This window comes from Agromyces sp. Leaf222 (assembly GCF_001421565.1).
In the GTDB taxonomy this organism is placed as follows: domain Bacteria; phylum Actinomycetota; class Actinomycetes; order Actinomycetales; family Microbacteriaceae; genus Agromyces.
The window spans coordinates 631,083-744,058 of sequence record NZ_LMKQ01000001.1 but is presented as its reverse complement, the minus strand read 5'-3'; the positions used below and the strand labels follow the sequence as shown (position 1 = coordinate 744,058).

The following is a 112,976-nucleotide window of genomic DNA, read 5'->3' as shown; positions in this document are numbered from 1 at the left end:
GTACTCCCGGATTGTTCGACTCGCCCTGAACCCGACGCGCCAACGACACCGGGGAGATGTTCGTCCATGCCCGCGGAGAGCCGGTACACGGCGGTTTCGTATGCGGGCAACGTCGCCGAGATCGCCGCAGCGGTGTTGTACAGGTCGGAGTGCGACCACACGTCGCGCACGACGTAGACGTCGTCCTGCGCCCCCAATGCGCCGAGAGAGGTCGAGACCGTGGCGCTCGAACCGGTCGTATTCAGGAGGGCTACCGCGAGGTCGCCGTCAGCGAGTTCGCGGGTCCACACTTGAAGACCGTCGCCGTTGCTGATCCGGCGTGCCTGCTCGCCCAGAGGGTCCTGGTCGATGTCGACCAACTCCTTGTTGGTGAGCAGAGCAACCTCGGCGTCGCTGAGCGCACCGATGTCCGTCCCGAGGAAGAGCGGTGCGGCGAGCATCGACCACATCGCCAGGTGGCTCTTGTTCTGGGCGTAGGTGAGCGACCCGTTGCTGAACTGGAGCATGTCGGGGTCGTTCCAGTGTCCCGGACCCGAGTACGGATGGAGTTCCGCCTGCCGGTCGATGATGCTCGTGATGGATCCCCAGTTGGGCGCGATGTCGCCGGTGGTTCGCCAGAGGTTGGCGATGGGTTCGGCCCACGTCCACGGAGCGCTGTCGCCGTATTCGGAGATCGCGTAGACGATGTCCCGGTCCACCTTGGCGAGCTCATCGCGCATCTTGGAGAAGGCCTGCTGCTTGGTCAGGTTGAGACTTCCGTCGGGGTAGCACCAGTCGTACTTCAGGTAGTCGACCCCCCAGGCCGCGAAGGTCTCGGCGTCGATCTGCTCGTGTCCATACGACCCGATGTTCGGCGTGTATCCGTTGTAAAGGTTCGCACAGGTCTTCGTCCCGGGGACACTGTAGATGCCGAACTTCAGCCCCTTCGAATGAACGTAGTCAGCGACCGGCTTGATACCGTTCGGGAAGCGGGTCGGGTCGACCTTCAGGACGCCGTTCGCATCGCGTCCGTTCTGGAAACAGTCATCGAGCACGACGTACTCGTATCCGACCTCTTGCAATCCCTTCTCGACGATCTCGTCCGCCACGTTCATGAGCGCGGCGGCCGTGAGACCGTTTCCCCCGTTGCAGTAGAACTGGTTCCAGCTGTTCCACCCCATCGGGGGCGTGTCCGCCAGGCCGTTGTCGAGCGCCTCGGCGGGTGCCGGTGGAGAGATCGCCAGGAGAGACCCGACGGTGACTGCAGCCGCGGCCACGATTCCGAGCAATCGGTGTCGCCAACCTGCTCTTCTTGTGGATCGTTCGAACATTGAACTACTCCCTCTCTTGACGAGATCGACCCCAGCTATCCTGCTGACCGTCACGCTGCGGAGGTCCTCTTGCGGACCCCACTCGGGCTTCTGGGCGCGACGGATCCCCGGACGGGCACGGCGGGGTCGAATTCGCCGCAACCGCTCGGGAGCCTGCTCTACTTGGAGGCCACCGAAGTGCCGCCCTCGGATGGACGGGCATCGCTCACAGTGCCGGCATCAAGCGCCGGTCGGCCGGTCGCGAATGGATGACGGGCGTGAGATGGATGACAAACCGATATCGACGGGCACGTCGTAGACGACACTGATCCTCCTTGATCAAGCCGAAGCGCGGGCGCCAACCCTCGCGTTGCACGGTAGATCGATAAACCGCGACTTCGCTCCGATGTTACCGTGAACAACTGGGCCGCCACAAGGGAACTCGCTCCCTGCGACACCGGCCTACCTCCCTGGGAGGCCAAGGAGCGCCGAGGGATTCCGAACGCCCGATAGTGTCGGGCTATGAGCGGCGTACTCCCATTGAGCCCCGACGAACTGCTGACGACGACCCGCTCAGTGCGGCGACGGCTCGACCTCGAACGACCCGTCCCAATCGACGTCGTCCGAGAAGCGCTCGAGGTCGCGCTTCAGGCGCCGACCGGGGGCAACGCCCAGACCTGGCACTGGATCGTCGTCACCGACCCGGAGAAGCGCCAGGCTATCGCCGGCCTGTACGCGCGATCGTTCGCGCGGTATCGCGCGTCGGGTGCCCGGACCCACGCCGACCCGACGCGCCAGGCAGTGCAACAGCGGGTTTCATCGAGCGCCGATTACCTCGCCGAGCACATGGGCGAGGTCCCGGTCCTGGTGATCGGCGCGATCTTCACGGGCGCCGAGGTGTTCGAGCCCGGAAGTCAGGCCGGCCTGTGGGGGTCGCTTCTCCCTGCCGCCTGGAGTCTGCAGCTCGCGCTGCGGGCACGGGGCCTCGGCAGCGCCTGGACGACCCTGCATCTCGCGTACGAGCGCGAGATCGCTGAGCTCCTCGGCATCCCGCCGACCGTGCGCCAAGGCGTGCTGCTGCCCGTCGCGTACACCGTTGGAACGGACTTCCGACCCGCCCATCGTGCGCCGCTGGACGACGTCCTGCACATCGACGGCTGGTGAGGGGGTCAGGGCGTCGATCTACAGCCGTCTCTTCAAACTGATCTCCACTCGAGCGATCGTCCGGAGATCCGGCCAGGAATCCCCGCGATCACCCGCCGGATCGTTCCTACATTCACTCCCCGGCCGGATCGTCGCAAGGGACGTCGGGCCACGAACTCGTGAGCTCCCGCGGACGCTCGCGCGGAGTTCTGCCCATCTCAGGGCTCCTCACAGCGATCCGGCGTACATCCCAGCATTTCCATGGATCAACTACCTCTCAAAGATCAAGGAGTTTGAACGGGATCAACTTGGATGTATCGCCGGATCAACTATCGTGACGGCTCACACCACGTGTGACCCATCTCGGTACTTGATCTGGCCGCGCGCTACTTGATCCATGAGCCATCTGCGCGACAGAGCACTTTGTCCGGCAGTGCTGTTCAAACTACTTGATCCCGTGCGGACGTGTCCGGCGAGAACCGGCCTAACCGGATGGGTCAGCTTAGGTTCTCCGCCCGCATCTCGATTGGGGAGGCCTAGGCTCGATTAATTCCGCCAGTGTCAACGTGCAAGTCCGCCGCGCAGATCGCACGGGTCTGGCTTCGCATATCGTGCAATTTCTCAAGTTACCTAGGGTCGAGCTCCGTCCGCGCCGAGTCGGAGCGCGCTTCGACGACCTAGACGCGACGTGCAGGACATTCTCGGTGGGACAGTTCCGGAACCTCCGCCACTAAGAAAGACAGGGCGTCCTCTCCGATCGAGGCTACTTACTCGGCATGTCGGCAGTAGCCGAGCGCCTGTTAGGCCATATGTTCCGGATCATGATTCCGTTTTACCGCCAAAATCGCCTGCGCCTGGCGGCTGGCCTTCTGAGCGGAATCGCAATCATTCTCGGCGCGCAGGCAGTCTGGCGATTCGATTGGTCCACCTTCCTCCCGGACCTTATCGTTGGTGGCTTCACGGGCCTCGCAGTTGGGTTCGTCCTCTGGCGAGTCGAGGTCGCTTCGGGCCGCCGTCAAGCTATCGCCGCGGTCGAGAGTGACTGGAATGTCATTCGAGAGCAACTGGCGCGCGCGGTCCGCCAAGGCTATGTATACAACCCCTCTTCACTGCGACTGGTGGGGTACGGGGTCGGCAAGATCCGGGAGAGGATCGAGGACAAGCCGCTCCAAGCGTGGAACGATGTCCTTCATTCCAGCCAGTTGGACGCGCTAATCGAATACTTGAACGCAGCTGACGAGTTCGACTTCTTCGCAGACGAGGCGGACGTCGCCCTGAATAGCGCATCACGCGGAATCGATTTTCTCGAGCCCGACGAGGAACGACACATGCCCCAGTCGGTAATACACCAGACAGCGCGGGGCTTCATCGATCTAGGACGCGATCCCACCGGGCCCGAGCTCGGCAATCTCGACGCTGAGGCGCTCTGGTCAATGCTGAGGAACGACGGCGTGACGCGCGCCGGTGAAGCATTTCGACGCGAGTGGCTGTTCATGCTGGGCAAGTGGCTGGATCTTTCCGAAGCGCTCAACGTTGATGTCGGGGATGTGGACGAGCCAATCTGATCCGCGAGTTCGAGGATCTAGCGGCGGTGCTTCCTCGGGACCGATCGCTTGCGGTCGCGTTGGATTGGCTCAAAACAACCCCTCTGCGAGCGCGAAGCGTGAGGGGTTCGTCGGCATGGTCGCGAACCTATACGCGTTCCGGACCAAGGATCCGAAGGTGATGAAGGCGACTGGCGATCCTGTCGGGCCGGACAACGATCGTATTCTCACTGAGATCACCGGGACGGTCGTGGCCGGCTGGGGCACGAATGCCGACCAAGACCGTGTGGCCCAAGTGGTCGCGCTCCTTCCCCCGCTCCACGCGCTCGGGGTCACCAAGTTCGGGCACCCGCAGCATCCGCTGTACGTGCCGGCTGACGCCCCGTTGCTCGGATGGAAGCCCCGAGGACAGGCGCCCTCGGTCTAGCGCCCGGCTGTACCTGAAGCCCGAAGCAGCCAGTAAGGCATTCTGTGGAGTGCAGCCCAGTGTTTCAGGACAGAATCGGTTCGGTGTCTAATCTCCAGCCAAGCCCCTATGTATAGAAAAGACAAACACGAGGAAGAGTCAATGGCTTCTGACGAATTCGATCCCACCACCGCGCCGGCCTACATTGAGGGCTCGGCAGGACCTCGCAGGAAACCGAAGTTGGTCGAAGAATTCGACCCGACCACCGCGCCGGCGTACATCCAAGGTGCAGAGACGGCCGCTGCCGCCCCGAAGACGCCCCAACCTGTCGACGACTTCGACCCGACCACTGCGCTGGCATACCGGCAAGGAGCCGCCGCCTACGCAGCCCGCTCAACGGTCCCCGAACCGACCGACAAGCGCGGCGCGTGGCATGTTTACCGTCCGGGCTACCTCGCCCTGTACGGGATCCCGTCAGCAATGATCATTCTGTGGATCCTCCTGAACTGGGGTTACGGCGTAGCGGTCATCCCCGGGCTCCTCGGCATCCTCTTCTTCGTCATGACCGGACGGCAGCTCTACCTGAAGGGGCAGCCGACCAGGCGGTAGTCGCCCTCTTTGCCAGCCATTCACTTGGCGCGCCGCACCGAGTCCGTCGCTTCTTTGTTCGACGGTTCGGTACACGAGCTGATCGAATCCCTCAACTATGGGACGCGTCATTAGGCTCGGGTCCTGTAGGCCTTCCTGCCGGTGGAGGACGTCCCACAGACCGTCTTCCGCTGCCGCGCGGACCTGGGCGACAGTCTCAGGGTGTAAATCGTGCATGACCGGGATGCTCAGAAGATCGTTGTTGCGCGGCTCATCAGGCAGCGTCACATCAAGACCTGAACCTTCTGAGAGCACCCTGTCGAACGCGTCACTTGTCATCGTGTGGATCTCGGTGCTCTCCGCCTGATCCGAGGTTGGATCTTGCGTCTTGAAGCTCGACTTGGAACGGTCGTACACTCGCCTCCCCGCATCGATGAGGGCTTTGAACAATGCAGCAATAAGGATCTTGAGGAGTGTGTCAGGCAATCCGACGGGCGTCAGTTGATCGAGCAGTTTCGTCCATTCGGACTCGTCATCGGTGTCTCGATTTTCTGCTGCGTCACAGCGATCTCTTCGAGCACATCCAGGTGCGGTAGCCGGCCCAGATTCGTCAAAGGCCGACGGAGGCACGCTGCCTGCGCCTCGTACGTGGCGTCCATCTCCAACACCGCGACCATGTTCAGGAAAGCGGCGTTCCTGGTTTGGATGTCCACGAGCGGTTTGATGAAAAGAGCTGACGAGCACTGCGACGGAGGTGGACGACCTTCAGCTCGGTCCAGACTGGATCTCGGAAACGATTCGCCGCCACTCGACCGGCAGCCCTGATTCTGCGGCGGCATCGCCAACGAGCGCCGCCTCCAGATCTCCGAACAGACCGGCAAGCTCGCCGCGAAAACGCGACGCAAGCGAACTGATCGCCGTCGCACGCCAGTACACATCATGCGAAGAAGGCGAAAAGGCAGCTCGAAGGACAATTCCGAGTAACTGCAACTCGGTGGTGGCAGATGGAAGGCGTGCCAGCGCGGCGGGGTCGTCCCTATGTTCGCGGACGTGACTGAGAACCACTTCGGCGAGGTCCTTCGGATCCACGTCACGCACCGGCGCGTCCTCGAACCCCGAGGGACTCGCAACGAGGTGCCATTTCAATGCTTCTCGAAGGATTCGGCGACGCGCGTCGCTGCGCTGCGCATCTCGGCCATCTGCCTCGCCAAATTCCGATGCCAGATTCAACAGCCGAGCGGACGCTATGCCGGGCCCAGCGCTCGGATCCTGCGCAATCCAGTACGCCTCGGACTCGCGATATCTCAAACGCTCGAGGGCAGTTGCCTCCGGTGTGGTCGCAAGCTCCTCGTAAATCCGCACAGCCTCGTGCGCTTTCCCGCCGACTCCCGTCCACCAGGCCAATCCGTTGAGACAGCCTCGGATCGACTCGTGGTCGTTTGGCAGCAGACGCCGTCGCTGCTCAAGCACATCTTCGAAAGCATGGACGGCGGCATCCACATCCCCGAGTTGGCCAAGCGCACGGGCTCGGTTTTGAAGAGCGTCCAGACGCGCTGTATTGCGATCGTTCTCATCGCTATCGCCAAGAGCCGCAAGTGCTTCCTCAAACACTCGTATGGCTTCACCCGGTCGATCAAGCTCAAGCAAGTTCCAGGCTGCGTCCAGTCGCAGCGCGACGCCTTCCGCTGAGTCGCTGCCGAGCATTCGGTCAGAAGCGCGGATAGCTGCGTCGAACGCGATTGCTGCTGCCTCACGGTCGCCGAGCTCAGCCGAGAGACGGATATGCTCGCGAAGCGCCCGCGACGTTCGCTCGTCATCGAGGCCAACTTCCAGAGCTCGCTCGACTACCAGTTGGCGATAGAGATCACGGCCACTCACCCAATCGCCGAACACGCTTCTAATGCGAGCACTGTTTTCGTGAGCGTCCACATCTCGCCGAAGCAACCCCAGAGGCTGACTCTCGTTAGTTCCCTGCCTGAGTCTCGATCCCTCGGCGATGACTTCTGTGAAGTCGAGGGCGTCGTCATCCTGGAAGAAAAGTCGCACACAAGGATCAACGAGGTCATACCAACTCCTGCGCCGGTCTGCGCCTTCGACAGGGGCAATAACCGAGACCCACCCAGCGCTGGAGAGCCGGCCGAGGGCTGTGGCGGCGGACTGATTGCTGGTGCCGATCCGCTCCGCAATTTGCGTGACAGTCTGAGGTCGACCAGACACCGCGAGCCGCGCAACAATCCTCCGCTCAGCTGGCGCCAGTGAACCCAGCCGCTCCCTGACGTACGTATCCATATGTGCTCGCCAGCTCGCCCGGGCGCGGCCGACAATTCGCGACATATCTCCTTCGCTGAGATGGGTGGCCATAAGCGAGCAAAAGCGTGCATTTCCCCGAATGATGGGATTGATTTGCCGCAGCGCGCCTTCAATCTCCAGTCGACGCTCATCGAAGGCGTCCCCGATCCAAGGGTCGCGGGCAGCGATCCGACCGATTAGCCGGATGGCGTCTTCGACTGGGAGCGGCGCAAGCCTGAGACACTCGATGCCTTCCTGCTGTTGGAGGCGCACCGCAGGACGAGCCGAACCGACCAACAGCACAGCGCTAACGCCAAGTCGACTCGGATCCCTGAAGAGGGCGAAGAAATCATGCATGTGGGAGTCCGGCAGATTCTCAAGCATCGCGTCAATGTTCTCGACCACAACAACAACACGAGCAGCCGGGCCTACATCCCGACCGTCAGCCCCAAGCTGAGCGCGAACGAGGTCCGCAATTTCGTCGAGATTTGAGGCCAGAATCGCTCTACTCGACAACTCGACCACGACGCCCTGATCGCGACCTCGCTCAACTGCATCGCTAACCACGCTGGTTGTGCCCGATCCGAACGTACCGAGCACCAAGGTGTTCCGAGGCGGCCCGCCGCGGAAGAACTGAGCCATGCGCTCAACTATCTCGAGCGAAGTCGCCCCTAAGTCAGACGAAACCAGCACGACTACCTCCACGGGAATCATACACCAATCTCGTCGTACATCTTGTGGCGACCGATTATCACGGCTAATCTGCTGTACAGCAGATTCGACGTATAAATCTGCTTGCTGCTCACGCGAACGAATTGAATCTAGGAGGACCGAAATGCAAACCATTGAAAGGTTGTCGCTGGCCACTCGAACAGCGTCGATCGTGATCGTGAGCTTCGCGCTCATTGCCCTGGGTGCGATTGCCCCCGCCCACGCTGCCAGCAACTTCAGGATCGCTTGGACGCACATCGGCATATATCCGCGGTCGGCGCCGTCCATGTCCGCAGCGAAAGTGGGTGGCGCGCTCCCGGACGGCGCATCGGTCAGCGTTGTCTGTGAAACAGCAGGCGCTTCGGTCACGAGCGACATCGGTACGAGCACGATCTGGGAGAGACTCGCTAACGGCACGTTCGTGCCGAACGTCTTCGTCGAGACCGGCGCCAACGGCTGGACGCCCGGCGTGGCACGGTGCGATGCCGCCCCACCCGGCCCCGCGCCATCGACGAGCAAGTACAACCGTGCGGGTGCTGTGACCGCGGCACGCGCGCATCACAAGGGCGAAGACGTTCCGCTGATCGCCGACTGCACGTACTTCGCCTCGCAGGCGTTGGTTGGCGGCGGCTTGTCTGTAACGACGAACTGGCAGGCCGGTGGCACGGACATCAACGACCAGGCCAGCCGGCCACTCTACCTGCTTCAGCGTTACGGCCCGACAAAGCGCTGGGCGAACGCCGACTACCTCAAGAACTACCTCGTGAACGAGCGGAAAGTCGCGACGATTGCCGAGGTTTCCCTGAGCTCGAAGAACCCCGGCGTCCAACTGGGAGACCTGATCATGTACGACTGGGAAGGAAAGCCGGACGGCATTCTTGACCACACAGCCGTCGTGACCGGATTCGGCAGCGACGGCACCGTCCTCGTGACACAACGCGAGCCCAGCCAAATCGATCGAAAGTGGAACTGGTCCCTCGCTGCGAGCAAGCCAATCTCGGAAGCCCGTCCGGGTGCCCGCGCATACGCAATCCGAATCACCTACTAGCTGCTCGACTCCGTGGCCCCTTCGCCCGCAGGGCGAAGGGGCCACGCGCGCTCCGCGACCTAATTCCCGGGGAACGATCCATTCTCGATTCCGCGCAGCGGGTGCGCTCGTGGTGTTTCCAATCCCAGTCCGCCATTAGCCCGCTCTCAGTGCTTTCGTGCAGCCTAACGCTAGGCATCTTCGCCGCGTTTGAGCTTCCAGATCGGCCAACTCTGCACCGCCCCCAGCTTCGTCGCTGCCATCTGACCGATGAGATAGTCGGCTTCATCGTCGTCGCCGAGGAGCAGCGCGCAAGCAAGCTCAGCTTCCTCCGACATTGGATCCAGCCGCCTCGACATCTGGCTTTTCAGGGCTCGAATCGACTTGCGGTCCGCAGGCGTCAGTTCATTCCTCCGCCAGAGGATCTGCCATTTGTTGATTAGATGTGCGGTCTTCTCCCCAACGTGACGGATGACCCATTCGTTCACCAGATCAGCGGCTCTCAGGAATTCATTGCGACGAAGTTCAGAAGCATCCGCAGCCAGAATCAATGCGAGTACGCGTTGATTTGCTAGCCCCATCGTCGGCTCCTGATCCGCAATTGCCTCATACGCGTCGAGGATTGAATCGAGGTGGAGGTTCAAGAGGATCGGGAGGTATTCCTCTTCGATAGTGTCGTAGGCCGTGACCGGAAAACCACTGTTCTCGTCATCGCCGTCGGCGCTCCAGCGAAACATGTGCGGCGCCTCGGGGTCGAATGGGTCGACATATCGCCACGTGTTCGGCTTGCTTCCAGGAACTGTCAGAATCATGAGAGCCCAGCGTCCGACATTGAGAACGCTTCGAGTGACTTCTCCGTTGTCGTTGTGTATCTCCTCTCCTCCCACGAAGGAGCGATGCAGGGCCTGAAGATTGATGATCTGCTCACTCTCGAGTTCGTCGAGGTCCACGAGACTACCGTCGACGCCAAGGCGCTCGAACAATTCGCGCAACTGCGAAAGGGACGCGAGGTGCCCGCGGAATTGGCCGATTTCCCGGCGCATATCGAGAGCCCGCTGCCCGAGCGGAGTGACCTCGCCGTTGATTTCTATCGCTCCACTTTCGACAAGGCCAATGAGGAATTCTGCGGCCTTGAGGCGAGCGGCAAAGTTGCTTTGAGCCACGAAACTCACGTTCCACATCCGCTTTTGATCGGTATCCCTCATAACGAGGGTGAGACACTCGCCGAGGCGAACCTCAACGGTCAATGCGTCGATTCGACGCACGGTGGCCTGTTCGAACGTCACACCGCCGGCCCCTATTCTTACGTCGAGCGTTTGCTCGGTGTATTGCTGGGGAATGATGTGAAGGACGCCCCCGAGCTGCACCGACATCCCGCCCTCGGTGGTCATCTCGAGCGCGTAATCGACCTCGCCTGGTGTGAGGACAATCGGTTCATCCAAGTTCAGGTCAGCTGCCGAGTACAACGTAAGGCTCTTCATCTGTTCGAAGAGGGCAGGCTCAAATCCCAATGACAGGCTCTGATTCTTCGTCTTGAGCGCGACGCCGACGATCCGCTCGATCTCGCGTGGATCGTTGCCGAGCTTCTTGAACGAAACCGAAATCGTCTTCTGATCGACCGGTATTTGGCCGAGATAGTGCTCAATGGTGAACGGCGAAAGGAGTGCGTAGTAGGGAGCACAGCGGCCTTCTTTGCTGACAGCGACATAGATGTACAGCACACCTGAGTCGCGCTGGAAGGCGAGCAAGTCCGTTCGGGAAATGCTGAACGTCGGGTCAAGGGGCTGTTTTCCGGAGCGGGTGCGACCTTTGACCTGCACGGTAACTCGGCCAATCCAATCCGTCTTCTTCTGGCCCGCCCCGTTATAGACGTCGATATGACCATCTGTGAACGGCGTCTTGTCGTTCGACGCAATGAACGGCTTCAGATGCGGGCAGCGCCCGACCATGCCTTGTATTTTGGCCACTGCCAGTGCTTCGACATCCACACCCTGCATCCTCGCAGCGCTCTCCGGCCGTTCCACGCTCGCCTCGCTGATACCCCATCCATCGGAACTCGCTCGTGTGGCTTCGCTATGCGGGACTCTCCTCGTTGCCCGGTCCAAGTACGCATTCCGAGACGCCACCGCCGATTTTCTCCGCCATCGCGGAGGCGATCTTGAGCCCTCCTTGATCTCGCGCGGCGGTGGCGCCTTCTCGTTCTCAGACGTGAGTGAACCGGGTCACTTATCGGCGCGAACGCAGTCGCGGCATCCTCAGCCCTTGGCGACGCGGTTGTCGCCGCTGCTCTGCCACTCGTGACTACGGCTGCACTGCCACCAAACGCGTTGGCGGAGCGAGCGACGACCACGGTGGGCTCGAGTTCATCGTTCTTGGTGGGGCGCCATTCGGCGGCGAGGTCGGGTCGTGCGGCGGCCAAGGTGTTGGTGGCGGAGCTCGCGCGGTTGAAGCAGACCCCTCATTCCGCGGGCGTTTGGGCTTCGCGGCGGTTTCGCTGGCACTCTCTGCAACCCGCGCTCTTGCTGACGCGGCGGTCTCCACTGGCACGGTACTCATGGCCCGTGGGGCAGAGCCACCAGACATTCTTCGCGGTGCCGGCGACGATGGCGTCTGGGGTGACGTCTCCGTTTCTGGTGGGGTGCCACTCGACGGCGAGATGTGGGTGGGTGGTGGCGAGGTCGTTGAAGCCTGGCCAGACACGTTTGTTCGAGCAGTAGGGGCATCCGGTTTGCTGGCGGACCCGGTTGTCGCCGCTGACTTGCCATTCGTGCTGGTGTTGGCAGATCCACCAGATGCGTTTGCTGGTGCCGGGTACGACGTCGGCAGGGGTGAGGGTGTTGTTCTTTGTCGGGTGCCATTGCGCGGCAAGGTCAGGGCGGGCGACGGCCATCGTGTTCGTCGTTGATCGTGCGCGGTTGGAGCAGTACCGGCATCCGACGCCTTTGACACGGGACGCGATTGCGCCGTCGTAGTCGTGGCCGTTGTCGCACCGCCACCAGACCTTCTTCTGCGAGCCAGGCATGACGTCGGCAGGGGTCAGTGTGCCGTTCTTGGTCGGGTGCCATATTGCGGCGATGTCGGGTCGCTTGGCCGCCAAGCTCGTACGTTCCGGGTCGACGTGCTGACCGGTGCAGTAATGGCATCCGCGACCTGCGGCACGGTTGGTGACGGCGGTTCGGTAGCTGTGCCCGTGTGCGCACCGCCACCACACTTGGCGTTCCGATCCGGCGACGACGTCCTGGGGCGTGAGATCGCCATTCTTCGATGCATCCCATTGGAGCACCAGGTGCCGATGGGTGTGTGCGAGCGAGTTGATGGCAGGGTCGACGCGTTGGTTGGCGCAGTAGCCGCAGCCGGTACCCGACGTGGTTCGGGTGTTCGGGGTGGCGTCGTAGGTGTGGCCGTCAGGGCAGAGCCACCAGCGTTTGATGCCGCTGCCGGGCAGCACCTGGTCTGGGTGGAGGTTGCCGTTTCGGGTTGGGTGCCATTGGGCGGCGAGGTTGGGGTACCGGTCATCGAGTGTGTTGAATCCGCTGAGCGGTAGGCGGTTGCTGCAATACGGGCAGCCGTCTGCCCCACCTGTGCCAGCCGCGCGGAGAATCGCGGGGGTTGATACGAAATCGTGGCCCCGTGCGCATCGGTACTCAACCTCGATGTCGGATCGGGCCGCGATCTGGTCGCGAGTTTCCGCGCGCGTCGAGGAGTGGAACTGTGTGTGATGCAGGTGCAGACCGCGTGGGTAGCTACTGGTACGGAGCGCGTCGGTCCGCTCCCCCGGTTCCGCCAGGGCTTGGCGGCGGCTCGGCAGGAACGTGTGCAGACCGGATGCTCCCCGCGGCTCGGCATCCGATGCGTCGGTCGTTTCGAGGAGCAACCAGACGCGGTCGGTGAGCACTGCATGCTCGGCGCCGACGGCCGCATCGAGGAGCCCGTCGAGAAGGCCATACAAATCAGCTGCATGTGTCGGCTGAGCGCCCAGGCAACGCCCGTACTCGACGATGCGGGCGGCAACCCGGATCGCGTACGCGAATCGTTCCGGGGCCCCGAGGACCTCGTCCTCGGCGCGACGCCACGCGTCAATGCAACCTTCGAGTTCTGCGAGCCGGTGGGCGTCGAGGTGTCCGCGTCGGATGAGCTTCCGGTAGGCGCGGTCAGCTTCGAGGACGTTGTCACCAACAGTGACCTGTGCGACCAGGTCTGCGTCTGGCCCAGTCCAGATTCGGTGCCGCGTGCACACGTGGCCTCGCCGATGCGGGTACACGGGGATGAGGGCGCCTTCGACGCACAGCTGGCATGCATACCGGGTTCGGTTTCCGGTATCGCATTGCGCGCACCGGCTCCCGTCCGCATGATGCGGCATTGCAGCGCGTTCGGCAGCGAAGTGTCCCTGCCGAAGCGAGCCTTTCCGTTCGGCGAGCAACTCGGAGACACTGCTGTGATCGGAGTCCCCGAGCTGCCTGCTGAGCTGACCAATGAGGTATCCCCATTCGAGGGTTCCGACGTGGTTGGCGGCGCAGAGCCTCACGGTGTAGCTGTCGGAGGTCTCGCCTCGATGGGGACGGACCCGGACAGGGAACGGCCGGCCGAGGTCAGGCAGCATCGCGAATCTTCTTCTGCCTCTTGGCTCCGACCTTGGCCTCCAGTTCGACGACCCGGGCAATCTCTCGTTCCGTGGTGAGGTCGAGCCTGATCCCAGCGATGACATCCGGGGTGATCGTCTCGTTCTCTGGGTCGTCGGCGTCGATGAGATCCATCGCGGCGGTGGTGAGCAGGCTCGCGAGTGCGCTGATCGACCCCCTAGTGAGGTTCCAGAGGAGCTCGGCGTGCGGGAACAGCGCACGCGGCGGGTGAGCGAGTAGGCACAAGTTGGTCTCGAACGCGTAGATGGCACCGAGCCACACCTTCCGTTCTTCGTCGGTCGCCCAACCCAGGCGGCCCAGGCTCACCGTCTTCGATCGCGAGGCGAACTGTTCGCCGAGGGTCCCGGTCGTGATGATGGTCTTATCGAGGTCGATACCCACGAGCATGGGTACGGCGCGGATGCCGTTGGTGAGGTCCTTGATCGCCTGCGCGGTCTCGAAGCTGCCCTGTGTGAGCTTGGCCAGGTTCTGCATCTCGTCGATGACGAGCAGGCTCGTCCGGCCTCGGTTGAGGTGGTAGACCACGGCTTGCGTTCGTTCCTCGAGCGTCATGCGGGGTGGGACGGGATGCCCGAAGAACCCGAGGATTCGGCCCATGAGTGCTTTGGCCGTCGAACCGGGCGGAACCTCGATGTAGACGACGGGCGTGTGGTCGAGCGATCGCCATTCCGGGTACTCCGCTTCATGGCGATGCAGGGCGCTTCGCATTGCTTGGAGTGACGCAGTGGTCTTACCCATGGTCGGGGGGCCGGTGAGGATCAGTCCTCCGCGCCCGACCGGGCGGCGTGCGATACGGAGAGCGCGTTCGAGGAGACGGCCAAGTTCCTGCAGCGGTGGGGTCTTGACCACCTTTCCGTGGATGATGAAGTCGATTCGGTCGTCGTTGAACTCGAGCCGCTGGTCTTCGGTCATCGTCAAGTACTCGGCGAGGCTCGCTTCAGGCTTTCCGGGGCGTTCTTCGGTGAGGAGCGCGAGCAACGTTTCGCGGCGGTCGAAGTGTCCGTAGCCGTGCTCGTCGTCGCGGTCGGTGGGCTCGTTCATGTTGGTGCTCTTTCGTTCAGGTGATGGGCTACTGCGGGTCAGAATGTGTCGAGCTCGGTGAAGTCGTCGTCCGCCCAGTCGGGTTCGGTCGGGGCCGGCGACGTGGTGTTCAGCCCGTGCTCGTGGATGGTTTCGCGGAGCTGATTGAGTTGGTCGAGGTCTCGCTGAGCCGAAACGGCATGTGCGTCCTTCACGGCGGCGATCGTGATGTCGTCTGCTTCGTCGTCGGTGAATCCACCGCGTTGAAGGGTGAGCTGGTGCGCTTTCCGCATGGTCGCTGCCAGGTGAGGTCGCGAGAGCCCGTCCGCTTCCTTCCACTCGCAGGTGATCCAGTCGTCTTCGAGTTCGGGTCTGACCCAGATCTGCTGCAGGTTGTTGGGGTCGAAGTGGACGTCGTACAGGAGGGCACGGCCGCGGTCATCGCGGTGGCTGCGATGCGGTCCGAGGTGCACGGAGTCGTACATTCGGCTGCGGAACTCGATGCCATCGGTCTGAATGGTTCGGCGCTCCCGGGGAAGGAGTTCGACATAGTCCTCCTCGACGAGCGCGACGGGGATGTAGCCGGTCAGGTCGAGCAGGGCCGAGTACATGGTGTTCGGCGTGTGCTTGATGTGCGGCGCTCGGGGATCGACGAGCCCGTCGTGGCGGCGGTTCTGCCACACAACTCCGACCCATCGATCGAAGAGCTCATTGAGGGTGTCGAGATCAAAGAGGTCCCCCTCTCCTTCGGGGGCAGTACCGCGGAACTCCGTCCGCCCGCCGGAGTAGCCAGGGAGGAACTGTGAGAACTTCGTACGGATCGTGCCGAACATCCGCTCGACCTGGGCCTTGTCGGTGGGGGTTCCCGGGGCCGACTCCGTGAGCGAGATTCCGTACCGTGCGCACGCTGACCGGAACACGTCGGAGACGAAGTCTGCACCGTTGTCGGTGATGATCCGCTGAGGCACGATGTACGGACGTCGGACGTCGTACTCGAGGCGCTGCTCCGCGGTGAGGTACCGGCTCCACTCGAGTTCTGGGAGATCGTGCTCGCTGTAGTACTCAGTACCGGGTCTGAGCGGCTTCGGCACCAGGCAGCGCGCGAGAAGCACGGCATGGTCGTGACCTGTGGCTGCTCCCAGTCGGATGCTTGAAGCGATGATCGAGCGGGTGGCCTTGTCGATCATGATGGTCAGCGTTGGTCGTTCAACCCCGCCAGATGTGCGGACGAAGACGTCGAGCTTGGTTGAGTCGACCTGAACTTCTTGACCCGGCGCGGTCGCCAGGCGCGCACTGAACGCACGCTTTGGAACATTGCTGATGCTCTGCCTCTGCACCGCACTGCCGAGCACCTTCCGACCTCCATCGAGGATGTTCACATACCTGCGGATCGTTGCGACCGACGGCAGCTCAACACCCGCTCCGGGGTGGTCGACCATGAGGCGCTCCGCGAGCTCCGCCCGGACTTTCGTCAGCGTCGACGTCGACTTGTCGATTGACTCCGCCAAGATCGCCGCGAGGCACTCGACGACACGTTCGTCGGCTCGTCCGAGCGCCGGCTCGGACCGCAAGCCACGACGGTCGACAAGGCCTGCTGGCCCGGACTGCTTGTACCGTTTGAGTTTCCGCTTGAGTGTCGCGATCTCGATGTCGATGCCTTCACGGTGCAGTTCGAGCAGCTTCGCCTCAAGGCGCCAGGTCATCGGCTGTGAGAGGTCGTACTCAGCCCGTGGGGCGGAGCCGACCGCTGGGGTGGCGTCGATGAGTTCCTGGAGATGAGGCACAAGGCGTCGACCGAACTCGTCGAGCTTGTCCACGAGTACAGCGATCGTTGGTTCCGGCGCTGCGTTTTCGACCGAGCCTTCCTGCACTGACCTCGGGATCCGACGGGCGAGCTCGAGGTGGTCGATGATGAGGTACTCGTCCGATAGCTCCCCTCTGAGCTTGAAGAACCCTCCCCCGTACTCGACGACCCGGTACTCGCCGCCGTCGAGTTCGATGGTCGATCCGATTCGCAGTTGCGTCATGTTGGGGATCATCGTGATGCTCCTTTCCAGAGCTGTGTTCGATCAGTGAAGGGGGTCGTGAGATCAAGCCCGATCTGGCGACGCCACATGAGGTGGTACACCGCCGGCAGGTGCTCTCCGGGGCGATCGCTGCGAAGCGCCTCCCGGAGGCTTCCGAATGTCGGTCGACGGGCCGCTGCCATGAGCAGCTTCGCTTCGAGTTCGTCGGTCGGGCGATATCGCGGGTGACGGTAGCCAGCGATGAACTCGAAGTTGGCCTGATGGACCGGGTCCATCTCGGTCAGCAGCTCGTACCGCCATCCGATGCGTTCGAGCAGAGTTCGGGTGTTCTCGAACGTGACCTTGTCTGCTTCCGTGGTGGTGCTTGTTGGGTGCACGTCGATCACCGTGCGCCGCTGGTCCGCGTGGACCACCAGAAAGTCCGGATAGTGGCTTCGGCCATCAGCGAAGGTGATGAGAAACGGCTGCGGGTAGACGGCGCGGACCTCGTGGAGATGGTCGATGAGCATGAGCCCCAGGTACTCGGTAAGCGACTCGTGCCAGATCGATGCCCCCATGCCCGCGAACCAGTAACTGCCGTGGTAGTTGCTCTGACCTGGAAACTTTCGCGGCAGTCTGGCGAAGTCGAGTGCCTGGTCCGCGAACATCCTCGCTGCGCGATCGATCGGAGCGCTGTGCGCTTCCCCGTCCGCCCGCCAGTGCAGCTCGTCCCGGCCGTCCTGGAGGGCGAGTTTCTTCGTAATTGGTTTCTTCGGTCTCATCGATTGCCCCCATGGGCGGCGTTGATGCCACGCGCATCACGTTCGGCGAATAGAGTGCCTAATGGCCCAAAGCCGAGCCAATAGCCCGGTGCCCGCTAGTGTTTTGCGGTGACCAACCCGCGCTTTCGGCCCAATGAATTCGCCATCCGGCCCGAGCTGTTCGGACTGGTCGAAGACATCCAATGGCGGACCACAAAGCCATCCGACGAGATCGAGTTCGATGCGTCTGTCCTGCAGCATCAGATCTCCTGGCACGTTCGAGAACTCATGGCCAGGCGCATGATTCGCACGACGAAGGCGCTCGCCACTGAGATTGGCGTGAAGCCCGACCGGCTGCAGCGATTGCTCGCAGGGCACGTCCTCATGCGTCTCGAGGACATCGCCCGGTTCCGGCTCGCCTTTGGAATTGAGTTCGACCGGTCGATGGTTCGCAAACGCGGCACCGTTCCATCGCCACGTCTGCCTCTGCCAGCTCAGGGGAAACGGAGCGGGCGGTGAACTGATGCGGGCGATACAGCGAATCGGTCGTTGATCGTCGCACACGACGCGCGACATTCTCGGATTGTATTACGCAGCTATCGGGATCGCAAGGATTCGCCAGCGTCGCGAACAGGACTCCGTGAATCGATCGGCGATAACTTTATCGCCGCGCTCGGAGCGGCGATAACTTTATCAACCACACTCGGCGGACAAGAGCGATTCGACGACCCGGCACCCTTGCGGGCAAGCTAACTGCGTATTATATTGCGCACTATTAGGGGGGTGGCAATGAGATGTTGCACTTCGATGGACCTGTTGGGTTGATCGGGTACGTCAAGAGTTCCGCGGATCTCCTGCGGACCACAAAGCTGCTCGCAGACCACGACGCACGAAACCTCGTACTCGTGGGGCAAGTCGCTGGCGGGTTCCCGCCCGCCGGCGCGAGCATGGCCGCGACCGCACGACAACTTCAGGCTCTGCACTCAAGGTTGCTCATCATCAGTGAGCCCCGGGATGCCGATTCTGCGCAAGGGACCACGGCCTCTGACGAGTTCCCCGCCGACCCCGAAGGAGTCCGCTGGGCCGTACCGGACACGATCGGCTACCTGTCCACAGGATTCAGCAGTCGATTCTCAAGCGGTCGCACCTTTGGTGTGGCCGGATCCGCTCCTCACAAGGAAGACCTTGACCACGCAGTGACCGGCCCCGCCGACGCGAGCCCGTCACAGAAGACCTCGTCCGTCTCGAGTAGATCGCTGGACGTGCTGTTCATCGCCGGTATGTCACCTGATGGCGCACCGACTCAGTCAATGACACTCAGTACCCCTCGGCTAACAATCTCCAGGGGCGATGCACTCGTCGCAGACGCGATCGGGTACGAAGTCGGCGAGGCCGGATACATCACTCGAACAGTGCGCCTCGGCCCGGCCTACGGCTCGACTCCGAGCGTCGCGATACTTGACCCTGAAACTCTCGACGTGGTGACGGTCGAGGCTGATGGCCGCACACGCGAGCTTCCATCGCCAGTGATCGACCTCGACGACGTGTCCGACGGTCGATGGGAGGTCTTGACGGCTCACTCCACGCACATCATCGATCTTGATCGAGGGCTCTGGACGCGTGTCCCTGGGCCACGGGCCAATCCATTTCCAGGGCTCGGGGAGCGCATCCGCACATTCCAGTCATTCCGGCTCGGCGAGCACGGGTTCATCACCCTGTACGCGGACGACTTCCTCATCGACTACTACTGGGCTGCGACGACGTGCATTCGCCACATCCGAAGAACGAATGATGATGATGACTGACGAATACCTCATCGAGGTGGATGTCGAGCGGGAGGGCGTCTGGACGGTTCGCACCGAGAGCGGCAGCAGCTACCAGTTCACGGTCGCCGCGGAGCGTACGATGATGCGCCGACAGCCCGCTGTCTTCACCCGATATCTCGAACGCCGCTCCCTCCACGCGGACGGCACAGAAATCACGTGCGTCATCGCCAGCCTCAAGCTCGGCCACGACGGAGTGGTGTTCTTCCGTCGTGACGAGAACGCGCCATTGACCACTCGCAAGACGACGAAGATCGAGGAGATCTTCTGGGCGCAGTTCGACCCGGACTTCGAGGAAGGCACACGCCACGATTGGTGGGGCGGCGTCCGCCTCGACGCGTTCCTTGCCGGCCTCGATGACACTCTCCTCGTGAGCGAAGCAATCGCGGCAGACGTCACCGCCGGCGAGCTCCATCAACGATTCATTCGGGCCCACCGCCGAGGCCTTTGGACCTACGAGGATCGCTTCGTCCAGGACGCCTTTCTCCCTGGCTATCTCGTTCCTGGCATCTTTACCCAGACGACCTACTGGGTCGACATATTCGGTCGCATCCGCAAGATCGCAGATCCGACGTTCACGATGGCAGACATACTCACTGCAACCTCCCAAATCCACCGAGCCGCCCCGACCTTGCTAGAGAAGGCCGACAAGTTCGGCTACCCCCGTGCCGCCGGCCAGTCCGCGACAGCTTGGCTTCGGGAGATGCCCGTCATGCGAGCCCTTCGTGAGGCTCTGGTCCGTTGACAGACTCTGGGATGAGAGCGCGCCTGAACGATGTGGTGGATCGACTCCCTCCGGCTCCAGACCGATGATCATCTCGAAAGCCAGCTGGACTCCGATGGCGACCACAAGGTGAAGCTCGCGCCGCGGGAAGGCCCAACGATGTACCGTTGCGAACAGCCTCCAAGCGCGCTCCTCTGGGTGCGATCCACTCCCGTCTTCCGAGCCCTGACACTCGAGGCGGCCAGGCGCCGTGGTCGATCAAAAGGCGGGCGATGCCGGATCTAGAGATCGATCTGCCAGATAATGATGCTCGTTGGCTTGCAGAACGGGCAGCCGAGCTCGGGGCTGACGTCGGTGACGTGATCTCGCTCCTCATCGCAAGCATGCGCGACGCTCAACGAGCGGGATCGGAAGGAATCCCAGCCGACGAATTCGCGAAGCTCCTGAGACTCCCGCCGGATCAGACGCTCAGCGTTGACACGCAACTCCCGGGTGAACCAAACGTGTCGCCTGATCAGTGACCTGACGCCCTGGTCCACGTTCCATGTGTCCGTAGCCGCACGACGTGATGAGATGCGCAGTCGGCAACCGCAGCGACTGCGACTTGGCTCGACGAGGCACCAGGCGTATCCTTCGAACACACGTTCGAATATTGGGAGAGCCATCATGCTCCTGGCACGCGATGCGGAGCCCGTCGCCGTCTGGCTGGACGCGTCTGATTTACCGACGCGACTGGTCTACAAAGGCACCCGCTACCGCGTTATCGACACACCAACCCCGCTCCCCCGCGAACCGGAATGGCCGAGCGGCATCTCACATCCACCGGCAGACGTCGTGCTCTCGCTCGGATGGCGCGCAACGGGCCGGTCTGAAAATGATGACCTGCTGGTTTTCGACCTCCGCCTCAACCCCACCGGCTGGGTAGCAGAGCGGATCTTCGAATAGCCGTGGGAGGCAACCGAAGATACCCCGACCTCGCCGACGAGAACCGCGACCGCATCGCCCTCGAGCGCGCCAAACGTGGCACTCCCGTTTCGCTGACGACTACAGAGATCAGATCCACTGGCCCACGTAAGGACGCACCTGACCCAGTCCCTGTCATCGCGACAGTCAGATACCGAGTCAGCTTCGAGGAACCGCGCACCGTCGAGGGTGAGGCGATCGCATGGTCACACGGAGCGGTCCTCGTGAAGTACCAGGAGCCCAACGGCGACGGCGATCAATACGTGTGGGTGTACGCCAACGCCGTTCGACGCCGATCCTGACCAGCCGTGAAGCCCACCCGTCAACGCCGAGAATCGTTGCTTTCTTCGCCCAGGAGCTCTTCGAAGGTCAGAGGGCCGGCCGCACCATCGCGGGATCGAGTTGAGTCGAGAATGTCGCCAAGGTTCTGGACGATTTCGGTTTCATCTGATTCCTGCCACTTGGCCTTTACCGCGACAATTGCGCTTCGGCCAGAAGCACCAAGGTCGTCGATAATGCGTGCGAGGTCAGCCGACTGTGCTTCTCGGGTTCCGATTAGCCCTCTACGGATGAGTTCGGAGAACGTTGCGCGGGTAATGCGCTTGACGTTGTCGTAGGTGATGCGGAACCCGTTCTTTGGTCCGGTACGCAGGCTGTCGTCGTCGATCGCGAGACGGAGGTAGTCGGCCGGGACATAGATTCCTTTGAGGAGCCTCGCGTCATAGAATCGAGCGGCGTCGCGGCGCACGAACTTGAACCAGTACGGCGAGGTCATCCTCCAGTCAGATGCGTTCACCGCCTCGCCTGTCGGGGTCACCATTAGTTTGAGCTGCCGCCGAATCTCGCCCTCATTCTTGTATACCCATTCCTTGGCCCGGCCGGGGCTCTCTTCGGCTTCGAGGCGTTTGTATTGAACTAACGTGAAGACGTTGTTGACGGTGTCCCAGTACACGAGGTCCACTCCAAGAGCCACCTCGAGCGGCTTTTTGTTTACGTTGAAGACCAGGAGCTCGTAGCCCCGCCCTTGGAACCTGGCGACGTGTCCCGCCACCATCTGCGTGATGGTGCCTTTCTCGAATCGCCGAAGCTCCTCGGGAATCAGGTCCTCCTCGTTGTCCGCAAGGTGGGCGTTCTTAACCACCGACGCGATCACATCGTTCGGCACGAGACTCTTCGTGGGGCGTGAGAAGACTGACTTGTCGAGACCAGGAATGTCAGCGATCTCGATGGCCAGACCGATCGCATCGCGTGACTCCTGAACCTCCTGCAGTCGTGATGAATCTGCCGGTGCCTCGACCGCCAACGACTCGAGCCACGAGCGAATATCTGGATTCTCCGCAAGTCCTGCAAGAATGCCGCTGGCAGCGGTCGGCGGAAGCTTTGTGGGGCGCAATTCCGCGGGCCAACCGGCTCGTGTAACCCGTCCGGCGACCCGCAGGTCGAGCTTGGCCAGGAGGCCATCTACGTCAATCGCCTCTACGAACAAAAGCGGTTCGACTCGAATGCGTCGTCTTCCCTGTGCGACATGAGTCGCCGACTTGACGATACCAAGCGCCTCAACAGCCCGTCCCCCGTTTTCATTGGTCACGATTCCGACTAGGACGGCGCCATGAGTTGGCACGTGGTGCGTGTTGACGATCTCGGTAACGTAGTCACGATCGCGTTCGCGACTCTCTTCGAGCCGATCATTCGCGTCCCACAGATAGACCGCGGCCAAGAGTGCCTCCCGTTTTTACCGTCCAACGTAGCGATCAGGCACGCGGACTAGACATGTCAGATCCGCCCGAGCCGATGCGTACCAATACTTTGTCCTAGTGCGGCGCGTGCGCTGGACAGCCACGACCCGTTCGCCCGATACAACTGGCCATCGGCGACGGCTTCTATGCACCAGGACACGATTCGGATGCGACGCGAACTTTAAGCCCGCCACCCGCCTCTCAGTCTGCGTGAATTCATCCGGCTTCAGTCAGTCGGTGAGGGACTGACCCCGTGGATCGTCGAGATGCTCGACAGCAAGCCGCGAGAGAACCCAGCAACGCTCGCAACTCAAGGGGAAGCCATCATGCAGGTGATGGTTGCTCCGTTTCAGCTGGTCGCCCATAGGTGGAGCATGGAGCCTAATGGCGCAAGAACGCTCCGAGTTCAATTCGACAACGCCGTTGATCGCGTCCTCCTGGTGACGCGAACAGCGGACGACGGGAACCCAGGCAACAACCCAACGAAGACTCCCCTCTTTTGGCTCCGCCGCTAGGAAGTCTCCGGACAGCGTTCGACGTGGCAGCCCGCTCACGCATGAAACGAACTGGCCTCGCTCGCGGCTCGGACCTCTGGCCGCGCGTCGTGGGGTTGACCCTCAGAACTCGCCGCCAGGGTAAACGTCGTCCGGCAGGACGAAGCATGCAGAGAACGATGTCACTTCGAGTTCTTCAGCGCTCTTCGTTCCGGCGCCGACGAGGTAGTTCTCTTTGCCGTCGTGGGCGATCAGCTGAACTGTCAGGTCCCCGTTGATGTCGGCGTACTGTTCTGGCGTGAGGTCGCCGTTCTCGTCGTAGTGCTCGGCGATGGTGGTGACGAGGGGCTCGACGTCCGCGCCCGGGGCGAGCTTTACGGTGGTTCGCCCGGTCCATTGGTACTGCGTGTCGTCACAACTCAGCAGCGTTCCGGTTGCGCCCTGTGTGGTGGTGACGATCTGGTCGCTTGGGATGAGGGCGACGATCTCATTCTCTGTTTGCTGCGCGGACTTCTTGGCCTCTTGCCATGTCATCGATTCGTCCACCTCAGGTTGAGTGGTTGCGCATCCAGCGAGCGTTGCCAACGGAATGAGTAGGGCGATGGCGAGCAACGCCGGGCTAAGTCTGGAGGTCATTTGTTCAACCACAGTTCGAGGTCACGGAGCATTCTGGCGTTGTCGCTACTTTGTTCAAGCCCCGTCGCGACGAGGTTGTGGTTGTTGAGAAGCACTTCGTACGGGGCGGCGTTCGTTGCGTTGAGGACGTGCGCGCTGTTGTCCAGCACGCTAGCCGTTGGGTCGAGCGCAATCCCGTCGAGGATCTCATCGTCAGGGCCTCGATAGTAACCGCCATGCTCGAAGGCGGGGTCTTCGCGTGGGTTGCTGCCTTCCCAGACGACGCCGAGATGCTGTGCCGTTTGGAGCAGATCCCGATAGGAGAAATCGGAGTACTGGGTGCTCGGGTCTCGTTCCCATCCTGGAGGCATGCCCGCTCCGGAGAGCGAGACGACTTTGTCGTAGTGGGCGCCGGCCACTTCGGATGAAGTGATGTTCGCGAGTCCCCAACTGTGGCCGATGGCGATTTGCTCCCGACCGCCGAGCATCGGGTCGAATCGCATGCTTTGTTCGAAAGAGGCGAGAGTCTTTCCTGACTGGCTGCCGAGGCCTTGGTCGTTGGCCTCTCCGATGCGAAGCAGGTTCATGTCGCCGGAGGTCTGGTTCTCGCCGGGGAAGACGCCGTCCTTGTAGACGAACGCCACGGTGCTCGAGTCCTTGCCGTTCAGGTACGCGGAGATTTGCTGGACCCCGCCCTTGTAGAAGTCGAAGAGGCTCGTGAAGGTGCCCGGCACGTAGGTCACGACTCTCGTCGTTTCGGTGGTCGGGGTACCGACCATCTCGATGACGCGGGACGCGTCGCGGTCGTAGAGGTACAACTGCACGTTGCCTGCCACCACCTGCTTCAGGTAGGCGATCTCTTTCTCGAGGATGAGACGTTCCTCGTTTCGTCCCCCGTGCGGCACTCGACCACGGATCTCACGACGCGTTTCAAGTGAGTGGAGACGTTCCTTCGATTGTGCGAGTAGGGTCACCGCGTTCCGCCGGTTGGCCGCCACACGCACCAGGGCCGGCAGCCCGTTCAGCGCGCCCAACAGCGCGGCACCGCTCACGAGCAATGCTGTGCGCTGACCGTCGTCGAGTGCTCCCCACCATTCCGCGACCGTGGCTGGGTCTACTGTCTCGTGCTGTTCGAGGAGTTCCGGATGAGCTTGAAAGAGGACGGCAAGATCGGTAGCCGAGAGGTCGGACAGCCGTTCGAGCAGCGCGCGGCCGGCCGGCGCCTGTCCCGTGCCGCCAAAGCCCCAGAGCGAGCCGAGGACCTCGGCCGACTGCAGCGCCGCGACCGTGCGTTGATCCAGGTCCTCGCGCTCACTAACGAGCCGGCTCCATCGAGCAGAGAGTTCGGCCTGGCGCTGTTCTGCCTGCGAGATTCGCCATTGCACGTCGTCGCGGTTGCGCTCCCAGCCGGCGTAGAGCACCGGGTCCTTCAGCATCAACGACTCGTCGGAGGACGCCATCGAGAGTTCGGTCTGGAGACCTTCCAGCTCGGCCTCGTTGCCCCACCGGTCACGCTCGATCGCTGCCTGATTCGTACGCAGCGCCTCCAGGTCGTTGGCATACTGCGCCAGCACCTTGCCCTGCTCGCGGAGCCCGTCCGCCAACAACGTCAGCTCAGGCACAACCGCGGAAGCCCTCGACACGAAGGCGGCCTTCGCCGCACCAGCCCACACCTCATCGCCGACATCCTCCGCCGCAGAGACGCGACGACGCGATTCGCGTGCATCGCTCGCCGCATCGGATCTCGCGCCGGCGATCTCATGGATACCCGCCGGCGAGCCCGCACCAGGATCCTGCCAGGACCACGCCATTACGCACCGCCCGCGAGCACGGCGTCAAGATCATCGAAATCGTCGACGACCTTCGTCGGATGAGCCACCAGCTCGCTCAGCATCCGTTCAACGACGGATCGGCGGGCCTCGAGCAACGACACGGTCTCGACGAGCGCCGATTCGACCAGCGCAGACCCAAGAACGCGGGAATCGACATGAACGAGATCGCGTCGGTATGCGAGGAGGTCGGCGGACCGTTGGAGATCAGCGGAGAGTTGCTGAAGCGATGACCGCTCGATCGTGAGGTCCGCCATCACTCCCCTAAGTTCTGCGCACGTGGGCTAAATCCTATTGGCGGCAAAGGGAACTGGAGCGCACCTGTGCACAGTCGCGCAACGCGGGTCGCTTGAGCTGATGTTCGTGCGATCCGTGGGTTCACAGCCGGCACCACAGCGGACGATTGCTGGCAACTCGTCCGCGTAGGCTCCTCACCATGGCTGAAGACGTTCTCCTCGCGACTGAGCCAGACTGTCCGAACTGCGGCACCCGGTGCACGCCGGGGCTCGCGGGCATTCCATACTGCCGGACATGCAAGGTCGCTGTGATCTTCCACTGACCGCGGGGCGGACCAGTTGTGAGCGCCGCACCCAGCCGGTTCAGTCGGCGATCGAGCGCCCGCAACCGGATCCCGCTCTGCGACACGGGTCTCGGCGTGGTCGAAAGGTAGCGTTGTGTTTCTGAGCGAGATCGCTCTGGATAGGGGCTCGAGGAGGAGCGTCGATGGGTTCTCTGGTCTGGAAGTTGTCAGCCGTCGGGCTTGTCATCGTGGCGATGAGTGGATGCTCCGCAGGCGACGGTCCAAGTGAGGGCAAGCCGGCGGGCGGGGGTGGCATCGAGATGGCCGTCTCGCAGACCTGTGCTTCGGGATCCGCACCAGAGTGCGTTTCGGTGAATGGCGAGTACGTGATGATCCTCGAATCGGACTTCGTTCATGCTGGCGTCGAAACGGCAGAAGCTGTTTCGGATGGCAATACAAATGCGGTTGATGTGAAGTTCGACAAGGACGGAGCAGCCGTCTTCGAGAAGCTGACCGCTGCGGCAGCCGAATCTGCAAGCACCGCACGCCTGGTGATCAAGGCAGGCGATGAGGTGCTCTCGGCCGTCACAGTGGTCGAACCGATGCAGGGCGACACCGCCGTGATTGCGCTCCCGCCGGAAGCCAACCCTGATGAATTGGTCGAGATGATCCGCGGCTCCTAAGCGGAAGCGCAGCGGCCCCCACAGGGGATCGCTCATCGAGCCGACGTCTTGCGCACGCCTCTACTCAAACGGATCGCACGATAGCCTCTCGAACTTCTCGTAGCTGGTTGGAAAGCTCGCGGAGCCATCTTGCATCGTCGAGTACGTCACTTGCCCGGGCTGCATTTCCGCGACCTCGTCCGCGGAGATCCACAACGTGAGGGTGCTGTCCGCCTTACCCGGCGTTGACGCAGCAAAGCTCGCGGAGCGTCCGTCCATGAGGCCGACGAGCTCGGTCTGGCTTCCGATGCGCGCACTTGTCGTCCCACCATCTGGTTCCGGAAGATCCCAGGAGCCAAGTGGCGCCGCAGCTTCGGTGACCTGTCGGCCGGAGAACGCGGTGGGAGCCGAGCGACATGCGCGCACAACTCCGTGCATGTCGCCCGAATCGTCGAGATACAGGCCTGCGTACCCAGTCGCAGAGGGTACGCACCCTGTCAACGCCACCACCAGTGCGGTCACGACGCACCCAGTCGCGCCTCGCTTGACTGCCTTCACGATGCTGAACCTACTTGGGCAGGCAATGCCGTCGGCGGTTCGAGCTGCAACGATTCGGATACGACAACAACGGTGGACCATATTGCACGGACGTTCAATGCGCGGCGCTCATTGGGTGGCGAGGTCACTTGTGGATCGACTACGGGCGCGACGGAACACCGTGGGCGTGGCGTGGATTGCCATAGCGTGGACGAGATGAACGAGGTACGTCTCGCCGCTCGGCGCTCGCGCGTTTCGACAACGCTCGCGATCGCGCTCTGCTGGGTGCCACCGGCGATCGCGATCGTGTTCACCGTGACTTGGTCGGAGCTGCTCGCGCTCGATCTTCCGACCCGTTGGAGCGGCGACGACGTCATATCGACCATGCCCGGCTGGGTCGTCGCGCTCGGCGCGATCGTGATCAGCGCGGTTTGCAGCGCTCTTGCAACGTCGGCCATCACCAGCCCCGACGCAACGCCCGCCGCGATCATCTTCAGCGCCGGACTGTCCGCGGTCGCCGCGTCCGTCTGGATCCTCATCGGAAGCGAATCGATGTCCCGTGGTGCTGGCGGCATCAGCCCCCTCGCCGCTGTGAGCCCGTTGCTCGTGCTGTGGGGATTGCTGCCGTTGGCCCTCAGCCGAGCTCGTGCCCAGCACCGATCCCAAGAGGTGTGACCGATCCTGCACGCGGCAGGCAGCCCGGTGAGCGATCCCCCAGCGGGCCCGGACTGCACCGTCGACCCAGGCAGCTTTGCTACCGTGAAGCGCTCAGAGGGTGCAACCCCGGTGCACTGCAATTTGACTATGGCAGCGTTGGTGGGACCCACCGGGGCAATGTAGCCAGACCCACCTCACCGCGTTCGGAGTGTCGCGGGTAGCGTTGCTGGACCCACCTCCACGGTTAGGGCAATTGATGTTTCGGTTGCTCAAGGTGGAGGTTCGGGATGAGGTCTCGGGTGGATGTCTTCGCGGCGATCCGGCGTGATGCGCGGGTGGAGGGGCTCTCGATCCGGGAGCTCGCTCGACGCCATGCGGTGGGCCGTCCAACAGTGCGGTTGGCGTTGATGCAGGCGGCACCACCAGAGGCAGTACCGAAGGTCCGGCCGGCACCACGGTTGGACAAGTTCAAGCCCGCGATCGACGCGATGCTGGTTGAGGATACGACGGCGCCGAGGAAACAGCGACATACCGCCCGTCGGGTGTTCGCAAGGCTCATTGAAGAGCACGGTGCGACCGAGCTGTCGTACTCCACGGTCCGCAACTACGTTCGTCGCCGCCGACCCGAGATCGACGCGGTGGCCGGCCGCCAACTCGAGGCCTTCGTCCCCCAACTACATGCCCCCGCGGCAGAAGCCGAGGTCGACTTCGGTGAGGTCTGGGTGGTCTTGGCCGGAGTGAAGACGAAATGCCACATGTTCACGTTCCGTCTCTCGTACTCGGGTAAGGCGATTCACCGGGTCTATTCCACGCAGGGGCAGGAAGCGTTCCTCGAGGGCCATATCGACGCGTTCGACGACATCGGCGGGGTGCCTGTCCGGCACATCAAGTACGACAACCTGACTTCGGCTGTGACGACCGTGATCTACGGCACGGGGCGGCGACGGACAGAGAATCCACGGTGGGTGCTGTTCCGCTCGCATTACGGGTTCGATGCGTTCTACTGCCAGCCCGGAATCGAGGGTGCGCACGAGAAGGGCGGCGTTGAGGGTGAGGTGGGGCGGTTTCGCCGGAATCGCCTGTCACCGATGCCTGTCGTTGACACGCTCGCGGAACTGAATGAGAAGGTTCGCGGCTGGGATATCGCCGACGAAGCGCGCCGGGTCGATAACCGGATCCGCACGGTCGGTGAGGACTTCACCCTCGAGCGATCGTTGCTCGCAGCACTCCCGGCGGAGCGGTTCGATCCCGGATTGACGTTGACGCCGCGGGTTGATCGGTCGAGCCTGATCCGGGTCCGGATGGCGTCATACTCCGTCCCTGTCCGGTTCATCAACCGGCCGGTGCGGGTGTCGTTGCGGGCATCAGAGGTGGTCGTGTTCGATGGCCGAACCGAGATCGCCCGGCACCCGCGCGTCACCCAACTGCACGGCCAGTCCGTGGATCTGGATCACTACCTGGAAGTGTTGAAGACGAAGCCTGGCGCATTGCCGGGCTCGACCGCGTTGGCACAGGCCCGCTCGGCTGGCACGTTCACGACGACGCATGAAGCGTTCTGGGCTGCAGCACGACGAACCGACGGGGATGCCGCGGCGACACGGGAACTCATCGACGTGCTCCTCCTGCACCGCACGATGGACGCCGTCCACGTGATCGCGGGACTACAAGCTGCGCTGCGGGTAGGTGCGGTGACCGCAGACGTCGTCGCGGTCGAAGCCAGACGCCACGCCGCCGGTGGGTCCGAGTCGAACCGTGATCTCGTCGCTCACGGTTCAGAGCACGAGCAACACGACGGGCAATCGAGCCGGTCCCGGGTCGTAAGTATCACTCAACGTCGCCTGGCCGATCCGGCTGCGGTGATCGCAGGCTTGCCTCCTGACACCAGACCGATGCCGTCCACAGCGAAATACGACGAACTGCTCACCCGACGCACCACTGCCACTGCCACTGCCACTGCCACCGAGGAGACTGCCTGATGAGCATGGCCGCACCGACCCTGCGCCGACGGCGCGGGATGACCGAGCAAGCCGCGACCGCCGCAGTCGATCAGGCCTGCAGACGTCTACGCCTGCCAACCATCCGCGCCCTCGTCGATCAAGCCGTCGGAATCGCGCAGAAGGAACAGCTCTCCTATCACGGGTTCCTCGCCGAGCTGCTGCTCGCCGAATGCGATGACCGCGACCGGCGTTCCTCGGTCCGCCGAGTCAAAGCAGCCGGATTCCCCCGCGACAAGTGGTTAGGTGACTTCGATTACGACGCGAACCCGAACATCAACCCCGCCACCGTCAACACCCTCGCCACCGGCCAATGGGTTCAGAAGGGCCAACCCCTCTGCCTGATCGGGGACTCCGGAACGGGAAAGAGCCACCTCCTCATCGGATTGGGCACCGCGGCCGCGGAGAAAGGATTCCGGGTGAAGTACACCCTCGCGACCAGGCTCGTGAACGAACTCGTCGAAGCCGCCGACGAGAAGACTCTGGCACGCACCATCGCCCGCTACGGCCGCGTCGATCTCCTCATGATCGACGAGCTCGGCTACATGGAACTGGACCGACAAGGAGCCGAGCTCCTCTTCCAAGTCCTCACCGAACGCGAAGAGAAGAACTCTGTCGCGATCGCGTCCAACCAATCCTTCGGCGACTGGGGCCGCACCTTCACCGACCCCAGGTTGTGCGCCGCGATCGTCGACCGCCTCACCTTCAACGCCACCATCATCGAGACCGGCACCGACTCCTACCGACTCGCCCACACCAAACAACAACTCGCAACCAGCACCTAAACCGACAAGGTCCGCGAATACTTGCATGACCGCGAGTGGCCGCGGAGATACTGGTGACATGGGATCAACTCGCCGCGCTGGCGCGGGCTCAGTGCCGATGCGCCGACGAGTCTTGGTAAGTCTTGCCGTCGCTTCGGCGGTTGTTCTGCTCATCATCGGTGGACGCGTCATTTCCGAGGGTGCGGCCGAGTCGACCGGCCTGGCGGTCTTTGATGTCCCGCCCCGCGACCGCGTCGTCCCCGGGTCGCGGTACATCAGCACCCAAGCTGTGTACGGTAAGTTCATCGGCGTGCACTTAGGCGAGGACTACTGCTTCTTCTACTGGCCCGTCAGGGGCGAGCAGCCGCACGTTCAGGTGATCTGGGCCGGCCCGTTACAGTTCGCCGCATGAACGCTCACCGCATAGTGGCCCTGGTCGGAGCCCTGGCGCTCGCTCTCGTGGGCAGCACAGCGGCGGTATTCGCGATCATCGCGCTCACGAACGACAACGTGTTGGTTATGGCATGCGAACAGCCCGAAGGAATCCGCTGCTCGGACCACTTCTTTCTCGGCGACGAGGGCTACCAGAACACGCTCGGTTCAACGTTGATCGCGGGCGCCCTGTTGCTCTGGTTCAGTGCGGGAGTCGTGGTCGCGCTGGCGGCGGGGGTGCCCACTCCGCGCCTGACGCGCCGACGGCGCGGCGAGGTTGACCGCGCCGCCAGCAGTTGGTGGTCAGCCCCCGAGTAGGTTCCAGGTGGGGTTGTTGTCGAAGAATGCCTTGATATTAGCGATGTACCCGACGACGGAGCACTCGCGTGCGCCCTGCACCCCGACACAGGTTTTCACGTTGTTTCCGCCGGTGTTGACGCCCGTGATAACGCCAAACCCGACCACGCCACCGTTCCAGCCTGCGACGACGGGGCCGCCACTGTCACCCATGCCGAAGAGCGGGGTGTCGCTGGTCGAGTGCACGGTGACGAGGTTGTTGTAGCAGAGACCGCCATCGGCGACGAAGCAAAGCACATCTCCGGTGGACTGGACTTCTGCGAGACAATTCAGTCCGGAGTATGCACCACTCGGGCAGATGACGTCGCCGGTGACGGGGTAGGAGCGTGCCTTCACTGGGAGGGAGGTGCTGCTGTACTCTGCCCCCGTGTACACGCGCCCCTGAATGCCGGCACCATTCGCAAGGGCGATTCGCTTGAAGTCCGAGCCGCCGGAGTTCCCGTCGGTCATGGTGCCCAAAGCCCAATTGTCGGCACCCGCTTGACCGGACCGCCAGACGTCGCCGATAGCACCACAGTGATCGGCTGTGAGCATCGCGGTCTGGTACCCGCCGGTCACGGGCGCGACCACCGGGAACGCAGACGTACATGCCCCAGCGCCGGGCTTGTAGATTCGCGAGCCACCGTAGAACGGTGACTGGTCGGCCCAGCGCCAACCGCTGGTGGTCTCCGGTTCGTCTGTCGTCGTTTCGACAGCGAGGGGAATGCCGGTGTCCTCTGCCAACGAGGCCAGCTTCTGGGTCGTGGTCTGGTCGGCCGTCGTCGACGGATCGGCGACGGACACCAGGAGGCCGCTATTGTCTTGCGTGGTGCGGACAGAGACGACCGGGACGCCGGCCGCCACTGCGGATTTCGCGAGCTCGAACGCCTCCGCCTCGAGGCGGTCTACGTCGTAGGCATCCTGGACGAAACGGAAGCTGTCACCGACGGCGGCTCGTACGTCGTCCTCGACCTCGGCCGCCTCGCCCTCGAGGACGTGGACCTCGAGAGTTCTGGTCTCGCGATCCCAGACGAGATCGTTGATGTGTACACCATCGGGTCCCTCGACGAGTTGCTGAATCTTCTGCCGCACATCCGACGGGATGCCGCCGGTCTCGGGGAGCGGTTTGCCATCGCGCGGCTTGTCGACCGGACGCAGGACTGTCGCCGCCGCGGTGGGATCGGGATCTGCGGGCGCGGCTTGTGCGGTTGCGGGTACCGCGATCGCCAGAGCCAGGAGCGTGATGCAAGCTGCTGTCGCGACTCCGGTTTTCTTCTGACTTCTCGTTCTCAAGGGTTCCTCTTCTCTTTCCAGCCTGTCCTCGTGGCCGGGCCATCCGCATGGTCCCAACTCGGGATTGGCAAGGTCAATTGTCTTCAGTGGCAATTCCCCGGAGCAGACTTGGTGGGAATCCAGTTTCCGTATTGGCCACGCCATGGTCGACGAGGCCGTGAAAGCCGCACTCCCACTCGCCGAGCAGCTCGAGGTCTACACGGTGCGGCCCATTCAAGGTCGGCCAGGCGCTTATCGAGCCAGCCAACGCATGATCGAGATATCCGTCCGCGTCGCCCTACTGCGGATGCGCCGGTCGCCCCAGCCCACCTCGCCGAGATCACTAAGCCGGGCGCTTATGCAGGGTGAGACGCCCTCACGTCGTAGTCCTGGATGTCACAACTACCGCCTGCCATAGAGGACCATCACAACGCTCACGAGTCTGCCCGATCCACCCGCCGGCCGAAGCGTACATTGTTCGCCGAGCTATGAGCGTCGCCAGCGGAGCTCCCTGGACGGATCGGTGGCCGGGCACCAAGAGTGACGATTAGCGCTGCGAAAACCCCGTCCGCTCGTCGCTCCCATCCACACGCTGACTTACGGGTTCGGTGTCGCCGATGCGCCATCGGTGGGTCTGGCTACGTTGCCACGGTGGGTCCGAAGTGATTGACATAGCCAGCAATTCGAGACCGCGGCGTCAGGATCAATCCTCGGTATCGCCGGAGGGTTTAGGTCGCAACGTCAGCATGGTCGGCGTTGTGGTCGGTCCGTTCTGCGCGCGGAGCCCGTCCTGGTAGTGCTGCTGTGGCGATGATCGCGGCTGCGAGGGCGACTAGGGCAGCAATGCCGAACGCGGTGGCGATGCCCCCTATCCCGGATCCGGTGAGGCTTGTCGCTGCGATGCTGGATGCCGCTGACACGCCGATCGCGGCACCGAGCTCGTGGAAGGTGCTGAGTGCGCCGGATGTGACTCCCGCTTCCTCGGGGGCGACACTGCTGAACGCGGAGATTGAGGAGACGACGAAGAGACCTCCGAGGCCCACGGCGCCGATTGCGAGTGCGGTCACGAGCGCGATGGTCTCGTTGGTGAAGTAGGGGACGGCCAGTCCGGCGGCGCTCAGCCCGAAGGCGCTTCCAGCGAGTCTGCGCAGTCCCATCGTCGCTACGAGCCGGCCGGCGAGTTGGGCGCCGATGATGGCACCGACTGCGACGGGCAGGAAGAGCAGGCCTGTCACCAGGGGTCCGTATCCGGCGTGTTCTTGAAGTAGGAAGGAGCCGAGGAAGAACACGGCGATCATCAGGGCGGCTGCGGCCCAGATGACGAACATGCCGGCTGCGACCGGACGTTGCCTGAGGAGCCCGGGCCGAATCAGCGGCGACCGGGCCATCTTGAGACGGAGTGCGAACAGGGCGTAGAGGACCACAGCGATCAGCAGCGAGATCCAGAGCTCTGGTGAGAGCCATCCGGTTTCGCCAGCCATCACCACGCCGTACACTGCTGCGCCGGTGGCGAGCGTGACGAGCAAAGCTCCCAACACGTCCAACCCGGTCCGTGGTCCGCGAGGCAGCCTCGGCAGCAGTCTCGCCAGCATGATGAGCAGGATGAGCCCAACGGGCACGTTCAGGAAGAAGACCCATGGCCAGCCCGGCCCAGCGGTCAGAACGCCACCAAGCAGGACCCCGATTGCCGAGCCCGCACCACCGACGCCGGACCAGATACCGAGTGCCTTACCGAGCTCCGCGCCTTCGAACAGCTTGGGCAGCATCGACAGTGCTGCGGGTGAGAGCAACGCCGCGCCCAGGCCTTGGCCGAGTCTGCCGATGATCACGATCGTCGATCCCTCAGCGAGCCCTGTGGCCAGGGAGGCGATTACAAAGATCGAAAGTCCCAGCATCACGATCGTGCGACTGCCCACCAGATCGGCGATGCGCCCGCCCAAGAGCAGCAGGCCACCGAACATCACCGTGTAGCCGGCGACCACCCAGGTCACCTCCTGCCTGCTGAGCCCGAGATCCGCCTGCATGTGTGGCAGCGCAAGCGCCACCACAGTGACATCAAGGATGAGCATGAATTGCGCGACCGCGAGCAACCACAGCAGTTGCCAACGGCGCGGATTCCTTGTGGTGGTTGGTTGGGAAAACATGAGCTCCCTATCTCGTACACGTATGATGGAGTATGGAGACTATAACCCGTACAGCGGTGTACGACAAGATGCGGGCATGCGATGCGCGCTGATGCCGTACGCAACCGCGAACGGTTGCTAGAGGCCGCGATCGACGCCCTGACTCAGGACCCTGACGCCAGCGTGGCAGGCATCGCTCGCGCGGCCGGCATGGGTCGGATGACGCTATATGGCCATTTCTCCACGCGGGAGGCCTTGGTTGAGGCTGCGTTTGCCAAGGCCATGATCGACGGGGAGGAACACCTCGCGAAGATCGACCTCTCCGGCGACCCGTCGCAAGCCCTCACTCGCTTGATCGAATCGAGCTGGCTGATCGTCGACCGCAATCGGGCGCTGCTTCTTGCCGCACAGGCCGAGCTTCCACCCGGCCAGATCCGCGAAGAGCACCATCGCCCTCGCCTACGGGTTACCGAACTCATACGACGAGGGCAGGCCGAGGGCGCATTCAGAAACGATCTCTCCGAAACTTGGCTTGCCGGGGTCGTGCACAGCATCATTCACGGAGCGACCGAGGAGATCGCCGCAGGTCGCTTAGACCCCACCGACGCCGCCAGAGCGATCGTGGCGACGATCTTGCCCGCATTACGCAATCCCGGCACCGAGTGATCGAACCGTCGAAACCGCGGAAGTTCACAATGAGCCCTGGGCGCCCCGAGGTCCCAGGCGCTAGCCGGAATCGTCGGCCTGGCGTGGGGCTACGCCTGCTGCGCCATGGCCGCCGTGGCGGACATCGCCCGAACCAATGCTGGGAGGGCAACCGCCACTGCGATTCGCTCGTCTTCGGAGAGCTGCTCGACCATGCGTAGGTGTGCGCGATGAATTGCTTGGTCGATCTGTGTCGCGACCTCGAGCCCGTTCTCGCTCAGCGCGATGATTCGAACCCGCCCGTTCGAGGGGTCCGCCGACCTCGTCACCCAGCCCTTTCGATGAAGTGTGTCCACCAACCTGCTGACCGTGCTCTTCTCCAAGCCGAGATGCTCGCCGAGCTCGTTCTGGCTGGCCGGAGCCTGCAGTAACCGCCGCAAGGTCAGAGACTCCGACATGGAAGCGGTGATGCCTGCTTGCAGTCCAGCACCGTCGAGGACCGATCCGAAGCGCACGAGCTGGCGGAGGCCCTCCTCGAGTTCGTGGAGTAGATCCGATGTCAACGCGAGTCTCCCGCCGTCAGTTGTGTGTTGCAACTATAGCGACTATGGTCGCAACTACTAACAGTTGTAACGCGCAACTGTTTGCCCGCTGAGAGAGATGAGAATCGCATGACGTCGCCCGTCCCCCGGTTTTGGTGGCCCACTTTGGTGAGCACGACCGTGACCACCGTCGCCGTGGCTGTGCACCACATCTTCCGCCTGGGACCGGAGCTGATCGTCCCGGGTGTCATCCTGGTCGCGCTTCCGGTGGTCCTGCTTGTCGTGGCACGGGCTCGTAGGAGCCTCGTGGCCTCAGTCGTGTTCGCTGCGCTGGTCGCCCTGATCTTCGTCTGGTTCGGTGTTGTGGACGGTGTGCTTGATCATCTCCTCAAGGCACTCGGTTTGGAGAACCTGACGTTCCTTCCCGGTGGCGAAGCCGAGGTCGTCGCCACCTTCTACTCCCTTGGGTCCGCGAGCACAAGCGCGGCGTTCTACGAGGCCACCGGCGTGGTGGAAGCTCTGGCCAGCATGGTCATGCTCGGATTCGCCGCTGCCTTCGTGGCGTCGCAGATAACGGCTCATCGTCGCGTGGTGTTGGCGGCGGCTTGATCCTAAGGACGAAGGGGAGCGCGGGTTTCGGTTCCCGCGCTCCCCTTTTTCGCCTTTCTCTGTGTTAGGCGTCGACCATTTCCGGTTCGGCGTCCGTGGCGATTCCCCGCCGTTGGCCGCGGAGTGTGGCGGTGGCGATGACGCCTCCGAGGGCCGCGACGACGGCCGCACCGATGAATGCGGCCGAGTAGCCGGCGGTGAGGTCTTCGGCGCCGGTGCCACCGGCTGCGACCATCGAACTCAGTGCGGTGAGGGCCGCGAGTCCTACAGCGGAGCCGATCTGGTAGCTGGTGTTCACAAGCCCTGACGCGACGCCGGTCTCCTCGGGTCGGGCAGCACCGATGGCTGTGCCGAGTGAGGGCACGAAGGCCAGAGCCATGCCGAACGCCGCTAGCAGAGAAGCTGGCAGTACGTCGGTGGCGTAGGTGCCGTCGGGTCGCGCGAACGCGAGCCAGACGAGACCTATTGCGAGGAAAGCGAACCCGGCGACGATGAGTGGCTTGGCGCCGAATCTCGCCAGGAGCCGGGGTGCGACCAGTGTCATGCCCAGCACGATGAGGACCGTCATCGGCAGTAGGGCGGCGCCTGCGGCGAAGGCGCCCGCGCCGAGGACTTGCTGTAGGTAGAGGTTCAGGAAGAACCACATCGGGATCCATGCCGCGCCCAGCAGGAGTTGGGCGATGTTCGCTGCCCCGAGCTGTGGGGCGCGGAAGATGCCCAGACGCAACAGCGGCTGGCGGGAGCGTGCCTGCACGATGAAGAACAACCCAAGGAGCACGGCCCCGCCAACGAGGGCGATGAGGGTCTCAGTCGTCGCCCAACCGACTTCTGGTGCGCGAACGACGCCGTACACGATGGCCGCGAGGCCGCCGGTGCCGGTGATCGCTCCGAGGATGTCGACTGAGCCGTGCTGCCCCGCGACGCGGGGCAGGGCCCGCGGCGTGAGAAGGATGACGAGCGCGGCGATCGGGATGGTGATGTAGAACACCCATGGCCAGCTGGCGTACTCGGTGAGCACGCCGCCGAGGAACACGCCCGCGGTGCCGCCGATCGGGGCAGCCGCACCGTAGACGGCGAACGCTCGAGGCAACTCGTTCGTGCCGCCGAAGAGCGCCATGAGCAGGCTGAGGGCGGCTGGCGCGATCAGGGCAGCTCCGGCACCTTGAACGGCGCGTCCGGCGATCTCGAGTGCGACGTTGCTGGCCGCGCCGGCCAGCACGGATCCAAGCGCAAGGATCACCCAACCGCTGACGAAGACCTTGCGGGCGCCGAGCAGGTCAGAGAGCCGGCCGCCTAACAGCAGGAGCCCCCCGAACGCGACGACGTAGGCGTTGAACACCCACGACAGCGACTCGGGCGTGAACCCGAGTTCTGCCTGTATGTCAGGCAGGGCCACGCCGATGATGGATGTGTCCATGATGACGACGAACTGGGCCGCGGCGATGAGCGCGAGCCCGAGCCACCGCCGCTTGGCTGGAGTTGTGCGTGATGACATGATCGGTTCTCTCTTCCAGTAGATACCCTGTGGGGGTATTACCGTATACCCCCGGTGGGTATTCCCAAGCTGCGCAACTTCTTGAGAGAAGGGCCGTCGACCTCGCGCAGTGGCAGCTGCGGTGGAACCAGCCCGCAATGGGGCGAAATGGGGCCGTGAACCGCCGGGTCCTCGCCAAGGAGACGAGTTGCTAGACGGCGCGAGCAGCAGTGCTGGTGTCTCGGACCGTATTCGTCACGAGGGCGACGATGCGTCGGGCCGCAACCATGTCGGGCACATTGCCGACAGCCCCGATAGCGGCCACGACGTAGGCGGCCAGCTGATCGGGGGGCACGTCGGCGCGAGCCCGGCGGGCCTCGACCTCGGTCGCGATGACGGCAGCGAAGAGCTCGCGCAGCTCCGACTCGGCCGGTGCAAGGCGGATGGGACTATGCAGGTCTTCGCCGGCACCGGCGCCGTGGCGGTGGTAGCGGAGCCGTGCGTACGCTTCGAGCATGTTCTCGAGGCGGACCTCGGTCGGACTCTGCGCTGCGATCTCCCGAAGTCGTGAGAGATGTCGGCCCATCTCGCGCTGCTGCCATGCCGCGATCGCGGCGGCGGTGTCCGGAACGTACTTGTAGAGCGTGGCCCGGCCGACGCCGGCCTCCTCGGCGAGAGCTGTCATCGTGAGGCTGGTCATCCCGTGCCGATGCACCAGGTGCCCAGTCGCGTCGAGGATCGCGTCCAGCACCGCGGACCGGTGCTCTTGGATCGTCGCGCTCCACAGCTTGGGCATGTACCAGATCCTACCTTTTTCAATACAGTTTGACTCCCAAACGGCGGCATGCCTTAATCGAGCCATGACCGAAGATGGAAACCGCCCGCCGAGGTGGGTTACCGTAAGCGCCGCAGCCGTGGCCCTGCTCGTGCTGGGCTTCGTGGTGCTTCACCTGGCCGGCTTCGGCATGGCCGGAATGCACTGATGCCGCTCTTCGGCGCAAAGACCCGCAAGACGTTCCTGACGCTGCACGTCCTAGTATCGGTCGGCTGGTTTGGGGCCGTGGCCGCGTTTCTCGCGATCGCCATTGCCGGCCGCCTGCTAGCTGTAGTTCCCCGTGAGGTTGTGAACGCGGGCTGAGGGTGTCAGGCCGCCGATGCCGGTGTGGGGTCGGTGGTGATTGTAGTGATGGATCCAGTCTTGGTAGGTGGCTGCTCGAGCTTGCTCGCTGTCGTAGACGGCGGCATAGGCCCACTCGGTCGCGAGGGTGCGGTTGAAACGCTCGACCTTCCCGTTGGTCTGCGGCCGATACGCCTTGGTTCGTCTGTGCGTGACGCTCTCGCCGAGGGCATCCGCGAAGACGTGTGAGCGATAGCAGGCGCCGTTGTCAGTCATCACCGCAGTCACGGTCACGCCGATGCTGGCGAAGAACAGGTTCGCGCGGGTCCAGAAGCCGGCGGCGGTCTCCTTGCGTTCGTTGTCGAGGATCTCGGAGTACGCGATCCGTGAATAGTCATCGACCGCGTGATGCAGGTACCGGTATCCGCGTGAGCCTGCCGCTCCGGCACGTTTCGCGCGGATGCGGGCGGTGCCGGCCGTGCGGTCTTGCGCGGATCCGCGTCCGTGCATCCGCCACCCGCCACCATCCGGGATCCGTCCCTGCTTCTTGATGTCCACGTGCACGAGCTGCCCGGGTCGCGAGACCTCGTAACGCACCGGCTTCGGCCTACGCACTGGTAGGCCCGTCGATTGATCGAGGTGTGCCAGCAGTGGTACCTGGTGCCGGACCAGAACGCGGCCGACCGTGGAGCGGTGCAACCGCAGGTGATACGCGATCCGGTGCGGACCCCACCGGCGCGTGAATCGCAGCGCGATGATCCGACGCTCCGTCCGTCGGGGCAACCGATTCGGGGTGCGATGGGGTCGAGAGCTGCGATCCGTCAGTGGCAGTCCGGCACGGTACCGATCAGCCCATAGTTTCGCGGTCGCGGGCGAGCACTGGAAGCGTTCCGCGGCGCGACGCAGCGACCATCGCTTGTCGACGATGAGAACAGCCAGACGACGACGCCCTTCCGGCGTCAAAGGCGCGTTAGCGTGAGTCACGAAGACCTCCGTGGTTCGGATGGTGAGTGTGGTAACCCACATCCTGCCGCGGAGGTCTTCGCCTATCTCAGATGTTCACAACCTGCCGGGGAACTACAGCTAGCCGATCGGGAAGCCTTGATTGGTATCTATGCGGCGCTGGACATTTTGGTCTGGGTGCTCATCGTGCCCATAGCTGGGCTGTCCTTGATCTCCGGGATCGCGCAGGCGATCGGAACGCCCTGGGGGCTTCTTCGTTACTACTGGATCGGCGCGAAGCTCCTGCTCACCGTGGGCGCGACCGTGATACTGCTACTGCACACCGGCGCTGTCGGCGCCGCAGCCGAAGCTGCGCGCGACGGCGGCCGGCATTTCGACGCGCTTCGCACGCAGCTCGTGGTGGATTCCGCGGCCGCACTCGTCGTACTTGCCCTGGCGACCGTGCTTTCCGTAGTCAAGCCCCGCGGCATGACGCCGTGGGCGAATCGAGCCATCCGTCGCGAGAACCAAGCCACCGCCCGCTAGTCTTCCGCCCGGTCTCGCGCGTTGAGGAATACGCCCGGGGGGTATATCGTTGGTGACGTATACCCCCCAGTGGTATCAGATTTGGAGAGTGTGATGGCAACCGTTGAGTACACCGTGACCGGCATGACGTGCGGGCACTGCGAGGCGTCGGTGCGCGAAGAAGTGCAGCAGGTGCTGGGCGTGTCCGGGGTCGACGTGTCGGCCGCGACGGGACGTCTTGTCGTTTCGGATAGTGGTGAGCCGATCGAAGACGCGGCAGTGCTCGCGGCAGTCCAGGAAGCCGGCTACCAGGCAGTCCGGGCCTAACAGGAACACGACACCCGGTAGGGCCTCGCGCCACCCTCGACTTGCTACTCGGGCAAGCGCCCGACCATGAAAGGACCACGGACATGAACGACAGCTGCTGCAGCGTCCCCGGTGCATCACACCCCGCGGCCAAGCCCGCTCACGCCACCGATCTGCTGAGCCAGTCCGCCCCGGAAGACCTCGCGGAATGCCCGGTCATGAAGGGCAGCACCGTGCTGAAGTCCACCGCTGAGGCGGCGGGGCTGTACCGTGACGTCGACGGCGTCCGGTACTGGCTCTGCTGCGCCGGCTGCGGACCGAAGTTCGACGCAGACCCGGCTGCCTACATCGCCGCGTAGCCGGCGGCATCCCCTCGACGCCCACTCGCTTCTGAGAGAAGGTCGAACCATGAACGACCAGCACCAGCACCATCGTGACCCAGCCGCTGCGGCGCCTCCTCACGACGCCGGCACGCACGCGCACGGAGGGCATGAGCAGACCCACGGGCATGACATGCACGACGCCCACGTCGGGCACAACTCCGCGACCGCTGCGCACGCCGAACACACTGGTCACGGTGAGCACGCCGGCCACACCGGTCACACCGGCCATGGCGGGCATTCCGGACACGGCGATCACGTCGGTCAGTTCCGGCGCCTGTTCTGGATCAACCTGATCCTCGCCGTCCCGGTCATCGTGTTCTCGCCGATGTTCGCCATGGTGCTCGGCTACGAGTTGCCCGACCAGCCCTGGCTCGCGTGGATCTCGCCGATCCTCGGAACCGTGATGTATGTGTGGGGCGGGCGACCATTTCTCACCGGCGCCGTCTCGGAGATCCGGGCGCTCAAGCCCGGCATGATGCTCCTGATCGGGCTCGCGATCACGGTCGCGTTCCTCGCATCCTGGGGCGCGAGCCTTGGACTGCTGGATCACGAGCTCGACTTCTGGTGGGAGCTCGCGCTGCTGATCGTGATCATGCTGCTCGGCCACTGGGTCGAGATGCGCTCCCTCGCGCAGACCACCTCGGCGCTGGACTCCCTCGCCGCGCTCCTGCCCGACGAGGCCGAACGCGTCGACGGCGACACGACCGTCACCGTGTCGCCGGGCGATCTCCGTGTCGGCGATGTCGTCGTCGTGCGCCCCGGCGGCCGTGTCCCCGCCGATGGCCGAGTCGTGGCGGGGTCGGCGAGCGTGGACGAGTCGATGATCACCGGCGAGTCCAAGCCGGTCCGCCGCAGCGAAGGTGACCCGGTCGTCGCTGGGACCGTCGCGACGGATTCCGGCATCCGCGTCGAAGTCACGGCCGTCGGCGACGACACCGCACTCGCTGGCATCCAACGCCTCGTCACCGACGCGCAGAACTCCTCCTCCCGTGCCCAGCGGATCGCCGATAAAGCCGCTGCGGCGCTGTTCTGGTTCGCGCTCGGGGCCGCGGTTCTCACCGCCATCGTCTGGACGCTTGTCGTCGGTAACCCCGACGAAGCAGTCGTCCGGACCATCACTGTCCTGGTGATCGCCTGCCCCCACGCTTTGGGACTTGCGATCCCGCTCGTCGTCTCGATCGCGACGGAGCGCGCGGCCCGTGGTGGTGTGCTGATCAAGGACCGCCTCGCGCTCGAGAGCATGCGCACCGTGGACACCGTCCTGTTCGACAAGACCGGCACCCTCACCAAGGGCGAGCCCACTGTCAGCAGCATCGAGACCGTGGACGGGTGGGACGCCGACCAGGTCCTCGCCCTGGCCGCCGCCGCCGAGGCCGACTCCGAGCACCCGCTCGCTCGCGCGATCGTCGCGACCGCAACCGATCGAGGACTCACCATTCCTCGAGCCACCGACTTCGATTCCGCGCCCGCCGTCGGGGTGACCGCGATGGTCGAATCAGCCCAGATTCGCGTTGGCGGCCCGCACCTGCTGTCCGAGGAGAACGTCACAGAGCTGCCGATCGCCGACCAGTGGCGGCAGGACGGCGCGATCATCCTGCACGTCCTCGAGAACGGTCGAGTCATCGGCGCGCTCAAGCTCGCCGACGCGATCCGTGACGAGTCCCGTGAAGCCATCGCGGCGCTCCACGAGCTCGGCGTGCAGGTGGTGATGATCACCGGCGACGCTGACGCGGTCGCGCACTCGGTCGCGACCGAACTCGGCATCGACCGGTACTTCGCCGGCGTACGACCCGAGGAGAAGTCCGCAAAGGTCAAGGAGCTGCAGGACGAGGGCCGGAAGGTCGCCATGGTCGGCGACGGCGTGAACGACGCCCCGGCACTCGCGCAGGCAGATGTGGGCCTCGCAATTGGTGCCGGCACCGACGTCGCGATCGCGTCGGCCGGGGTGATCCTTGCCAGCGACGACCCCCGCTCGGTCCTCTCGGTGATCCAGCTGTCCCGGGCGAGCTACCGCAAGATGAAGCAGAACCTCTGGTGGGCCGCCGGGTACAACCTCATCTCGGTCCCGCTCGCCGCAGGCGTGCTCGCACCCATCGGATTCGTCCTGCCCATGTCCGTCGGAGCGATCCTGATGTCCCTCTCGACCATCATCGTCGCCCTGAACGCGCAACTCCTGCGCCGACTCGACCTCCGACCCGAGGCCAGCACCAGGGCGCTCCTCGGCGACCGGGCAGGCACACTCGGAGAAGCAACCGTCAAGGAACCGGACCACGCGCGGGCCTGACCCCACCTCACCGAGATGAGCACATCATGACCGACACCTCTCACACCCATGAGTCGCACGGGTACATCACCGACAAGGACAAGTACCTGGCACGGCTTCGCCGCATCGAAGGCCAGACCCGCGGGATCCACCGGATGGTCGATGAGGAAAAGTACTGCATCGACATCCTGACTCAGATCTCCGCACTCACCTCCGCGCTCGAATCCGTCGCACTCGGCCTCCTGGACGACCACCTCAAGCACTGCGTCGTCGACGCGGCCGTCCGGGGCGGCGCCGAAGCCGACGAGAAGATCAAGGAAGCCTCCGAAGCGATCGCCCGGCTGGTGCGATCCTGAGAACCACTCCAACCCCGCGCGACGAGCCCAGTTAGCCTGAGGGAACCCCGAGGAGACGACCATGCTGATGCATCTGCGCCGAATGGCCAGCACTGATGCACGAGCACGCGTCCTGCTCATCGCCCTCGCGATCCCAAGCATCCTGATCGGCCTCCTGGCCATGCACGTGCTCTCGGGCACTGCCAACCAAACGAGTGCACTCAACCACCACACCGTCATCGTCGCCGCCGTTGAAGACACAACCCATCATGCCGGCGGCCACGGGGCAGCAGACCAGGACCCCGCGAACTCGGCGGCCTGCGGCCCCGCATGCGGACAGGACCACGAGATGCTCGCCATGGCCTGCCTTCTCGCCCTACTCGTCGCCGCCCTGACGCTCCTCGCCGCAGCCCGGGCCCACCGAGGAGCTTGGACGCTGCGCCCGATCCAATTCCTCGGGCGCTTCGTACCGGCACCAACTGAACCGCGCCCCCCATCACTCATCGCTCTCTCGATCAGTCGCACGTGAAAGGGCGGCGGCCGCCCGCCAACGCGGCCGCATCACACCCACACCACCGTTCGAGCCTCGTGCTCGTACGGCCCACCTTCGACTGATCGAACAGAGAGACTCCTCATGAAACTCCGCACCACAATGCTGCCCGCCATCGGGCTCCTCGCCACCGTCCTCCTCGCCGGCTGCTCCGGTACCGGCTCGAGCGGCGACATGTCCGGCATGGACCACGGCTCCTCGCCCGCGCCCTCCGACAGCGACGCGGCCGCCGACTTCAATGACGCAGATGTTGCATTCGCGATGGGCATGATCGCCCATCATCAGCAGGCGATCGAGATGTCCGACATGCTGCTCGAAAAAGACGGCGTCGATCCGGCCGTAGCCGACCTCGCACAGACCATCAAGGACGCCCAGCAGCCCGAGATCGACACCATGACCGAATGGCTCGACGACTGGGGCCAGCCTGTGGAGTCATCCGGCATGGAAGGCATGGACCACGGCGGAATGATGATGTCCGAGGATGACATGGCGGCGCTTGAATCCGCCACTGGCGAGGAAGGCTCGACCCTGTTCCTCGAACAGATGATCGTCCACCACGAAGGCGCTATCGACATGGCCGAGACCGAAGCCGCAGAAGGCCAGAATCCGGACGCGACGGCTCTGGCCGAGAAGATCATCACCGACCAGACCGCCGAGATCCAGCAAATGCGTAGCCTGCTCGCGTCCAGCTGATTCCGTCACGAATGCGTGCTCGGCCACTTGCCGAGCGGCGGAAGGGGCGGGGGCCAACCTCAGGTTGCCCCGCCCGTTCCGTGCACGCTCGAGAGCGGAACCGTCAGATACAGCGTTTCCTTAATTCAGTGATTCCTGTACAGTCGTTCGCATGTCGACCGCCACCGCGTCCGTGACGCACACCGCCGCACTGGCCCGGCTCGGGTACGCGCTCTCGGACGCGACCCGTGCCGGTGTCCTTCTGGCGCTTCGTGAGGCCCCGGCCTACCCATCCGACCTCGCCGACGCGCTCGGCGTCTCGCGCCAAGTCATGTCGAACCAGCTGGCCTGCCTGCGCGGATGCGGTCTCGTCGAAGCGGTGCCGGACGGGCGCCGCACCTGGTATCGCCTCGCCGACCCGCACCTCGCACCCGCGCTCAACGAGCTGCTGCAGGTCGTGCTCTTCGTCGATCCCGACTGCTGCGCCGGAGAGAGCTGCACCTGCGCATGAGCGTCCACACACCTTCGCTCTCCGCCGAACGGAAGCACACCCTGCAGCGCCGGATCCGCTGGATCGTCACGGCAACGATCGCGTACAACCTGATCGAAGCAGTGGTCGCGATCACCGCAGGCACCATCGCGTCCTCATCCGCGCTGATCGCATTCGGGCTCGACTCCACCATCGAGGTGCTCTCCGCGGCCGCGGTCGCCTGGCAATTCACGCGCCGCGACCCCGAGCGATGGGAGAAGGGCACCCTGCGCGTCATCGCCGTCGCCTTCTTCGCCCTCGCCGCCTACGTCACCGCATCCTCTCTGCTCGCGCTAATCCTGCAAGCCGACGTGGCGCACAGCACGCTCGGCCTGGTCATCACCGCACTCAGCGTGCTCGTGATGCCGTTCCTGTCGCTCGCGGAACGCCGGGCCGGTCGCGAGCTCGGCTCAGCGACCGCCGTCGCGGACTCGAAGCAGACCCTGATCTGCACCTACCTCTCCGCGGCCGTGCTGGTCGGCCTCGTCCTGAACAGCATGTTCGGATGGTGGTGGGCCGACGCGATCGCCGGCCTCGTCATCGCCGGGTTCGCCGTGCGCGAAGGCATCGAAGCATGGCGCGGCGACGCGTGCGCCACGTCCGTCGGCATGCTCCTCGAGGACGAGGACGAGGACGAGGACGAGGACGAGCACGAGCACTCATGATGGGTCCCGTTGACACCCACCACGGCCCGGTCGAACCGACGACCCTGACACAAGGAATCCATTGAAGCGAAGCACGAAGATCCAGGCCGGCATCCTTGCCGGAGTCGTCCTCGCTGGCGGAGCCGGCATCGTCGCGATCGCGCTCAACCAGCCCGGAGCCGCGCAGAATACGCCAGCGATCTCGACGGTCGTCGCTGAGAACAGCCACCGCCTCGACGTCGCTGAGACCAGTGACGTCACGTTCACCGAGTTCCTCGACTTCGAATGCGAAGTGTGCGGTGCCGTCTACCCGGTCGTCGAGGAACTCCGCGAGGAGTACGCGGGCCGCGTCACCTTCGTAACCCGCTACTTCCCCCTGCCCGGGCACTTCAACTCGCGCACCGCGGCGATCTCGGTTGAAGCTGCCGCCCAGCAAGGCAAGTTCGAGGAGATGTACCACCGCATGTTCGAGACCCAGGCCGAATGGGGCGAACAACAGGTCTCCGCGGCCGATCGGTTCCGCGAATTCGCCCAAGAGCTGGAACTCGACCTCGCCGCCTACGACGATGCAGTTGCCGACCCGGCCACCGAAGCAAGAGTCCAGCAGGACTACGACGCCGCGACCGCGCTGGGCGCCACCGGCACCCCGACGATCTTCGTCAACGACGAGTACATCCCACTCACCTCGCCCGACGACCTCCGCAAAGCGCTGGACACCGCACTCACCGAGTAACCGAAACCACTCCGGTCATTCAACGCGAAGAATATGCCTCGAGGTATCGCCGCCCGCAAGCCGGTCCGCAGTCGGCATAACCTCCGTTCGATGCCGCGCATGCGGGCGCCGACGCAATCCAGCATCATGTGCATTCCCGTAAGACCCGCCGGAGAAACAGCCCGATGAAGGGACGTTTAACGCGGCAACCACAAGAGCTACGCGCTCGACGTTCGGGACTGAGCATCGACTTGAAGCGGGCCTCGAGGCTCGTCCTTCTGGCGTCGAGCGATCCCGAGGATCAAATGGCCGAAGAGCGATACAGCCGTTTCTTCAAACTGATCTCCACACGAGCGATCGTCCGGAGATCCGGCCAGGACTCCCCCGCGATCACCCGTCGGATTGTTCCTTCATTCACACCGGCCTTTTCGGCTACCGCTCGAATGCTCTGTCCGTCTGTGGCCTGCACAAGCTTGAGCACGAACTGGCGCGCGATCTCCCCGGCCGGATCGTCGCAAGGAACGTCGGGCCACGAACTCGTGAGCTCCCGCGGACTCTCGCGGGGAGTTCTGCCCATCTCAGGGCCCCTCACAGCGATCCGGCGTACATCCCAGCATTTCCATGGATCAACTACCTCTCAAGGATCAAGTAGTTTGAACGGGATCAACTTGGATGTATCGCCGGATCAACTATCGCGACGGCTCACACCACGCTTAGAAGTCCCAGTCCTCGTCTTCGGTCGAGACGGCCTTGCCGATGACGTACGAGGAGCCCGAGCCCGAGAAGAAGTCGTGGTTCTCGTCGGCGTTCGGCGAGAGGGCCGAGAGGATCGCCGGGTTCACGTCGGTGACGGTCTTCGGGAACATCGCCTCGTAGCCGAGGTTCATGAGGGCCTTGTTGGCGTTGTAGTGCAGGAACTTCTTGACGTCTTCGGTCAGGCCGACGCCGTCGTAGAGGTCCTGCGTGTACTGCACCTCGTTGTCGTAGAGCTCGTAGAGCAGCGAGAACGTGTAGTCCTTCAGCTCGTCGCGCTCGGCCTGCGTGGCCTTCTCGAGACCCTTCTGGAACTTGTAGCCGATGTAGTACCCGTGCACTGCCTCGTCGCGGATGATGAGGCGGATGAGGTCGGCCGTGTTGGTGAGCTTCGCCCGCGACGACCAGTACATCGGCAGGTAGAAGCCCGAGTAGAAGAGGAAGCTCTCGAGCAGCGTCGAAGCGACCTTACGCTTCAGCGGAGAGTCGCCCTGGTAGTACTCCATGACGATCGAGGCCTTCTTCTGAAGGTTCTCGTTCTCGACCGACCAGCGGAACGCGTCGTCGATGTCCTTCGTCGAGCACAGCGTCGAGAAGATCGACGAGTAGCTCTTCGCGTGCACCGACTCCATGAACGCGATGTTCGTGTAGACGGCCTCTTCGTGCGGCGTGATCGCGTCGGGGATGAGCGAGACCGCACCGACCGTGCCCTGGATCGTGTCGAGCAGGGTGAGCCCGGTGAACACGCGCATGGTGAGCGTCTGCTCTTCGGGTGTGAGCGTGTTCCACGACTGGATGTCGTTCGACAGCGGCACCTTCTCGGGCAGCCAGAAGTTGTTCACCAGGCGGTTCCAGACCTCGAGGTCCTTGTCGTCTTGGATCTTGTTCCAGTTGATCGCCTGCACGTGGTCGACGAGCTTCAGCTTCTCGGGAGGGGTCATGTTCTCGGCTTCTCTCAGATGACGGATGTCGCGGGGCGGGTCTCGATACGGCGCTGGCGCGCCTACTCGACCGGCGTCAGAGCGCGCAGCTGACGCACATCTCGAGCTCGGTGCCCTCGAGCGCCATCTGCCGCAGGCGGATGTAGTAGATCGTCTTGATCCCCTTCTTCCATGCGTAGATCTGCGCCTTGTTGATGTCGCGGGTCGTCGCGGTGTCCTTGAAGAACAGCGTGAGCGAGAGGCCCTGGTCGACGTGCTGCGTCGCCGCGGCGTAGGTGTCGATGACCTTCTCATAGCCGATCTCGTAGGCGTCCTGGTAGTACTCCAGGTTGTCGTTCGTCATGAACGCCGCCGGGTAGTAGACGCGACCGAGCTTGCCTTCCTTGCGGATCTCGATCTTCGACGCGATCGGGTGGATCGAGGCCGTCGAGTTGTTGATATACGAGATCGACCCGGTGGGCGGCACGGCCTGCAGGTTCTGGTTGTAGATGCCGTGCTCCTGCACGGACGCCTTCAGCGCCTTCCAGTCTTCCTGCGTCGGGATGTGCACGTTGGAGTCGGCGAAGAGCTGCGTGACCTTGGCGGTCGCGGGCACCCACGCGGCATCCGTGTACTTGTCGAAGAACTCGCCCGACGCGTACTTGGACTCGGCGAACCCGTCGAAGGTCTCGCCGCGCTCCTTCGCGATGGCGTTCGACGCGCGCAGGGCGTGGAACAGCACCGTGTAGAAGTAGATGTTCGTGAAGTCGATGCCCTCTTCGCTGCCGTAGAAGATGCGCTCGCGGGCGAGGTAGCCGTGCAGGTTCATCTGGCCGAGGCCGATGGCGTGCGACTTGTCGTTGCCGTCTTCGATCGAGCGCACCGACGTGATGTGGCTCATGTTCGATACGGCCGTGAGACCGCGGATGGCGGTGTCGACCGTCTTGCCGAAGTCGGGCGAGTCCATGGTGAGGGCGATGTTCAGCGAACCGAGGTTGCAGCTGATGTCCTTGCCGATCTCGTTGTACGAGAGGTCCTCGTTGTACGTGGTCGGCGTGTTGACCTGCAGGATCTCGCTGCAGAGGTTCGACATGTTGATGCGGCCCTTGATCGGGTTCGCCTTGTTCACCGTGTCTTCGAACACGATGTAGGGGTAGCCGCTCTCGAACTGGATCTCGGCGAGCGTCTGGAAGAACTCGCGCGCGTTGATCTTGGTCTTCTTGATGCGCGGGTCGTCGACCATCTCGCGGTACTTCTCGGTGACCGAGATGTCGCCGAACGGCTTGCCGTAGACGCGCTCGACGTCGTACGGCGAGAAGAGGTACATGTCCTCGCCGTTCTTGGCGAGCTCGAACGTGATGTCGGGCACGACGACGCCGAGGGACAGCGTCTTGATGCGGATCTTCTCGTCGGCGTTCTCGCGCTTGGTGTCGAGGAACCGCATGATGTCGGGGTGGTGCGCGCTGAGGTACACCGCGCCGGCGCCCTGGCGGGCACCGAGCTGGTTGGCGTAGCTGAAGCTGTCTTCGAGGAGCTTCATCACGGGGATGATGCCGGACGACTGGTTCTCGATCTGCTTGATCGGGGCGCCCGCCTCGCGGATGTTGCTGAGCGAGAGCGCCACGCCGCCGCCGCGCTTGGAGAGCTGCAGTGCGGAGTTGATGCCGCGCGAGATCGACTCCATGTTGTCTTCGATGCGCAGCAGGAAGCAGGAGACGAGTTCGCCGCGCTGCGCCTTGCCGGTGTTGAGGAACGTCGGCGTGGCCGGCTGGAACCGGCCGCCGATGATCTCCTCGACGAGGTTGACGGCGAGTTGCTCGTCGCCCTGCGCGAGGCCGAGGGCCGTCATGACGACGCGGTCTTCGAAGCGCTCGAGGTAGCGCTTGCCGTCGAACGTCTTGAGCGTGTAGCTCGTGTAGTACTTGAACGCGCCGAGGAACGTCTCGAAGCGGAACTTCTTCGAGTACGCCAGGTCGTTGAGCTTGGTGATGAACTCGAACGAGTACTGGTCGAGCACGGCCTGCTCGTAGTACTCCTTCTCGACGAGGTAGTCGAGCCGCTCCTTCAGGGAGTGGAAGAAGACGGTGTTCTGGTTGACGTGCTGGAGGAAGTACTCGCGCGCCGCCTCACGGTCTTTGTCGAACTGGATCTGTCCGTCTTCGCCGTAGAGGTTCAGCATCGCGTTGAGCGAGTGGTAGTCCATGCCCACGCGCGGCGCGTCGATCACGGCTACACCGCTGTCAGAAGTTGCTGAGTTGACCAAAATGCGTCCAATCCCTCGTTGACGGCGTTCACGTCGTCAGGTGTTCCGAATACTTCGAAGCGATACAGCGGCGGCACATGGCATTTGGCCGCGATGATGTCTGCGGCCAGGCAGTAGCCCGTGCCGAAGTTGGTGTTGCCGGCGCCGATGACCCCGCGGATCAGTGACCGGTTGTGCTCGTCGTTGAGGAACCGGATGACCTGCTTGGGCACCGCGCCGTTGCCGTCGCCCCCGCCATAGGTGGGGAGCACGAGCACATACGGTTCGGATGCCACGAGCGGCGCATCTCTCGCATGCAGCGGGATGCGGCTGGCGGGGCGTCCGAGTTTCTCGATGAAGCGTGCGGTGTTGCCCGACACGCTCGAGAAGTAGACGAGGTTCGTCATGCTGGGTGCTCTCCCTTCGCGGCTTCGGTTCACTCCGTGGAGCTCACCGGTGCCATGCGGGTCGAGGATCAGCCCAGGCGCGAGGCGAGCTCAGCGATCTTGTCGGGACGGAAGCCCGACCAGTGGTCTTCGTCGGTGATGACGACCGGGGCCTGCAGGTAGCCCAGCTCTTTGACCTGTGCGAGTGCACTCTCGTCGGTCGAGACGTCGAGCACTTCGTACTCGATGCCCTTGCTGTCGAGTGCGCGATACGTCGCGTTGCACTGCACGCAGGAAGGCTTGGTGTAGACCGTGACCGTCATGTTCTCCCCTGTTCTTTCTCAGGCTCCGGAGGAGCCCGCCCCCGTGATTTCTAGCGGTTTCAATACTACATCTAGTGGCTGACGAACTCACCCGACACAACATGCAGTAATTACATTCCTGTAGTTTTCCACCGCTTCATCCACAGTCCATCCCCAATCGGATGCCCCGGTGATCCGCGGATTCTCGCGGAGGCCGCCGAGGTTATCCACAGTTGGAAACCGACCCGATTCACTGCTTGTGGATGAAACCCCGGGCGTGTCGCCGAGAACGACACTTGGGGGGTACAGGATGCGACGACCCCTACATGTTGTGTTGTAGCTCCATGCTGCCACCACCCACCGACATCGCGGCGGGCGTCGTGCGCGTGTCGCGCGAGCCCAGCAACGCGATGCCGAGCAGCCCGACCGCGGCGAGCGCGATCCACACGCCGAAGCCGAACACGAGCACCAGCCCGACGCCCAGGATGCCGCTGACGACCGCGACCGCGACGGGCACCCGCACGGCGGTGAGCCGCCCGAATCGAGACCCGATCGCACGCAAGACCACCGACGACGCCGGCACCGACCGCACCGACGGCACCGGCACCGGCACCGGCACCGGCACCGGCGCACCTCCGCGCTCCCAGCGCCGGAACACCAGCACGAACCCCGCCGTCACGACCGCCGCGACGACGAGCCAGCTCGGCCGGCTCGCCCACCACTCGTCGGTGAGCGGCACCGGCAGTGCGAGGCCGACGGCGCTGTTCAGCCACAGCAGCACCCCGGCGAGCGCGATGAGCGCGGGCATGTGCCAGAGGTAGAGCGTCATGCCCCACTCGCCGAAGCTCGCGATCGCGCGGGCGGGGCGCGGTCGCTCGGCCCATCGCCGCAGCGACGGCCGCATGAGCGAGAACAGCGCGAGCTGCACGACACCGAGCACCACGAGGCACACGGTCGGCGGGTTGAGGTTCATGAGCAGGTCGGGCGAGTACGGTCCGACGCTCGTCAGCACGAGCAGCACCGCGAGCGCGGCGAGCGCCGCCCGGAGGCGTGCGGCACGCGACATCCGCTCGACCGTGCCGTCGGCGAGGAGGAACCCGCCCTGCTGCACGAGCAGCCACACCGCGAGCAGGTTGGCGAACCCGATGGCGTCGATGCCGGTGGCCATGCGCACGAGGTCGACCGCCACGACGACCGCGAGCAGGACCCCGACGGTCGCGAACGGATGCCGCGAGTGCACCCGTGCCATGAGCGGCACGAGCGAGGTGCAGGCGAGGTACACGGCGAGGAACCAGAGCGGCTGCCCGATGCGGTATCCGGCGGTGGCGACGACCTCGGCGGGCAGTCCGGCGGCCGCCAGCACGGCGAGCGCGAGCCCGACGACGACGACGAGGGCGATCGCCGGCCGCACGAGACGGGCGAGGCGACCGCGCACGTAGCTCGCGGCATCCGCCCCTCGCTGCTGCATGCGCCGCCACTGCGACCAGGCCGAGTAGCCGCCGATCACGAAGAAGAGGGGCATGATCTGCACGAACCAGGTGGCGGCTGCGAAGCCCGCCCAGTGCTCGAGGGCGTTCTCGAGCACCGGGCCGCCCGCGCCCACGCTGACGCCGACCATCGTGACGTGCAGCGCGAACACGACGACGAGGCATGCGGCTCGGGCGGCGTCGATCGCGGCATCCCTGCGCTGGCCGACCTGCTCGTGACCTGCCGGACCGCGACCCGACGGGCCCTGACGGCGGTCTCGGGTCGGCGCCCGCCCGATCACGGCGATGCGCTCTGCGTTCAGCGTCACGATGACGCTCCTCCCCGGGGCGGCACCTCCGCCCGTGCGGGCAGGCTACGAACGCGGTGCCTGCGCGGGCATCACCCGCCGGTGCGGTTCGCACCCCTACCCCGGTACGGGCGAGCGGATGCCGCGGCCGCGCGCCGCACGTGCGCAACTCCGGATCGCACGCACGACACGCCGCCCGAGCCCCGGCGTGCCGCGGCGTGGCGGCGCGCCCCTCCGGAATTGCGCCGCAGCTCGCCGGCGACGAGCGCTCGCGGGTCAGCGCCCGGGCTGCACCAGGCCGATGTCGTAGGCGAAGACGACGGCGTGCACGCGATCGCGCAGGTGCAGCTTGGCGAGGATCTTGCCGACGTGCGTCTTCACGGTCTGCTCGGCGATGAAGAGGTCGCCGGCGATCTCCTGGTTCGAGCGTCCGCGGGCGATGAGCTCGAGCACCTCGCGCTCGCGGGCCGTCAGCGACGAGAGCAGGTGCTCGTCGACGCGCGGGGCCGGCGCCGTGCGCGCGACGTCCTCGATGAGGCGGCGGGTGACGCTCGGCGCGAGCAGCGCCTCGCCCGCGGCGATGACCCGCACGGCGTTCACGACGTCGGCCGGCAGGGCGTCCTTCAGCAGGAATCCGCTCGCACCGGCCCGCAGCGCCGCGTAGACGTAGTCGTCGATGTCGAACGTCGTGAGCATGAGCACGCGCGGCACGTAGTCGCTCGATCGCGGCGGGGTCTGCAGCGCCCGCGTCGCGTCGATGCCGTTCATGCCGGGCATGCGCACGTCCATGACGACGACGTCGGGACGCAGCTCGTGCGCGAGCATCACGGCTTCGGCGCCGTCGGCGGCCTGCCCGACGACGCTGATGCCCTCATGGGCGTCGAGCACCGCGGCGAACCCGGCGCGCACCATCGCCTGGTCGTCGGCGATGAGCACCGAGATCGTCACGAGTCCCCCGATCGATCGGCCGCCGAGCGGATGTCGGTGTCGGCCGTGAGCGGCAGCGTGGCACGCACCTCGAAACCGCCGTCGACGGTTTCACCGCTCTCGATCCTGCCACCGAGCATGCGCACGCGCTCGCGCATGCCGATGAGGCCGTGACCGGCGCCGGGCTCGCGCCGGGCGGCGGACGGGTCGACCGCTTCCCCGGCTCCGGTCGCACCGGCGCCGGCACCGGCGTCGACCGCGGCATCCGTCGACGAGGCATTGCGCACGACGAGCTCGAGGCCGGCGCGCCCGTCGCTCGCCCGGTCGACGCTCACGAGGGTCGCCGCACCGGGCGCGTGCCGCAGCACGTTGCTGAGCGACTCCTGCACGATGCGGTAAGCGGCGCGGGCGGCCGGGCCGCCGTCGAGCAGCCCGGGCGCGAGCTCGAGCGACACCGGCACGCCGGCGCGTTCGACGCTCGCGACGAGTTCGGGCAGTTCGGCGAGTCCGGGCTGCGGCGCGGTCTCGGGCTCGCCCGCGGGGTCGCGCAGCACGCCCAGCAGCGCCCGCATCTCGGCCATCGCCGACCGGGCGGATGCCGCGATCTCGGCGAACTCGGCCGTCGCCGCCTCATCGAGCCCCGTGAGCCGGTAGGGCGCGCTCGACGCCTGCACCTGGATGATCGACATGCCGTGCGCGATGACGTCGTGCATCTCGCGGGCGATGCGCGTGCGCTCCTCGGCGATGAGCCGGCGCTCGTGCTCGACGGCGCTCGAGCGGCGCTCCTCGTCGAGCGCGGCGTCGAGCCTGGCCCGCCCGGCGGTGACCGCGAATGCCGCACCGAGCACGAGCGCACTCACCGCACCGCTCGTGACGAGGTTCGCGATGACACCGTCGGGGGTCGCGCCGTGCCCCGGCACGAACGCGATGACGAGCGGCACCACGATGGCGCCGAGCCAGAGCGCGACCGCCGCCTGCTTGGAGCCGCGCAGCACCATCAACGCGAGCACCGCGCACAGCAGGATCAGCTGCGGAACCGTCACCGGCCACGGCAGGCCGGGATCCGCGGAGCCCAGCAGCCCGAACGCCGCCTGCCCGGCGAGGAACGCGGCGGCGGCAGCCCAGCCGTTCCACATGGCGAGCAGCAGCGACCCGACCTGCACGAGCGCGATGCCGAAGGCGGCGGCGACGTGCACGTGATAGACGGCTGCGTCGATCGGCACGGACACGGCGTAGAGCACGACCGCGACGAAGACGGTCAGCACCCACATGACGGTCTTCGGTTCGACGCCGAGCGAGGGCCCGGCGAACACGCCACGCGACCGGGCCTCGTCCGAGCTGCCGGCGTCGGAGCGGCCGGCTCCAGGCCGCAGGGCACCCGGTCGCGCAGCGGCGACGTCGGAGGGCGAGGGCGGCGGAGGTGGAACGGGCGGACCCGGTCGTGATGCGGTGACCATGCCGTCACTCTGGCACGCACGCGCGGCGCGCACATCCCTCCGTGGGCCGGTTGCGGCATCCCTCGCAGGTATGGGTGCCGGGCGAGCGGATGCCGGGGGCCGGCGCCGATCGAGAGCAGGCGCCGCCGCGCGCTCAGCCCTTGGCGGCCTTCGCGGCGGCCTTGGCCGCCTGCTTCGTGGCGCGCACCCTGGCGAGCGACTCGGGGTCGACGATGTCGGCGACCGACCGGTAGGCGTCGGCCTCGCCGTAGGCGCCTGCGGCCTCGCGCCAGCCGGGCGCCTCGAGGCCGCACTGCTTGCCGAGCAGCGCCAGGAAGATGCGGGCCTTCTGGTCTCCGAACCCGGGCAGCGCCTTGAGGCGCTTCAGCACCTCGGCGCCCGTGGGCTCGCCGCGGGTCCAGATCGCCGTCGCGTCGCCGCCCCACTCGTCGCGCACCGCGGTGGCGAGGGTCTGCACGCGCTCGGCCATGGATCCGGGGAACCGGTGCACGGCGGGCGTCTGCTTGAACGCCTCGACGAACGCGTCGGGCGCGACGTCCGCGATGACGGCGGGATCGATCGAGCCGACGCGGTCGCGGATCTTCACGGGCCCGGCGAACGCCGACTCCATGGTGACCTGCTGGTCGAGCAGCATGCCCGTGAGCAGCGCGAACGCATCGTCGCTCAGCAGTTCGTCGGCGGCGGGGTCTCCGGTGATGTGCAGTGGCATGCATCCATCCTCCCACCGGCCGCCCGCGGCATCCGGAACCCCATTCGCACTCGCCCGCCATTCCGGACAGGACCTGACCGCATGCTTGGCGAGACTGGCCTGAGGCGATTCGATGGAACGGATCGCGAACACCCTACGAGGAGTCACACCATGGACTGGAAGATCGAACTCATCTTCGTGCCCGTCACCGACGTCGATCGCGCGAAGGCCTTCTACGTCGAGAAGCTCGGCTTCAACGCCGACCACGACCAGCGGGTCAGCGACGACCTGCGATTCGTGCAGCTCACTCCGCCCGGATCCGCGTGCTCGATCGCGATCGGAACGGGCCTCGGCCTCACGATGGCCCCGGGAACGCAGGACTCCATCCAGGTCGTCATCCCCGACGCCGACGCCGTGCTCGCCGACCTCCGTGCGAAGGGCGTCGAGGCCGACGGCGTCGACGAGCAGGCCTGGGGCCGCTTCGTCACGGTCAAGGACCCCGACGGCAACCGCTGGACCCTGCAGGAGCTGCCCGACTATTCGCAGCAGTCGTAGGCGACGCCGTCGTCCGCAGAGGCGAGGGGGCGGATGCCGCGCCGCACCCGCGCGCGTAGGCTGCATGCATGTCCGACCTCTCGCGCTTCCTGCCGCTCTCGAACCGGCCGAAGCACGACGAGTCCGCCGTCACGAACACGTGGAACGCCGAACTCGCCGACGTGCTGGGCGCGCTCACCGCCGCCCTCGCCCCGCTGCCCGACACCGCATGGGCCGGTGACAGCCGACGCCCCGGGTGGAGCGTGCACGATGTCGTGGCGCACCTCGCGTGGCGGCTCTCGACCGCGCGCGGCGAGCGCTGGCGCACGAGCGCCCGCTCGCTCGCCGAGCAGGGCTTCAGCGCTGCGGCCGCCGAGCTCGCGATCGCGCGTCGCACCGCGGCATCCGTCGATGCCTCGCCCGCCGCGCTCGTCATGGACCTCACCAGACTGCGGGATGCCGCGGCTGCTGGGAGTGGTGGCGACGCCGTGCAGACGGGCATCGGCGCCCTCGCCGAGGCCGTCATCGCGGCCGTCGACGTGGCGGCCTCGCTCGACGTGCCGATCGCGGTGCCCGAGCGCGCCTCCGGAGCCGTGGCGCTGCGCCGCGCACTCGAGGCCCCCACCGAGATCAAGGCGGTGACCCGCGGCTGCACGCTCGCCGCGACCGACGCCGACTGGAGCTTCGGCCACGGCCCCGTACTGCAGGGCACGGCCGCCGAGATCCTGCTGTTCCTCTACGGGCGCAGCGACACCGCGCCCCGCCCCGCGCCGAAGGCCTGACGGGCCGACACCGCGTCGCGCACCGACGCGCGCGGCCGGCTCGCGACATCCGCTCGCCCCGAACGCGACGAAGGGGCGGATGCCGCAGCATCCGCCCCTTCGTTCAGGTCACGCCGTGAGGCTCGGCCTCACTCAACGACCGCCGGAGCGACGGCGGTTGTAGACGTCGAAGGCGACCGCGAGCAGCAGCACGAGGCCCTTGACGACCTGCTGCCACTCGATGCCGATGCCCATGATCGACATGCCGTTGTTCAGCACGCCGATGATCAGACCACCGATGATCGCGCCGCCGATGGTGCCGACACCGCCCTGCACCGCTGCGCCGCCGATGAAGGCCGCCGAGATCGCCTCGAGCTCGAAGCCGTCACCGGCCTTCGGGCCGGCGAGGTTCAGACGGGCCGTGAAGATGAGGCCCGCGAGTGCGGCGAGCGTGCCCATGTTGACGAACAGCCAGAAGTCGACGCGACGCGTCTTGATGCCCGAGAGCTCCGCCGCGTGGCGGTTGCCGCCGATCGCGTAGATGTGGCGGCCGAAGACCGTGCGGTTCATCACGATGCCGTACACCAGGATCAGCACGGCGAGGATGATCAGCGTGATCGGGATGCCCTTGTACGAGGCGAGCGAGTACGCGAAGAAGCCGATCGCGGCCGAGATGAGCACGAGCTTGATGGCGAACCACACCATGGGCTCGACGTCCTGGCCGTACTTCTGGCGACCGCGGCGGGTGCGGATCTGCTGCACCACGAGGGCGATGATCGCGAGCGCGCCGACGCCGAGCGTGAGCGGATCGATCTCGAACTCTCCGAACAGGTCGGTGAGGAAGCCGTTGCCGAGGGCACGGTACTCGGCCGGGAACGAGCCGATGTTCGCGTTGCCGAGCACCACGAGGGCAAGGCCGCGGAAGATGAGCATGCCGGCCAGCGTCACGATGAACGCCGGGATGCCGACGAACGCGATCCAGAAGCCCTGCCAGACGCCGACGAGCGCGCCGATGCCGAGCGAGAGGATCACCGACAGCCACCACGGCAGGCCCCACTGCACGGCGAACACGCCCGAGCAGGCGCCGACGAAGGCGGCGACCGAACCGACCGACAGGTCGATGTGGCCCGCGATGATGACCATCACCATGCCGATGGCCAGAACGAGGATGTAGCCGTTCTGCACCACCAGGTTGGAGATGTTCTGCGGGCGCAGGAGGATGCCGTCGGTGAGGATCGCGAACAGCACGACCACCGCGATGAGCGCGATGAAGATGCCGTTCTTGCCGAGGTCGGCCAGCACGTGGCTGAGGCGCTCGGTGAACTTGTTGCTCGGCGGGTTCACGTTGCCGCCGGCCTGGATCGACTCGGTGGTCGGGACCTGAGATGGGTTGGACATGGGGTCTCCTGTGATTCGCGCGCGCCCGGGCGTCAGCGCGGCTTTTCCATGGTCATGAGCTTGAGCATCGACTCGGGGGTGGCCTCGGCGATGGGGAGCTCTCCGGTGATGCGACCCTCGGAGAGGGCGTACACGCGGTCGCAGATGCCGAGCAGTTCGGGCAGCTCGGAAGAGATGACGATGATGCCCTTGCCCTGCGCGGCGAGCTTGTTGATGATCGTGTAGATCTCGTACTTGGCACCGACGTCGATGCCTCGCGTCGGCTCATCGAGGATGAGCACGTCGGGGTCGGAGTAGATCCACTTCGACAGCACGACCTTCTGCTGGTTGCCGCCCGAGAGCTTGCCGGTCTTCACCAGGACGTTCGGCGCCTTGATGTTCATCGACTGCTTGAACTCGGTGGCGACCTTGTACTCCTCGTTGTCGTGCACGAGGCCGAACCTCTCGAGCTTCTTCAGCGACGCCATCGAGATGTTGCGCTTGATGTCCTCGATGAGGTTGAGGCCGTAGGTCTTGCGGTCTTCGGTCGCGTACGCGATGCCCTGGTCGATGGCCTCGGAGACGGTGCGGGTCTTGATCTCCTTGCCGCGGAGGAACACCTTGCCCGAGATGCGCGAGCCGTAGCTCTGGCCGAAGAGGCTCATCGCGAACTCGGTGCGGCCGGCGCCCATGAGGCCCGCGATGCCGACGATCTCGCCGGCGCGCACGTTGAGGTTGACCTTGTCGACCACGACGCGGGACGGGTCCTGCGGGTGGTGCGCGGTCCAGTCCTCGACCCGGAGCAGCTCGTCGCCGAGGTTCGGGGTGTGGTCGGGGTAGCGGTGCTCGAGGTCGCGGCCGACCATGTCCTTGATGATGCGGTCCTCGGTCACCTCCTGCTTGGCGATCGTCTCGATCGTCTTGCCGTCGCGGATGACCGTGACGGAGTCGGCGACCTTCTTGATCTCGTTCAGCTTGTGGCTGATGATGATCGACGTGATGCCCTGCCCCTTGAGGTGCAGGATCAGGTCGAGCAGGTGGTCGGAGTCCTCGTCGTTCAGGGCGGCGGTCGGCTCGTCGAGGATGAGCAGCTTCACCTCTTTCGAGAGCGCCTTCGCGATCTCGACGAGCTGCTGCTTGCCGACGCCGATGTCCATGATCTTCGTCGTCGGGTTCTCGCGGAGGCCGACGCGGGCGAGGAGCTTGGACGCCTCGAAGTTCGTCTTGTTCCAGTCGATGAGGCCGCCGCGGCCCTTCAACTCGTTGTTGAGGAAGATGTTCTCGGCGATCGACAGGTACGGGCTGAGCGCGAGTTCCTGGTGGATGATGACGATGCCCTTGGCTTCGCTGTCCGTGAGGTCCTTGAACTCGACCGTCTCGTTCTCGAAGACGATGTCGCCGTCATAGGTGCCGTGGGGGTAGACGCCCGAAAGCACCTTCATCAGCGTGGACTTGCCCGCGCCGTTCTCACCGCAGATGGCGTGGACTTCGCCGCGCTCGACCTCGATGGTCACGTTGGACAGTGCCTTCACGCCGGGGAAGGTCTTCGTGATGCCGCGCATCTCGAGAATGTTGGTGGTCATATTCGCTCCTGCTTCATCGCCGGTGCCCTGTCGGACGCGGATGCCGCGGCCGGACCTGAGGCGAGACTACTCCCGCCCCAGGCTCCGGCCGCGTCATCCCATCAGCGGGTCAACCCGGTTGGGGGTCGATCAGCCGTTGATTTCCTCTTCGGTCCAGTAGCCGCTGTCGACCAGGACCTCGGTGATGTTGTCCTTGACGACGATCTGGGACTCGAGCAGGTACGACGGGACGACCTTCACGCCGTTGTCGTAGTCGGTCTCGTTGTTGACCTCGACCTCGTCACCGTTCAGGATCGCGGCGGCCATGTTCACGGCGACCTCTGCGAGCTGGCGGGTGTCCTTGAAGATGGTCGCGTACTGCTCACCCGAGTTGATCGCCTTGACCGAGTCGAGCTCGGCGTCCTGGCCCGAGATGATCGGCCAGCCCTCGCCGACCGTGTAACCGGCGTCGGTCAGGGCCGAGATGATGCCTCGCGAGAGGCCGTCGTACGGGGAGAGGACCGCGTTGACCGTCGAACCGTCGGAGTACGTCGAGGTCAGGATGTTCTCCATGCGCTCCTGCGCGACCTCGCCGTCCCAACGGAGGGTGGCGGCCTGCTCGAACTCGGTCTGACCCGACTTGACGACCAGGGTGCCGTCATCGATCAGCGGCTGCAGGGTGTCGATCGCACCGTTCCAGAAGAACGTGGCGTTGTTGTCGTCGGGCGAACCGGCGAACAGCTCGATGTTGAACGGGCCCTTGGGTGCGTCGGCAGCCGGCGCGCCCTCGAGATCGGTCAGGCCCAGGCCGTTCAGCAGCGAGGTGGCCTGCTGCACGCCGACGACGTAGTTGTCGAACGAGGCGTAGTAGTCCACGTTCTCGGAGTCGCGGATCAGGCGGTCGTAGGCGATCACCGGGATGTCGGCGTCGGCCGCGTCCTGGAGCACCTGCGACAGCGTGGTGCCGTCGATCGACGCGATGATCAGGGCCTCAGCACCCTTGGTGATCATGTTCTCGATCTGCGAGACCTGCGTGGGGATGTCGTCCTCTGCGTACTGCAGGTCGACCTTGAAGCCCTGCTCCTCGAGCTGCGCCTTGACGGCGTCGCCGTCCTGGATCCAACGCTCCGAGCTCTTGGTCGGCATCGCGACGCCGATCAGGCCGCCGTCGCCACCGCCATCGCCGCTCCCGCTGTCGCCGGAGCCGCCCGAGCACGCCGCGAGTGCGAGCATGGAAGCTGCCGCCATCGTTGCGAGAAGCACCTTCTTCGTGTTCTTCACGGTGTTTCCTTTCACTGTGTCATTCATGGACGTCATCGTCTTGGTGACAGTCGGAGCGGCGGTGTCCATGAACGCCGCTCCCCCGCGCCACCCGAGAACGGATGCCGCAAGCTTGTGTTGTTGAGTTATGCGCCTTTCGGCGCGGGTGGTGCCCGGGTCGAAGCCCGTCAGGTGCGCGCCGGCGTTCGTCTGGCGTCGGTGCTCTGTCCGTAGACGTTCTGGTACCGGTCGTACAACCGGTCGATCGAGTCCTGCGGGATCGCCACCAACGGGCCGGCCTCACGAGCCAGANGCGTCGGTGCTCTGTCCGTAGACGTTCTGGTACCGGTCGTACAACCGGTCGATCGAGTCCTGCGGGATCGCCACCAACGGGCCGGCCTCACGAGCCAGATGCACCGTCCGCGCGACATCCTCGACCATGACCGCAGCCTTGACCGCATCCTTCGCCGACGCACCGATCGTGAACGGCCCATGATTGGCCATCAACACCGCACGAGACCGATGCCCCGACAACGTCTCCACGATGCCCCGACCGATCGAGTCATCCCCGATGATCGCGAACGGACCCACCGGAATCGGACCACCGAACTCATCGGCCATCGCCGTGATCACACACGGGATCTCCTCATTGCGCGCCGCCCACGCAACCGCATACGTCGAATGCGTGTGCACCACACCACCGACCTCGGGCATGTTCCGATACACGTACGCATGCGCCGCCGTATCGCTGGACGGCGACCGCTCAGCACCAGGCGTGCCCTCGATCACATTGCCGTCCAGATCGCACAGGATCATGTTCTCGGGCGCCAGATCGTCATACGACACACCCGACGGCTTGATCACGAACAACTCAGCACCCGGAACCCGACCACTGACATTGCCGCCGGTCCACACCACCAGGCCATACCGCGTCAACTCGGCATGCAACTTCGCGACCTCCGCTCGGACGCGGGCGATCGAGTTCCCTGCTGCCCGGTCTCGTCGCGGNCACGAACAACTCAGCACCCGGAACCCGACCACTGACATTGCCGCCGGTCCACACCACCAGGCCATACCGCGTCAACTCGGCATGCAACTTCGCGACCTCCGCTCGGACGCGGGCGATCGAGGCTTCGAGGTCGGCCCCGAACGGTTGGGGTGTTGCGTTCACGGGGCGTCCTCCATCGCGTTCGGGCCACTGTGACCGGTCACATTCTGACGCAGACGCCTGCGGGTGTCAATTGCCGGGCGTGCGAGGCGACGCCGCCCAGGCGTGCCGGGGCCGGCCTCAGCGCGGCATCGTCGACGCACGGACGATCAGCTCCGGAACGAGCATCGGACGGTTCGCCGCGGCATCCGACCCACCGACTCCCTCGACGATGGCGGCGACCGCACGGCGGGCGAGCTCGTCGAAGTCCTGCCGCACGGTCGTGAGCGGGGGCCAGAAGAACTCCGCATCGGGGATGTCGTCGAAGCCCACGAGGCTGAGCGAACCCGGCACCTCGCCGCCGCGCTCGCGCACGAAGCGCATGAGGCCGAGCGCCATCTGGTCGTTCGAGGCGAAGACGGCGGTCGGGGCATCCGCCAGCAGGCGCTCCCCCGCGTCGTACCCGGATCGCGCCGACCAGTCGCCGCGCACCACCGCGACGGGCTCGAGCCCGTGCGCGGCGAGCTCGAGATCGAACCCGCGCTCGCGCGAGCTCGACTCCAGCCAGTCCGATGGGCCCGCGAGGTGCGCGACCCTGGTGTGCCCGAGCTCGACGAGGTGACGCGTGGCGATGCGGGCACCCTCGACCTGGTCGACGGCGGGGCTGCGGTCGTCGCGTCCGCCGGCGAGCAGCGTCACGACCGGCACGTCGACGCGCAGCTCGTCGAACGCCTCGAGCACGCGCACATGCGGCGCGACCACGACGATGCCGTCGACGGCCTGGCCGCGCAGGTGCGCGATGCCCGCCGAGACGGAGCCGAGGTCCTCGGAGTCGACGTAGGCCGTGCTCACCCAGTGGCCGGCCGCGCGCGCCGCCGCCTCGAGCGCCGCGATGCTCGTCGACGGGCCGTAGTGACGCGAGTCCGACGCGAGCACGCCGATCGTGCGCGATCGCTTCGTGCCCAGGGCTCTGGCGGCGAAGTTCGGCGTGTACTGCAGCTCGGCGATCGCGTCCATGACCCGGCGGCGGGTGGCCTCCTTGATCTGCGGATGCTCGTTCAGCACCCGCGACACCGTCTGGCGCGACACCCCGGCGAGCACCGCGACGTCGCGAACACCGGCCGCTCGGGTCGGCGCTGACGCCTCGGGCGCGGCCGACGACGCGGGCGCAGCCGGGCCACCGGGCGCGCGTTCGGTGCCGGATGCCTGCATGGACCGCCCCTCGTCACCGCCTGGTTTCGCACCCGAGCGTATCCGAACCGCCGCGTCGCCGGACTGCGCGCACGCCTGCCGCCTCCGCGCCTCCCGCCGGCCGTAGGATGCGGACATGAGCAAGCCTCAGCTGAGCCCCGCCTCTCCGATCGGCAGGGTCGTCGCCGACCTCGACCGCGTGCGCGCGCCGCTCCGCGCCTCCGACGGCCTCGCCTCCCGTTCGTGCCCGAGTCGACGGCACGCGCGCTCGCGGGCACGGTCGGACTCGTGAGCCGGCAGCTGCTCGTGCGGTTCGAGCCACCCGCCTGAGGCGGATCACTTCTTCGGCTTGGCACGACCCTTCGATCCGGTCGAGGGCTTCGACGTCGTCCCTCCATTCGACCCGGACTCGGATGCCGCTGCCGATGCCGGAGCGGGTGTCGCAGCCGAGGTCATCGGCCCGAACAGCGGGTCGGCCGCCTCCGCCATCTCCATCTCGGCGGTCTCCTGGATGAGCGCGAGGAGGTCCGCATCGAGGCCCGGCGAGAACTCCTCGAACCGCTCGGGGGCGATCGTCGACGGCACGCCCTCTGGCGCCTGCTCGCGGGCGTCGAGCTCGGTGCCGTCGTTCGAGGGCGACATCCCCTGGAAGATCCGGCCCGCCTCGGACTGCCCGGCGAGGTCGAACGTGTACTGCTTGCTCTGGAGCCCGAGATCGAGCAGGCGCTTGACCTCGGGGAACCGCTCCGCGTTCGTCTTCGGAATCGGCAGCAACGCATCCCATGCCACGCCGAGCGACTCGAGCGCCTTCGCATAGGCGTTCTCGTGCGCCTGGTCGCGCACGATGAGGTACGCGATCGTCGAGCGCGCCGTCGCGTTGTCGGTCATCTCGTAGATGCGGCATTTCTGCAGCCGGCCCGTCGACTCGAGCATGAGGTTGTAGAGCAGGTCGAGCGGCAGGTTGCCCGAGTTGTACACGTAGCTGCCGCTCCACGGGTTGCCGGCGGCATCGACCGGCAGGGCGCCCTGCGCGCCGACGAGGTAGTGGTGGATGTTGCCCTCGTCGAGCGCGATCTTCAACGGGGTCGCGCCGCCGGCGCCGGGTCGGTCCACCGGGTCGGTGGGCTTGCCCTGATACCTCGGCGATCCGTCGAGCAGCCGCGAGATCGTGGTGCCGATGAGCTCGACATGGCTGATCTCCTCGGTGCCGATGCCCTGCAGCAGGTCCCGATACGGCTTGCCCGTCGGGCCGCGGAAGTTCATGGCCTGGAACAGGTACTGCATCATCGTGCGCATCTCGCCGAACTGTCCGCCGAGGCCTTCCTGCAGGGCGTTCGCGGCGGCCGGGTCCGGCTCGTCGGGCACGATCTCGTTGATCAGTCGCTGCACGTGGAAGAACATCCGGTACCCCCTGGGGCCTTGCGTCGTTGCGGAGCGGTAAGGCTACGTCTGGGGGCATCGACCCGCGCAGGGGCTTGACAGGACCGCCTCCGACGCGGGTCGCGGACCCACCCATCGGTTCGCCGACCCCGCCGATCGCGGCGCGGATGTCAAGTGCCTATGCCTCGACGGCGCGCTCGCCTACCGTGAGCCGGGCGGCGGCCACGAACCGCCGGATCGAGATGGGGACACGACATGGGCATGACTCCGACCACCGACCCGGCGCCGCCCCCACCGATCCCACGTCGTGTAGCACGCGGTTCGGTGACCTGCCGCAACTGCGGCTCGCCCGGCGCGCGCGTCGTGAGCGCCACGACGGCGAAGCCCGGGCTCATCCGTCCGCCATCGATGGGCATGTGCCTACTCTGCGGGGAGACCTGGGTGCTCGTCACTCCCTCGTGAGACCGGCCTCGAGGCCCGTCACATCGAGGACAGGTCGGGGCCGCCCTGCTGCCGACCCTCTGCCAGGAAGGCCAGTCGCAGCAGCGTCTCGCGATTGCGGAGGTACAGGATCGGATCGACGAAGACCCGGGGCACCCACGATCCGGGGCCTTCGACCGCCTCCTCCTGGATGCGCACGAGGCATCCGCCCCCGTGCCGCCGCACGTCGATCGCGACCCGTGCCTCGCCGATCGGCCAGCCCTTGGCGCGCATGACCGCGCGGTGCGGCGGACTCCACTCGAGGCTGACCGTCTCGTCGTCGATGAGGGCGGGCCAGACGCCGACCGAGTGCTCGAGCCTGCTGCCCTCGCCCGGCCACGCGGCGTCGACATCGCGCATGCGTGATGCTCCCACGACCCAGGCGGGGTAGAGCCAGCCGTCGGCCAGCACGTCGAAGACCGCCGACGGCGAGCAGGCCATGGCTCGGACGTTGAGCGACATGTCGCTCCCTCCCGGTCGTGGTGCGACCACGTGTTCGACGCTAATGCGCGGGGCGCGGGGTCTCGCGGGGTTGACAGTTCGCCCCGGCGATGCGGCGCGACGCGGCATCCGTCGATCCATCGCTCGAGCTGCCCGGAATCCCTGGTCAACGCCGGGCGGGTGCCCGTGTCTGTTCCGTCCCGGCAGGCACGACCTACGTCGACCCGTGCCGCGAGGACGGCTCCTGCACGGTGCGGAGCACCCCGGACATCCCGGCCACCTCGGAGAGCGCGTCGAGCCAGGCGGGGTTGATCGACGGGCGGCGATTGCCCGCGTAGACGAACTGCACCCGCGATTGCGGCGACATCCAGAGCGTGATGGCCCTGCCCTCATGCAGGAGGCTCATCGCGAACCGCTCGTTGCGCCGGAACTTGTCGACGATCACGATCTGCAGGTGCGCGAGCAATCGATCGTCGAGCTCGATCTCGAGCCTCGTGTCGTAGATGAACATGCCCATGGCGCGTCGCCCCCGTGCCGTTCCGAATGGAACGGTCGCCGGGGCCGCAACCGATTTGCCGGGAGAACCTCACGACGGAGCAGGTGCACCGCCAGTCTAAGCGCGGGGCCTGTCGTTGAGGGGATACGTGGGACGCACGGTCGCCTCGCCCTCGCCCTCGCCCTCACTCGAGGTCGTACGCCTCGAACGCCGACTGCACCAGCCAGGCACCCTCCTCCTCCGCCTCGAGGGAATCGCCGTCGATCTCGGTCACCTCCACCGACAGGCTCATGCCCGCCGAGACGAAGACGCTCACCGTTCGATCCATGGTGCGCACCGTCTCGACGAATCCGCCCCCGGCCCTCACCAGCGCCGTGACATTCGCCATGACGGTCTCGGGGTCGTCGTCGGAGGGGAGCAGGTAGTCCCGGCCGTCGATCCTCAACCTGGTTCGAAGCATCGTCGTGCCTAGGTCGCCGCGATCGGTACGAGCGAGATCGGCACGCCGGGAGAGATCAGCAGGTCGCACGGAACGTTCTGGCCCTCGCCGATGTTGACGCGGAGCCAGGCCCGCCCCGCCGCGACGCCGTCGAGGATCTCCTGCCGAAGGTCCTCGTACTCCCGGCCCGAGACGGAGTAGTGCTGTCCGGCGTAGTAGATGTCGATGCGCTTCACGAGTCGCCCCCGTTCGTCGGGAGATCAGCCGGTTCGGGCACCAGGTGGAGGCCCGCTCCCGAATTCGCGGCCTGGCTCAGCGCCTCGATCCACGCACGGTTGATCGAGGGCGGGCGGGATCCGTAGTACTTGTAGACGATCGTCGCCGAGGGATGCACCCAGATCGTGGTGCGGCCGTTGCCGATGGACGCGTCGTCGCGCCACGAGAAGTGGAAGGACTCGCCGCGCCGCAACTTGGCGCCGATCACGTACTGGAGGTGCGCGAGAACGCGATCCTCGAAGTCCACTCGAAGCGTTTCATAGATGAACTTGCCCACGTCGCGCCTCCTTCCGGATTCGGCGTCGCGCACAGTCTCACACCGATTTCGCCGCGCGCAACCCCCCTTGCGCCGAAGCGCCGGAAGCGCATACTCGGGCCATGAGGCGACTGCATTATGCGAACGGGTACATGATCACGCCCGACGCGGTCAGCAAGGCGGTGATCCGGTACGCCCGCGCGCTCGCAGACGCCCACACCTCGGATGTCGTGACGATCCCGGTGCTCGGCGAGGGCGGCACCGTGACCAACGCGCATGTGCTGCTCGGTCCGGCGAGCCAGCTCTACTCCACCCTGATCGCCGACACGATCGGCGAGTTCACCGACGCCGCGCTTGTCGCCGAGCTCGAACAGCGCACCCGCCGCATCGAGCCGTCGACCATCGCGTGGCCCGACGAGATGAGCGACGTCCTGCTCGACGCCGACGAGGTCGTCGAGCCGTTCCCCGACTGACGGATGCCGGTGGCCGGCCTTGTGCGCTCGTGCCGGCGGGTCAGCGAGCCCGACGCGTGAGCGCGCCCGCGGGTCAGAGTGCGGCCGACGCCCACCAGACGAGGATGAACATACCCATCGCGACGAACACCAGTCCGATGATGAGGAAGACCCTCGAACTCGGCCCGCGGGACCCGGCTCGCGCCACGGTCGACTGCCGTTCCGCCGTGATCGTGTCGGCGAGCCAACGGCGACGGACGATGAGCGCGACGCCGGCGACGAGCGCGAGCACGGCCCACGCCAGGGCGAAGATCAGGCCGGGTTCCACCCGGACAGCCTACCCGCGAGCGCGAGCGCGACGACGCGGAGGCCCCCGCCGCCGCAGCCGACCTGCTGCAGTCCCTTCAGCGCGATGTGAGATAGCCGAAAAGCTTTGATCTGGTCGTTCGCATTCTGCTAGGAAAGGGGGGTCCCAACCCCCCTAATGAATGGACGACCCGATATGACCTCCCTCGACCTGCAGACCGAATCCGAAGCCCAGAGCGACTACGCGGCCGTCGGCGGCGCACCGGCCGTCTCCGCCGTCGTCAACCGGTTCTACGAGCTGGTGCTCGGCGACGACCTGCTGGCGAAGCACTTCGAGGGCACCGAGATGGCCAGGCTCAAGCGGCACCAGGTCGCACTGGTCTCGCAGGTCATGGGCGGACCGGTCGCCTACGAGGGGCGCGAGCTGCGCGCCGCCCACGCGAACATGGGCATCACGGCCGAGGAGTTCGGCGCCGTCGCCGGGCACCTGATCGCCGCGCTGACCGAGGCCGGCGTGCCGTCCGAGATCATCGACCGCACCGTGTCCGCGGTGGCCGCGACGCAGCCCGATATCGTCGAGGTCCCCGCGGCCCAGGCGTGAAGGCGTGGACACCGCCGCGCTGAAGCACACCTGGTCGCTGGCTGAGACGCTCGGCGACGAGGTTCCGCTCTTCTTCTACTCGCACCTCTTCTACACGCACCCCGAACTGCGGGCGATGTTCCCGGTCGCGATGGCCACCCAGCGCGACCGGCTCGTCGGCGCGCTCGGGCGCATCGTGTCCAACGTCGACCAGCTCGACGAGGTGACGGCGTTCATCCAGCAGCTCGGCCGCGATCACCGCAGGTTCGAGGTCATCGCCGAGCACTACGACGCGGTCGGCCTCTCGCTGCTGACAACGCTGAAGCACTTCCTCGGCGAGCTCTGGACCCCCGAGCTCGCCGCGGACTGGGCAGCCGCATACGGCGTCATCGCGACCGCGATGGTGCAGGCCGCCGAGGAGGCCGAGCTGAGCAGCCCGCCCTCGTGGGCCGGTCACGTCATCGGGGTCGAGCGCCGCAGCATGGACATCGCGATCGTGCACGTGCGCCCCGAACCCGATCTCCCGTTCGAACCGGGGCAGTCGTTCGCGGTCGAGACGCCCTACACGCCGCGCATGTGGCGGTACTTCAGCCCGGCCAACGCGCCGCGCGCCGACGGCACGATCGAGCTGCACGTGCAGCTGGTGCCGGGCGGGCAGGTCTCCGGCGCGATCGTGCGGCGGCTGAAGGTCGACGACGTGCTGCGCCTCGGCTCGGCGGTCGGCCATGAGCTGACCCTCGCCGAGGCCGACCTCGGTCGCGATCTGCTCATGGTCGCCGGCGGAACGGGCTTGGCCCCGCTCCGCGCCCACCTGGAACGCATCGACCTGCAGTGGCAGGCGACCGGCGACGCCCCGCGCGTGCACCTGTTCCACGGCGCCCGGGTTCCGTGGAACCTGTACGAGCACCGCCTGATGCAGAGCCTGGCCGGCCGGCCCTGGTTCACGTACACGCCCGTCGTCTCCGACGACCCCAGTTATCCCGGCCGCAAGGGCCTGGTGAGCGACGCGGTCGCCGAGAGCGGGGTGACGCCCGGCGCCCTCGCGATGGTGTGCGGATCGCCGTCGATGGTGCGCCACACCGCCGCTCGGCTGCGCGAACTCGGCGTCCCCTCACCCGATCTCCGATTCGAGCTCTTCGCCAGGCTCGAAGACGAGCAGGTGCTCCGCGACCCGCAGCCATCGCCGCTCGCCGAACAACCGATGGGAAGTGCCCGATGACCATTTGGGACGACGAAGAGGAACTCCCGATCCCCCAACCGCCGGCACCCGAAGGCGGCCTCGTCGCCGCTGTCTCGCGCCTGCCCCAGTCGGGCAGCGTGAGCTTCGCCTCGCGACCGCTCGGCGGGTACGACCGCTCCGAGGTCGACGCGTTCGTGACCGACCTCTCGCAGACGATCGACGACGTGCGCACAGCGCTCGACGAGGACCGTCGCGAACTCGCCGAGCTCCGAGCCGAGAACACGAAGCTCCGGAGCACCGACAACGCCGACCTCGAGCACGAGGTCACCCTGGGCGCGGTCGGCCTGCTCTCGCAGGCGCAGATGATCGCCGACAAGGCGGTCGCCGACGCGGAGGCGTACGCACGTGATCTCGTGCTCACGGCGCGCACGCAGTACCGCGAGACGCAGGAGCGCAACGCCGACGCCGCGGCTGCGGCTCCGAAGGAACCGAGCACGGCCACGGGCAGCATCGCGCTGCCGTCGATGCCCGAGATCGAGTTCGTGCGCACCTACGCGCAGGTCGCGCAGATCCAGTTGCGCTCGGTGCTCGACGCGCTCACCGAGCAGGTCGATCGCCTCGGCACGCTGCCGCAGCCCGATACGGCCGAGCAGGTCGTCGCCGAGACGTCGGCGGCCTCGATCCCCGAGGAGACGTTCGCCGACGAGGAGCCGGACTGGATTCCGGCGGTGCCGCCGCAGCCGACGAAGGGGCGACAGTCGTACGTCAGTCCGTGATCCGATCCCCTGATCGGTGACCGACGAGCAACGAGGGACGGACCGATTCGGTCCGTCCCTCGTCTCGTTCCGCGCGTGAGCGGATGCGACTCAGAGCACGCCGGGCACGAGCACGCGATCGATCGTGTGGATCACGCCGTTGGATGCCTTGATGTTGATGGCGGAGACGACCAGGCGCGGGTCGGTGAACGCGGGGTTCTCGTCTCGCAGCGTGAGCAGTCGCGGCTTCACGATGCCGCCGTTGGCCATCGTGAGCGACTTCGACAGCACGACCCGGATGGGTCCGAGCTGCTTGCCCGGCACCACGTGGTAGAGCAGCACGTTCGTGATCTGCTCGCCCGTGAGGGCCGTCGTGATGGTCGCGAGCGCGGCGGCCTCGCTGGCCGGCGCCGTGCCGGTCAGGTCGGTGACCAGGCGGAGGAACGCCCGGTCGTTCGGAGCGAAGACGGTGAACTTCGTCGACGTGTCCGCCAGCGTCGCGTCGAGTCCCGTGGCGACGAGCGCCTGCACGAGGATGTCGTAGTCCTGTGGGTTGTCATCGGGTGCCCCGCCCCCTGATGCCGCGACGGCGACGTCGACGATGGAGCCGGTCGGCGTCGACCCTCCCGACGCGTACGCCGGTGCAGCAGAGACCGCGACGATGGCGGCTGCGGCGATGAACGCAGCCATGACCTTCTTGATCATCACTTCACATCCTTTTCCGTTTCGTTGACGCGGCGTCCCGGCAGATCGCAGAGCCGCCATCAGGGTCTTCCGACGGGCGAGGGCGAACGGATGCACGAGGGCGGATCTTCATCCGACTGCATCCGAATCGGATGCCGCGGCGGAAGTCCTCGATGAACGCACCATCCGAACAACGCACCATCCGACCAACGCACCATCCGAAGAACGACGCACGACACCACCCCAACGATCTGGAGGGATCATGAAGCGCATCGTCATCGCCGGCGCAGTCGCCGGCGCAGCCATCGGCCTCCTCGGCCTCGCCCCGGCTCAGGCATCCGAGAGCCCCGCCATGCTGTCCGTCCTGCACGGCGTCCCGGACCTCACCGTCGACGTCTACGTGAACGACGAGCTCACGCTCGACGACTTCACTCCCGGCACCCTCGCCGGTCCGCTCGAGCTGCCCGCGGGAACGTACTCCGTCGCGATCACCGCCGCCGATGCGACGGATGCCTCGGCACCCGCGATCGGCCCCGTCGACCTCACCATCGAATCCGGGATGAACTACACGGTCGTCGCGCACCTGACCGAAGCCGGTGATCCGACGGCGACGCTCTTCACGAACGACACGGCGACGACGGCCGCCGGTGAGGGCCGCCTGACGGTGCGACACGTCGCCGCCGCGCCCGCGGTCGACGTGCTGGCGGCCGGATCCGCCGTCATCTCCGACCTGACGAATCCGAACGAGTCGAAGCTCGACCTGCCGGCCGGCACGATCTCGGCCTCGGTCGCCGCGGCCGGAACCACCGATCCCGTCATCGGTCCGGCCGATGTCGACGTCGCCGAAGGCGCCAACACGATCGTGTACGCGTGGGGCAGCCTCGACGACGGCAACCTCGCGCTCGCGATCCAGACGGTGACCGGAATGGACTCCGCCCCCGGCGATGTCCCGGCCGGATCGGCCGGCCTCGTCGCGACGAACGCGAACGACCCGACCACGGCCCCGTGGATCGTCGGCGGCTCGGCGCTGCTCCTCGCCATCGCCGCAGTCACGGTCGTCGCGCTCCGGCGCGGAATGGCCGTCCGGCACGAAGAGTGAGCCGGATCCGTCACGCGACGGCCGCGATCGGGTGCCTCACCGCACCGATCGCGGCCATCGCCGTGATCACCGGCCTCGCGCTCACCGGCTGCTCGACGAACGCGACGCCGCCACAGGCCGGCCGGCCATCGGCATCCGCTCCATCCGTCACCGCGCCAGCGCCGACGGAGTCACCGGAGTCGACGGCCCAGGCACCCGCCACGACCCCGGCGACGGCGATCCCGCTGATCTCGGCCGCCCTCGACGACCGACCGCCGCTCACCGGGCCCCGGCCCGTGCGGCTCGTCGCCCCCGAGCTCGGCATCGACGTGCCGATCGAGTCCGTCGGGCTCGACGAGGAGGGCCGCATGGGCCTGCCGGCGGATCCGTCGGTCGCCGCGTGGTACTCGTACGGCGTCGCCCCCGGCGACCCCGCCGGATCCGCGGTCGTCGCCGCCCACGTCGACTCGCTCGAGTACGACATCGGCCCGTTCGCACGGCTCGCCGACGCGGCATCCGGAACCGTCTTCGACGTCACCTCGGCCGACGGCACGGTGCGCGAGTTCGCGCTCGAGTCGACCGAACTGGTGCTCAAGGGCACCGTCGACTGGTCGACCGTGTTCCGCCGCAGCGGCGCACCGGTGCTCACGCTCGTGACCTGCGGCGGCGAGTTCGACTGGGATGCGCGTCGATACCTGAGCACCGTGATCGTCACGGCACGAGCGGTCGGATGAGCGGGGGTCACTATGCTGGGCGTCACGGTGGGCTCCGGTGATGTTCGTGGAACGAACGTGACCCGCGGGCGCCGAGCGAACGAGCGAAGGGGCGGGTTCCGGTCGATGTCTGCGCCGCCAGCCGCCGAAGTCGACGCGAAGGAGCCGATCGACCCCATCGCGGCCGGGTTCGCGCGTGGCGACGAGACGGCGCTCCGCGACGCGTACGCCCGATGGTCGCCACTCGTGTTCACCCTCGCCGTGCGCTCGCTCGGCAACCGGGCCGATGCTGAAGACGTCGCGCAGCAGGTCTTCATCTCGGCGTGGCGGAGCCGCGAGCACTTCGACCCGAGCCGCGCCACGCTGCAGTCGTGGATCGTCGGCATCACCCGGCATCGCATCGCCGACGCCCACGAGGCCCGCTCACGCGCCGGCCGGATCCACGCCGAACTCGTCGGCGAGGCCGTGATCGACGGCGGAGTCTTCGATGAGGACCTCGCGGAGCGCGCAATGGTGTCCGAGGCGCTCGACGCCCTCCCGCCCACGCCCCGGCGGGTGATGCACCTCGCCTTCTACGAGCGGATGACGCACTCGCAGATCGCCGAACGCCTCGGCCTGCCGGTGGGTACCGTGAAGAGCCACATCCGGCGCAGTCTCACCCGGATCCGAGAACGATGGGAGGTGGAGGATGCACCCGGAACCTGACGACCTCGCCGCGCTCGCGGCCGACGGCACGGAGCCGAGCGGCGAGACGGGCGCGCACCTGCGTTCGTGCGAACCCTGCAGGTCGGAGTACGAGGCCTACGTCGCCGCATCGGCCAGCGCCCGGGCATCGTCGACCGACCTCGGGCTCGAGTCCCCGCCCGCCTCGGTGTGGGCGGGCATCGTCGGCGAGCTCGCGCTCGACGACGCGTCGGACCCCCTGCACGCTCCGGTTCCGTCCGCCGATTCCGTCGACCGAGGCGCTCCGCGACCGGCGGTGGCGATTCGACCGGATGTCTCGAGCGACACTCGTCGCCGATCGCGGCGCTGGTGGCCGGTCGCCGCAGCCGCCGCCGTGATCGGCCTGGTCGCCGGCATCGCCATCGGCGTGGGCCTGTCGGGCACGTCCTCCTCCGAGACGGTGATCGCCGAGGCCCGGCTCGAACCGTTCCCCGGGTGGGACGCCGACGGGCGTGCCGTGCTCGAGCAGGATCGCGACGGCCGGTACTCGATGCTGGTCGAGCTCGATGGCGACGTCGGCACCGACGGGCTGACCGAGGTGTGGTTGCTGCGCGAGGAACCGGTCGGCCTGGTGAGCCTCGGGCTGCTCGACGGCCGCACCACCAGGTTCGCGCTGCCCGACGACCTCGACCTGTCCGAGTTCTCGATCGTCGACCTGTCGGCGGAGCCCTCCGACGGCGACCCGACGCACTCGGGCGACTCGATCGTGCGCGGGCAACTGCAGCGTCCGTGACCGGCGAATCGCGAGAGGCCGGACGACGAGATGCCCGGAAACACGAAAGCCCCGGATCTCGAAAGAAATCCAGGGCTGGTGATCTTGTAGCGAGGGCGGGACTCGAACCCGCGACACCACGATTATGAGCCGTGTGCTCTAACCACCTGAGCTACCCCGCCGGGAAGGCTTCGCGATTCTGCCCGAAGGCCGAACCGAGAATACCGAGCCCCGAGTCAGGATTGAACTGACGACCCCTTCCTTACCATGGAAGTGCTCTACCACTGAGCTATCGGGGCGTGTGCCGTAATCGGCAACCTGAAGAGGATATCACCTCCGGGGCCAGGTTCCGAACCAACGGCCACCCGCCCCGAGCCGAGGTTCGTCGCAGTGACGTCGTACCCCAGACCGGGGGGCATACGGCCCCTCCGGAGGAGCCGCGCGTCCCGATCAGTGCTCGCACGGATGCCGCGGGAAAGTCGCCGCAGTACTCTCGTCGCGTTCCCCGCGAGTGGGTCCGTCAGTTTTGGGGGTGACGGTGTTCTCGACCTTCACGGATGTCATCGATTCCGGGACTCGTCCCGGTGCCGGTCGTCCTGCGCGCACGTCACGAGGCCCGGCGCCCGTCACCTACGTGATCGGCGCCGCCGGCAGCGGCAAGTCCACGCTCGCGCGGCGCCTGGTGCTCGAGGCCGACGGCGCCTCGATCTCGGCGACTCGCGAGTGGAGCGATCCGGATGTCGCGCGCGGGGCGCTCCTCGACGCCGCAGCCGGGTCGAACGGCACCCTCGCCATCGACGACGCGCAGCACCTCATCGGCACGGCCGCCGAGCCCGTGCTCGAGGCGTTCGTCGCGGCATCCGGACTGGGTCGCCTCATCGTGGTCTCGCGTCGGCCGCCGACCTTTCCGATCACTCGTGAGACCGTCGTCACCGCGCCGGCGCTCGCCTTGCGGCTGCCCGATGTTGCCGGGCTCTTCCGCACGGTGTGCCGCTGCCGGCTGGACCCGGAGACCACGTCGCGCGTGCGCCACGAGACGGCCGGGTGGGCGCAGCTCGTGCGCGAGCTCGCGACGACCGCGGGCCCGAACTCCGACGAGGCGCTCGACGCCTGGCTGGCCGACGCCGTGTTCGGCGACACCGCCGCCGGCTGGATCGAGGAGGTGCTCGCCGACCTCCCCTCCGACCTCGTCGAGGCGTTGACCATGACGAGCGCGCTGCCCCAGCTCGACCTGGCGCGCACCGCTGGGCTCCTCGGCCACGAGGGCGCGATCGCCCTGATCGGCGCGCTCGACGCCGGGGTCGTGATGCACACCCGACGCGACGGCGGCCGGCGCGCGCTGCCGCCGATGCTGCGTCGGCACCTGCTGCGCAGCATGGATCCGCTGACCAGGACGATCGCGTCGAAGACGGCGTGCGAGGTGCTGCTCGACGAGGGCGCGACGGCCGAGGCCGCCGACGCCCTCGCGGCCGGCCGCGCGTGGACCGAGCTCGACGCCCTGCTCCGCGGCGATCCGGCCGCCCGTCGCGGCGCCGCGCTGTGGGCCGAGCGGCCCTCCGGCGCCGTCGCGCACAGGTCGTCGGGCATCGTCGCGGCGCTCGAGGCGGCCCGCACCGACGACCGCATCACCGGGTCGTCATCGGATGCGCCCGGCCACGCGACATCCGCCCCGCTCGAGCACCACCCGGTGCTGTCGGACGCGCTCGATCGCATTCGGCGAGGCGACCTCGCGGGCGCGGTGCCGAGCCTGCGACGCGCCGCACGCACCGCGGAGGCCGTCGCGGACCGCAGCACGGCCCAGCTCGCACTGCTCGTCATCCGAGCGCCGATCGCCGGACCCCGCGAGACCCTCGACGGCCTGCTCGCCCTCGAACGCCGGTGCGTCGAGCACGCACTCGGCGGGCTCGCGCGCATCACCCGCGGCGCGATCGCGGCCATCACGACCGCTCGTGAACGCGGCACCGTCGGGCAGGTGTTCGACCAGCTCGAACTCCGCGGCGACACCCTCGGCGCGGGCATCGTGGTGGCCGTCGACGTGGTCGACCGGTTCCGCCGCGGCGTCTTCGAGACCGAGCGCGCGACCGCGTTCGCCGAACGCTGCGACCGCCTCGGGCTCGCGGATGTCGCGACCTGGGGTCGGGCCATGGCCGCCGTCGGCGCCGCGATCACCGACGACCGACGGGCGCCGGCGCTCATCGCCGCCGTCGATGCCGCCACGATCACGCTGCGGCTGCCGGGGCCGAGGGCGCTGCTCGAGGCGGCCGCCGCGCTTCGCTCGACCGATGCGGATGCCGCGGCGAGCCACGCCGGCGTCGCGCGACGCATGGCCCTCGAGACCGGGTTGCCCCGCCTTCCGATGACGCTCCCCCGCCGCCCGCGACTGCACGTCGAGACGCGCGACCCCGCCGGGGTGCGCGTCGCGGTGACCTGCTTCGGCGGCTTCCGCCTGCGGCTCGACGGCGTGGACGCCGACCTCAGGCTCGTGCGCCCGCAGGCGCGGATGCTGCTGCGCATGCTCGCCCTGAACGCCGGCGCTCCCCTGCACCGCGAGCTCATCGCCGACCTGCTCTGGACCGACCTCGGCAGCGAGTCGGCGTTGCACGCGCTGCACGTCAGCGTCTCGAGCCTCCGCCGCATGCTGCCCGCCTCCGGTCGGCAGGGCGGGATCGTCGAGCGCGTCGGCGAGGCGTACCGCATCGGCATCGCCGCGAGCCACGACTGCGACCTCGCGGACTTCGACGAGCACCTCAGCGAGGCGGCGATCGCGAAGGCGCGGCGGGAACCCGCCATCGCCCGCGACCGCCTCGTCACCGCGCTGGACCTCTACCGCGGCGACGTGCTGCCCGAGGACGGTCCGGCCGAGTGGGCGGTCGGCGCCCGCGAGCGGTACCGCCACCGCGCCGGCGAGGCCGCCTCGTCGCTCGCGCACCTGCACTCCCACTTCGGCGACACCCAGGCCGCGGTCGCCGTCGCCCGGCGGGCCGTGGAGATCGACCCCTGGCTCGACGACTCCTGGCGCACGCTCGTGACGATGCACGACCGGGCCGGCGACGTCATCGCCGCCAGACGCGCCGAGGAGGGCTACCGCACGATGCGCAACGCGCTCGAGGCGGACTGAACTGGTCGGCCGACTCTCCTGAACGCTGGGGACCCGCCGCGACCGTCGCGTTCAGCGCGAGAGCCTGGTGGATGGCGGGTGCGAGTTCTAGCATGTCGCTGGTTGATGCCGTCATCTCAACCGGGGGGTGCGCGGTGGACGACACGATGAATGGCGAGGGCGACACGGCCGATGAGCAGGCGGTCGAGCAGTTCGCGGGGTGGGTGTTCGACAGGTTTCTCGGCGGGATGGAGACGCTCTCCATCCATATCGGTTCCAGTCTTGGGCTCTACGCGGCGCTCCGGGCTGCGCCGACCACGGTGGCCGAGCTCGCCGCCCGGACCGGCATCGATCGGCGGTACGCGCGCGAATGGCTCGAGCAGCAGGCGACTGCGGGCATCCTCGACGTCGACGGCGTCGGCGAGGGCGACGAGCTGAGGTTCCGTCTGCCCTCCGCACAGGCTGAGGTGCTCACCGACCGCGCATCTCTCGGGTATTCCGCACCGCTGGCGGACATGTTCGCCGCGGTCGCCCTGCGGCTGCCCGACCTCACGGACGCCTACCGGTCGGGTCGAGGCGTTCCGTGGGCGGCGTTCGGCGCTGCCGTCCGCGATGGTCAGGGCGATATCAATCGTCCGTGGTTCGAGAATGTCCTTGCGAAAGCGCTCGCATCCGTCCCGCGGGTGCACGAGGTACTGTCGCGACCTGATGCCGGGATCGCCGATGTCGCGTGTGGGCACGGGTGGTCGACGATCGGTCTTGCCCGGGCGTACCCGGATGCGATCGTCGACGGGTTCGACATCGATGCCCCCGCCATCGAGGCGGCACACGAGCATGCTGCAGGACTCGAGAACGTGACATTCTCCGAGCTCCGAGGAGAGCAGCTCGCCGACGAGGGCGAAGCCCGCTACGACGCCGCGTTCGTCTTCGAAGCCCTGCACGACATGCCGGACCCCGTCGCCGTCCTCTCCTCGATCAGGCGCGCGGTCCGATCTGACGGTGTCGTCGTCGTGATGGACGAAGCCGTCGCCGAGACCTTCTCGCCCCCCGGCGACGACACCGAGCGGGCGATGTACGGATACAGTCTGCTGATCTGCCTCCCCGACTCGATGTCGACACCGGACTCCGTCGCGACCGGCACCGTCATGCGACACGCGACCCTCGAACGCTACGCACACGAGGCAGGCTTCTCAGCAGTCAGCATCCTGCCGATCGACGGGTTCGCCGCCTTCCGGTTCTACCTCCTCGAGCGGTGAGGTGGCGCCGACCCGACCTTCGTGATCGCGAGCTGCGGGCCGTCGCCATCCTTCGGCACGAGCACGACCCAGTCGTCGTCAGGTTCTTCTCGGGGCTCGTATCCGAGCACCGCCGGAGAAGGCGATCGCCCGAGGAACGTCTCGCATGCCCCACACGATCGATCCGATGCGCGTACCCATTTCCGACTTCCGGCGCCCGGCTCGGTGCGTCACGATGAAGGAATGAGCACTGAGCGCTTCGCCGGCTGGCTCTTCGCCGGCGCCCTCATCGCTTCGACCGCGCTGACGTGCGTCCTCGTCTTCGCGTTGGTCTTCAGCCCCGACTGACCGACGGCCGCGACCGATGGGGATGCCGTGAGCGTCAGCGCCCGATGAACTCCACCTCGGCGACCGACACGTGCGTGTCGGGTGAGGCGCCGTAGGCGCCCTCGATCGTGAACTGCACCGCGACGACATCGTCGACGCCGACGTCGAAGCGCTGCGGACCCGGTTCGTCGGCGAGCTTCAGCCGGATGTCCTGGGTCTGGCCCGCGGCATCCGTCGTCGTGACGAGCATGGTGGACGGGCGCGCCTGGGCGAGGAAGTCGGCCTGCTCGACGGAGGCTCCCGGCGAGATCTGCACGGCGACGAGTCGATACGGCGCGTCGAACGTCGCGGCCAGCCATTCGCCGACGGCGGGCCCGGTGGGTGCGGGCGCCCACGAGAGGTCCGAGAAGCCGTCGTGCGCGAGCTCCGGCCCACGACCGTCGGCCGAGCTCGACGCGGTGAGTCCGGTCGGGTTGTGCGCGCTCGAGTCGACCACGCGATCGGCCGCCGAGTTGAAGAAGGTGATGATCGACGCGCGCGCGAACCACGCCGCCGCCACCAGCCCGGCGATGACGAGGATCGTGACGAGGGTGCCGTAGCGGAATCGGCGACGGCGCTTCGGCCTCGTGCCCGCAGCCGCCTGCCGCGACGACGGCACCGACCGGTCGGGCTCGGGCGCGAGCGGCGAGGCGCACCGGCGGCAGAAGTGGCGTCCGGGGGCATTGCCGGCGCCGCAGCTCGGGCAGACGAGGTCGCCCGGCTTCGGCGCGTCGAGCGGACCCGCCTTGCGGCGAACCGGGCGCTGGGGCACGGCCGTCGGCTTACGCGGCGCCGGAGCGGATGTCGGTGCCACCGCCTTCGGCACGTTCGCCGCGCGCACGGGGGCCGGCACGAACGCGGCGGCGGCGACCGGGGCGGGGACGAACGCGGGTTTGGCGGGTTCGGGGGCTGGTTCGGGTTCCGGGGCTGGTTCGGGTTCCGGCTCAGGTTCGGGTTCCGGCTCAGGTTCCGGCTCAGGTTCCGGTTCGGGTTCCGGTTCGGGTTCCGGTTCGGGTTCCGGTTCGGGTTCCGGTTCGGGTTCCGGTTCGGGTTCCGGTTCGGGTTCCGGTTCGGGTTCCGGTTCGGGTTCCGGCTGGTCTCGATACGCTCCTGCGTCGCTACTCGACCGGCGCTCCGGTTCGGGTTCCGGCTGGTCTCGATACGCTCCTGCGTCGCTACTCGACCGGCGCTCCGGCTCGGGCTCCGGCACGAGCTCGGGCACGGGCTCGGGCTCCGGCTCCGGCTCGGGTTCGGGCTCGGGCTCCCAGGCCTCCTCGAAGGATGAGGCGGGCGACTCCGTGGCATCCGTCGCCGCTGCGCTGCGGTCCCAGGCGAGATATGCGCCGCACTGGCCGCAGAAGTCGTCGCCCTCGTCATTCTGGGTTCCGCATTCCTCGCACACCATGCCGCCGGCCATCTCACACCCCCGCGATCTCGATCTCGATGCGGATGTGCGCGGGCACGACGCGACGGGCCGCCCGCTCGATGCGCCGTCGCAGCGCCTCGGCCGCCGCCTCGGGCGAGACCTTCGGCGAGCCGGCCTTCGCTGCGGCGGGTTTCGGCGGCGAGACCGAGATCCGCACCGCGCCGTCCGGCGAGCCGGGCAACGCGCCGTGCGCGGTCGCCGACCACGACGTGCCGCCGCTCTCGACCACGTCGACCGCGGCATCCGGCCCTGCGATGAGCTGCACGGTCTCGAGCACGCCGTCGAACCGACCCGCGCGCCGATGCAGGCCGGCCGCGTCGGCGACTACCTTGCGGCGCTGCTCGACCGACCACTCCTCGTCGAGTTCGACGTCGACCCAGGTCGCGAGCCAGTCGAGGAAGTCGGCGGGCGTGGTGCCGGGGCTCACGTACGCCTCGAGGTTGTCGAGCACCGAGAGCACCGGGGCGATCGAGGCGTCGAACGCGGTAAGCCAGCGCTGCAGGAACTCGTCCTCCTGCAGCACCGCCGGCAGTCGCGTGACGTACGGCGACGGGTTCTCGAGCTGTGGCACCAGTCCGCGCACGTCACACCCCCGCCGTCACGCGCACGCGGTGCTCGAAGCCGAACACCAGGGCATCCGGTTCGAGGTCGATGCGCTGCACCGGGTCGCCGCGCTTGCCGGTCACCGGGTCGGCGCCGAACAGCAGCACCTCGTCGACGAGCTCGGTGCCCGGCAGGGCCTGCAGCACCGCGTAGACCTCGCCGGCGAGCACCGGACGCCCGAACGGCCAGCCCCCGCCGTCGGCGCCACCACGAGCGGCGTCGAAGTATCCGTAGAGCGCCGCGACCGCGTCCTCCCGCAGCCGCTCGACGGCCACACGCGGCCGGGCGATGAGCTTGGCGACGATCGTGATGCCCTGGTACAGCGGCGGCTCGATCGCGAGCCGGGCCCCGACCGTGCGGCGATGTTCAAGATCGTCGGCGAGTACGGTGAGCACCTCGGTCGACGGGATCAGGTCGGCGAACTCCACGCGTCCGTCGGCGGCGTGCACGGCCGCGGGCACGACGAGCAGCCGAACGCCCTGCTCCGAGCCCTTGCCCGTCGCGGGCACCGCCTTCACCCTCGCGATCGACGGTGCGATCCGCTTCGCGAGCTGCTCGTAGTCCTCGAGCGTCACGGCCCGGTCGAGCGTGCGCAGCGTGAGCGGCCCCCGCGCCTTCGCCTCGTCGACGGTCTCGCCGTCGACGCCGTCGTGGGCCGACCGCCGGTTCGCCACGCGGTTCACGAACGGCACGGTCGAGCGCAGCACCGACACGGCGCCGGGGGCGACGTTGCCGCGTGCCCCGCCGCCGACGCGATACTGCGGCACCCGGATCGGCGCGCCCTTCGGCGGCACCGCCCCGTAGAAGTGCATCGCGCCGTCGGCCTCGCGCACGGCGGGCGCGAACGTCACCACGCCCCTCGTGCGATCGATGCGCACGACGCGGGCGTCGGCATCCTGATCGGCGAACTCGTCGACCTCGACCCAGTCCTCCCATTCGGCGCCGGTGCCGACCTCGACGGTGAACGGCGAACCGTCGTCGACGACCGGCCGCACGGCCAGCCCGAACTCCTGCCCCGGAACGCCCTCGCTGAGCCCGAGGATCTCGTCGTCGACCGTCGTGGCGTGGATCGCGTGCGTCACCGCGCCGACCGTGTCCGCCGCGGCCGAGCGCACGAGCGGCGACGCGCTGTAGGTGGGCACGTCGGCCTCGCGCTCCTCGAGGCGTGTGCGGATCCATCCGGCCCGCTCCCCCGAGATGACGGATGCCGCATGCCCCGCCGGCACGATGAGCACGACGTCGCCGCGGCGGTTGAGCCCGCCGGTGGCGTCCGACACGACATCGCACGCGCGCCACTCGGAGCCGCACCACGCCTCCCACACGATGGGCGGATCGAGCGGGTCGACGCCGACGCCGCGCACCGCGCAGTCGAGGTGCAGCGAGATCGCGAGCCCGGGCGCGGGGTCGTCGAGCCCGAGCAGCAGTGCGTCGCCGATCACGGGGGTCTTCTGGAACGCGTCGAGCTCCTCGCCCTGCAGCCTGGTGTCGCGCACCCACGGGTCGCCGTCGGCGGGCTGGCTGCCGATGCGGATCAGCGATCTCGGCGGGATCTCGCGGTCGTCGACGGTCGTGAACACGATCGACTCCGAGGTCTCGGTGCGCGGGGTGCCCGCCTCGGTGCGGGCCGGTACGACGACCGTCTCGGTGCGGGGTGCCGACAGCCAGAACACGAGCTCCGTGCTCGCGTTCGCGGGCGGGAACAGTGTCACCCCGAGCAGGTCGAGGTAGGCCAGGTAGAGCCGGTCCGGCACCCGGTTCAGCCGGTAGAGCAGTTCGTCGGTCATGAACGCGAACGCCTCGATGAGCGTCACGCCGGGGTCGGAGACGTTGTGGTCGGTCCACTCGGGGCAGCGCAGCGCGACGAGCCGCTTGGCGTCGTCGACGAGGTCCTGGAATCGCCGGTCGTCGAGGTTCGGGGCTGGCAGGTTCATGAGGGGGCTCCTTGCTCCTGCGGGATGACGTAGAACGGGAAGACGAGGTTCCTCGGGTCGTTCGTGCCGAGGATCATGTAGCCGATGTCGATGTAGAGCACGCCGTCCTCGGCGTGCTCGAGCGAGACCGAGACCTCGCCGAGCTCGATGCGCGGCTCCCAGAACCGCAGCGCGGCACGCACGGCGACGCCCATCGCCCCGGCCGTCGAGGCATCCGCGGGTGCGAAGACGTAGTCGTGCACGGCGCATCCGAACTCGGGGCGCATCGGCCGTTCCCCCGGCGCGGTCGCGAGGATCAGCCGGATGCTCTCCTCGATCTCGCGCTCGTCGGAGGTGAGCGCGATGCGGCCCGTGGCATCGGCGTGCACGGGGAACGACCAGCCGTGACCGACGAACTCTCGAGACATCCGCCCCGCCCCTCTCTCTGCTCGTGACCGGGCCGCGCTCGACCCGACTCCCCTGACTCAGTTGATCTTGACGACGCTGCCCTTGACCGTCGTGATGCCCGATGCCGAGAGCTCGGCGGTCGCCTGGCCCTTCAACGCGAGGGTCGCGCCCTCGATCTCGGTCTTGCCCTTGCCCTTCAGGGCGAGCGACGCCCCCTCGATGGAGAGCTCGCCCGTGGCCTTGATCTCGATGCTCGAGCCCGAGAGCGAGAGCTTGCCCTGATCGGCCTTGACCGTCGCATCCGCCTTGGCCGTCACCGTGACCGGGCCCTCGGAGATGATCTCGATGCCCTTCTCGCCCGACTGCGTGAGCGTGACGCGCTGCTTGCGGTCGGTCGTCGAGAGGGTCAGGGTCTCGGTGCCCGACTCCTCGGTGAAGACGACCTCCATGCCCGTGCGCGAGGTGAACGAGCGCTTGACGACCTTGCCGTCCTTCACCGACTCCGCCCACGGCGTGCCGGGCTTGTCCTGCCCGTTGTACAGACCGCCCAGCACGTACGGTCGGTCGAACCGGCCGCCCTCGAACGCGACGAGCACCTCGTCGCCCACCTCGGGCATGACGACGGCACCGCGTTCGGGCCCGGCTCCGGGCTGCACCGTGCGAGCCCATCCGCTCACGTAGTCGTCGGACAGGTACGGGAAGGTGAGCTTGACCCGACCGGAGGCATCAGGGTCGTCGATGTCGCTGACGAGCGCCGACACGACGCCGGGCATGCGCGCGGCACCGGCCGCTCCTCCCGCACCGCCTGCCAGCGCCCCGCCGCTCGCGAGCCCGAACAGCGAGCGATCCGAGGCGTTGCTCACGGTCACGGTCGTCGTGTAGCCCGCCTCGGCGGAGAACTCGTGCGTCGCCTCGGTGACCGTGTACCGGCCGTCGAACGGGGCGCCGTAGCCCTTCAGCGACACGGCGGTGCCCGAGTGCATCTGCGAGTTGCCGAGGATCCGCGCCTCGACCTCGGCGAATCCGCCGGCGATGCGGTCGGCGACCGCCTTCGCCTGGCTCTCCTGTGCGCGCTGCACCCCGTCGCCGAGCGCCGACACGTACGCCGGCGAGCCGAACGCGCTCGCAACCGTGGCCGGCTTCAGCGTCGCGAGGTCGACCGACCTGGTCTCGGGTTTCGCCTTGGCGATCACCGCCTGCTTCTGCTTCGGATCCCACCCGCGCACCTCGATGTCGGGCACCTGGCTCGCCGCGGTCACGGTCGACGTGAGCCAGATCGTGTTCATGCCGTGCTCGATGACGACCGGATCGTCGCGCGCCGACTCCGCACCGGCCGGGGCCTCGTTCGCCATCGTGCGCGGCGCGAACACGAGCCCGTCCTCGACGACCGAGAACGTGCAGCCCGAGGCATCCGCGAGGCGCTTCAGGAAGACCCAGTCGCTGACGTTGTCCTGCGTGACGTGGTCGACCACGCTCGTGTCGGGCACCTGGATCTGCTTGACGCGCACATTCGCGCGCCGGGCGACCTCCTGCACGATGTCGTCGACCGTCTTGTCGAGGTAGGCCGCGACGCGTCGGCCCCGCGACAGCCGGTGCGACCGGTCGAACCCGCGCACCCTCGTGCGCAGGGCGCCCGCGACATCCTCGCGGTCGATCGCGGTCACCTCGCCGTCGAGGAGCCGCTGCGGACCTTGGGCGCCGTTCTCGGAGACGGTGAGCAGCACCGCCTTGCCGATCGCGAATCCGGCATCGGCCAGCACCGTGCCCGCCGTGTCGGCGAACTCGAGCTCGAACGAGTCGGGCAGGTTCGCGGCATCCGTCACCCGGCCCGTGACGAGCAGGCTCGACGCCCCCGCGGGAATCGGCCGCCCCTCGACCGAGACGAGCAGGAGGCTCGTGTACGTGTCAACGGCCGGCATTCGCGACCTCCTTGCGCACGACGACCAGGGTTGCCGGCCTCACGAGTTCGTCGGCGGCCGGCAGGAACACGGCGCGACCCGGCACGAGCCGCATCGGGTCGTCGATGCCGTTGACGTCGGCGAGCACGCGCCACATCGCGGCGTTGCCGTATTCGCGGTAGGCGATCCCGGCGAGCGTGTCGCCCTCCTTGAGCGTGTGCACGCGTCGAGGGCGAAGGCCGCCCGACGTCGGGTTCTGCTTGCCGGGTTCCTCGGCGATCTCCTCGAGCGAGACCGCGCACACCGCGCGCAACGGCGTGCCGGTCGGCGAGAACAGCGTGTACTTCGCCGAGACCGACTTGATGTAGCCGACGAAGCCCGAGAGCACGCCCCACTTGAATCGCACCCACGGCGCCGAGGGGGTGTCGCTGCGCTTGGAGTCCTTCGTCGGGGCGCACGCCTGGAACAGCTTCTCGACGCGCTGCACGACACTGTCGCCGCCCGAGCCCTGGGTGTCGTCGAAGAACATCTCGACCGAGAGCTTCTGCGCCTCGGGCCCCTGATAGGTCGCGGGCGGCGCGGAGGTCGCCTTCTTCTGCTTCTCGGTCTTCCAGCTCGCCGACTTCGCCATCGTGAGTTCCTTGGGGTTCATCTGGAACTCGATCGAGCCGATCGGACCGCCGGGCACGCCGGGCGTCTTGCCGGGCTCGAGCAGTTCGAGCACGGCGTGCGTGAGGCTCGCGCTCGTGGTGTCGGTCTTCGTGACGGGCATGGGATGCTCCTCCGGGTCAGCCGTCGGCGTCGATGCCGTGGTGGGCGAGCTCGAGGGTCTCGGTGAGCACCTTCGGCTGGTCGGCCGTGAACGACGGGCCGGTCCAGCGCACGGGCACCACGCGCTGCAGGTACCAGGTCGCGATCTTGTCGCCGTAGGCGTTCTGCGCCTGGATCTCGGCCGTGCTCGGCTTCAGCGCCGGCGCCTTCGAGATCCACGCGAGGATCGGCTGCGACGTGCCCTTGCCGACCGGCCGCGAGAGCTTCACGTTCGAGAACTTCAGCCGGGTCGGCAGCTGCCAGACGAAGCTGTTGTTGCCGCCCTCCTCGCGGGATTCGAGCACGACCTCGACGCCGAGCCCCTCGCAGCTCGCGAACTCGCCGAGCGACTCACCGTCGATCTTCACGACGTAGCTGACGCCGACCGCGATCTTGGTGTCCTCGATCATGTCGCCTCCCCCTTCAGATTCCGTCGATCCGGATGCCGCGGCGTTCCCGATCGAGCAGCAACTCGGCCTTCAGGCGGCGCGCGAGCGGGCCGTACAGTCGGCCGGCGAGTGTCTCGATGCCCGCGGGCGAGGTGTCGATGCCTCCGGCACTGCCGCCTGCGGCTGCACCCGCGGCTCCGGCGGCTCCTTCGGCCGGCGGGGCCGACGCGGTCTCCGGGGACGGCTCGGCCGGCGGCGTCGCTCCCGGGTCGACCGCGGTCTGCACGACCGGGCCCGAGTCGCCCGACCACCCCGATGAACCCGACCACGTCGTTGCGTCGTGGCCGTCGAAGCCGCCATCGGATCGACGCGCGGGCGGGGTCGACGCGACCGGCAGCACCATGCGCGAGACGGATGCCACTGGCGGGCCGGCGATCGTCTGCGAGGCGCGCTGCACGGCGACGGGGGTCGGGCCGAGGCTTCGGAGCGCGGCCGCGGTGGTGGAGGGGAGCGACTGGCGGGCGGCGCCGCGTGGCGAGCCGGGGTCGAAGCCGGGACCGGTACCGGGATCCTCGGATACGGCGAGGCGGCTCACGGCGAGCGGGGGCGCGCCGAATCCGGGAGCCGTCGTGAGCGAGGTCGAAGCCTCGGCGGTGTACTGGGCCGGCTCGGCGCCGGAGCCGGAGTCGTCGGGCGCGTCGAAGGCGTCGGCCGCTCCGGCCGCGCCGGCCGCTCCGGCCGCGCCGGCCGCGCCGGTCGGGCCTGCCGACCCTGCTGCTTCCAACGGCGGCGGGGTTCGTCCGAACGTGCGCTGCACCCAGCCGAACACTCCCCCGGTCGGCGCAGACGCTTCGGCCGGCGTGCCTGCCGCGCGGTCCGCACTCGTCGCAGCCGACGCTCTGGGCCCGCTCGCGGCGCCGCTCCCTCGCTGCACACTCGACGACTCGCGCTGGATCGCTGCATCACCGAAGGCCGCACGGGCGGGTGAGGGCTGCGATGACACCGATGCCGACGACGTCGTCGGCATCGGGTCGACGACGACCGCCGTCGCCGGCACGGCCCGCGGGCGCACCGGCATGCCCGACGACGTGACCGCGTCGAACGAGCTCTCGAGGGAACGCTGCGCGATGAGCGGCACGACGTGCGGTGCAGGCGCACGGTCGAGCGTGGGCGGGGCGGCCCCGCCGTCCGGCGCGAAGCCGTCGGATGCCGCCTGCTCACCCTCGGCAGAGGCCTCGGCGTGGATCGCGGCGTCGCCGTCGGCCCCGCCGTCGCCCGAGCTCGGCATGCGCTGCAGCGCGAGATCGACGGGCGCCGCCCAGTCGACGGGCGAGCCCGCCATGGACTCGGGATCGAGGCCGTTCGCTCCCGCGCCGAGCCCGGCCGGTCGTTCGGCGAACGCGTCGGTCGCCTGCGCACCGCGGTCGCTCGCCGCTGCACCGTCGCGGTCGTCGCGACCGAGGGCGGATGCCGCCGGATCGGCCGGCGGGCCGGACGAGACGGCCGCGCCTCGGGTGGCGGCCGCCTCGCGTTGCACGGTGGACGGCGACGGGATGGGCGTCGACGCCTCCTCCGCGGCGAGGTCGGGCGCCACGACGTCCGGCACCGGCCCCATCTCTGCGCCGCCGGCGACCGGCACCGACTCGGAGATCCCGGTGCGGCCTCCGGCCAGCGGCGCGCCCAGGCCCATGCGCCGACCGGTCGGCTCCGCGGCGCCCGTCGAGCGCTGCACGGTCGGGCGCTGCACCGTCGAGCGCTGCACCGTCGCGCGCTGCACCGTCGCGCTCGAGTTGGCGGGCATCGCCGGTGCGGCAGCCGGCGATTCCGACGGCGTCGGCAACGGAGCCGCGAGACCGAAGCGGCCGGGGTCGCGCGTCGGCGGCGAGGCCGCGATCGTCGGGGTCTCGGCGAGGTCGACCGGTGCGGATGCCGCTGGCGGCTCCTCCGCCGGTGCCACATCGTCGGGCGGGGCGGGTGCACTCGCTGCGGCATCCGCCGCCGTGGAACGCTGCACGATGCCGGGCAGCGCCAGGTCGGGCGCGGGAGCGGCGGACGAGGGGCGGGCGTTCGCGGCGCCGGTCGAGGGCTGTGGCGCGTCGGCCACCGGCATCCGCTCGGCCGTGATCGGGGTCTCGGCGATCGCCGGGTCGCCGGCTTCCGATTCGGCTCCCGCGCTCCCGGTGAGCGGGAGGTCGAGCATCGGGCGCTCGGCTGCCTGAGCGTCGGAGGTCTCCGCGACCACGGCCGGCGCGGCATCCGCCACGGGCTCGGGCGTCGACACGCTCGGGATCGACGGACCCGACGCCGCCTGCCGCTGCACGACCGCACGCCGCTCGCGCGCCAGCTCGGCCGCCGTCTGCGGTGGGCGCAGGGTGAGGTCGGCGACCGCGGCCCGTTGCACGGGCACTCCGAGGTCGCTCGCCGCAGCAGCCACCGTGCCAGAGGGCGCCGCGGAATCCACGACATGCGTGAGCTCGGCCACCCGGCTCGGAATCACGCGGGTCGGCAGGGCGTCGACCCACCCGGCGCGCAGCGTCGCGGGCGGGTCATCCGCGATCTGCCGTTGCACGGGAGGCAGGAACGCCCAGCCGGCCGGCGAGTACGCCGTCGACGCGGTGCCGCCCTGGCCCGAATGCCCGGACGCGCCCGAGGCGCCGGACGCGGCGGAAGGCGCCTCCGCGCCCCCACCGGATCCTCGCGCCTGCCCGCCGTCGTCGGCCGCGACGCGCTGCCACGGCCAGCGCATCACTGCTCCTCGGTGAGCCTTGTGTTGATCGCCGCGATCTCGCGCACGTAGCGCAGTCGCACCGCGTGCTCCATGTCGAGGATGTCGTCGAGCGACCAATGGAAGTGGTAGGCGACGTACGCGACCTCCTCATGGATGCGGTCGGTCGAGTACGTCATGATTCCCCCAGGCGGCCACCGGCGAGATCCGCGGTGAACCGGTGCGAGCACTCCGGGCAGGTCACCGCGATGCGCGTGTGGCCCTCGGCGTTCACCCTCCGGTAGAAGTCCTGCAGAAACGCGACATCCGAGGCGAACATGTTCTCGACCACCGACGCGTCGATCGGGCCGAGCGAGCCGAGCGAGGTGATCACCCGGCCGAGCAGCACGACCGTCGTGTACGCCGGGTTCTCCTGCACGCGCGCGTCGTAGAGCGGCAGCAACTCGTCGCGAGCCGTCGCGAGGCGCATGACGCCCCGACGGTGCACCGTGCCGTCGGAGCCGACGTAACCACGCGGCAGCTCGAAGGCGAACTCGGTGCGCATCACCCCGTCGTCGGCCGACGAGGGTGCGCCCGCGACATCCGCCCCCTCGCTGCTCGGCCTCGTCGCGATGACGCGTTGCATGTCACTTCACCTCGGACTCGTCGAAGCACACCGTGAACTTCTCGGTCGCCTGCTCGGTCGCGCCCGCCTTGAGCGAATTGACCTCGACGCTGCGCACCCAGCAGTTGCGGAACTCGTACTTCTTGATCGTCGCCCCCGCGTAGTCGAGCAGCTCGACCGACGCGGTCTTGCGGGCACCGGCCACGTCGCCCTTCATCACGACGCCGAGCCAGTCGGAGATGGTCTTCGAGTCGGTCAGGCCGCGGGTGACGGTGAACTCCCCCGTCTTGGCGCGCCCGATCAGCTGGCGCGCGACGTACTTGCCGTCGGCGAGCTGCTGCTTCAACTCGATCTTGTCGACCTCGTTCTTCAGGCCCGACACCTCGGTCACCTTCGGCAACTCGATGCCGTCGATGGTGACCTTGAAGGCGTAGGCCGGTGACGAGTCGAACGGATCCGCGAGTCCCATGGTGTGCTCCTCTTCGCTGAGATGTGGTGTGGATGTCGGATCATTCGTTCACGAGGCTCGTGCCGCCCGAGAACTGCGAGAGCTCGAAGATCACGAACTCCGCGGGCTTCACGGGGGCGACGCCGATCTGGCAGACGACCTGGCCGGCGTCGATGACCTCGGCCGGGTTGGTCTCCTCGTCGCACTTCACGAAGTAGGCCTCGTCGGCCGTCGCGCCGAACAGGGCGCCGCTTCGCCACTCGTTCACCAGGAACGCCGAGATCGAGCGCCGCAGCTTGCCCCACAACGCCTGGTCGTTCGGCTCGAACACCGCGAACTGCGTGGCGCCGAGGATCGACTTCTCGAGGTAGTTGAACAGGCGGCGGATGTTGACGTACCGCCAGGCGGCATCGCTCGACAGCGTTCGGGCACCCCACACGCGGATGCCGCGGCCCGGGAACGCCCGGATCGCGTTCACGCCGATCGGGTTCAGCAGCTCCTGCTCGGTGCGGGTCAGCTGCGTCGCGAGTTCGACCGCGCCGCGCACGACCTCGTTGGCCGGGGCCTTGTGCACGCCGCGCTCGGCGTCGTTGCGGGCCCAGACGCCGGCCATGTGACCGGACGGCGGCATGAACCGGTTCGTCGAGGTCACGGGGTCGAGCACCTTGATCCACGGGTAGTAGAGGGTCGCGAACTTCGAGTCGTAGCCGGCGCCCGTGCGACGCCATTCGCGCACCTCCTGCGCCGAGAGGTTCGGCGGCGGATCGAGGATCGCCATGCGGTCGCCCATCAGCTCGCAGTGCGCGATGACCGCGAGCTGCACGGACTTCACGATCTCGAGGGTGACGGCGCCCTGCTCGTAGGCGGCCATGAGGTCGGGCACGGCCACCATGGTGACCTCCTCGATCTCCTCGAGGCCGCCGAAGCCGGTGCGGTCCGCCGAGTTGCCGATGTAGTTCGCCGCCGAGATGCCGTCGAGCACGATCGGCTGCTCCTCGGGCTCGGGCACGACGAGGTCGAACGTGCCCGTGCGCGGCGTGACGCCGGCCGATGCCGGGTCGCGTTCCTCGACGGTCACGAGCTTTGAGTCGGCCGAGATCTTCGTCACCACGTAGGCGGCGCTGTCGGGCTTCGGCGAGACCTGCTCGTAGACCTCCGGCGAGCGCCCGTCGACGGTGATGACGACCTTGAAAGCGCCCTCCTCGGGCTCTTCGCCGCCCGGGTCGGCGATCTCGACCGAGATCGGCTTCGCGTTCGGCGAGGCGTTCTTCGCCGTGAAGACGTAGTTGCCGATCGCCGCGGTCTGCGGGCCCGACGCGAGCGACTTCGGCTCGCCTCGCTTGCTCGCGCCCTTGCCACCGCCTCCGCCACCGCCGGCCGCGGCCGTGCCGATGCGCACGACGTAGCAGTTGCCGCCGCCGTTCAGGAAGTACCCGTACACCGAGTACGCGAGATAGGCGCCCGGATACAGCCCGCCGAACGTGTCGACGAACTGGGTCCAGTTCGACACGAGGGTGGGGGCGTTCTCTGGGCCTTTCGGCGCCATGCCGACGAAGGCCGCGACCGCGGTTCCGACGCCCTCGATGGGCCTCGTCGCAGCCTCGATCTCCTGCACGTACACGCCTGGAGAGAGATAGGTGGGCATCGGAAGCTCCTTCGCGGTTCGCAGCGGTTCGCATGCTCGCGTTCAGCATCGAACGGATGCCGCGCCCCGGCGCTGTCCGGCGGGACGTGCAAGTGGGTAGCGAGGCGTGCGCGATCGGGCAGGCGCGGCCGTCGCGGCAGGTGCCCGGAGGCCCCTCCGCCTGCGGCGCATCTCCCGCCATCGAGGTCTCGCGGCGGAGGCTTTCCGTTTTCCGGTATGCCAGTTCCCCCTCATCGATGAGGCGGAACTGGCATACCGAAATCGCACAATTCACCACCAATGGGGCGGCCAAGGTCCCCCGTAGCCGATCGGAGCCGTCTTCGGACGGAAACTTTCTCCCTTCGAACCGTTGCAGGGTTGGCAGGCGAGTTGCGCGTTCGCGAGGCTGCCGTCTCCGCCCTTCGCACGCGGCCACGCGTGATCCACCTGAGACGCCACGCCGATTCGCCCGCAGAACACGCAAGTCCGGGTGGGGTTCTCTGCGATTGCGAGCGCGATGACCGCCTTGTCGAACTTCGGACCGACCGGGGTCATACCCTGAACACCCGGCTTGATGGTCGGTACGAGAAGCTTGCTCGGATCATAGGGACCGACCACCTTCGGCGGCGTCTTCGCGTACTCGGTATTGAAGTGCGCATATCCGAAGCCACGCCCGAGTTTCTGCCCCACGGTGATGCGGAACATCAGGACCTTCTTGGTTGGATCCTTCGACTCCAGCTGAGCCGGCAGAGGAACGCCCCAGTACACGTTGACCATGTCTCCGACGTTCAGGTTCGGCTCGTGGTCTGCGGCGCCGTTGCTCGGGAGGGCCGAGTCCTCGGTCGTCTCCGGGTTCACCTTCCCGTGCACTGCCCAGACCTTCCCCCGTTCCACGAGTTCGAGCGAGGCCATCCGGTACCGCACGCGAATCGCGCTGAGCACCGTGGGAACCAGCCGGTCGACGAACGGCTTTCCCTTGAACCTGTTCACAGCTTTCACCGCGGCCGCCACGCCCTTGTCGAGCCGCTGCTTCTTCTCCGCCTCGACCTGCTCGGGCGTCTTCTCCTTGATCCCGATCTTCTTCTTGAGCTTGCCCCAGGCCTCCTTGCCCTTGGCCTTCACCTTGGCGAGGGCGCGCTTGCCGAGCGCGATGGCCTTCTTGCCGAAGGCGATGGCCTTGCCGACGACCCAGTCGATGACCTTGTTCACGGGCTTCTGCACGGCCTCGATGATCTTCTTGATCTTGCCGCTGATGCCGCCGAGGCCGAGGAGCGAGGCCATGAAGCCGATGATCACCGGCACCATGCGGCCGAGGGTGTTCTCGATGTAGCCGGCGACCGCGCCGACGCCGCCCGAGGCGATGGACTCGACCGAGTCGAGGATCGAGTCGACGAAGGCCTTGATCTGCTCGGCCTTCTCGACGAAGAACATGACGACGTCGTAGATCATCTTGCAGGCCTTCACGAAGGCCGACGCCGGGTTCAGCATCGAGACGAGCCAGACGATGCCGGCCTTGATGATCTCGACGGCCACCATCTCCTTGACCTGGCCCATGATCATCTCCTTGATGTCACCGACCTTCTCGAGGATCATGCGCCAGATGCCGCCGAGGCCCTCCTTCACGATGAGCTTGACGACGTCGAAGCCCTGCTCGACGAGCTCGATCGCCCCCGGCGGCAGCTTCGCCGCGATGCGGGCGCGCACGTTCGCCCACGTGAGCCCGAGGATCGAGAGCACCAGCTTGAGGATGCCCTGCAGGTCGAACTTCGCCGGCAGGTCGATGCCGGCGGCCGACAGTGCGCCGAACAGCCAAGTCTGCAGCCCGTTCTTCAGGTGGGTCGCGATGTTCGTGCCGAAGGCCATGACGCCGCTCTTCACGGCGTTCACGAGGTTGCCGAGGAACGCGATCGGGTCCTTGATGATCTTCTCGACGGCGCCCGCGGCCCTGGCGAGCACGCCGAGCAGCATCGTCTTGAGCTTGAGGATCGTCTCGACCGCACCGACGACGGCGTCCTTCGCCTTGTCGACGAGGCCCTTGTTCGCCTCCTGCATCGCCTTGATCTCGTCGTCGACGGCGGTGCGCGCCTCGACGTACTTCGTCGCGAGGTCCTCGGCGAGCGCCTGGCCCTTCTCGTCGACGGATGCCTCGAGCTCGGCGAACCGGCCGCCGACCTCCTTCGCGGCATCCGTTCCGACCTTCTGCAGCGAGGGCTTGAGGCTCTTCGTATAGGCGTCGATCTTCGCCTTGCCCTCGGCGATCTTCGTCTTCGCGGCGTTCAGCTCGCCGCCGACGAGGTCGGCGATGCGGTCGATCGCCTTCGACATCTCGCGCTCGTAGGTGGCGCGGGCGCGCTTGAAGATCTCGTCGACCTCCGGCTCGGGGCCGAGCAGCAGGTCGGCGGCCCAGCGCATGGCGCCGATGGTGTCGTAGGAGTAGCGCTTGTCGCGGAACGCCTTCATCTCGCGCGTGTGCTGCTCGGTGAACGCCTTCTTCGCGGCCCCCTCGCCGTCCTTGAAGGCCAGGTCGACCTTCGCGTCGATGCCGTTCAGGATGCCGTCGACGGCGGTCTTGGTCTCGTCGAAGAGCCGCGTGACGTTCGCCGTCACCGCGGCTCGTTCCTGCTCGTCCTTCGTGCGCGCCGCCTGCTGGCCTCTGGCGACGCCGCTGCGGCTGGCCGCTCCGGCACCCATGAGACCGGCGGATGCCGCGGTGCCGGCGCTCGCGGCTCCCTGCTGCGCCTGCCCGAGCTGTTGCGCCTCCTGCGCGCGCAGCTGTGCGGGCGCGCTGAGGGAGTGCGCCTCGGCCTGCGACTTCGCGGCGAGCGCACCCGTGAACTCCGGCTCGTTCGATCGCCGGAGCTGGTCTTCGGTGACCCCCGCGTCGGCCATCTTCTGGTCGGTCTCGGCGGGGCCGTTGCGCAGATCGGTCTGCTCAGGTGGCGCGCGCGACGGCGCCGCCTGGGCCGCGTCGATCTTCGTCGGCCCGGGCGGGGCCTCGGTCGGAATCGGGGTGACCTCCTTCTCGACCGCACGCGACGGGTCGGGTGGCCGAGCGGATGCCTCGTTCATGGGTCGTGCGGCGGTCTGCGCGTTGCGACCGGCGATGCCGCGCACCTCGGTGCCGACCTGGTCGGCCTTGCCGGACTTGCCGAACTCGTCGGCGTCCTCGAGCGTCTTGGGCGTCTGCTTGTCGATCGCCGCCTTCACCGCGGCGACGAATGCGGCCTTGTCGAACCCTCCGGCCGGCACGGCTCCGAGCGCGTCGGCCTTGGCCGCCTTGGCCTGTGCCTCGCGGTCACCCGCCGGCGGCTGGGCGGCGTGCTGCGCCTCGACCGCCTTGGTCGTGGGAGACGGATGCTGCGCCACGCGCCGGGTGGCCGAGCGGATCGAGCCGTTCGCGAGCCGGAGGCCCGGATGCGCGGCCGGGTTCGGCGTCGGCGGCGGAACCGGGGGCGGCGGGATCGCGCCGCGCACGAGCCGCTGCACCTGGCCGGGCGTCTCGGCCTGGACGGACGCCTCGGGTCGAGCGGCGGGCACCTCGGACTCGGCCCTGGTCGCCGGCGAACGCGCGGCGAGCATCGCCGCGACGGCGGCATTGCCGGCGGAGGCCTGCAGGCGCATGAGCGCGGGCGGGCGGGCGGCACGCGCGGCACCGCCGCCGTCCGCGTTCGCGGCGCGCGTCGCCGGCGCCCGCGCGTGGTCGGCGCGGGCGCGATCCGCGCCCAGCAGCGTCATGCCTCCATTCCCGCGCAGACCGACGCGTTGCGCGGCGACATCCGGGAGCCTTCTCGGGCACAGGCGGGTGCCCGAACGGGCAACGCACCGAGTCGGCGGCTGAGGCGCTCGACCGGGACTACGCGGATTCCCGTAGGAAGGCGGACTCCCTGAACCCGTCGGCGTCGAGCGTGACCACCGTCGACTCCTCGACCTCCACGAACGCGCCGGGAAGGTCGGTCAGCGGCTCGGAGACGACGACCCGTGCCTTGGCGCCGAAGAGGCGCAGGCGATCGACCTCGGGGTACATCTCCTGCAGGGTCGGCATGTCGACCGAGTAGTAGAGGGTGCGGGACCGGTGCGTCGACGAGTACCGGAAGGCCCAGATCGTCTCGCCGTCCGAGACGGCGAACGTGCCCTGCACGACTTTCGGCACCCCGTGCGCCAGGCCGATCTCCTCGATGCGGCGGAGGGCGCGACCGAGGCCCGCGATCGGGTCGTCCTGCAGGCCGTACGTGATCGCGAGGTAGAAGACGACCTCGGAGTCCGTCGTGCCGTGCACGAGCGGGAACAGTTCGGGGTCGAGTGCGAGCATCATGTCGCGACGCAGTCGCGGGTGGTCCACGATCACGCCGTTGTGCATGAACATCCAGCGGCCGTGCCGGTAGGGATGGCAGTTCGTCTGCTGGATCGGGGGGCCGCCCGCCGCCCTGACGTGCGAGAAGAACAGCGGCGAGTGGATCGCCTGCGTCAGCTCGCGCAGGTTCTCGTCGTGCCAGGCGGGCTCGATGCTGTGGAAGAGCGCCGGCTCGGGCATGAGCTCGTCGGTCGCGGGATACCAGCCCACGCCGAATCCGTCGCCGTTCACCGTCTCGGCGCCGAGCGGCGAGTTCAGCGACTGCGCGACGAGCGAGTGCCTCGGTTCGAGGATGAGCAGTGCGGGGTGGATCGCCTCGCCCGAATACGCCAGCCAGCGGCACATCTCAGACCTCCTTCGGTCTATGGAAGATGATAGACCTTCATGATCCGCTCGGCCCGGGATCCCGTTCGGGCACAGGCCGATGCCCGAACGTGCAGCACCTGCGGCGAAGTCCGTCGGGGAGTCCACTCTGGAAGGGTGACGACGGTTGCGATGGCGGCATCCGCGTCGGCCCGCGCGCACGGCTCGCGGGCCGCGCCGAGCCGCTCCACGCCGAATGCGCCGACCCGGCTGCCCGACGGGCGGGTGCTCGACCTCGTCGCCCTGCAGCGCAGCGCCGGCAACCGCGCCGTGAGCGCGCTCGTGCAGCGGCAGCACCAGCGAGCGAGTGGCGGCTCGACACGGCCCGGCGGCGCGCGCCACGCGACATCCGCCCACCCAGCGATGGTGCAGCGCGTGCCGGTCACCGTGCCGTCGCGACAGGAGACGCTCTTCAACGACCGCACGACCACGCCGGGCGTCGCGCGCGCGAATGTCTACGGCAGTGCGGCGGGCAGCAAGCTCGACATGACCCGCGGAGGCACGCCGGAGGTGGCGACCGCGACGGTGCGCATCCGGTTCGTCGACCAGTCGCGCACCCCGGTCGCCGGCGCCGGCGGCGTGATGGGCCCCGACAGCGAGCGGGTGGTGCCGGCCGGCGATGCACGCCGCGCCTTCGCCCTGACGACCTGCACGACCGCGCCCGGCCACTGGAACAACCGCGCCGTGCTCGTCGGCGAACGATCAACACCGAACTGGCTCGTGCGCCAGTTCAGCGACGATCGCGGCGGGCCCGTGCGCCTGCCGCTGCGCTTCCGGGCCGAGCCGGTCTGGGACCTCAGCGGCAAGGACAAGTACCCGACCGTGCGCCTCTTCCCGCAGGCGCAGGCTGCCGGCGGCAACACGCACCCCATCGACGCCGGCAACTACTACATGAACGTGGCCAACTACGGGGCCGCGAACGCCGAGGCGATCTACGCGCACGAGTACGGCCACCTCATCGGCCTCTCCGACGAGTACTCGCAGTCGAACCCGCAGATGCACGCGCTCATGCACGAGATGGATCCGGCGACCTCGGCGCAGCGTGGCGCCGCGCTCGACCGCGAGGCGGTTCGTCGCATGATCCTCGCCTCGCTCGTGCCGCAGTTGCACGCACGCGTGGCGGGGGCGGCCGGCGAGATCTCGCAGCAGTTCCTGCGCGCGCAGGGCCCGGTGCGCTCGGCCCTCGGCGCGAGCGTGCGCACCGCGATGGCCGACCCGACGACGGTCGCCGCCCTGCAGATCGCGGTGCCGCCGGCGGGCGCCAGGCTCGCACCGTACGTTCCCCGCACGCTCGCGGCCGCGGCCAGGAACCCCGCGAACACGACGACGCCGGCGGCGACGGCCGTGGCCGCCGAGTTCGCTCCGGCCCCGATCGAGGCGATGCTGCGCCAGCTCTACTACTCGTCGTTGAACACGGCGGCGACGGGGGTGGTGGATGTCGGGGCGAACCTCGGCATGCACATCAACATCCAGGGCAGCTCGGGCCTCACCAGCACCGGCAGGCCGGCGGTCGGCGGAGCCACGGGGCTCTGGGCCGGCGGACCGGCCGCGGCCGGGGACCTCTCGGCCGTCGTCGACCAGGTGGCCGGCGCCTCGCGCACCGGGCGGATCCCCCCGCTGCGCGCCTCGGGCTCGATCCTCCGCGACCTGACATCGCTGCCGGCCGGATGGGCGGCCCTCGCGGGCGGTGCGCCGGCGTCGATGTCCGTCGCGACGGTGACGAACGACGTGAAGCAGTCGCTGGCGAGCGCGTTCATCGCGCGCGTCGGCCCGATCCTCGCCGGCACGGCCGCGCCGACGACCTCCGAGCGCCTCGGCACGTTCGTCGCCACGCTGAACTCCGCGGCCCGCACGGCGGCGAAGGCCGCGAGCGAGAACGCCGTGCGGACGTTCCTCGCGTCCGAGGTGCAGCCGGTGATCGCGAGGTCGACCGGTTCGCTCATGACGGCCATCGGCGAGGAGGTGACGCGGATCATGGGCACCCCAGCCGAGAAGCTCGCCCAGACCGCGCCGCGCGACCCGGCGATCGCGGGCATCGCGTCGGCGATGGCCGGTCGGTTCGCACTGGCCAAGGCCGGCGCCACGGTCTCGCAGATCGTCAGCGGCGGAACGGGGGTCAACCCCGGAACGGCCGCCCCCGCTCAGGAGGTCACGTACGGCACGGTGAACATGATGAGCGACAACACCGACATCTTCCGCGCCGACCAGTTCGCCGATCTCGCGACGGCGTTCAACGGTTCGGGCCTGAAGCGAAGCCGTGAGGGCGACTTCCACGTCGAGATGGGTGCGGCGTGAGCGTGGTCGAGGGGCCGCCGCGGGTGGTGGCCCGGGTCCGGGGGCCCGAGAGCGACCTCGCGTTCGCGGTGACGGATGTCTCGTGCTGGGTCTCTGTGCTGCGACGCCCAGGGGCGGATGGCGGCCCCGGTGACACGGTTGGCACGTTCCGCACGAGCTGCTCGAGCGGTGAGGCGGATGCCGCGGTCGACGCCGCGCGTCGCACGCTGGCCGCGCGGCACGACGGCGAGGGCGGCGACGTCGGCTGGTCGATCGACCTCGAAGGCCGGAGCGCGATCGTCTCGCACGGGACCGCGGTGGACGAGGGCCTGGACGCCGCCGTCGACCCGCTCATCGCCCGCGCGCTGGCGACCCCCGTCGCCGCGGTGCAGCTCGAGGTGCACGTCGTCGACGTGCCCGGCATGGGCGCCATGCTCGGGTTCACGTTCGCCTCGCTCGGCACCGAGTCGACGTCGCTGTTCCTCGAGGCCGAACGCCTGGCGGTGACGTCGGAGTCGGGTGACGACGTCGCCTTCGCCCCGCCGACGCTCGGGCTCATCGACGCCGACGGCGCCCTGCGCGACGGCATCAGGGCGGTCGCCGAGCTGCCGCCCGGTCGTCGCGCGACCTGCTCGCTGCCGTTCCCCGGGAGCGGCGACGGCGCGCACGCCACCGCGTCGGGCTCGATCATCCTGGCGGGGCCGTGGGCCGCCGTCGGCGACCAGCCGTTCACCGTGGGCGCACGGGTGCAGGTCGTGCCGAAGGGCGCGCTCGGCTGAGGTTCGGCCGGCGTTCAGCCGGCCGCCTCTTCCTCCTCCTCGGCCGCCTCCTCGCGCTGCACGAAGCTGCCCTGCACGGGCGCTTCCTCCTCTTCACCCTCGGCGTGACGCTGCACGGGTGCCGGCTCGCTCATCACGCGAGCGGCGTTCTCCGACGCGGCGCGCTCGAACCGGTCGCCTGGGTCGCTGACGCTCACGCCGCCGGCGCTCGGGGTGCCCTCCACCGGGCCGGAGCGCTGCTGCACGACGTGGGTGAGCTCGTGGGCGAGGGTCGTCTGGCCGGCCGTCGATCCGGGGTCGTAGGCGTCGCGCTGGAACACGACGTTGCTGCCGACCGTGTAGGCGTTCGCGCCGACCGACTTCGCGGAGTCGTGCGCCGCGGCATCCGTGTGCACCCTGACGTCGCCGAAATCTGCGCCGAGGCGCGACTCCATGTCGGTGCGCAGGCCGGGTTCGAGCGGCGCGCCCGACGACCCGACGACGTCGAGCACCGGCGAGCGCTGCTCCTCGACGAGTTCGCTGACCGCCCCGTTGCCGGCCTCGCGCTGCAGCCGCATGATGCCGGCCGGTCCGAGCACGTCGGGTCGTCGCTCGGCGAGCCCCGCCGTCTTCACGTCGGATTCACGCGCGGACTCGGCCGCCCTTCGCCCGACGTCGAGGTCAATGCCGTCGTAGTCGTGTGCGTGCATGGTGCACCTCCATGGTCGCCCGATTCCATTCCACCGCCATGCGGGCCGCGCGGCACGGAATCTGCCCGATCGGGCATCGCCTGCGACTCGATCGCGCGTCGTAGGCGCCACGCCCACTGCGCCCGCCACGCCCGCTGCGCCCGCCACCGGCATCCGGCATCACGTCACCGCCCCGCGACGACCGGCCAGTACGGGCCGAACTCGCGCTCCACCACGAGCCGGCCGAGCTTGCGGTACTCGCGGTGCACGGCGATCACGAGGTGCCGCATGCGCACGATGCCGTCATCGCCGGCCGCGAGGTAGGCGGCGGTGACCGCGGCCGACCGGATCCCGCCGCCCGCGAGCTCGAATGCGTCGCCGAGGAACACGAGGTCGAGGTCGTCGCCGCGCCGCAGCCGTGACCCGAGGCTGCGATCCCACAGGCGGGTGCGGTGCGCGGCATCCGGCATCGGGAAGTCGACGATCACGTCGAGCCGGCGCGTGAACGCCTCGTCGATGTTCGCGCGCAGGTTCGTCGCGAGGATCGCGAGGCCGTCGAAGGTCTCCATGCGCTGCAGCAGGTAGGCGCTCTCGACGTTCGCGTAGCGGTCGTGCGAGTCCTTCACGTCGCTGCGCTTGCCGAACACCGCATCGGCCTCGTCGAAGAGCAGCACCGCGTTCGTGCCGGCGGCCGCGACGAAGATGCGCTCGAGGTTCTTCTCGGTCTCGCCGATGTACTTGTCGACCACCGACGACAGGTCGATGACGTAGAGGTCGAGCCCGAGCTCGCCGGCCACGACCTCGGCCGACATCGTCTTGCCGGTGCCGGAGTCGCCCGCGAACAGCCCGACCACGCCGTGCCCGCGCCCGCCGCCCGGCCGCATGCCCCAGTCGCCGAGCACCTGCTCCCGATGCCGGGCCCGCACCTCGATCTCCTGCAGCGCATCCAGCGTGATCGGCGGCAGCACGAGGTCGACCCAGCCGACCCGCGGCGTCACCCTGCGGGCGAGCCGGTCGAGTGCCGACGCGTTCTCGGCCCTGGCGCCCGTGGCGAGATCCGCCGTCGTCACCTCCCCCGTCACCGAGAGCGAGGCCTGGGTGCGAGCGGTGGCCGATGCTCGGAGCACCTGCTCCGGGCGCAGCCGGAACTGCGCGGTCGCGGCGGCGACATCGAGCCCCTCGGCGGCCTTCCCGAGCGCCTGCGTCCAGAGCGCGGTGCGCTCCTCGGTCGTCGAGGCCTCGACGTCGTCCATCGCGGGCAGTTCGCGGAACCACCCCGGATCCCAGGTCGGCTCGCCGACGAGCACGGTCGGGCGCGGCGAGTCCGCGAGCACCTCGATGAGCGCCGGCTCGGTCTCGAGCGTCACCGGCGACACGACGACGCCGCGCCCCGTGAGCCGGGCCTCGCGCACCGCGAGACGCGCCAGGCCCGCGGCATCCGCTTCACGACCGAGTCTCGGCAGGTCGACCTGCACCGTGCCGAGGCCGCTCGCACGCAGGGCGCGTCGGGCGATCGCCTCGCCCGAGCCGGTCGCGGTCTCGCGCAGGTACATGAGTCGGATGCCGCCCGCCAGCGCATTGCGCAGACGGCGGTCGTCGCCCCACTCGATCTCCTCGGCGTCCACGAGCACGCCGTCGAGCGACCGGTCGGGGGTGTCGTCGCCGAGCAGGTGCCCGACGACGCGGTCCGGAACCCGCACCGCGCGTCCGGGGAGCGGCCGATCCTCGTCCTCGACGATGACGAGCCCGCCCGTCACGAGCGGCCCGGTCAGCAGGCGCGCGCGGTCGGCGGCGTTCGTCAGCGGCACCCCGCAGAGCTCGAGCGCGACGGTGACCGACGGGCGCCGACGCCCGACGTCGTCGTTGAGGTAGCCGAAGAAGCGCTCGAACCGGGGGTCCAGGTCCGCGGCGAGCGCGATCACGAGCAGGTCGACGTCGATCGGCGCGAGGCCGAACTCGTCGGCGAGCCGCCGCAGCCGCACCGGGTGGCCGGCGGCCTCGGCCATGTCGGCGGCCTGCTCGCACGCCGCGAGGCGAGCCGAGGCATCCGACCAGTCCGGCACCCCAGGCGCCCCCTCGAGCATGCGGTCGATGAGCTCGTCGCTGAGGTACAGGCCGCGGAACGGGTCGTCGGGCTGGGGATCGACCGCCCGGCGCGCGGCGACGAGGCGGCGGATGCGGTCCTCGATCGCGCCGAGACGCCCGAGCAGGTGCGCGAGGCCCGGGTCCTGCCCCATGTCAGTCCTCGTCGGAGGCCGGCTCGAACCTGGCATCTTCACTCCCGAATCCCATGGCCTCGAAACTGGCGCCGACGCCGGCCGTGACCGGCGGGCCCACGTGGTACGCGATGGCGCGACTGAGCGGTGCGGTCACCACGACGTCGAGCGACGGCTTCAACTCGCCGCCGAGCGACGACCACACGTCGGCGAACGCGCGGTCCTCGGGCGGCGGCTGCGCGATCGTGATCGAGCACGGCAGCCCGGTCTCGGCGAGGGTGTCGACGACGAACCCGTCCGGGATCGCGTCGAAGCGCAGGAAGCAGCGCAGCAGCGCGTCGAGCAGCCGGTGCTCGTCATCGGGCCGCTGCGTCCACGCGGTCACGAGGTACGACAGCTTGAAGTAGCGCGGCGCGGGGGCACGCGAGACGACGACGCCGCGCTCGTCGCGCGACTCGATGAAGCCGAACTCGCGCCGGCGCACGTCCTCGCGGATGTCGTAGAGGAACAGGTCGACCGTCGGCGCATTGCGCCTCGCCGCCCAGTCCTTCGTGGGGGCGTCGAGCGCGATGTCGATGTCGGCGGCGATGCCGTCCGACGCCTTCACGAGCGACCGGAGCGCCTCGTCGATCTCGCCGATCATCCGCCTCTCCCCACGATGTCCGGGCCCCTCGCCGAACGCGGCACCACGAGCAACTGGTTGCTCGACGGGATGTCGGCGAACTGGCCGTCTTCGCTGTGCATGATGAGCGTGCGGGCACCCGCGAACTGCCAGCGCAGGATCACGAGCGACCAGCGGGTCTGGGTCGGGTTGTCCGGGTTCGGCCACTGCATGGCCGACATCGTCGCGAGCCCCTCCCACCGCAGCGTGATGTCCGCGTTCGGCGGCAGGTACTTGCCGTACGCCGCGATCACATCGCCCGGCGCCGCCACGGGTTGTGCGATGAGGAGGTGCGGCTGCAGCACGGTGAACGGCTCGCGGTCCTGGCCGATCCACGAGGGCGGCAGGGTGCCGTCGACCGGCTCGGGCTCCGGGGCGGGACCGGGCACCGGCGGCGGGGGCGGCACGAACGACAGACCCACCCCGTCGACCACGATGTCGTTCGTGCGGGGAGCCACCTCCTGCGTGGCCGGCAGCGTCGGCGGCGGCATCGAGAAGGTCACGGTCACCACGGCGGATGCCCCTGGCTCATCGAGTCCCGTCACGGTGCACGTCGACCCGGCGAAGGTCGCGCACCCCGTCTGGGCGGTGCGCGTGAGGTACCCCGCCCACTCGAAGTCGAGCGTGATCTCCAGCCCCGGAAGGTCGGGCCCCGCCTTCTCGCGGGATATCTTCGTCGTGACGACGAGCTGCTTGCCGCCCGTGTAGCCCGGATCGCGATCGAGGGTCAGGTCGAGGCCGATCGCCGCCCTGATGCGGGTCACGGCGTCCTCGTCGGGGGTGACCCACTCGGTCGGCAGGTCCTGTGCGCCGTCAGCGTCCTGCGCGATGAGGCGCACGGCCTCCGCGCGCACGGCCCCGGTGACGACCGCCCCCGGAGGCGCGCCCCCGACGGAGAACTCGAGTCCGATCTCGACGACCGCCCCCGGCTTCGGCAGCAGGATCGCGCAGATCGTGCCGTCCCACGACTCGCAGCCCGTCGGCGGGGCCGTCGGATGCAGGAAGGCCGGCCAGGTGATCGCGACCTCGACGACGAGCACGCCGAAGGGTTCGCGCCTGCTGCCCGTGACGAACGGGTTGCGGGTCGCGGTGATCGTCGCGCCGACGTCGTCGCCGCCCTCCCAGACGAGGTCGCGCTCGACCTCGACGTCGAGCGGGATGAACGGGGCGACGCCCGCCACGGGCTCGTCGTCGGGAACGACCCATTCCACGGGCAGGTCGTCGGTCTCCTCGCCGTCGAACTCCTGGAGGTAGGCGCCCTCGGCCGTGACCTCGCCGTCGGTCACGCCGGGACCCACGGTGAAGGCGAGCAGGACGCCCATGCTCGGAGGGATGCCCGGTTCGTCCAACTCGACCTCGCAGACCATCCCGTCGGTCTGCAACGTGCAGCCCGACGGCGTGCTGACGAGGTCGAGGTACTCGGGCCACGTGATGGCGATCCCGACGATGAGCCGGTCCCAGAGGTCGCCGCCATCGCCGTCGTCCCGCTCGGCGCGAGTCGGGATGACCCTCGCCGCCAGCATCGGACCGTCCTCCCAGACGTAGTCCTCGCTGAGGACGACGTCGAGGGTCACGAGTGCGTCGTCGAGGGTCAGCCGGTCGGAACTCGACTCGACCCAGCGGTCGGGGTACACGTGCTCGATGTCGCCGTCGGAGTTCGACTCGACGATGACGACGGACTCGGCGCTGATCCTGAACCGGCCGAACGCCGGCGGGCTGGCGCGCACCTCGAACTCCATGGTGATCTCGGCCGTCGCGCCGGGCTCGTCGAGGCCCTCGATCATGCACACGTGGTCGAGGTACGAGGTGCAGCCGTCCGGGACGTCGAGGGGATCCACGAAGTCCGGCCAGTCCAGCCGCACCGAGACCTGCGACGCCGGCAGCACCGTCGTGACGTCGGGATGGTGCGTGACGGTGAACACCACGGCCACCTCGTCGCCACCGCCCGACGAGAGGAACTCGGCATCTGCCTCGGTCGTCGTCGTGAAGACCCGGTCGAGGAGCGCGTACGGCGTGCTTCCGGAGCTCGCCCAGGCGGGCGTCATGGCGACCCCTCCCGACGGAGGAGGACTCGCGGCAGGGACCACCCGGGTCTCGCGCGAGGCCGGGGCCATTCGCGACGTCGGAGCCATTCGCGACGTCGGAGCGAGCCCCACGCCCGAAGCGCCGTGCGATCGGTTCGCCCACGACGTGAGGCTGATGATCGGCTCGATGTACGTCCACCCGCTCACGAACGAGATGGCGAACGCGTCGAGCCGTTCGCGTTCGGCCTGCGACGCCGGCGGCGTGAAGTGCAGGTCCCACTCGCGCAGCACCCGCGGGTAGAGGTCGTCGTAGTCGACCGGCTCGTCCGGGAGGCCGGGCAGCAGGTTCGCATCGTCGATCGTGCAGTCGAGTGCAGACGTTCCGACCGCGATGCAGCCGGTCGGCGGCGGGTCTTCGAGCACCATGCCCTGCGGCCACGAGAGCCTGACGACGAGTTCTGCATCGTCGAAGGGGCGCAGGGCGAGTTCGTTGCTGAAGACGGCGAACCTGCCGAGCACGGGCTCGTCGTCGCCGACCGCCGCGAGTGAGAGGTGGTCGTAGTTCTGCACGGTGAGGTCGAAGACCGGGTCGGACTCCACCGGGGCGCTCGCGAGCGCGTGCAGGTTCGGATCGATCGCGATGGGTTCGAGGTCATCCACCGTCGAGCCGGAGAGCGCCCTGCCCCACGACACCACCTCCACCGTGAACTGGCTGATCGCCGCGGGGCGCCCACCGAGGTGTCGGAACTGCGCAGAGCACCCGTCGGCGACCCCAGGCGCCATGCCGCCGAGCACGCACACCGCACCCGAGTTGCGCGGGACTGTGTCGTATCGGTAGTTCCCGGTCGTGGTCCGGTTCGCCCAGGTGTCGCCGGTCGCGGAATCGGTCACCGATCGGAACTGGCTGGTGTTCCACGACAGCGCGACGAGCAGCACCGCACCGACTTCGGGCAGCGGCACATCGTGGTTCGTCACCGTGAATGCCACATCCACGGGTCCGCCCTGCTGGACCGTGGCCGGCGTCGCCGTGATCGCGAGGTCGAACCCGACGCCGTTGTCGGGGTCCTCGATCGTCACCCCGTCGCTCGTCCCGCCCGGGAACTCCTCGGTGGGCAGCGCGGCCGGAACCTCGTGGGGTGCTTGAGGGGCGCTGGTTCCGGCAGCGGGCCGGGTTGCGGGCGGCACCGCGACGTTCGGCATCGCGAGAGCCGGCACCGCCAGTGCTGGCGGCGAGACCGCCGGCTCCGCGCCTGCCGCGATCACGGCGGCCCGGTCCGGCGCAGCCGCAGCGATCGGTGATGTGCCCACCGCCGAGACGCCGAGGAGCACGGAGAGCGTCATGGCGACACTCGCCCAGGCGATCCGGCTTCGGCTCGTCACGGTCCTCCTCCGACCTTCCAACATTCGAGGCAGCGGCGCCGAGCGGCATCCGACGGCGGGCACCCTTCCGCGCATGCGCGGATGCCCCGACGGGCACCGACCCGGCGACACCCGGTCACACGACCGGACGCCGCCGCGCGGCATCCGCTCAGATGAGCCCCTCGCGCACCGCGTAGGCGACGGCGTGCGACCGGTTGCGCAGTTGCAGGCGGGTCGTGACGTCGTGGAGCACGTTCTTCACGGTGCGTTCGGAGTAGCAGAGCTCCTTGGCGATCTGCGCGGTGTCCCAGCCCTCGGCGACGAGCTTCAGCACCTCGACCTCCCGCGACGCAAGGCCGCTGAAGGTGATGCCGCGCGGATCGAGCACGGTGCGCTGCAGTCGGCCGACCTGGTCGAGCAGGCGCCCGAGCAGGTCGGGCGGAACGGTGCCCTCGCCTGCGGCTGCAGCCGTGATCGCCGCGAGCAGGCGGTCGGTCGTCGCCTCCGAGCGGCGCAGCAGCCCGACGACACCGCACTCGACGGCATCGACGAGCACCCGGTCGTCGAGCTGCGCGGCGACGAGGATCACCCGCGCCTCGCCGTTGCGGCGCAGGAACCGCAGGCTGTTCATCGTCTCGTCGTCGAACTCGTCGACGACGACGAGCACGACCTCCGGCGCCTCCGGGTCGTCGGGCCCGACGACCCGCACCTCTGGCCTCGGCCGGAGCGCGCTCGTGACGCCCGCTTCGGAGATCGGATCTCGTGCGTAGACCCGCACGGTCGTTCTGGTCATGACTCCCCCTGGATCGGAATGGCGTGCAGCAGTGCACTCGTGCAGGGGGAATACGAACAGGATGCCGCGACGTCCTCTTCGCGCACTCAACAACCGCTCAACGGGCAACTTCGGGTGCGCGACCGGCTGACCGCGCAGCCTGCTGCGCGCCGCCGCCGCGCCAATACGGTGACGCCATGGCAACCAGTGCGACCATCGCCCCGGCCGCCCTGTCCATCGATCCGGGCATGGCGGCGACGCTCACCGTCAGCGTGCTCAACGACACGCTCCTCGTGGAGTCGTTCGAGCTGACGGCGCTCGGCGCTGCCGCCGCATGGACGCGCATCGAGCCGGCGACGCTCACGATCTACCCCGGCCAGACCGAGACGGCGACGGTCACCGTGTACGCGCCGCGGCTGCCGGACTCCCTCGTCGGGCAGGTGGCGCTCGGCATCCGTGCGCGGGCGGTCGAGCAGCCCGAGGTCCAGGTCGTCGCCGAGGCCATGCTCACGGTCACGCCGTTCGCCGAGACCGAGGCCGAGCTGCTGCCCCGCATTGCGCACGGCCGAGGGCGCAAGCGGGTGCGGGTCGCGATCGACAACCGCGGCAACATGCCCCTGGTCGCTTCGATCGCCGGCCAGAGCGACGACCGCCTCGGGCTCTCGACGCCGACGCCGGATGTCTCGGTCGACCCGGGTCACACCGAGTTCGTCGACATCGACCTCCGGCCCGTCAGGCGCGTGTGGCGCGGTGACCCCGTCACGCACCAGTTCACCGTGCTCGTCGCGCCCGAGGGAGTGGACGAACCGTTCGTGCTGCCGGGCAGCTACGTGCAGGAGCGCGTGTTCCCGAAGTGGCTGTGGAAGCTCCTGCTCGCCCTGCTCGCACTCCTCCTGCTGCTGCTCGCGCTCTGGTTCTTCGTGCTGAAGCCGACGATCGAGTCCGCCGCGCGCGACGCGGTCGAGGAGCCGTTGGCCAAGGCCAGCGAGCAGGCCGATTCAGCGTCGAAGCAGGCCGGCGCTGCGGCCGAGCAAGCCGATTCCGCCGCGCAGAAGGCGAACGACGCGCTCGAAGCCGTCGGCCAGCCGACGGAGCCGGTCAAGCCCGTGTCCAGCTCGACCGATATCGACATCCGCTTCGAAATGTCGGATGTCCCGGGCGGCGCCCCCGACGAGAGCGACCGCTGGGTGGTGCCGGCCAACTCGGTGCTGCGCATCACCGACGTGGTGATCAGCAATCCCCGTGGCGACTTCGGCACGTTGACGATCGAGAATCGCGACGTGGTGGCGCCGATCTTCACGACCGGGCTCGAGAACTTCCGCGACATCGACTTCCACTTCGTGACCCCGCTGCAGCTGGCCGCGGAGGACGAGCTCTTCGCCACGCTGGACTGCGCCCAGATCGCGCCGCCCGTCAGCGGGCCCGCCCGCACCGAGTGCGGTGCCAGCGTGCTCATCACCGCCCGCGTCATCACGAAGACCGGCTGATGCCCACCGGCCCAGCACTCCGAGCAGGCGACACGGCCCTCTGCGCGCTCATGGACGGCCCGAAGCCTCACGTCGGCGGCCCCATCACGCCCGCCGCCGCGGTCATGACCGTGCTGATCGCGAACATGCCGGCCGCGGTCGCGAACGCCATGCCCGGCGGTATCGTCTGCGTCTCGCCCGCGCCGAACGGCATCGCGATGGGCAGCATGACGGTGCTGATCGGCGGGTTCCCGGCCGCCCGCGTCGGCGACCTCAGCATGCACGGCCAGCCCATCGCGCCCGGCCCCGGCGCTCCGACGGTGATCATCGGCGGGTGAGCGCGCCGATGGCGGCCGCGGCGCCCGCTGAAGCGGTTCAGAGGCTCGTGGACACGCCCGACTGCGATGCGACCCCGAGGCCGACGAACGCCAGCAGGAAGAGCACGTACAGCACGAGGCCGACGATGATCAGCCCGCTCAGGACGTATCCGAAGATGAGCCCGATGAGGGCTGCGGCGGCGCCCTGATCGCCTCGCTCGCGAATCTGACGGCGGGCGATGTGCCCGCAGATGACCGCGGCGATCGAGGCGAGGAGTCCGAACATCAGGCTGGCGAGCCCGAGGCCGAGCGAGACCCAGGCCAGCGCGTTCTGCGGGGCCGCCGCCGGCGGCGTCCAGACCGGAGCCTGGGCGGCGGGCGCGACGCCGTACTGCGCGCCGCCGTACTGCGCGGTTGCGTACTGCGCGGTTCCGTACTGCGCGGTTCCGTACTGAGCGCCACCGTACGGCGCGACGCCATCGGGCGCGGGGACACCGTGCGGTGCGGCGGCTGGCGGAATCGCAGCGCCAGGCGCCGTCGGGGCAGCGGGGATGGGCGTGGGCGTGGGGGCGTCCATTGGGGCTCCGGCTCGGTATGGGTGGGGTGCCAGGTCAGTTCGCAATCGTAGTGGGACACAGGGCTCCGTCGACACGGTCGGGCATCGGACGGCGCCGGGGAATCGGGCGAAGCGTCACCACTCGGGCGACGCCACCCCCGGCAGCAGCCATGCGGTGAAGGCGGGCGCGTCGCTCTCGAGGCGCACGAGGTCGTCGGATGCCACCAGCCGGCCGTCGCCGTACAGTGCCGTCGCTGCGTGCTCGACGCCCGCGACCGCGCCCAGGCCGCCCAGCGCGGCAGCGTCGAACTCGAGCACGGCGGCCGCACGCGCCGCGAACACCAGCACCGAGGCATCCGTGGATTCGCGCACGAAGGCCACGGCGTCGTCGCCGACCGCGAGCCACCGGATGCCGCCGCCCGCGAGCACGGGGTGCTCGCGCCGCAACCGGAGCAGCGTGCGATACGTCTCGAGCACGGGCACGACCTCTGGCGAGGTCTCGCTCCCCCACGGGATCGGCGTGCGCGACGCCTCGCCGTCTTCGCCCGTGAGTCCGAACTCGTCGCCGGCCCACACCACCGGGATGCCGGGCAGCGTCGCCGCGAGGCCGAGCGCGACCGGCACCGTGCCGGGACGCGCGTGCGTGGCGAACCGCGGAGTGTCGTGCGTGTCGAGCGCGTTCATGGTGGCGGCGCGTGTGCGCCACGGGAACTCGGCCGCGAAGCGCAGGTGCGTCGCGACGAACTCGCCGCCCGTGAAGGTCGGCACCCGCCCGAGCGCGAAGCCGATGCCACCGCCGCCCGGGCTGCCGGGCTCGAGCAGCCAGCTCCACAGGGGCCGCGTGAACGGGGTGTAGGTCATCGCGCCGTGCCACGCGTCGCCCTGGAAGTCGCTCGCGGCGTCGTTCGTCGACTCGCCGAGCAGGATCGTGTCGGGGTTCACGTCGAGCATCGTGCGCCGGATCGTCTGCCGCACGTCGGCGTTCAGGTCGGCCGCGCCCAGGCGCCCGGTCATGTTCGCGACGTCGATGCGCCAGCCGTCGAGGCCGAACGGCGCCTGCAGGTACTTCGCGACCACCGAGTCGGAGCCCTCGATGAACCGTCGGCGCAGCTCGCTCGAACTCCAGTCGAACTTCGGCAGGCTCGGCACGCCGAGCCACGACTCGTAGCCGCCGCCGTCGGCCTCGTCGCGGAAGAAGTAGAACTCGCGCTCGGATGCCGCTGGGTCGGCCTGTGCCGCTCGGAACCACTCGTGCGCGTCGCCCGAGTGGTTCGACGTCAGGTCGCCGATCACGCGGATGCCACGGGCGTGCGCCGCCTCGACGAGCCGCACGAGCGCCTCGTCGCCGCCGAGCAGGTCGTCGACGTGGTCGAAGGTCGATGCGTCGTAGCGGTGGTTCGACCGCGCCGGGAAGACGGGCGTCAGGTAGAGCAGGTCGACGCCGAGCGAGGCGAGGTGGTCGAGCCGCTCGCGCACGCCGTCGAGGTCGCCGCCGTAGAACTGCCCCGAACGGTAGGGCGGGTCGAGGCGCTGCGGGTCGCCCCACTCGGCCGGGTACGCCCAGTCGGGCGCGGGGCGATCGTCGGCGGCGGCCGACCGCGCGAAGCGGTCGGGGAACACCTGGTACATGATGCTCGACGCGGCCCATTCAGGCGCCGGCTCGTGGGCGACGAGCCGGAAGTCGTCGCGGTCGCGCGTCTCGGTGCCGCTGAGTCCGAGCTGGTTCAGCCAGTGCTGGCGGCCGTCGGCGCCGACGAGCAGCCACCGGTAGCCGTGCACCGGGTTCTCGACCTCGACCTCGGCCTGCCACCACGCCCAGCCGTCGTCATCGTGCGATGCGACGACGGATGCCTCGGCGAACCGCGGCTCGCGGTTCGGGTTCGACCGGGTGCCGACCCACGCGAGCTCGCCGATCGCCGAGCCGTCGGCGGCCGCCGCCCCTGCGGGCACGCGCAGCCGCACGAGCACCGTCTCGCCGAGTGCCGGCGCGGCGTTCGAGACGTGCAGGGTCGATCCGTCGTGGTGCGGAACCAGCGGACTCAGCTGAACGGACATGCGCTCACCCTTCCATGACGGTGTGACATCGGCGTGAACTCGCGCCACGCGGCATCCGCCCTACTTGACCGCGCCCGCCGTCAGGCCGCCCACGATGTACTTCTGCAGGAAGAGGAACAGCGCCACGACCGGCAGCGCCGCGATGACGGCTCCGGCCGAGAATGCGCTCCAGTCGGCGTAGCGCGGG

The 112,976-nt window shown here is 67.7% G+C and carries 106 protein-coding genes, 2 tRNA genes and 3 pseudogenes (2 of these 111 cut by a window edge); 44 read left to right on the top strand and 67 right to left on the bottom strand.

Translation table 11 applies throughout. From position 1 onward, the window contains the following. On the bottom strand, window positions 1–1,310 hold the 5' portion of the coding sequence (locus ASE68_RS03240) for an NPCBM/NEW2 domain-containing protein (RefSeq protein ID WP_082461940.1). The gene continues 1,003 nt to the left of window position 1, outside the view; only the first 1,310 of its 2,313 coding nucleotides appear in the window; it begins with the start codon at window positions 1,308–1,310; its stop codon lies off the left edge, out of view. A gap of 519 nt (window positions 1,311–1,829) precedes the next feature. Here ASE68_RS03240 and ASE68_RS03235 point away from each other — a divergent pair. From ASE68_RS03235 to ASE68_RS03220, 4 genes are all read left to right on the top strand, one after another. Beyond that, window positions 1,830–2,453 (top strand): nitroreductase family protein, encoded by a 624-nt coding sequence (locus tag ASE68_RS03235; RefSeq protein ID WP_235480746.1) that lies wholly within the window; start codon window positions 1,830–1,832, stop codon window positions 2,451–2,453. Window positions 2,454–3,208: 755 nt separating this feature from the next. Then, window positions 3,209–3,997 carry a hypothetical protein gene (locus tag ASE68_RS03230; RefSeq protein ID WP_055855125.1) on the top strand — a complete coding sequence of 263 codons (789 nt, stop codon included), beginning with the start codon at window positions 3,209–3,211 and terminating at the stop codon, window positions 3,995–3,997. Continuing rightward, on the top strand, window positions 3,969–4,403 hold the full coding sequence (locus tag ASE68_RS20410; protein ID WP_082461939.1) for a DUF1643 domain-containing protein: 435 nt from the start codon (window positions 3,969–3,971) through the stop codon (window positions 4,401–4,403). The genes ASE68_RS03230 and ASE68_RS20410 overlap by 29 nt, the downstream gene beginning before the upstream one ends. Window positions 4,404–4,544: 141 nt before the next feature. Next, window positions 4,545–4,991, top strand: coding sequence for a hypothetical protein (locus ASE68_RS03220; RefSeq protein WP_055855122.1), 447 nt, complete (start codon window positions 4,545–4,547; stop codon window positions 4,989–4,991). A gap of 476 nt (window positions 4,992–5,467) precedes the next feature. On the opposite strand, the gene ASE68_RS03215 is transcribed toward ASE68_RS03220, so the two are convergent. Beyond that, window positions 5,468–5,683 (bottom strand): hypothetical protein, encoded by a 216-nt coding sequence (locus ASE68_RS03215; RefSeq protein WP_055855120.1) that lies wholly within the window; start codon window positions 5,681–5,683, stop codon window positions 5,468–5,470. Window positions 5,684–5,735: 52 nt separating this feature from the next. Further along, window positions 5,736–7,901, bottom strand: coding sequence for a tetratricopeptide repeat protein (locus ASE68_RS20110; protein ID WP_157421525.1), 2,166 nt, complete (start codon window positions 7,899–7,901; stop codon window positions 5,736–5,738). Between the two features lie 193 nt (window positions 7,902–8,094). Here ASE68_RS20110 and ASE68_RS03200 point away from each other — a divergent pair, with 193 nt between their 5' ends. Further along, window positions 8,095–9,018: an amidase domain-containing protein gene (locus tag ASE68_RS03200; RefSeq protein WP_055855115.1), complete on the top strand. Its 924-nt coding sequence runs from the start codon at window positions 8,095–8,097 to the stop codon at window positions 9,016–9,018. 170 nt (window positions 9,019–9,188) lie between these two features. Here the strand turns inward: ASE68_RS03200 and ASE68_RS03195 are convergent, their stop codons facing one another. The 6 genes and pseudogenes from ASE68_RS03195 to ASE68_RS03180 form a co-directional block, all read right to left on the bottom strand. Continuing rightward, window positions 9,189–10,985 (bottom strand): hypothetical protein, encoded by a 1,797-nt coding sequence (locus ASE68_RS03195; RefSeq protein ID WP_157421524.1) that lies wholly within the window; start codon window positions 10,983–10,985, stop codon window positions 9,189–9,191. Between the two features lie 267 nt (window positions 10,986–11,252). Further along, window positions 11,253–11,324 (bottom strand): annotated as a pseudogene (locus ASE68_RS20875) (zinc-ribbon domain-containing protein); the annotation flags it as partial. A gap of 131 nt (window positions 11,325–11,455) precedes the next feature. Beyond that, on the bottom strand, window positions 11,456–13,597 hold the full coding sequence (locus ASE68_RS19750; RefSeq protein WP_162238239.1) for a zinc-ribbon domain-containing protein: 2,142 nt from the start codon (window positions 13,595–13,597) through the stop codon (window positions 11,456–11,458). Next, complete coding sequence (locus ASE68_RS03190; protein ID WP_055855111.1) at window positions 13,587–14,678, bottom strand: TniB family NTP-binding protein; 1,092 nt, start codon at window positions 14,676–14,678, stop codon at window positions 13,587–13,589. Before ASE68_RS03190 ends, ASE68_RS19750 begins: the two co-directional genes overlap by 11 nt. Window positions 14,679–14,716: 38 nt before the next feature. Further along, entirely contained in the window at window positions 14,717–16,696 is a 1,980-nt protein-coding gene (locus tag ASE68_RS03185) for a Mu transposase C-terminal domain-containing protein (protein ID WP_055855110.1), read from the bottom strand. Then, window positions 16,693–17,445, bottom strand: a complete 753-nt coding sequence (locus ASE68_RS03180) for a TnsA-like heteromeric transposase endonuclease subunit (RefSeq protein WP_082461932.1) — start codon at window positions 17,443–17,445, stop codon at window positions 16,693–16,695. Before ASE68_RS03180 ends, ASE68_RS03185 begins: the two co-directional genes overlap by 4 nt. Before the next feature lie 108 nt (window positions 17,446–17,553). Here ASE68_RS03180 and ASE68_RS03175 point away from each other — a divergent pair, with 108 nt between their 5' ends. From ASE68_RS03175 to ASE68_RS03165, 3 genes are all read left to right on the top strand, one after another. Continuing rightward, on the top strand, window positions 17,554–17,943 hold the full coding sequence (locus ASE68_RS03175; protein ID WP_055855106.1) for a hypothetical protein: 390 nt from the start codon (window positions 17,554–17,556) through the stop codon (window positions 17,941–17,943). A 428-nt stretch (window positions 17,944–18,371) separates the two neighbouring features. After that, the gene (locus tag ASE68_RS20100) at window positions 18,372–19,229 is read left to right on the top strand and encodes a hypothetical protein (protein ID WP_157421523.1); all 858 of its coding nucleotides are present in this window, start codon (window positions 18,372–18,374) and stop codon (window positions 19,227–19,229) included. Next, window positions 19,222–19,992 (top strand): hypothetical protein, encoded by a 771-nt coding sequence (locus ASE68_RS03165; RefSeq protein ID WP_157421522.1) that lies wholly within the window; start codon window positions 19,222–19,224, stop codon window positions 19,990–19,992. The genes ASE68_RS20100 and ASE68_RS03165 overlap by 8 nt, the downstream gene beginning before the upstream one ends. A 260-nt stretch (window positions 19,993–20,252) precedes the next feature. Here the strand turns inward: ASE68_RS03165 and ASE68_RS03160 are convergent, their stop codons facing one another. Continuing rightward, a complete protein-coding gene (locus ASE68_RS03160; RefSeq protein ID WP_055855100.1) occupies window positions 20,253–20,510 on the bottom strand; it encodes a hypothetical protein in 258 nt (85 codons plus the stop codon). A 127-nt stretch (window positions 20,511–20,637) separates the two neighbouring features. Between ASE68_RS03160 and ASE68_RS20095 the strand changes: the two genes are divergently transcribed. Next, window positions 20,638–20,916 carry a hypothetical protein gene (locus ASE68_RS20095; protein WP_157421521.1) on the top strand — a complete coding sequence of 93 codons (279 nt, stop codon included), beginning with the start codon at window positions 20,638–20,640 and terminating at the stop codon, window positions 20,914–20,916. Window positions 20,917–21,256: 340 nt separating this feature from the next. Here the strand turns inward: ASE68_RS20095 and ASE68_RS20090 are convergent, their stop codons facing one another. The 4 genes from ASE68_RS20090 to ASE68_RS03140 all read right to left on the bottom strand — a co-directional run bounded on the left by ASE68_RS20090 (window position 21,257) and on the right by ASE68_RS03140 (window position 25,865). Next, a complete protein-coding gene (locus ASE68_RS20090; protein ID WP_157421520.1) occupies window positions 21,257–22,651 on the bottom strand; it encodes a hypothetical protein in 1,395 nt (464 codons plus the stop codon). 636 nt (window positions 22,652–23,287) lie between these two features. Further along, complete coding sequence (locus ASE68_RS03150) at window positions 23,288–23,800, bottom strand: hypothetical protein (protein ID WP_055855096.1); 513 nt, start codon at window positions 23,798–23,800, stop codon at window positions 23,288–23,290. Beyond that, on the bottom strand, window positions 23,797–25,590 hold the full coding sequence (locus tag ASE68_RS03145; protein WP_055855094.1) for a hypothetical protein: 1,794 nt from the start codon (window positions 25,588–25,590) through the stop codon (window positions 23,797–23,799). Before ASE68_RS03145 ends, ASE68_RS03150 begins: the two co-directional genes overlap by 4 nt. Continuing rightward, window positions 25,590–25,865 carry a hypothetical protein gene (locus tag ASE68_RS03140; RefSeq protein ID WP_055855092.1) on the bottom strand — a complete coding sequence of 92 codons (276 nt, stop codon included), beginning with the start codon at window positions 25,863–25,865 and terminating at the stop codon, window positions 25,590–25,592. The genes ASE68_RS03145 and ASE68_RS03140 overlap by 1 nt, the downstream gene beginning before the upstream one ends. Window positions 25,866–26,331: 466 nt before the next feature. Here ASE68_RS03140 and ASE68_RS20085 point away from each other — a divergent pair, with 466 nt between their 5' ends. From ASE68_RS20085 to ASE68_RS03105, 6 genes are all read left to right on the top strand, one after another. Beyond that, a complete protein-coding gene (locus tag ASE68_RS20085) occupies window positions 26,332–26,811 on the top strand; it encodes a hypothetical protein (protein WP_157421519.1) in 480 nt (159 codons plus the stop codon). 723 nt (window positions 26,812–27,534) lie between these two features. After that, on the top strand, window positions 27,535–28,002 hold the full coding sequence (locus ASE68_RS03125; protein ID WP_055855086.1) for a hypothetical protein: 468 nt from the start codon (window positions 27,535–27,537) through the stop codon (window positions 28,000–28,002). Between the two features lie 269 nt (window positions 28,003–28,271). After that, the gene (istA, locus tag ASE68_RS03120) at window positions 28,272–29,960 is read left to right on the top strand and encodes an IS21 family transposase (RefSeq protein WP_055855084.1); all 1,689 of its coding nucleotides are present in this window, start codon (window positions 28,272–28,274) and stop codon (window positions 29,958–29,960) included. Further along, on the top strand, window positions 29,960–30,763 hold the full coding sequence (gene istB / locus ASE68_RS03115; protein ID WP_055855082.1) for an IS21-like element helper ATPase IstB: 804 nt from the start codon (window positions 29,960–29,962) through the stop codon (window positions 30,761–30,763). The genes istA and istB overlap by 1 nt, the downstream gene beginning before the upstream one ends. 58 nt (window positions 30,764–30,821) lie before the next feature. Continuing rightward, a complete protein-coding gene (locus ASE68_RS03110; RefSeq protein WP_157421518.1) occupies window positions 30,822–31,154 on the top strand; it encodes a hypothetical protein in 333 nt (110 codons plus the stop codon). After that, a complete protein-coding gene (locus ASE68_RS03105; protein ID WP_157421517.1) occupies window positions 31,151–31,492 on the top strand; it encodes a hypothetical protein in 342 nt (113 codons plus the stop codon). Before ASE68_RS03110 ends, ASE68_RS03105 begins: the two co-directional genes overlap by 4 nt. Here the strand turns inward: ASE68_RS03105 and ASE68_RS03100 are convergent. Both ASE68_RS03100 and ASE68_RS03095 read right to left on the bottom strand, forming a co-directional pair. After that, a complete protein-coding gene (locus tag ASE68_RS03100; protein WP_147309084.1) occupies window positions 31,478–32,803 on the bottom strand; it encodes a hypothetical protein in 1,326 nt (441 codons plus the stop codon). The genes ASE68_RS03105 and ASE68_RS03100 overlap by 15 nt on opposite strands. A 707-nt stretch (window positions 32,804–33,510) precedes the next feature. Continuing rightward, window positions 33,511–34,926: an MFS transporter gene (locus tag ASE68_RS03095; RefSeq protein WP_055855072.1), complete on the bottom strand. Its 1,416-nt coding sequence runs from the start codon at window positions 34,924–34,926 to the stop codon at window positions 33,511–33,513. 81 nt (window positions 34,927–35,007) lie between these two features. Between ASE68_RS03095 and ASE68_RS03090 the strand changes: the two genes are divergently transcribed. After that, entirely contained in the window at window positions 35,008–35,571 is a 564-nt protein-coding gene (locus tag ASE68_RS03090) for a TetR/AcrR family transcriptional regulator (RefSeq protein WP_055855071.1), read from the top strand. Between the two features lie 89 nt (window positions 35,572–35,660). On the opposite strand, the gene ASE68_RS03085 is transcribed toward ASE68_RS03090, so the two are convergent. After that, window positions 35,661–36,113: a MarR family winged helix-turn-helix transcriptional regulator gene (locus ASE68_RS03085; protein WP_157421516.1), complete on the bottom strand. Its 453-nt coding sequence runs from the start codon at window positions 36,111–36,113 to the stop codon at window positions 35,661–35,663. Between the two features lie 159 nt (window positions 36,114–36,272). Here ASE68_RS03085 and ASE68_RS03080 point away from each other — a divergent pair, with 159 nt between their 5' ends. Further along, entirely contained in the window at window positions 36,273–36,701 is a 429-nt protein-coding gene (locus tag ASE68_RS03080) for a hypothetical protein (RefSeq protein WP_157421515.1), read from the top strand. Window positions 36,702–36,765: 64 nt separating this feature from the next. Here ASE68_RS03080 and ASE68_RS03075 read toward each other — a convergent pair whose 3' ends face one another. After that, window positions 36,766–38,196, bottom strand: a complete 1,431-nt coding sequence (locus tag ASE68_RS03075) for an MFS transporter (protein WP_055855064.1) — start codon at window positions 38,194–38,196, stop codon at window positions 36,766–36,768. A gap of 190 nt (window positions 38,197–38,386) precedes the next feature. Further along, window positions 38,387–38,971, bottom strand: a complete 585-nt coding sequence (locus tag ASE68_RS03070) for a TetR/AcrR family transcriptional regulator (protein WP_055855062.1) — start codon at window positions 38,969–38,971, stop codon at window positions 38,387–38,389. A gap of 64 nt (window positions 38,972–39,035) precedes the next feature. Between ASE68_RS03070 and ASE68_RS20820 the strand changes: the two genes are divergently transcribed. Continuing rightward, entirely contained in the window at window positions 39,036–39,158 is a 123-nt protein-coding gene (locus ASE68_RS20820) for a hypothetical protein (protein WP_255353491.1), read from the top strand. A gap of 116 nt (window positions 39,159–39,274) precedes the next feature. On the opposite strand, the gene ASE68_RS03065 is transcribed toward ASE68_RS20820, so the two are convergent. Then, window positions 39,275–40,276 (bottom strand): IS481 family transposase, encoded by a 1,002-nt coding sequence (locus tag ASE68_RS03065; RefSeq protein ID WP_055860585.1) that lies wholly within the window; start codon window positions 40,274–40,276, stop codon window positions 39,275–39,277. Between ASE68_RS03065 and ASE68_RS03060 the strand changes: the two genes are divergently transcribed. The 9 genes from ASE68_RS03060 to ASE68_RS03015 all read left to right on the top strand — a co-directional run bounded on the left by ASE68_RS03060 (window position 40,268) and on the right by ASE68_RS03015 (window position 47,174). Further along, window positions 40,268–40,780, top strand: coding sequence for a hypothetical protein (locus ASE68_RS03060; protein WP_157421514.1), 513 nt, complete (start codon window positions 40,268–40,270; stop codon window positions 40,778–40,780). The genes ASE68_RS03065 and ASE68_RS03060 overlap by 9 nt on opposite strands. Before the next feature lie 93 nt (window positions 40,781–40,873). Beyond that, the gene (locus ASE68_RS03055; RefSeq protein WP_055855058.1) at window positions 40,874–41,086 is read left to right on the top strand and encodes a heavy-metal-associated domain-containing protein; all 213 of its coding nucleotides are present in this window, start codon (window positions 40,874–40,876) and stop codon (window positions 41,084–41,086) included. Between the two features lie 387 nt (window positions 41,087–41,473). After that, the gene (locus ASE68_RS03045) at window positions 41,474–43,732 is read left to right on the top strand and encodes a heavy metal translocating P-type ATPase (protein WP_082461924.1); all 2,259 of its coding nucleotides are present in this window, start codon (window positions 41,474–41,476) and stop codon (window positions 43,730–43,732) included. A gap of 26 nt (window positions 43,733–43,758) precedes the next feature. Further along, window positions 43,759–44,067: a metal-sensitive transcriptional regulator gene (locus ASE68_RS03040; RefSeq protein WP_055855052.1), complete on the top strand. Its 309-nt coding sequence runs from the start codon at window positions 43,759–43,761 to the stop codon at window positions 44,065–44,067. A gap of 61 nt (window positions 44,068–44,128) precedes the next feature. After that, complete coding sequence (locus ASE68_RS03035; RefSeq protein WP_055855049.1) at window positions 44,129–44,575, top strand: DUF6153 family protein; 447 nt, start codon at window positions 44,129–44,131, stop codon at window positions 44,573–44,575. Between the two features lie 105 nt (window positions 44,576–44,680). Beyond that, window positions 44,681–45,289 carry a DUF305 domain-containing protein gene (locus tag ASE68_RS03030; RefSeq protein WP_055855047.1) on the top strand — a complete coding sequence of 203 codons (609 nt, stop codon included), beginning with the start codon at window positions 44,681–44,683 and terminating at the stop codon, window positions 45,287–45,289. Window positions 45,290–45,440: 151 nt separating this feature from the next. Further along, complete coding sequence (locus ASE68_RS03025) at window positions 45,441–45,779, top strand: helix-turn-helix transcriptional regulator (protein WP_055855045.1); 339 nt, start codon at window positions 45,441–45,443, stop codon at window positions 45,777–45,779. After that, window positions 45,776–46,462, top strand: coding sequence for a cation diffusion facilitator family transporter (locus tag ASE68_RS03020; RefSeq protein WP_055855043.1), 687 nt, complete (start codon window positions 45,776–45,778; stop codon window positions 46,460–46,462). The genes ASE68_RS03025 and ASE68_RS03020 overlap by 4 nt, the downstream gene beginning before the upstream one ends. Before the next feature lie 61 nt (window positions 46,463–46,523). Beyond that, on the top strand, window positions 46,524–47,174 hold the full coding sequence (locus ASE68_RS03015) for a thioredoxin domain-containing protein (RefSeq protein ID WP_055855041.1): 651 nt from the start codon (window positions 46,524–46,526) through the stop codon (window positions 47,172–47,174). A gap of 280 nt (window positions 47,175–47,454) precedes the next feature. Here the strand turns inward: ASE68_RS03015 and ASE68_RS20080 are convergent, their stop codons facing one another. The 9 genes from ASE68_RS20080 to ASE68_RS02975 all read right to left on the bottom strand — a co-directional run bounded on the left by ASE68_RS20080 (window position 47,455) and on the right by ASE68_RS02975 (window position 56,623). Then, window positions 47,455–47,730: a helix-turn-helix transcriptional regulator gene (locus ASE68_RS20080; RefSeq protein ID WP_157421513.1), complete on the bottom strand. Its 276-nt coding sequence runs from the start codon at window positions 47,728–47,730 to the stop codon at window positions 47,455–47,457. Between the two features lie 136 nt (window positions 47,731–47,866). Then, window positions 47,867–48,847 carry a class 1b ribonucleoside-diphosphate reductase subunit beta gene (gene nrdF / locus ASE68_RS03010; protein WP_055855039.1) on the bottom strand — a complete coding sequence of 327 codons (981 nt, stop codon included), beginning with the start codon at window positions 48,845–48,847 and terminating at the stop codon, window positions 47,867–47,869. 76 nt (window positions 48,848–48,923) lie between these two features. After that, on the bottom strand, window positions 48,924–51,029 hold the full coding sequence (gene nrdE / locus ASE68_RS03005; RefSeq protein ID WP_055855037.1) for a class 1b ribonucleoside-diphosphate reductase subunit alpha: 2,106 nt from the start codon (window positions 51,027–51,029) through the stop codon (window positions 48,924–48,926). A gap of 26 nt (window positions 51,030–51,055) precedes the next feature. Further along, complete coding sequence (nrdI, locus tag ASE68_RS03000; protein WP_055855035.1) at window positions 51,056–51,475, bottom strand: class Ib ribonucleoside-diphosphate reductase assembly flavoprotein NrdI; 420 nt, start codon at window positions 51,473–51,475, stop codon at window positions 51,056–51,058. A 68-nt stretch (window positions 51,476–51,543) separates the two neighbouring features. Further along, window positions 51,544–51,777: a glutaredoxin-like protein NrdH gene (gene nrdH / locus ASE68_RS02995; RefSeq protein WP_055855033.1), complete on the bottom strand. Its 234-nt coding sequence runs from the start codon at window positions 51,775–51,777 to the stop codon at window positions 51,544–51,546. Between the two features lie 301 nt (window positions 51,778–52,078). Then, window positions 52,079–53,551 carry an acyltransferase gene (locus ASE68_RS02990; protein WP_055855030.1) on the bottom strand — a complete coding sequence of 491 codons (1,473 nt, stop codon included), beginning with the start codon at window positions 53,549–53,551 and terminating at the stop codon, window positions 52,079–52,081. A gap of 255 nt (window positions 53,552–53,806) precedes the next feature. Continuing rightward, the gene (locus ASE68_RS02985) at window positions 53,807–54,478 is read right to left on the bottom strand and encodes a response regulator transcription factor (RefSeq protein WP_055855028.1); all 672 of its coding nucleotides are present in this window, start codon (window positions 54,476–54,478) and stop codon (window positions 53,807–53,809) included. Then, window positions 54,475–55,914 (bottom strand): sensor histidine kinase, encoded by a 1,440-nt coding sequence (locus ASE68_RS02980; protein ID WP_082461921.1) that lies wholly within the window; start codon window positions 55,912–55,914, stop codon window positions 54,475–54,477. The genes ASE68_RS02985 and ASE68_RS02980 overlap by 4 nt, the downstream gene beginning before the upstream one ends. Window positions 55,915–56,047: 133 nt before the next feature. Further along, window positions 56,048–56,623 carry an HhH-GPD-type base excision DNA repair protein gene (locus tag ASE68_RS02975; protein WP_055855025.1) on the bottom strand — a complete coding sequence of 192 codons (576 nt, stop codon included), beginning with the start codon at window positions 56,621–56,623 and terminating at the stop codon, window positions 56,048–56,050. 150 nt (window positions 56,624–56,773) lie between these two features. On the opposite strand from ASE68_RS02975, the gene ASE68_RS02970 reads away from it, so the two are divergent. Both ASE68_RS02970 and ASE68_RS02965 read left to right on the top strand, forming a co-directional pair. Then, window positions 56,774–57,157: a glyoxalase superfamily protein gene (locus tag ASE68_RS02970; RefSeq protein ID WP_055855024.1), complete on the top strand. Its 384-nt coding sequence runs from the start codon at window positions 56,774–56,776 to the stop codon at window positions 57,155–57,157. A gap of 68 nt (window positions 57,158–57,225) precedes the next feature. Next, window positions 57,226–57,918 (top strand): maleylpyruvate isomerase family mycothiol-dependent enzyme, encoded by a 693-nt coding sequence (locus ASE68_RS02965; RefSeq protein ID WP_055855023.1) that lies wholly within the window; start codon window positions 57,226–57,228, stop codon window positions 57,916–57,918. A gap of 132 nt (window positions 57,919–58,050) precedes the next feature. Here the strand turns inward: ASE68_RS02965 and mmsB are convergent, their stop codons facing one another. The 6 genes and pseudogenes from mmsB to ASE68_RS02940 all read right to left on the bottom strand — a co-directional run bounded on the left by mmsB (window position 58,051) and on the right by ASE68_RS02940 (window position 64,455). Next, window positions 58,051–59,295, bottom strand: a complete 1,245-nt coding sequence (mmsB, locus tag ASE68_RS02960; RefSeq protein WP_055855022.1) for a multiple monosaccharide ABC transporter permease — start codon at window positions 59,293–59,295, stop codon at window positions 58,051–58,053. Window positions 59,296–59,327: 32 nt separating this feature from the next. After that, window positions 59,328–60,857, bottom strand: a complete 1,530-nt coding sequence (gene mmsA, locus ASE68_RS02955) for a multiple monosaccharide ABC transporter ATP-binding protein (protein WP_055855020.1) — start codon at window positions 60,855–60,857, stop codon at window positions 59,328–59,330. Window positions 60,858–60,986: 129 nt separating this feature from the next. Then, on the bottom strand, window positions 60,987–62,144 hold the full coding sequence (chvE, locus tag ASE68_RS02950) for a multiple monosaccharide ABC transporter substrate-binding protein (protein WP_055855018.1): 1,158 nt from the start codon (window positions 62,142–62,144) through the stop codon (window positions 60,987–60,989). A 265-nt stretch (window positions 62,145–62,409) separates the two neighbouring features. Then, window positions 62,410–63,074, bottom strand: a 665-nt coding sequence (locus tag ASE68_RS02945; protein WP_235480874.1) for an L-ribulose-5-phosphate 4-epimerase, incomplete at its 3' end; no start/stop codon positions are given. A gap of 31 nt (window positions 63,075–63,105) precedes the next feature. Further along, a pseudogene (locus ASE68_RS20870) lies at window positions 63,106–63,267 on the bottom strand (L-ribulose-5-phosphate 4-epimerase); the annotation flags it as partial. A 117-nt stretch (window positions 63,268–63,384) separates the two neighbouring features. Continuing rightward, window positions 63,385–64,455 (bottom strand): LacI family DNA-binding transcriptional regulator, encoded by a 1,071-nt coding sequence (locus tag ASE68_RS02940; protein ID WP_082461919.1) that lies wholly within the window; start codon window positions 64,453–64,455, stop codon window positions 63,385–63,387. Window positions 64,456–64,570: 115 nt separating this feature from the next. On the opposite strand from ASE68_RS02940, the gene ASE68_RS20065 reads away from it, so the two are divergent. After that, complete coding sequence (locus ASE68_RS20065) at window positions 64,571–64,726, top strand: hypothetical protein (RefSeq protein WP_157421510.1); 156 nt, start codon at window positions 64,571–64,573, stop codon at window positions 64,724–64,726. 161 nt (window positions 64,727–64,887) lie between these two features. On the opposite strand, the pseudogene ASE68_RS02935 reads toward ASE68_RS20065, so the two are convergent. The 6 genes and pseudogenes from ASE68_RS02935 to ASE68_RS02910 form a co-directional block, all read right to left on the bottom strand. After that, window positions 64,888–65,835: pseudogene (locus tag ASE68_RS02935) on the bottom strand (manganese catalase family protein); the annotation flags it as partial. 459 nt (window positions 65,836–66,294) lie between these two features. Further along, the gene (locus ASE68_RS02930; RefSeq protein WP_055855016.1) at window positions 66,295–66,756 is read right to left on the bottom strand and encodes an SRPBCC family protein; all 462 of its coding nucleotides are present in this window, start codon (window positions 66,754–66,756) and stop codon (window positions 66,295–66,297) included. A gap of 193 nt (window positions 66,757–66,949) precedes the next feature. Then, the gene (locus ASE68_RS02925) at window positions 66,950–67,252 is read right to left on the bottom strand and encodes a hypothetical protein (protein WP_055855014.1); all 303 of its coding nucleotides are present in this window, start codon (window positions 67,250–67,252) and stop codon (window positions 66,950–66,952) included. 163 nt (window positions 67,253–67,415) lie between these two features. Beyond that, window positions 67,416–67,691, bottom strand: a complete 276-nt coding sequence (locus ASE68_RS02920) for a hypothetical protein (RefSeq protein ID WP_157421509.1) — start codon at window positions 67,689–67,691, stop codon at window positions 67,416–67,418. A gap of 8 nt (window positions 67,692–67,699) precedes the next feature. After that, on the bottom strand, window positions 67,700–67,906 hold the full coding sequence (locus ASE68_RS02915; protein ID WP_055855011.1) for a hypothetical protein: 207 nt from the start codon (window positions 67,904–67,906) through the stop codon (window positions 67,700–67,702). Continuing rightward, complete coding sequence (locus tag ASE68_RS02910; protein ID WP_055855009.1) at window positions 67,903–68,223, bottom strand: hypothetical protein; 321 nt, start codon at window positions 68,221–68,223, stop codon at window positions 67,903–67,905. The genes ASE68_RS02915 and ASE68_RS02910 overlap by 4 nt, the downstream gene beginning before the upstream one ends. 101 nt (window positions 68,224–68,324) lie before the next feature. Here ASE68_RS02910 and ASE68_RS02905 point away from each other — a divergent pair, with 101 nt between their 5' ends. Then, the gene (locus tag ASE68_RS02905; RefSeq protein ID WP_157421508.1) at window positions 68,325–68,675 is read left to right on the top strand and encodes a hypothetical protein; all 351 of its coding nucleotides are present in this window, start codon (window positions 68,325–68,327) and stop codon (window positions 68,673–68,675) included. Between the two features lie 73 nt (window positions 68,676–68,748). Here ASE68_RS02905 and ASE68_RS02900 read toward each other — a convergent pair whose 3' ends face one another. Next, a complete protein-coding gene (locus ASE68_RS02900) occupies window positions 68,749–68,982 on the bottom strand; it encodes a hypothetical protein (RefSeq protein WP_055855005.1) in 234 nt (77 codons plus the stop codon). 174 nt (window positions 68,983–69,156) lie between these two features. Between ASE68_RS02900 and ASE68_RS02895 the strand changes: the two genes are divergently transcribed. The 3 genes from ASE68_RS02895 to ASE68_RS02885 are packed head-to-tail and all read left to right on the top strand — an operon-like array spanning window position 69,157 to window position 71,496. After that, window positions 69,157–69,561, top strand: coding sequence for a group 1 truncated hemoglobin (locus tag ASE68_RS02895; protein WP_055855004.1), 405 nt, complete (start codon window positions 69,157–69,159; stop codon window positions 69,559–69,561). 4 nt (window positions 69,562–69,565) lie between these two features. Further along, window positions 69,566–70,759 carry a globin domain-containing protein gene (locus ASE68_RS02890; RefSeq protein WP_082461915.1) on the top strand — a complete coding sequence of 398 codons (1,194 nt, stop codon included), beginning with the start codon at window positions 69,566–69,568 and terminating at the stop codon, window positions 70,757–70,759. Continuing rightward, window positions 70,756–71,496 carry a DivIVA domain-containing protein gene (locus tag ASE68_RS02885; protein WP_055855001.1) on the top strand — a complete coding sequence of 247 codons (741 nt, stop codon included), beginning with the start codon at window positions 70,756–70,758 and terminating at the stop codon, window positions 71,494–71,496. The genes ASE68_RS02890 and ASE68_RS02885 overlap by 4 nt, the downstream gene beginning before the upstream one ends. Before the next feature lie 90 nt (window positions 71,497–71,586). Here the strand turns inward: ASE68_RS02885 and ASE68_RS02880 are convergent, their stop codons facing one another. Next, the gene (locus tag ASE68_RS02880; protein ID WP_157421507.1) at window positions 71,587–72,180 is read right to left on the bottom strand and encodes a fasciclin domain-containing protein; all 594 of its coding nucleotides are present in this window, start codon (window positions 72,178–72,180) and stop codon (window positions 71,587–71,589) included. Between the two features lie 241 nt (window positions 72,181–72,421). On the opposite strand from ASE68_RS02880, the gene ASE68_RS02875 reads away from it, so the two are divergent. The 4 genes from ASE68_RS02875 to ASE68_RS02860 all read left to right on the top strand — a co-directional run bounded on the left by ASE68_RS02875 (window position 72,422) and on the right by ASE68_RS02860 (window position 75,406). Continuing rightward, the gene (locus tag ASE68_RS02875; protein ID WP_055854997.1) at window positions 72,422–73,258 is read left to right on the top strand and encodes a DUF4397 domain-containing protein; all 837 of its coding nucleotides are present in this window, start codon (window positions 72,422–72,424) and stop codon (window positions 73,256–73,258) included. Next, entirely contained in the window at window positions 73,255–73,971 is a 717-nt protein-coding gene (locus tag ASE68_RS02870; protein ID WP_055854995.1) for a class F sortase, read from the top strand. The genes ASE68_RS02875 and ASE68_RS02870 overlap by 4 nt, the downstream gene beginning before the upstream one ends. Before the next feature lie 105 nt (window positions 73,972–74,076). Then, window positions 74,077–74,655, top strand: a complete 579-nt coding sequence (locus tag ASE68_RS02865; RefSeq protein WP_055854993.1) for an RNA polymerase sigma factor — start codon at window positions 74,077–74,079, stop codon at window positions 74,653–74,655. Beyond that, a complete protein-coding gene (locus ASE68_RS02860; RefSeq protein ID WP_055854991.1) occupies window positions 74,639–75,406 on the top strand; it encodes an anti-sigma factor in 768 nt (255 codons plus the stop codon). The genes ASE68_RS02865 and ASE68_RS02860 overlap by 17 nt, the downstream gene beginning before the upstream one ends. Before the next feature lie 87 nt (window positions 75,407–75,493). Here the strand turns inward: ASE68_RS02860 and ASE68_RS02855 are convergent. Both ASE68_RS02855 and ASE68_RS02850 read right to left on the bottom strand, forming a co-directional pair. Continuing rightward, window positions 75,494–75,567, bottom strand: a tRNA-Met gene (locus ASE68_RS02855). 45 nt (window positions 75,568–75,612) lie between these two features. Next, window positions 75,613–75,684 (bottom strand) — tRNA-Thr (locus ASE68_RS02850). A 233-nt stretch (window positions 75,685–75,917) separates the two neighbouring features. On the opposite strand from ASE68_RS02850, the gene ASE68_RS02845 reads away from it, so the two are divergent. After that, window positions 75,918–78,503: a BTAD domain-containing putative transcriptional regulator gene (locus ASE68_RS02845; protein ID WP_055854989.1), complete on the top strand. Its 2,586-nt coding sequence runs from the start codon at window positions 75,918–75,920 to the stop codon at window positions 78,501–78,503. Between the two features lie 92 nt (window positions 78,504–78,595). Continuing rightward, window positions 78,596–79,738 carry a bifunctional 2-polyprenyl-6-hydroxyphenol methylase/3-demethylubiquinol 3-O-methyltransferase UbiG gene (locus ASE68_RS02840; protein ID WP_200921655.1) on the top strand — a complete coding sequence of 381 codons (1,143 nt, stop codon included), beginning with the start codon at window positions 78,596–78,598 and terminating at the stop codon, window positions 79,736–79,738. Window positions 79,739–80,099: 361 nt separating this feature from the next. Here ASE68_RS02840 and ASE68_RS20060 read toward each other — a convergent pair whose 3' ends face one another. The 14 genes from ASE68_RS20060 to ASE68_RS02770 all read right to left on the bottom strand — a co-directional run bounded on the left by ASE68_RS20060 (window position 80,100) and on the right by ASE68_RS02770 (window position 97,624). Continuing rightward, on the bottom strand, window positions 80,100–80,855 hold the full coding sequence (locus ASE68_RS20060; RefSeq protein WP_157421506.1) for a zinc ribbon domain-containing protein: 756 nt from the start codon (window positions 80,853–80,855) through the stop codon (window positions 80,100–80,102). 646 nt (window positions 80,856–81,501) lie between these two features. Then, window positions 81,502–82,080, bottom strand: coding sequence for a phage tail protein (locus ASE68_RS02825; RefSeq protein ID WP_162238237.1), 579 nt, complete (start codon window positions 82,078–82,080; stop codon window positions 81,502–81,504). A 13-nt stretch (window positions 82,081–82,093) separates the two neighbouring features. Next, window positions 82,094–84,043, bottom strand: coding sequence for a putative baseplate assembly protein (locus ASE68_RS02820; protein WP_055854982.1), 1,950 nt, complete (start codon window positions 84,041–84,043; stop codon window positions 82,094–82,096). Further along, window positions 84,040–84,450: a GPW/gp25 family protein gene (locus tag ASE68_RS02815; RefSeq protein ID WP_055854980.1), complete on the bottom strand. Its 411-nt coding sequence runs from the start codon at window positions 84,448–84,450 to the stop codon at window positions 84,040–84,042. Before ASE68_RS02815 ends, ASE68_RS02820 begins: the two co-directional genes overlap by 4 nt. Before the next feature lie 57 nt (window positions 84,451–84,507). Next, window positions 84,508–86,349: a VgrG-related protein gene (locus tag ASE68_RS02810; protein WP_055854978.1), complete on the bottom strand. Its 1,842-nt coding sequence runs from the start codon at window positions 86,347–86,349 to the stop codon at window positions 84,508–84,510. After that, entirely contained in the window at window positions 86,336–87,100 is a 765-nt protein-coding gene (locus ASE68_RS02805) for a LysM peptidoglycan-binding domain-containing protein (protein WP_055854976.1), read from the bottom strand. Before ASE68_RS02805 ends, ASE68_RS02810 begins: the two co-directional genes overlap by 14 nt. Before the next feature lie 16 nt (window positions 87,101–87,116). Continuing rightward, on the bottom strand, window positions 87,117–87,548 hold the full coding sequence (locus tag ASE68_RS02800) for a phage tail protein (protein ID WP_055854974.1): 432 nt from the start codon (window positions 87,546–87,548) through the stop codon (window positions 87,117–87,119). A gap of 13 nt (window positions 87,549–87,561) precedes the next feature. Then, window positions 87,562–90,273 carry a hypothetical protein gene (locus ASE68_RS02795; RefSeq protein ID WP_055854971.1) on the bottom strand — a complete coding sequence of 904 codons (2,712 nt, stop codon included), beginning with the start codon at window positions 90,271–90,273 and terminating at the stop codon, window positions 87,562–87,564. Further along, a complete protein-coding gene (locus tag ASE68_RS20495) occupies window positions 90,273–90,431 on the bottom strand; it encodes a DUF6760 family protein (RefSeq protein ID WP_169829218.1) in 159 nt (52 codons plus the stop codon). Before ASE68_RS20495 ends, ASE68_RS02795 begins: the two co-directional genes overlap by 1 nt. Then, the gene (locus tag ASE68_RS02790) at window positions 90,428–90,877 is read right to left on the bottom strand and encodes a hypothetical protein (RefSeq protein WP_055854969.1); all 450 of its coding nucleotides are present in this window, start codon (window positions 90,875–90,877) and stop codon (window positions 90,428–90,430) included. Before ASE68_RS02790 ends, ASE68_RS20495 begins: the two co-directional genes overlap by 4 nt. A gap of 1 nt (window position 90,878) precedes the next feature. Beyond that, window positions 90,879–91,325, bottom strand: coding sequence for a phage tail protein (locus ASE68_RS02785; RefSeq protein ID WP_055854967.1), 447 nt, complete (start codon window positions 91,323–91,325; stop codon window positions 90,879–90,881). A 40-nt stretch (window positions 91,326–91,365) separates the two neighbouring features. Then, window positions 91,366–92,949, bottom strand: coding sequence for a phage tail sheath subtilisin-like domain-containing protein (locus tag ASE68_RS02780; RefSeq protein ID WP_055854965.1), 1,584 nt, complete (start codon window positions 92,947–92,949; stop codon window positions 91,366–91,368). Between the two features lie 270 nt (window positions 92,950–93,219). Beyond that, window positions 93,220–96,663, bottom strand: coding sequence for an HNH endonuclease (locus ASE68_RS02775; protein WP_055854962.1), 3,444 nt, complete (start codon window positions 96,661–96,663; stop codon window positions 93,220–93,222). A gap of 118 nt (window positions 96,664–96,781) precedes the next feature. Then, window positions 96,782–97,624, bottom strand: a complete 843-nt coding sequence (locus ASE68_RS02770; RefSeq protein ID WP_055854960.1) for a class II glutamine amidotransferase — start codon at window positions 97,622–97,624, stop codon at window positions 96,782–96,784. A gap of 135 nt (window positions 97,625–97,759) precedes the next feature. Here ASE68_RS02770 and ASE68_RS02765 point away from each other — a divergent pair, with 135 nt between their 5' ends. Continuing rightward, window positions 97,760–99,937, top strand: coding sequence for a hypothetical protein (locus tag ASE68_RS02765; RefSeq protein WP_157421505.1), 2,178 nt, complete (start codon window positions 97,760–97,762; stop codon window positions 99,935–99,937). Then, a complete protein-coding gene (locus ASE68_RS02760; protein WP_157421504.1) occupies window positions 99,934–100,695 on the top strand; it encodes a hypothetical protein in 762 nt (253 codons plus the stop codon). The genes ASE68_RS02765 and ASE68_RS02760 overlap by 4 nt, the downstream gene beginning before the upstream one ends. A gap of 14 nt (window positions 100,696–100,709) precedes the next feature. Here the strand turns inward: ASE68_RS02760 and ASE68_RS02755 are convergent, their stop codons facing one another. The 5 genes from ASE68_RS02755 to ASE68_RS02735 form a co-directional block, all read right to left on the bottom strand. Next, window positions 100,710–101,384 carry a DUF4157 domain-containing protein gene (locus tag ASE68_RS02755; protein WP_055854955.1) on the bottom strand — a complete coding sequence of 225 codons (675 nt, stop codon included), beginning with the start codon at window positions 101,382–101,384 and terminating at the stop codon, window positions 100,710–100,712. A 164-nt stretch (window positions 101,385–101,548) separates the two neighbouring features. Then, on the bottom strand, window positions 101,549–103,600 hold the full coding sequence (locus ASE68_RS02750; RefSeq protein WP_055854953.1) for an ATP-binding protein: 2,052 nt from the start codon (window positions 103,598–103,600) through the stop codon (window positions 101,549–101,551). A 1-nt stretch (window position 103,601) separates the two neighbouring features. Beyond that, on the bottom strand, window positions 103,602–104,222 hold the full coding sequence (locus ASE68_RS02745; protein WP_055854951.1) for a DUF4255 domain-containing protein: 621 nt from the start codon (window positions 104,220–104,222) through the stop codon (window positions 103,602–103,604). Beyond that, complete coding sequence (locus ASE68_RS02740) at window positions 104,219–107,605, bottom strand: hypothetical protein (RefSeq protein ID WP_055854949.1); 3,387 nt, start codon at window positions 107,603–107,605, stop codon at window positions 104,219–104,221. Before ASE68_RS02740 ends, ASE68_RS02745 begins: the two co-directional genes overlap by 4 nt. 187 nt (window positions 107,606–107,792) lie before the next feature. Continuing rightward, entirely contained in the window at window positions 107,793–108,416 is a 624-nt protein-coding gene (locus tag ASE68_RS02735) for a response regulator transcription factor (RefSeq protein WP_055854947.1), read from the bottom strand. Window positions 108,417–108,592: 176 nt separating this feature from the next. Between ASE68_RS02735 and ASE68_RS02730 the strand changes: the two genes are divergently transcribed. After that, window positions 108,593–109,882, top strand: a complete 1,290-nt coding sequence (locus ASE68_RS02730; RefSeq protein WP_157421503.1) for a hypothetical protein — start codon at window positions 108,593–108,595, stop codon at window positions 109,880–109,882. Continuing rightward, window positions 109,882–110,199 (top strand): PAAR domain-containing protein, encoded by a 318-nt coding sequence (locus tag ASE68_RS02725; RefSeq protein WP_055854943.1) that lies wholly within the window; start codon window positions 109,882–109,884, stop codon window positions 110,197–110,199. Before ASE68_RS02730 ends, ASE68_RS02725 begins: the two co-directional genes overlap by 1 nt. A 37-nt stretch (window positions 110,200–110,236) precedes the next feature. Here ASE68_RS02725 and ASE68_RS02720 read toward each other — a convergent pair whose 3' ends face one another. The 3 genes from ASE68_RS02720 to ASE68_RS02710 all read right to left on the bottom strand — a co-directional run. Next, entirely contained in the window at window positions 110,237–110,755 is a 519-nt protein-coding gene (locus ASE68_RS02720; RefSeq protein ID WP_055854941.1) for a DUF4190 domain-containing protein, read from the bottom strand. A 114-nt stretch (window positions 110,756–110,869) separates the two neighbouring features. Then, the gene (locus ASE68_RS02715) at window positions 110,870–112,789 is read right to left on the bottom strand and encodes a glycoside hydrolase family 13 protein (protein ID WP_055854939.1); all 1,920 of its coding nucleotides are present in this window, start codon (window positions 112,787–112,789) and stop codon (window positions 110,870–110,872) included. A gap of 60 nt (window positions 112,790–112,849) precedes the next feature. Then, window positions 112,850–112,976, bottom strand: partial view of a sugar ABC transporter permease gene (locus ASE68_RS02710; RefSeq protein ID WP_082461910.1) — the 3' portion only. Its footprint extends 857 nt past the window's final position; 127 of the gene's 984 nt are visible here — the last part of the coding sequence; its start codon lies off the right edge, out of view; its stop codon occupies window positions 112,850–112,852.

What these genes read in the sequence shown, in the direction of transcription:
- ASE68_RS03230 (WP_055855125.1), top strand. Translation starts at nt 3,209, where the DNA reads ATGTCGGCAGTAGCCGAGCGCCTGTTAGGCCATATGTTCCGGATCATG.
- ASE68_RS20410 (WP_082461939.1), top strand. Translation starts at nt 3,969, where the DNA reads ATGTCGGGGATGTGGACGAGCCAATCTGATCCGCGAGTTCGAGGATCT.
- ASE68_RS03220 (WP_055855122.1), top strand. Translation starts at nt 4,545, where the DNA reads ATGGCTTCTGACGAATTCGATCCCACCACCGCGCCGGCCTACATTGAG.
- ASE68_RS20110 (WP_157421525.1), bottom strand. Translation starts at nt 7,901, where the DNA reads ATGGCTCAGTTCTTCCGCGGCGGGCCGCCTCGGAACACCTTGGTGCTC.
- ASE68_RS03200 (WP_055855115.1), top strand. Translation starts at nt 8,095, where the DNA reads ATGCAAACCATTGAAAGGTTGTCGCTGGCCACTCGAACAGCGTCGATC.
- ASE68_RS19750 (WP_162238239.1), bottom strand. Translation starts at nt 13,597, where the DNA reads ATGCTGCCTGACCTCGGCCGGCCGTTCCCTGTCCGGGTCCGTCCCCAT.
- ASE68_RS03190 (WP_055855111.1), bottom strand. Translation starts at nt 14,678, where the DNA reads ATGAACGAGCCCACCGACCGCGACGACGAGCACGGCTACGGACACTTC.
- ASE68_RS03185 (WP_055855110.1), bottom strand. Translation starts at nt 16,696, where the DNA reads ATGATCCCCAACATGACGCAACTGCGAATCGGATCGACCATCGAACTC.
- ASE68_RS03180 (WP_082461932.1), bottom strand. Translation starts at nt 17,445, where the DNA reads ATGAGACCGAAGAAACCAATTACGAAGAAACTCGCCCTCCAGGACGGC.
- ASE68_RS20100 (WP_157421523.1), top strand. Translation starts at nt 18,372, where the DNA reads ATGGCCGCGACCGCACGACAACTTCAGGCTCTGCACTCAAGGTTGCTC.
- ASE68_RS03165 (WP_157421522.1), top strand. Translation starts at nt 19,222, where the DNA reads ATGACTGACGAATACCTCATCGAGGTGGATGTCGAGCGGGAGGGCGTC.
- ASE68_RS20095 (WP_157421521.1), top strand. Translation starts at nt 20,638, where the DNA reads ATGCTCCTGGCACGCGATGCGGAGCCCGTCGCCGTCTGGCTGGACGCG.
- ASE68_RS03150 (WP_055855096.1), bottom strand. Translation starts at nt 23,800, where the DNA reads ATGACCTCCAGACTTAGCCCGGCGTTGCTCGCCATCGCCCTACTCATT.
- ASE68_RS03145 (WP_055855094.1), bottom strand. Translation starts at nt 25,590, where the DNA reads ATGGCGTGGTCCTGGCAGGATCCTGGTGCGGGCTCGCCGGCGGGTATC.
- ASE68_RS03140 (WP_055855092.1), bottom strand. Translation starts at nt 25,865, where the DNA reads ATGGCGGACCTCACGATCGAGCGGTCATCGCTTCAGCAACTCTCCGCT.
- ASE68_RS20085 (WP_157421519.1), top strand. Translation starts at nt 26,332, where the DNA reads ATGGGTTCTCTGGTCTGGAAGTTGTCAGCCGTCGGGCTTGTCATCGTG.
- istA (WP_055855084.1), top strand. Translation starts at nt 28,272, where the DNA reads ATGAGGTCTCGGGTGGATGTCTTCGCGGCGATCCGGCGTGATGCGCGG.
- istB (WP_055855082.1), top strand. Translation starts at nt 29,960, where the DNA reads ATGAGCATGGCCGCACCGACCCTGCGCCGACGGCGCGGGATGACCGAG.
- ASE68_RS03110 (WP_157421518.1), top strand. Translation starts at nt 30,822, where the DNA reads ATGGGATCAACTCGCCGCGCTGGCGCGGGCTCAGTGCCGATGCGCCGA.
- ASE68_RS03105 (WP_157421517.1), top strand. Translation starts at nt 31,151, where the DNA reads ATGAACGCTCACCGCATAGTGGCCCTGGTCGGAGCCCTGGCGCTCGCT.
- ASE68_RS03095 (WP_055855072.1), bottom strand. Translation starts at nt 34,926, where the DNA reads ATGTTTTCCCAACCAACCACCACAAGGAATCCGCGCCGTTGGCAACTG.
- ASE68_RS03090 (WP_055855071.1), top strand. Translation starts at nt 35,008, where the DNA reads ATGCGCGCTGATGCCGTACGCAACCGCGAACGGTTGCTAGAGGCCGCG.
- ASE68_RS03075 (WP_055855064.1), bottom strand. Translation starts at nt 38,196, where the DNA reads ATGTCATCACGCACAACTCCAGCCAAGCGGCGGTGGCTCGGGCTCGCG.
- ASE68_RS03070 (WP_055855062.1), bottom strand. Translation starts at nt 38,971, where the DNA reads ATGCCCAAGCTGTGGAGCGCGACGATCCAAGAGCACCGGTCCGCGGTG.
- ASE68_RS20820 (WP_255353491.1), top strand. Translation starts at nt 39,036, where the DNA reads ATGACCGAAGATGGAAACCGCCCGCCGAGGTGGGTTACCGTAAGCGCC.
- ASE68_RS03055 (WP_055855058.1), top strand. Translation starts at nt 40,874, where the DNA reads ATGGCAACCGTTGAGTACACCGTGACCGGCATGACGTGCGGGCACTGC.
- ASE68_RS03045 (WP_082461924.1), top strand. Translation starts at nt 41,474, where the DNA reads ATGAACGACCAGCACCAGCACCATCGTGACCCAGCCGCTGCGGCGCCT.
- ASE68_RS03040 (WP_055855052.1), top strand. Translation starts at nt 43,759, where the DNA reads ATGACCGACACCTCTCACACCCATGAGTCGCACGGGTACATCACCGAC.
- ASE68_RS03035 (WP_055855049.1), top strand. Translation starts at nt 44,129, where the DNA reads ATGCTGATGCATCTGCGCCGAATGGCCAGCACTGATGCACGAGCACGC.
- ASE68_RS03030 (WP_055855047.1), top strand. Translation starts at nt 44,681, where the DNA reads ATGAAACTCCGCACCACAATGCTGCCCGCCATCGGGCTCCTCGCCACC.
- ASE68_RS03025 (WP_055855045.1), top strand. Translation starts at nt 45,441, where the DNA reads ATGTCGACCGCCACCGCGTCCGTGACGCACACCGCCGCACTGGCCCGG.
- ASE68_RS03020 (WP_055855043.1), top strand. Translation starts at nt 45,776, where the DNA reads ATGAGCGTCCACACACCTTCGCTCTCCGCCGAACGGAAGCACACCCTG.
- ASE68_RS20080 (WP_157421513.1), bottom strand. Translation starts at nt 47,730, where the DNA reads ATGGGCAGAACTCCCCGCGAGAGTCCGCGGGAGCTCACGAGTTCGTGG.
- nrdF (WP_055855039.1), bottom strand. Translation starts at nt 48,847, where the DNA reads ATGACCCCTCCCGAGAAGCTGAAGCTCGTCGACCACGTGCAGGCGATC.
- nrdE (WP_055855037.1), bottom strand. Translation starts at nt 51,029, where the DNA reads ATGGACTACCACTCGCTCAACGCGATGCTGAACCTCTACGGCGAAGAC.
- nrdI (WP_055855035.1), bottom strand. Translation starts at nt 51,475, where the DNA reads ATGACGAACCTCGTCTACTTCTCGAGCGTGTCGGGCAACACCGCACGC.
- nrdH (WP_055855033.1), bottom strand. Translation starts at nt 51,777, where the DNA reads ATGACGGTCACGGTCTACACCAAGCCTTCCTGCGTGCAGTGCAACGCG.
- ASE68_RS02980 (WP_082461921.1), bottom strand. Translation starts at nt 55,914, where the DNA reads ATGGTCACCGCATCACGACCGGGTCCGCCCGTTCCACCTCCGCCGCCC.
- ASE68_RS02975 (WP_055855025.1), bottom strand. Translation starts at nt 56,623, where the DNA reads ATGCCACTGCACATCACCGGAGACCCCGCCGCCGACGAACTGCTGAGC.
- ASE68_RS02970 (WP_055855024.1), top strand. Translation starts at nt 56,774, where the DNA reads ATGGACTGGAAGATCGAACTCATCTTCGTGCCCGTCACCGACGTCGAT.
- ASE68_RS02965 (WP_055855023.1), top strand. Translation starts at nt 57,226, where the DNA reads ATGTCCGACCTCTCGCGCTTCCTGCCGCTCTCGAACCGGCCGAAGCAC.
- mmsB (WP_055855022.1), bottom strand. Translation starts at nt 59,295, where the DNA reads ATGTCCAACCCATCTCAGGTCCCGACCACCGAGTCGATCCAGGCCGGC.
- mmsA (WP_055855020.1), bottom strand. Translation starts at nt 60,857, where the DNA reads ATGACCACCAACATTCTCGAGATGCGCGGCATCACGAAGACCTTCCCC.
- chvE (WP_055855018.1), bottom strand. Translation starts at nt 62,144, where the DNA reads ATGAATGACACAGTGAAAGGAAACACCGTGAAGAACACGAAGAAGGTG.
- ASE68_RS02940 (WP_082461919.1), bottom strand. Translation starts at nt 64,455, where the DNA reads ATGCAGGCATCCGGCACCGAACGCGCGCCCGGTGGCCCGGCTGCGCCC.
- ASE68_RS20065 (WP_157421510.1), top strand. Translation starts at nt 64,571, where the DNA reads ATGAGCAAGCCTCAGCTGAGCCCCGCCTCTCCGATCGGCAGGGTCGTC.
- ASE68_RS02930 (WP_055855016.1), bottom strand. Translation starts at nt 66,756, where the DNA reads ATGTCGCTCAACGTCCGAGCCATGGCCTGCTCGCCGTCGGCGGTCTTC.
- ASE68_RS02925 (WP_055855014.1), bottom strand. Translation starts at nt 67,252, where the DNA reads ATGGGCATGTTCATCTACGACACGAGGCTCGAGATCGAGCTCGACGAT.
- ASE68_RS02920 (WP_157421509.1), bottom strand. Translation starts at nt 67,691, where the DNA reads ATGCTTCGAACCAGGTTGAGGATCGACGGCCGGGACTACCTGCTCCCC.
- ASE68_RS02905 (WP_157421508.1), top strand. Translation starts at nt 68,325, where the DNA reads ATGAGGCGACTGCATTATGCGAACGGGTACATGATCACGCCCGACGCG.
- ASE68_RS02895 (WP_055855004.1), top strand. Translation starts at nt 69,157, where the DNA reads ATGACCTCCCTCGACCTGCAGACCGAATCCGAAGCCCAGAGCGACTAC.
- ASE68_RS02885 (WP_055855001.1), top strand. Translation starts at nt 70,756, where the DNA reads ATGACCATTTGGGACGACGAAGAGGAACTCCCGATCCCCCAACCGCCG.
- ASE68_RS02880 (WP_157421507.1), bottom strand. Translation starts at nt 72,180, where the DNA reads ATGATCAAGAAGGTCATGGCTGCGTTCATCGCCGCAGCCGCCATCGTC.
- ASE68_RS02875 (WP_055854997.1), top strand. Translation starts at nt 72,422, where the DNA reads ATGAAGCGCATCGTCATCGCCGGCGCAGTCGCCGGCGCAGCCATCGGC.
- ASE68_RS02865 (WP_055854993.1), top strand. Translation starts at nt 74,077, where the DNA reads ATGTCTGCGCCGCCAGCCGCCGAAGTCGACGCGAAGGAGCCGATCGAC.
- ASE68_RS02860 (WP_055854991.1), top strand. Translation starts at nt 74,639, where the DNA reads ATGCACCCGGAACCTGACGACCTCGCCGCGCTCGCGGCCGACGGCACG.
- ASE68_RS02840 (WP_200921655.1), top strand. Translation starts at nt 78,596, where the DNA reads ATGTCGCTGGTTGATGCCGTCATCTCAACCGGGGGGTGCGCGGTGGAC.
- ASE68_RS02820 (WP_055854982.1), bottom strand. Translation starts at nt 84,043, where the DNA reads ATGAACCTGCCAGCCCCGAACCTCGACGACCGGCGATTCCAGGACCTC.
- ASE68_RS02815 (WP_055854980.1), bottom strand. Translation starts at nt 84,450, where the DNA reads ATGTCTCGAGAGTTCGTCGGTCACGGCTGGTCGTTCCCCGTGCACGCC.
- ASE68_RS02810 (WP_055854978.1), bottom strand. Translation starts at nt 86,349, where the DNA reads ATGCCGGCCGTTGACACGTACACGAGCCTCCTGCTCGTCTCGGTCGAG.
- ASE68_RS02805 (WP_055854976.1), bottom strand. Translation starts at nt 87,100, where the DNA reads ATGCCCGTCACGAAGACCGACACCACGAGCGCGAGCCTCACGCACGCC.
- ASE68_RS02800 (WP_055854974.1), bottom strand. Translation starts at nt 87,548, where the DNA reads ATGATCGAGGACACCAAGATCGCGGTCGGCGTCAGCTACGTCGTGAAG.
- ASE68_RS02795 (WP_055854971.1), bottom strand. Translation starts at nt 90,273, where the DNA reads ATGCGCTGGCCGTGGCAGCGCGTCGCGGCCGACGACGGCGGGCAGGCG.
- ASE68_RS20495 (WP_169829218.1), bottom strand. Translation starts at nt 90,431, where the DNA reads ATGACGTACTCGACCGACCGCATCCATGAGGAGGTCGCGTACGTCGCC.
- ASE68_RS02790 (WP_055854969.1), bottom strand. Translation starts at nt 90,877, where the DNA reads ATGCAACGCGTCATCGCGACGAGGCCGAGCAGCGAGGGGGCGGATGTC.
- ASE68_RS02785 (WP_055854967.1), bottom strand. Translation starts at nt 91,325, where the DNA reads ATGGGACTCGCGGATCCGTTCGACTCGTCACCGGCCTACGCCTTCAAG.
- ASE68_RS02780 (WP_055854965.1), bottom strand. Translation starts at nt 92,949, where the DNA reads ATGCCCACCTATCTCTCTCCAGGCGTGTACGTGCAGGAGATCGAGGCT.
- ASE68_RS02775 (WP_055854962.1), bottom strand. Translation starts at nt 96,663, where the DNA reads ATGACGCTGCTGGGCGCGGATCGCGCCCGCGCCGACCACGCGCGGGCG.
- ASE68_RS02770 (WP_055854960.1), bottom strand. Translation starts at nt 97,624, where the DNA reads ATGTGCCGCTGGCTGGCGTATTCGGGCGAGGCGATCCACCCCGCACTG.
- ASE68_RS02755 (WP_055854955.1), bottom strand. Translation starts at nt 101,384, where the DNA reads ATGCACGCACACGACTACGACGGCATTGACCTCGACGTCGGGCGAAGG.
- ASE68_RS02750 (WP_055854953.1), bottom strand. Translation starts at nt 103,600, where the DNA reads ATGGGGCAGGACCCGGGCCTCGCGCACCTGCTCGGGCGTCTCGGCGCG.
- ASE68_RS02745 (WP_055854951.1), bottom strand. Translation starts at nt 104,222, where the DNA reads ATGATCGGCGAGATCGACGAGGCGCTCCGGTCGCTCGTGAAGGCGTCG.
- ASE68_RS02740 (WP_055854949.1), bottom strand. Translation starts at nt 107,605, where the DNA reads ATGACGCTCTCCGTGCTCCTCGGCGTCTCGGCGGTGGGCACATCACCG.
- ASE68_RS02735 (WP_055854947.1), bottom strand. Translation starts at nt 108,416, where the DNA reads ATGACCAGAACGACCGTGCGGGTCTACGCACGAGATCCGATCTCCGAA.
- ASE68_RS02730 (WP_157421503.1), top strand. Translation starts at nt 108,593, where the DNA reads ATGGCAACCAGTGCGACCATCGCCCCGGCCGCCCTGTCCATCGATCCG.
- ASE68_RS02725 (WP_055854943.1), top strand. Translation starts at nt 109,882, where the DNA reads ATGCCCACCGGCCCAGCACTCCGAGCAGGCGACACGGCCCTCTGCGCG.
- ASE68_RS02720 (WP_055854941.1), bottom strand. Translation starts at nt 110,755, where the DNA reads ATGGACGCCCCCACGCCCACGCCCATCCCCGCTGCCCCGACGGCGCCT.
- ASE68_RS02715 (WP_055854939.1), bottom strand. Translation starts at nt 112,789, where the DNA reads ATGTCCGTTCAGCTGAGTCCGCTGGTTCCGCACCACGACGGATCGACC.